Raw genomic sequence first — 109,367 nt, 5'->3', positions numbered from 1 at the left:
GTTGTGGCGTTAGCAGACCCACGTTGAGCATCGGCGTGAGAACGCTGTGCCACATCACGCGATGCTGGGTGCTGATCGCATCCTCATAAGCACCAAAATCACGGAAGCGATGGTCCAGAAACGTCTGCAACCATCGTTCCGCGTCCTCATGCCGAATGGGGTAACCAAAGGGCTCCCAGCTGCCAATGCCAGGACAATTCTCAGTCTCGAGTTCTCGACGCGCTTGTTCGACTTCGGCTCCACTGCCATGAAAGGGCTCGGCTGGAACGCTGATCCCTTTCGGGAGCTTCTTGCGATTGTCGGCATCGAAACTCCACTGGCCTCCAAGCGGTCCTCCGTCATCGTCCAGAAGCAACCCCATCCGCCGTCGCTGATGCTCATAAAACTTGGCCATGAAGGGTTTGCGGCCGCTGGCGAAGTGCTCCTCAACCATCGACGCCGGGGTGAGAAGCATCGGCGAGTCCAGGATTTGGAGCTCTCCCCCCGTGCGGTCCACGAACCGACGCAAGCGTTTCTCAAGCAAGTGATCGAGCGGATCAGCCAGGTGGTAGCTGACGAACCCTGCTGCCAAAAGAGCTTGAAGGTGATCCTCGGTGGTGCTCGCTTGGTGATGTCGGCGATGGAAAACTGTGTAACCCTCACCCCGCAACCTCTCGGCATAGACCGTCATTGAGGCCCTGTGCAGCAGAAGACGCTGCCGATGCACTCGGTTTGGCCATTGAGGATCAGTACCGAAGAGGAGCGGGTCCTCGATCAGGGCCACGGGACGACCGTTCTTGGTGGCCGGATGGTCCGCAAACAGCTGATGGGGGAATACCAGGGTGATCTCCACTGTCAGCGGCCCTCACCGGCCAACCGACAGGCCCTGCGGCCCAGGGCGGTGGCATAGGCCCGATCCACGGGGCCGGAGCTCGGGCTCAGCTGCCCTGCCAGGCAATTCATCACCACCTTTTCACGATGTCCCTGTTGGTCATTCAGTTTGAGCACCAGTTGCCAGTGGTTTTTGGCACTTCTGGTGATGTCATCGGCGCAAACCGGACCTGTACAGAGTCCTGGTGAGGCGTGCGCCGCGTTGGGACACCAGGTGGTTGAAATCATGCCGATCAGACAGAGGATCAACGGCAGAACGCGGATCATCGGCTGATCGGCTCCGAGACTTGAACCGCTCCATCCTGCTGTGTGTCCTCATCGGGATGGAAAAAACGGCGGATATCGCGCGCCAGAGCGATCCCCACACCGGGGGCTTTCGCGAGGGTCTCCACCGAAGCCAATTGAATGGCATCGATCGAATGGAAATGGGCGAGCAGGTCTTTTACTCGCTTCGGACCCACACCAGGAATATCTGAGAGGCGCGACCGCTTCATGCGTTCCCCACGCTGCTGACGGTGAAAGCTGACGGCAAAACGGTGGGCTTCATCGCGAAGTCGGCGCAGCAGGGCAACACCCAGCTGGTCTTGATCAGTGTCGAGCGGCTGGCTTTCCCCCGGAAGAAAAATCTCCTCCCGTTGTTTGGCCAGAGAGCAGATGGTGAGGTCCTCGTGCAAATCCAGCTCTCTCAACGCCTCCATCACTGCCGATAACTGACCTTTCCCTCCATCAATCATCACCACATCAGGCCAGTCGTTGAGTCCATCGGTCTGCAGCGCACTGCCACCCTTCTGACGCAGTGCTCCCACATCCACACCCTCTCTCTTGGCCCGAGCCCATCGCCGGAAACGCCTGCGCATAATCTCCGCCATGGCCATGAAGTCGTCGCTGTGACCAGCGCGGATGCTGCTGCTGCGGATCTTGTATTTGCGGTAATGCTGCTTGGCCGGAAGTCCATCAATGAACACCACCTGGGAAGCAACGGCATCACTCCCCTGAATGTGACTGATGTCGTAGCCCTCAATTCGTCGCGGTGGCACTGGTAGTTCAAGGAGCTGGGCTAGATCCTCCGTTGCCAGAGCCTGCTGTTCCTGACCTTGTTTGGCGCGCTGCAGCTCGTAGTCGGCATTGCGTTGAACGAGCTCGATCAGATCCGCTTTCTGACGCTGCTTGGGGCAGTGAAGTTGAACCTTGCGTTCCCGTTGTTCTGAGAGCCATTCTTCAATCAGTGTCTGCTGAGGGAGGGAATGCTGCACCAGGAGTTCGGGAGGGATTTCAACGGAATCCACCTGGCTGTAGTGCTCTTCGATCACCTTTTGCAGGGTGAGTCCCGGCGGTTGGTTGGATGCGTCCGCCAGATAGCCCAGGCGACCCACGAGCTTTCCAGCCCGCATCTGAAACAGTTGCACCGCTGCCAATCGTTCATCCCCGGCCATGGCGATCACATCACGACTCACCGAGGAGTCCGGCAGGCTCATCTTCTGGTCAGCAGTCAGTTGATCCAGCCCCTGCAGTTGATCTCTGATCTTTGCGGCAGCCTCAAAATCCAGCCGTTCTGCGTAACGATCCATCTGCTGGTGCAGCAACGTCTGCAGCTCATCACTGCGCCCCTGAAACACCATGGCCACCTTGCGCAGCGTTCGGTGGTAAGCCTCTGAGCTGATCTTTTCCTGACAGACACCTGGACAACGGCCGATGCTGTAGTTGAGGCAGGTTCGATCGGGATGCAAAGGGCGGGGTCGTTGCCGCAACGGGAAAACCCTCTTCACCAGAAAGAGCGTTCTCCTGAGCAGACCGACATCCACGTAGGGGCCATAGAAGCGATCAAGTGGGCTACGGAAACGTCGACGACGGGTGATGAAGATGCGCGGATAAGGCTCGCTCCAGGTGATGCAGAGATAGGGATATTTCTTGTCGTCTTTGAGCAACACATTGAAGTGAGGCTGCTGGTTCTTGATCAGATTCGACTCGAGAGCGAGAGCCTCGGCCTCACTGTCAGTCACGATGAATTCGATGTCGCAGATCTGACGCACCATCAGGCGGATGCGCGGGCTCAGGTCGTGTCTGCTGCGGAAATAGCTGCGCACGCGACTGCGCAGGCTCTTTGATTTACCGACGTAGAGAAGGCGGTCCTCCCCGTCCCGCATCAGATAACAGCCGGGTTCGGTGGGAATCTCCTTGAGGCGCTGTTCGAGCCGTTCCGGTTGCTCAATCAGGGTGGGCATGGCGCCAATCTAAGGAGACCGATGTGCATAGGATCCGCCCGGACCGCGACATCAATCGGATGAAAGCGCTGTATCCAGGCAGCTTCGACCCTCTCACCCTTGGGCATCTCGACCTCATTGAGAGAGGGGCATCCCTTGTCGATGAACTGGTGGTTGCCGTTCTGCAGAACCCAGGGAAGTCGCCAGCGTTTCCCCTTGAACAGCGTCTGCGGCAGATCACCGCTTCCACAGAACACCTCGGCAATGTGTCCGTGATTAGTTTCGATGGACTGACGGTGGCCTGTGCCAAAGAACAAGGCACACGCCTCATCTTGCGTGGACTCCGGGCCATGAGCGATTTCGAATACGAACTTCAGATTGCTCACACCAATCGCTCGCTCGATCCGGATTTCGAAACCATCTTTCTCACCACGTCAGCCCACTACAGCTTTCTCAGCAGCTCGGTCGTGAAGGAAGTGGCCCGATTCGGTGGTGCAGTCGACCACATGGTGCCCCGGGTGGTGGCGGAAGACCTTGCAAGGTTCTTTAATTCGGCTTTCGCCCCCCCGTCGCGATGAGCGAGATCCGGTTCTCCGTACTCGAACAGCTCGATCAGCTCGAGGAGATCATGCTCGAGGGAACCCGTATTCCCTTCAGCGGTGGGAGGCTCGTGAACGAGCAGGATGCCGTCGAACTGCTGGACGCAGTTCGCGAAGCAATGCCCTCCCAAGTCGCTCAGGCCGATCAGCTTCTGGAGAAGCGCGATGATTTCATCGCCACGGCTCGCTCCCAAGCTGACGAGATCGTCGCAAACGCCCAACAGCAACGCGAACAACTCGTGTCTCAGGCCTCCATCCGTCAGGAAGCTGAGCGACAGGTGAATGAGATGCGTGAACAGGTTCGCCAGCAATGCGAGCAGCTTCTGCAGACCGCACGTCATCAATCCGCCCAGATGGAACAGGAGATGCAAACCAAGCAGGCCCAACTGGAGCAGCAGTACGCCACTCGCAGACAGCAGCTCGAACAAGAGGCCCTGCAGCGCCGTCAGCAGCTCGATCAGGAAGCCATTGAACTGAAACGCCAGCTCAGCGAGCAACATGAACGAAACCGTCTTCAGTCCCTGCAAGAGCTCGATCAAATCCGCCAAGAAGGGTTGAGGCTTCAGAAAGAAGCGCAGAGCGAAGCCGAACGCTTGCATCAGGATGCGTTGCAATTCCGTCAGCAGACCCAACAGCAGTGCGAGTCACTGATTCAGCGGAGTCGCCAGGAAGCTTCGTCGGTTCAGGACGGTGCCAACCGTTATGCAGAACAAACCCTCGGTGAGCTCGAACAGCGCCTGAAAGAGATGGCTCAGGTGGTGATGGCTGGCCGTCAGGAATTGGTGAAGATTCAGACAGGACGCACTGAAGCTCCGATCAACGAAACAAGCGACTCGAAAGCTGTTCCGATCAGCCGCGCCCGCCGTGCAGCATCGCGGGTGCGGCAGATGAAGGGCACGGGCTGAATTTCAAAACGGATCGAAGAATCTGGCCGATCACTGTGTTCGGCCGGCTCGAGCCGTTGGAGATCATGCTCACATAACGGGGGCCATCTGCGGTTTGCAGGATGCCAGAGATGCTCCTCACTCCGCTGATGGTTCCAGTCTTCCCTCGGAAACGTCCATCAATAGGAGTCCCTCTGTAGAGATTTCTGAGTGTGCCCCGTTGTCCGGCAATGGCCATGGAGGCCTGGTAATAGGGAGCGTAAGGATGTTGATCCATACGCATCAACAAAGCGGCAATCGTTTGGCTCGTGACCCTGTTGTTCCTGGACAGACCACTTCCGTCCGCAACCCGCAGCCCTTGAACGGGAAGACCCTGTTCCCACATCCAGCGTTCCGTCGCTCTTGATGCAGCCTTCACGTCCCAGAGATCGGCCGCCTGACGCATCAACACCTCAGCTGTGAAGTTGTGGCTCTCCGTGTTGGCGAGGCTGAGCAAGGCATGCATGGGCGCTGAAGTTTCTTCATGCAGAACCACCATCTCCTCGCGATCTCCTCGATCAGAGATCTCAGCCATGCTCAAAGGCTGGGCCTGCTGAATGCGAACGGCACCACCCCTCCGTTGCACCTCTTTCTGAAACAACCGTTGCAGTCGGGTGTAGGGATCGCTGACGGCACCACCGACGGCATTGCTGGTCAGAGCCAACCGTGTGATGGGAGCCCCGTAGGCATAACCACGGTCAGCAGGATGCCAGTCGCTCGGCCACCAATTACGCCTTGGCTCTTCACGCACCATCAAGTTGACCGGCCCCGAGGTCACCCCTCGCGACCCGCCCTGACGAAGAGCTGCGAGCGCGAAGCGCTGGAGACCGGCAATACCCAGGTCGGGATCACCCTCGCCATTCAGTTCCATGGAACCGTCCGGTCGCTGGATCAGGCGAGTTTTCAGCCGGAAATCGGGTCCGAGACGGTCCAGGGCGTAAGCCGTACTGATCAGTTTCTGATTGGAGGCGGGGATACGAGCGATGGAGCCATTGATATCCCCAAGGACATCGCCATCACTGTTCAGCACCGTGACAGACCACACCCTCGGCTCAGAACCAAGATTGGCCTGGATCGCCGTTTGTAGCGACTGACAGGAACGCGCTTTTTGCAGCTCAGGGAGCGGTTGCTGGGTCTCAGGAGGGGGAGGGGAGATCAAGGGAATGACCTCCTCGGCTTGGACGCCAGCTGGCAGCGTTGCTGCCAGAAGCACAAAAAGGCAGATGCGTGTGTTCATTGCACGTCGATCCCGCTGACGATTCCATTCAGCCGATAAAGGCGACCGTCGAGTTCGACGGGCGTTCCCACTTTGAGCTTTGTGCCTGCAACCACCACACCTGAGGGGGTGACAGTGGCATTGCTGCGAAGAACAAATCGAGCATCGAGGATTCCTTGGTCCTGCCGATTCGGATCAACAGCAGAGACAACCCGTCCATCAGGTTGCACAGCGACGAGCTTCCTGCTGATGTCATCCACACGGATGAGTTCCGCACTGCCAGCAGGCTGATTGCGAATCACGAGGTTGGTTCGACCGCGATCGAGAGCCTGCTTGATCAGACCATCAGGGTCTGCAGAACTTGAATTGCGGACATCCACACTCACAACAACAGGTTTCACGGAGCCTGTGGCTCTGGCAATCGTGTTGCTGAGTTTCGGGCTCCAGAGCACACCAGCAACGGCTGCCACTGCCACAAGAGCGGCAGCTGCATCAATCACCGACAGGGAGCGAAAACGATCCTTGATGCCCATGAAGTTCCGAGGGAGCTTGCACCCTAAAAGTGTTACGGCCTGTGATCAACCTCTGAGATCGTCAATCAGTCGATCCACAGCACCCAATGTTTGGCGCAATCCATCCGCTGATGGACTAACGGCTGCATCGATCTGCTCCGGGTCAGGGCGTTGTTCGAACCGCTGAATCCAACGGTATCCATCGGGATCACAGCGGAACAGCTCCCATTCCTTCTGACGTTCCAACAGCAAAGCCCCTTGCGCGAGAGGCTCCAGATGGAAGGCGCTGGACCAAGTGGCCAAAAATCCTCGGCGTCTGGAACGGGCCACACTGCCGATGCCGACCCCGGCATCCTCAAGTCGTCCGTTGACAAGCACCACTGGCTCTTTCCAGAGGTTGCAGATCGCTTCAACAGTTTCGTAGTCGCTTGGCTGGGCACCAATGAGCAGGAGCAGTTCACCTCGGTTAGCCCAGGCCGGATCCCTCTGCAGCTGCATGAAATCAACGCAACAGTTGGCGAGATCAGGCGCATCGCGTTTAGCGAGAGCCGCCGCGCCAGCATCGGGAAAAGCCACGAGCAAAGGCCAGCTGCGTTCCTTAAGCGTTCTTGCCATGCGCAGTGCTGGTCCCATGACCCGCAGGCCTTCAAAACGCCAGGTCACCATCCAGCGCCCTCTCCGAATCCCACCCAGCACAGACTCCAACGCTGAGATCGTGCGCTGTTCAGCCTCGAGAAGATCAGCAGGAAGAACAGCGCTCACGGGCCATCAATGCATCTTTGGCGGAGCGTACTGCGATCGATCAATCAGCTTTCAGCACAGGCCAGTAACGCACGATCAAAACGCTCAACGATGCTCTCGATCTGGTTGGACGTGTTCCAGAAGCCGAGGCTAAGCCTCAGGCCCGAGCGTCTCATCTCCCGGGGAATGGTCATCGCTGCAAGCACACTGCTGTCCGTGTCACGCCCTGATGAGCAGGCGCTCCCACTGCTCACGGCCAGTCCCTCTTGATCGAGAACGCGCACCATTCGCCGACCAGACAACGGCTGCCCTGAACGGTCGCGAAGCACCAGAGCCAAATGATGCGGGAGGCGTTGATGAGGCTGTCCGATCGTTGCGACACCAGCTGTTCGACAGAGCTGAAGCTCCAATTCATCTCTGATTCGCCGGATGCCATCGCCGCTGTCAGGAAGCCCATCCACGTCACAACGTTGAATCTGCGACAGCGCCTCAGCCATGCCAGCCACCAACACGGCGGATTCAGTGCCACTGCGCAAGTTGTTCTCTTGCCCGCCCCCCGTCAACAACGCGTTGAGTTGCTGTTTCCAGGCTCGGCGAATCAGAAGCAGGCCCACACCTCTTGGCCCCCCACATTTGTGGGCTGACGCGGTCAGTAAATCCACAGGCAGGGTGTTCCAGTTGGGCAGGGCCTGGCTGATCACCTGCGTGGCATCCGTATGGAAGGGAACTGCGTACTGATGGCAAAGAGCGCCGATGGTCTGAAGCGGTTGAAGCGTGCCCACCTCACTCTGTCCCCAGATCACGGACACCAGACGCGTGGGTGGGCGCAGAAGCTCTTCGAAACGATCCAGTTGGATGAGTCCCTGCGAATCAACAGGGGCCATCGACACCTGCCATCCCAAGGGGATCAGTGCCTGCGCTGCCGCCGTGACAGCAGGATGCTCCACAGCGGAGATCACGATCCGTCCTGGCGGGAAGGATGACGCCAATCCGCGGATCCCGAGATGAATGGATTCAGTGGCTCCTGAGGTAATCAGAACTTCATCGGCGTCGGCACCGAGCAGTGCACCGATTTCAACCCTTGTGCGTTCCAGGGCTTCCGCTGCTGCAATCCCAAAGGAATGAAGGCTGGAAGGATTGCCCCAGGCCTGAGTTTGAGCATCCAACATCCTTTGCTGCACACCCGGTCGAAGCGGTGTCGTGGCACAGGCATCGAGGTAAATGGGCGTCGCGTCAGCTCTGACCATCACGCTGAATGCGAGACAGGGTGCGCTGCTCGAGAGAATCTCCAGCGAGATTGATCATCGAATCCAGCGAAGTGGATGCCAGGAACGCCTGAACCTTTGCCTGTGCCTCTTCACGCAGACAGCGATCGGGTTGCCTGCAGCCCTCCTTGCAGTCATTGGCACAGTCGAGGCCTGGATCATTTGAAGAAACCGTGGGCTTGGGTTCGACTGTCCTTTCTTGGGGCTGTCCCTCAGGCATCAGATCTGGATTCATCACGCCGTCGAAGACAGCCACAGCGGGTCCTGTCATGAAGACCGACCCCTGCTGATCGGCCCAGCTGATGCTGAGGGGACCGCCTGGAAGAACCACGGTTGCCTCGCTGTCGCTGAATCCCATCAGGACGGCTGCAACCAATGTGGCGCAGGCCCCGGTCCCGCAGGCCAGGGTTGGACCAGCACCCCGTTCCCAGACGCGAATCTCGAGATGCTGTCGGCTGTGCACTTTGAGAAAGTGAACGTTGGTCTTCGCGGGGAAGAGCGGGTCGCACTCCAACTGAGCGCCAAGGGCTTCAAACGGAATCGCCTCCAGATCGTTCACGGGAACCACCACATGGGGGTTACCCATGCCCACAGCTGCCAAAGAGAGTGTGAGACCTTCGCGGGTGACTTCACCGCGCGGCAGGCCGTTTTCGTCTGAGCTCAGGAGCGTCGGAACCGTCTCGGGCTTCAAGAAGGGGGCACCCATATCGACGCGGATCTGGCCATCTTGTTGAAGCTCGGGAATGATCAAACCGGCTGGGGTTTCGATCCTCCAGCTCCGTCCAGGCAAATCACCATCGCTATCGGCAAGGAAACGAGCGAGACAGCGGATTCCATTGCCGCACATTTCAGCCTCCGAACCATCGGCGTTGAAGATGCGCATGCGCAGTTCGCCCTGGCCCTGCGGAGGAAGCGCAAGGATCAAGCCATCGCCTCCGAGCCCGAAGCGGCGGTCGCAAACACTCTGGACCCAGTCAGAATTGGGATTGGTGATGCCCTCAGGAAGCCGGCCATCGCGACCCTCCACCAGGATGAAGTCGTTGCCTAGACCTTGGTATTTACTGAACTGCAGCATGGCGCTTCGTTACCCCTGAGTGATCCTATGGAGCCGACAAGCTTTGATCCAAGTCTTCCCGGAATCCGTCTTCTTCAATCCTGGATCCGCGACCAGCGCACGCTCAGCGTTGAACTGAGCGACGGAAAACGCGTCGACGGCCGTCTCTCATGGCAGGACCCGCTTTACCTGGCCGTACAACGCGATGACGCATCCGATCCGATCCTGATCAATCGTCAGTTGGTGCTCACCATCCGCACCTTGATCTGACCCGCTAAATCCGATCCCTGGCTATGTCACGATCGCCCCAGGTGTTTTCGTGCCGTGACGGCCTCCAAGTCCTCCTCCGCCACCGCATCGGCCTCTGACCGCCCGGATCGGTACGACCCCATCGCGCTCGAACAGCGCTGGCAGAGCCAGTGGCAACACAACGACCTCTATGCAACGCGTTCACCGGAGCCGGGCCAGAACGCGTTCTATGCCCTCTCGATGTTTCCCTATCCATCGGGAAGTCTGCACATGGGCCATGTGCGCAATTACGTGATCACTGACGTGATTGCCCGGGCTCAGCGCATGCGTGGTGATGCCGTGCTTCATCCCATGGGGTGGGATGCGTTCGGACTCCCCGCTGAGAATGCAGCGATTGAACGTCAGATTGATCCAGGGATCTGGACCGATCGCAACATCGAGCAGATGAAAGCCCAGCTTGCCCGTCTGGGACTGTCGATCGATTGGTCCCGGGAGCAAGCCACCTGTCATACCGATTACTACCGATGGACTCAGTGGCTGTTTCTGGAGCTCCTGGACCAGGGACTGGCCTACCAGAAAGACGCCACGGTGAATTGGGATCCGGTCGACCAAACCGTTCTCGCTAACGAGCAGGTTGACAGTGAGGGACGCTCCTGGCGTTCTGGCGCTCTTGTCGAGCAGAAAAATCTCAGGCAATGGTTCCTGCGGATCACCCACTACGCCGACGCACTGCTTGACGATCTTGATCTGCTGGACGGATGGCCCGAAAGGGTGCGCACGATGCAGGCGAACTGGATCGGTCGTTCGATCGGAGCGGAGATTGATTTCCGCGTCAGTGGTCACGACGATGCAGTGATCACAGTCTTCACCACAAGGGCCGACACGCTGCATGGAGTCAGCTACGTGGTGCTGGCTCCTGAGCATCCCTTGGTCGAAGCTCTCACCTCGGAAGCACAACGAGAGTCCGTCACCGCTTTTAGAGATCTGGTGGGTGAGCTGAGTGCTGATGAACGCACTGCGGATGACCGTCCCAAGAGGGGAGTTCCCATCGGGGCCACAGCAGTGAACCCGGCCAACGGCGAAACAATTCCGATTTGGATCGCCGACTACGTCCTTGCTGGTTATGGAACCGGAGCCGTGATGGGTGTCCCAGCGCACGACGAACGCGATTTCCTGTTTGCACGCACCTATGAACTACCGCTGAAACGGGTGATCCAGGCTGCTGGTGCCAACGAACATCTCAGCGATGGCGAGGCATGGACAGGCCCGGGAATTCTGTTGAACAGCGGCCGCTTCGATGGCCAATCCAGCGACGATGGCAGAGAGGCGATCACGGCTTACGGCCAGGAGCTGGGCTGGGCTCGACCCAAACGCCAGTACAGGCTGAGGGACTGGCTGATTTCGCGCCAGCGCTATTGGGGCTGTCCGATTCCAGTCGTTCACTGTGATCACTGCGGCGCTGTTCCCGTGCCGGCGGATCAGCTTCCGGTGACCTTGCCCAAGGATGTGGATCTTCAGGGCAGAGGAGGATCTCCCCTGGCCTCCCTGGAGTCCTGGGTGAATGTGGATTGCCCAAGCTGCGGACGACCCGCCCGACGGGAATCAGACACCATGGACACCTTCATGTGCTCATCGTGGTATTTCCTTCGTTTTGCGGATCCTCACAACTCCGAGCGTCCGTTTGATGCGGATGCTGTGGAGCGCTGGCTCCCCGTGCAGCAATACGTCGGCGGTATTGAACACGCCATCCTCCATCTGCTGTATTCCCGTTTCTTCACCAAAGCACTGCGTGATCGTGGATTACTGAACATCCGAGAACCGTTCGAGCGTCTACTCACACAGGGAATGGTTCAGGGTGTGACTTACCGCAATCCCCGCACGGGTCGGTATGTGGCGCCCTCGGAAGTCAGTGACGAGAGCGCACCGAAAGACCCAGTGGATGGCGGCGATCTTGAGGTGCTGTTCGAAAAGATGTCGAAGTCGAAATACAACGGTGTGGATCCCGCTGCCGTGATCGACCGCTATGGCGCTGACACGGCTCGGATGTTCATCCTGTTCAAGGCACCTCCTGAAAAAGATCTGGAATGGGACGATGCAGACGTTGAAGGTCAGTTCCGATTTCTGCAACGGCTTTTGCGCCTGATCGAGAGCGTGCGATCAGATCACCAGGATCAGCTTCTTGGAGCCCCTGAAAGTGTTTCTGACGCTTCAAGCCTGTCTCAAAAAGAGTCTGAGATTCGTCGCGCAGTGCACACCGCCATCGAGGCCGTCAGTGAGGACCTAACGGGTGAGTACCAATTCAATACGGCGATTTCGGAGTTAATGAAACTCTCCAACGCCCTCACAGGGTCGCTCGCTGAAGCATCAAGGGGTGTTCAGGCTGAAGCGATCTCAGCGCTGATCCGCCTTCTTGCTCCATTTGCCCCCCATCTGGCAGAAGAATTCTGGTTCAGCCTTGGCGGACAAGACAGCGTTCACAGCCAGCCGTGGCCGGTCCATGACCCCTCTGCGTTAGTGCGAGACACCGTGGACCTTGTGATCCAGGTGAAAGGGAAGGTGCGTGGGTCGATCAGCGTTCCCGCCGACTGCAGTAAAGAGAAATTGGAGGAATTGGCTTTGGCCAGTGACGTCGCGGAGCGATGGCTAGAGGGCAAGCCTCCCCGGCGCGTGATCGTGGTTCCGGGGAAGCTTGTCAATCTGGTGCCGTCCTAACCCTGCTTACCCCTTGACGAAACGCAAGGATGCGGGGCTATCCCAAGTTCCCTGAGCCTGGTATCCACGGTTGTTTCCAGTGAGATGGCGCAAGATCCAGAAGATGGCCTCGTCGGATCCCTCGCCGATCGCCTGCTGAATCTCCACAACGGAACGGGACGTCCCATCACTGAGGACCTCTTCCACCTGTTTCTGGAGTTTCAGGATCGCAGCGGCTGCCTTCTTGCCCGCCTCGACCCCTGGTTGGTGGTAGGCGTTGATGTTGACAAGCTCGCCGTAGAAACCAACAGCGCGTTCAAACAGCGCGATGAGTGCACCAAGCCTGCGAGAGTCGAATGTGCGCATGCTGATGCTCAAACTTTGACGCCCGCCTTCGGTGAGCGCAGATCGGGTTCCCTGCACGAAACCGTCAAGGAAGTCACCAGGACGCTCACCATTGATTTCAGGGATATCTTCAACATCACGCAGAACTTCGATGAAGGTGACGAAGAAGTTATCGACGCCATCACGGAGCTGCTGCACATAGGCATGCTGGTCGGTTGAACCCTTGTTGCCATAAACAGCGATGCCCTGATGGGCAACGGCACCACTGCGATCAAGGCGCTTGCCGAGCGACTCCATCACCAGCTGTTGCAAGTAACGGCTGAAGACTTCCAGCCGGTCGCGGTAAGGCAGCACCACCATGTCGCGCTTGCCCTTCCCTTCTCCGGCGGTGTACCAAGCAGCAGCCATCAGAGCGGCAGGGTTGCGTCGCACATCAGCGACGCGGGTGGCCTCGTCCATCTGAGCGGCTCCGGCCAGGAAATCTTGGATATCACTGCCGATCAGGGCACCAGGCAACAGGCCAACAGCACTGGTAATGCTGGTACGCCCACCCACCCAATCGAACATGTCGAACCGTTTGAGCCACTGCTCTTCGGAGGCCTGCTGATCCAGGTGACTGCTGGCCATGGTGATGGCGACAGCCTGACCCGGCCAATTGCCTCCGAGTGACTCCACCCGGTGACGGGCTTGCTCCATGCCCAGGTGGGGTTCGGGCGTACCACCTGATTTGCTCACGGTGACCACAAGGGTCGTGCGCAGGGCATCACCAAGCTCACCGAGCACCCGGCTCATGCCATTGGGATCAACGTTGTCGAAGAAATGGAAGGGCAGCCCATTTCCGGTGTCTTGCAAGGCGCGGACCATCAGCAGAGGACCAAGACCGCTTCCGCCAATGCCAATCCAGAGAACGTCAGTGAAGGGCTGGCCTGTGGGTGACTTGATCTCGCCACTGATCACAGCTTTTCCGAACTGCTCGATGTCCTTGATTTCTGCAGCGATGTGCTGGCCTACGGCTTGATCTGGTGCCAACTGGGGATCGCGAAGCCAGTAGTGACCCACTTGACGGTTCTCATCCGCATTGGCGATGGCACCGGCCTCAAGCTTTTTCATCGCTTCGAAGGCCTGCTCCAGTGGGGGAGTGAGCTCGTCCAACGCTGCTGAATTGAGATGCATGCGACTGACGTCCAGCCAGAATCCAAGATCGTCGTGGTACCAGAGGAGATCACAGAAGCGTTGCCATTGAATCTGGGTGTCAGTGGCGCTGAAATCCGGGAAGCTCATCACGAGGTGCATGCACGCCCTGAAGGTATCCACAATCCGCTTGCCTGCCCATCAACTGGAATACCGCCGCTAACCTCCACGCATGTCCACTGACAGGTCTCCAGCTCGAGCTCTCTCCATGCGTGGGTTGCTTGGCGTTGCCGCTGCACTGGCAGCCACTTCCCTGGCATTTCATTCGTCGTTACGTCCGATCTCCATTGCGGACATTGCATCGAGTTCCTCAAAGCAGGCACCGGCTGAGTCAACAGTCGGTGAGCCCAACCCAGACCCAACTGACTTCAGTGCGGAAGAACTGGAACTCCTGCAGCGCCGCTTCGGGGTCCATGGTCCCCAAACTCCTCTAGCTCAGCTCTTCACTAGAGGTATGGATCAGTTGCAGCCGCTTCGTGCCAACACACTTTCAAGGTTGCGGAGTCTGAAACCTGTGATTCAGCGCGAGGCCTACCGCCATCGCGTCAACCCGATGCTGATCACAGCCATTCTCTTTGATGAGATCCAGCATTCCAAGCCTGGAGAAGATCTTCCCTTTGTGGTGCATTCAGGGTTAGTTGATACCCATGGTCCGGCACAGCTCGGGATCAGTGAATTAATTCATCAAGGCCGGCTTCCCGCTGAACCCACCTCTGAGCAGATCAGCGAAGCCCGTGATCTGCTGATGAACCCCGAGGCCAACATCGAGCTGCTGGCAGCAAAGTTGTCGAGAATCAAAAATGAGCTCGGCCTTGATCAAGGATCGATCTTGATTGCAAGCCGCTCCTATGTTGATGCGAAGGCCATTGCCACTCTGGCCTATCTGCACAACGGCAAACTGGATTATCCCGCCAGGATTTTGCGCTACATGCAAGATCCTGCCCTGCATGGCCTGATCTACAGCGCTCGCCAGACAGCGAAGCCTTATCTCATCTGATCAATCGTCGACCGAAGGATTCGTCAGAGGCAAAGCTTCCCAAGAGCTGCTAATCGAATTTGAAGGTCAGCCCAAGAGAAACTGCGTGGGTCCGCTCGCTCCCCGCCAAGGTCCACATGCTGATGCGTTGTGATGGCTGCGGGCTGAAATCCAAAGCGCTCGATCCAGTCGTCAAGAACAAGAGCCATCGCGTCATATTGAGCTTGGGTATAACCACTGTGACGTTTGTCATTGTCGTGACCATCCTTGGGTGTCTCCAAACTCAAATGAAGCGCGAAGTTATTCACTGAACCTTTGAATTTGGCGTTAGTGACAGCCCATTCACCGAGGAATGCCGAGTAGCCAGCACCGAAGGCGCGCTCAAGAGGGTCAACAAGATCCACAATTGAGCCGTCTAAACCAATCAGGGTGTGATAACTCACTTGATCCTCATCGCGGGGATGGGGAGTGAGGAACGTGTTGATGGCGGACCCAAGTGAATAAACGGTTTCATGCAGCACCACCACCCTCGGATCGGGGTTGAGTGGTTGCCCCCATGGATTGCGTCGATAACGGCTTCCGAAGTTGCTCGGATCGGCGGGGATGTTCTTCCGCTCTTGAGCAAGAGAGCGCTTGCGTTGCAGCAAACGCTCTCTCACGCGCGGATCAATGCCCGAACACTGTCGTGCCAAAGGGGAGGACCAGGACAAAGCCTTGGGGGGAACGGGTGGCTCACCATCGATGTTTCGACTGGAATCCTTGTCCTTGCCGACATCATTGAGCAGGTCAAGAAGGGAAGGTCGCCTCGCCCCACTATCTTTTTCCGCTGTGACACCAACCAGTGACACGACCACGAGCAGTGCAGCCGTGCTGACCAGCACGATCCCCACACCGGGGCGATGCAACCGCTTCAACACGGCTGACAGGTTCTTTCTCAGAGAAAGGCGAACCATTGATCGCGTAGAGCACGTGCAGCCTGAGATGCACCAGGATCCCAGGCCAGTTCGTGTCGGTCCACCCCTGGATCATCGAGTGAGAGTTCCGTGGTTTTGAGCAGACCCCTGCGGCTGTAGGTCACTTTGAGGATCGAGTCGCCCTGCAAAAGCTCTGAGCAGCGCTGCACTGAGCTGCATCGCCAGTCACGCAGTGCGACCAATTCATCTCCCGCCACCAACCCTCCCCGTTGAGCAGGACCATGAAGTTCGGTGCGATCGATCCAGACACGCCCCTGACGCTCACGGATGAGCCAACCTGCAGAGGGCGTTTTGTCACGCACAGGATTGAGTGACAAGCCAATCATCTGGAGACTTGCCTCGATCGGCAGTGCAGACCGTCCATCCAACCAATCCGGCAACCGTGTTTCAAGATCCTTGGAGTACTCGGTGAAACAGTCGATCAAATCGGTTCGCCGGTAACCCCTTCCATGAACACCGAAGCGCTTCCAGAGACATCGCAAAACTTCCGCGAGTGAGTGTTGCGATTGACGCAGATGAACATCAAGGCAAAAGGCCAACGCTGTTCCCAGTCGGTAGTAACTGATCTGACTATGAGCATTCGCAGGCGTCTGCTTGTAGAGCCTCACCCACGCCTCCCTCGAACTGTCGGCAAGCGATTGAATCCCATAACCAGGATTCAGCAACACATGGGAGAGATCTGCTCCTAGGTCCTTGAGAAGATCAAGGCGAGAGGAAAGTCCAGCAAGCAGGGGAAGGGCAAGATCGAAGTAACTCGTGACTCCTTCTGCGAACCAGAGGCCATCGCTGATGACGGGCCTGTCGTAGCGATAAGGAACGAACTCGCTGGGACGGAGTCTGCGCACATTCCACTGGTGCAAATATTCATGGCCGACAAGTTGAAGAAGCTTGCGGTAACCGCCTGACTCCTGAAGGGACGGCCAGGGAAACTGCATCACAGAGGCGTTGTCATGTTCCAAGCCTCCATAACCCTGTTCCAACGACTGGATCACGAGCTGATAAACCTGTTCAGCTGGCGGATCTGAATCAAGGAGATCGCAGACTGCCGTGCAAACAGCCTCGAGATCATGCTTGAAACGAGCAGGCCAGCCAGACGGCGGGGATCCAATCAGGATCAGTTCATGGTCGTGCCCGCGAACGCTGAGGCGTTCGGGCTGAAAGCTGCCGGCATGAACCGGAGCATCCACAAGCTGATCGAAGTCCTTGGCCAGGAACAACGAGCCGATCGCATCGAGCGCAAGGGGAACCGCCACAGACCAGTGATCAGGCACTGAAACCTGAAGGCAATGCTCATGCCAACGTTCACCCTCAACCAACATCACCACTGCGGGGAGGCTGAGTGAAGCAAAATCTGGGTCGAGGTGATTGGTCCGTACCGTGAGCTGCCTGGCCTCAAGCCGGTAGCGAATGCACAACGGCTCACCCGAGACACAACTGAACTCCCAGCGTTCTGGGGAACGCCGTTCCACGTTCAGAACGCGATCACCCTGGACCACTGAGAGGCTGTGGAGGTGCTGGGAAGGATCGCGAACCGTGTACGAGCCAGGCGTCCAGACGGGAAGCGACAGAGTCTGCAAAGACTGCTTTGGTGTCCAACGCATCGCGACACCAATCGTCTGAGTCCCCGGATTTCTGAGATCCAAATGAACGTTGACGCCTGCCATCAGCTCCTGACGGATGCTGGCGTTAGCAACGCGACCTGATCATCAACAGTGGCCACAGCAAAGTTCTGATGGTCGGCATCACGCAAGGCCTGCTGTAAGGCATAGCGACGCAGAACCCGGCTCAGGATCCGCTCCACAGAGAAGGAGTGCGCAGGCCTTCCAAGATCCACCACAACATCGAGGGAGTCGTGATTGCGGTTCCAGGTCCAGCCCAGGGCAAAACCCATGGAATGCGTAGCGGCAAGAGCCACGTTGTGTTGCGTGCCAAAGGAACTGAGCTGCCCTTCGACCTCAACAACAAAACCCTCAGCACGCAATGCTGAAGCCAGCAGATCAAGATCCTTAACCAGTGTGGGCAGGATGGAGAGATGGGACATGAAATCCGAATGCCCGCGTCTTCAGACACTAGCCAGATCCTTGAAAAAGATCCCTCTGGATTCATTGCTCCGGCAATCGAAGCATGGCCGCGATTCACGCCGCCGCTACGAATTGGAGTCATGGCGTCCGGCTCTGGCAGCAATCTCGAAGCTCTTCACAAGGCGACGACGCAGGGATACCTCGATGCATCGTTGCGCTTGCTGGTTGTGAACAACCCGAACTGCAGAGCCAAAGAACGGGCTGCTCGTCTTGAAATCCCCTGGCAGCTCATCGATCACCGACTGCACAGCACCCGTGAATCCTTGGACCACGCCCTGGTGTCTGCGTTCCGGGCTGCCGACGTCGAAGCGGTGGTGATGGCTGGTTGGATGCGAATCGTCACGCCAGTTCTGATCGCTGCCTACCCCGGAAGGCTCATCAACCTTCACCCATCCCTTCTTCCAGCGTTCAAAGGTTTGGATGCTGTTGGTCAAGCCCTCAGCGCAGGCGTCCGGATCAGCGGATGCAGCGTCCATCACGTTCAGGCCGATGTGGACTCTGGAGCGGTCATTGCGCAGGCCGCAGTCCCTGTGCATGCAAGCGATGACGTGGAGACGCTCGCCAAACGCATTCAGGTGCAGGAGCATCGACTTCTTCCCTGGGCCACAGCGTTAGCGGGCTTGCAGTGGAGAGGAGAAGAGCATGCCGAGGTTCAGGGATAGAACGGTGTCAGTGGCAGCCCTTCGGTGGACTCGAGGCCAGCCATTAAATTGAGGCACTGAAGGCCCTGGCCAGCCTGACCTTTAAGGAGATTGTCGACAGCGCTCATCAGCACGAGGCGACCGGTTCTTGTATCAACCTGGACCGAAAGCATGGCGCGGTTCGTGTGCTTGGCCCATTTCGTCGCTGGGTAGGTTCCTACAGGGAGAACCTCAACGCAGGGATGCTGCTGGTAAACGGTCTGGAGCACCGTGTTGCAATCCTCTGCGGTCAGTCCTGGATCCCTCAGCCTGGCGTAAACAGTCGAGAGAAGTCCCCGCACCATGGGAACAAGATGGGGGGTGAACTGCAATTGGATGGGGCAGCCTGCGACGTTGCTAGCCAACTGTTCGATTTCGGAGGTGTGGCGGTGGCCGATCACGCCGTAGGGGGCAATTGATTCGGACGCCTCAGCCAGGAGAAGGTGTTCCTTCGCTGCACGCCCTCCACCTGACGTGCCCGTCTTGGCATCAATGATCAAGCCGTCACTCTCGATCAATCCCTGCTTGAGAAAGGGGAGCAGTGGCAACAGACTCGCTGTGGGGAAACAGCCCGGCGCTGCAACCAACCGAGCATTGGCGATGGCCTGGTGATGCCACTCGGGCAGGCCGTAGATGGCTTCCTCGCAGAGATCATGGTCTGTTCTCGCTGCGCTCCTGGCCTCTTGCACGTACACCGAGGACCATTGGTCAAGCGATTTGTAGCGATAGTCCGCCGAGAGGTCGACCACTCTCACCCCTCGCTCCAGCAATGGCGGCACCAACTTGCTGGCCAGTCCGTTGGGCAAGCTCAGCACTGCAAAATCCGACGTTGAAGCGATGCGATCCGGATCCGCAGCTTCAACGATCCGATCACCGTCCAGCGGAAGAAACGGGCAGATCTCCTTCCAGGGACGGCCGGCTGAGCGCTCGCCAGCCAGAAAGCTCACTTGAAATGAGGGGTGCTCTTTGAGAAGGCGCAAGGTCTGGAGCCCTCCATATCCCGAGGCACCCACCACGGCAACCCGTCGATTCAGCATCTCTGCGCCAACACATCAACCGATCGTACCGGCGTCGATAATGGTGTCTGAACTCAGGACAACGAGAGCTCTGCCCGAATCTGCCGATCAATCAACGCAAGCTCAAACCCTGTTTGACAGCATTCCTGATGCGCTCAAAGCCATTCGAAACGGTGAATGCGTTGTTGTGGTCGACGATGAGCGTCGGGAGAACGAAGGGGACCTGATCTGCGCAGCCCAGTTCGCCACACCCGAACAAATCAATTTCATGGCCACTGAAGCCAGGGGGTTGATCTGTTTGGCAATGCAAGGTGATCGCCTCGATGCTCTGGATCTTCCTTTGATGGTGGACCGCAACACCGATGCGAACCAGACGGCCTTCACGGTCAGCATCGATGCTGGACCGGAGCATGGAGTCTCCACTGGCATCTCGGCCGAAGACCGGTCTCGAACCATCCAAGTGGCCATTCAGGCTGAATCAAGACCGTCGGATCTAAGGCGTCCTGGCCACATCTTTCCACTCAGAGCCCGACCCGGTGGTGTGCTGAAACGGGCTGGACATACCGAAGCCGCAGTGGATCTCTCCCAATTGGCTGGACTGAATTCATCAGGCGTGATCTGTGAAATTCAGAATGCCGACGGCTCCATGGCTCGGCTGCCAGAGCTGCAGGCATACGCACGCCAGTGGGGACTGCGCCTGATCAGCATCGCCGATCTGATCCGCTACAGATTGGACAATGAACGGTTTGTCGTTCGTCAGGCCCAGGCATCCCTCCCCAGTCAGTTCGGCAGTTTTCAGGCCATCGGGTTTCGCAATGCGCTTGATGGCAGTGAACATGTGGCGCTGGTCAAAGGCTCCATCGGTTCGATGAAGGAACCTGTGCTGGTTCGGATGCATTCAGAGTGTCTGACGGGTGATGCCTTCGGTTCACTGCGCTGTGATTGCCGCGCCCAACTCGAAGCGGCCATGCACCAGATCGAGGTGGAGGGCGAGGGTGTTCTTGTGTATCTGCGCCAGGAGGGCCGGGGTATTGGCTTGATCAACAAACTCAAGGCCTACAGCCTTCAAGATGGAGGACTCGACACGGTCGAGGCCAATGAAAAACTTGGCTTTGCCCCAGATCTGCGCAATTACGGAGTAGGGGCCCAGATCCTCAGTGACCTGGGAATTCATCGTCTTCGCCTTCTCACCAACAACCCCCGCAAAATTGCTGGCCTGGGGGGCTACGGCCTGGAAGTGGTGGATCGGGTGCCTTTAGAAATTGATCCAGGGGATTACAACGCCCAGTATCTGGCGACGAAGCGCGAAAAATTGGGCCATTTGTTCGAGGAGCAACCCGAGCGTTCCCACTGGGTGATCGGCCTCGACGTCTTCACCAACGATGAAACCACTCTCTCCAAGCTGGTTCAACGAATGGAACAACTTGCTGAAGAACACAAGCTGCAGCTGCAAACCGAACACAATCCTCGTTTGCTCGCCCTCTGGGAGCGACCGAGATTCGTATGGTCCATTCAGAACTCTGATCCCACAGAGTCAGTGATGCAGAAACTGTTGGCCACGATGGCGTCCTGGCAGGAAATCTCGCGCATCGGATTACTGCATGCGGTGAAAACGATTCAGATCAGTCATCCACCACAGTGGCTCAACAGAGAAGAGCGTTCGCTGGAGTCGCTCCGATCAACGAAGGAGAAGGCCGACTGGTTCAAGAGGGCGGACCAGCCGGCATTGATTCACTGGTCCTGAACCGTCACCGTTTGGATCTTGGAGCCATTTTTGAGGGCCAGAACCACATCCATGTCACCGGTCTGACCGAAAACGGTGTGCACACCATCGAGATGGGGCTGGGCTTCATGCACGATGAAGAATTGGCTGCCACCGGTGTTCTTGCCGGCATGCGCCATCGATAACGCACCCGGAACGTGCTTTCTGCTGTTGATCTCGCAGTCGATCGTGTAGCCGGGGCCACCCGTTCCAGCCATGCCGCGGGATCCTTCACGGCTGTTGGGGCACCCGCCCTGGGCCATGAAACCGTCGATCACACGATGGAAAGCAAGGCCGTCATAAAAACCTTCCTTGGCCAGCTTGACGAAGTTGGCCACGGTGTTCGGGGCATCGTTGTCGAACATCTCCAGCTTGATCGGGCCGGCGTCCGTGGTCATGAGAACCGTGGTCAAGGCATCAACACCAAAACACCATGCTAGGCAAGGGCATAATTTCAGCGCCGCACCTCTGCTATGACCAACATTTCCACCCCGCCATCGCTCGACTCGGCCCGGGTGGGAGTGATCGGTGGAAGCGGTCTCTATGCCATCGATGGATTAGAGGACGTGCGTGAGGCTGAACTGGAGACCCCATTCGGCCCGCCATCCGATGCCTTCATGCTGGGGCGCCTCAACGGCGTAGACATCGTTTTTCTGGCGCGTCACGGACGTCATCACCATCTGCTTCCGAGTGAAGTGCCCTATCGAGCCAACGTTTGGGCCATGCGCTCGCTCGGTGTGCGCTGGCTGGTCTCGGTTTCAGCCGTTGGCTCTCTTCGCGAGCATCTTCGTCCCCGCGACATGGTGGTTCCCGATCAATTCATTGATCGCACAATGCAGCGCCCTCAGTCGTTTTTTGGCGACGGTTGCGTTGCTCACGTCAGCCTGGCTGAACCCTTCTGTTCCAAGCTCAGTGACCTTCTCGCCTCAGCCGCATCAATGGCAATGCCCGCCGGGCACCATTTGCACCGGGGCGGAACCTATCTCTGCATGGAAGGGCCTGCGTTTTCCACCCGAGCTGAAAGCGAGCTCTACCGCCGTTGGGGTTGCGACGTCATTGGCATGACGAATCACACAGAGGCCCGCCTGGCGAGGGAGGCAGAGATTGCCTATGCCTCGTTGAGCATGGTGACCGACTTTGATTGTTGGCACAACGATCACGACGCGGTCACTGTGGAGATGGTGGTGGGCAACCTGAAAGCCAATGCCTTGGCCACCGGACCCATTCTCAGCCGTTTAATGGAGAGCATCCGCCAGGAGCCACCGGCATCCAAAGCGCATCACGCCCTGGCCGATGCCTTGATGACGCCTCCGGAGGTTGTGCCTGAAGCCACCCGCCGCCGTCTCGATCTCTTCACTTCTCCTTACTGGGGAAGCGTGACAGCCTCCTGAGGGAGGGTGACCCCGCGGCTGAGCAATGCCTGCCGAAGGTCTGATCCGTGGTTCTTCAACAGTGCATCGGCTGCAACAGCATCCAGATGGCAGCTGCCCATCACAAGGGCACGTTTCACGGAACCGCCCGCCGCACTGAGCAGCACTTGAGAGGTGTCGCGATCCAGCCCCAGCAGATCACGAAGAATGCGCATGGAGCGGTCCACCAGCTTGCTGTTGCTCGCGGCAACGTCCACCATCCGATTGCCGTACACCTTTCCCAGCCTGACCATCACGCCAGTGGACAAGATGTTCAGTGCCATCTTTGTGGCAGTCCCCGCCTTGAGTCGGGTGGAGCCTGTCAGCAGCTCAGGGCCTGTTAAAAGCCGTATGTCGACATCACAGGGCAAAGGGGCCTGATCGGAAGGAACACAGGCCATGGCGATGGTGAGCGCGCCAAGCTCGCGGGCGTAATGCAAACCACCTTTCACATAGGGCGTTGTCCCGCCGGCGGCGATGCCAACCAGGCAGTCACTCCCAGTGAAGCCTCGATCTTTCAGATCAGAAACTCCTGCCGATGCAAGATCTTCAAGCCCCTCGGAGCTGCGCAGCAGTGCGGCAGGGCCCCCGGCGAGAACACCTTGCACCAGATCCGGCGGGCTGCAGAACGTCGGCGGACATTCGGCCGCATCCAACACACCGAGACGACCTGATGTGCCGGCACCTAGATAAAACAAGCGGCCGCCAACTTTCAGGCGTTCCGCGATGGCATCCACAGCTTCGGTCAGTGCGCTGATCGCCCCTTGCACGGCCATCTGGGGGCGTCGATCTTCCTCCACGAACAGACTGATGAGCGCATCGGTGGGAAGCAGATCCAGGCTTTCACTGGCCGGATTGGTCTGCTCGGTCAGCAGATGGCCTCGATCAGCAGACGGCTCAATCACAGCAATCCCTCAAGACGCCGACGCACAGCATCCAGATCAGCACTGTCGCGCTCAACTTGCTCCTGGCTCTCCAGATCGCCGTCCTGCCAGTTGCTGACATCCCGATTGGCGGACGGAGGAGCGAGCATCAAGCGGTCCTCCTCGGATTGGGGCACAAAACCCGCTGAGACCAGGCGAGCCTCATAACCAGCTTCCCGGCAGAACAACTCAACCTCCTCTCGATCAAGGGCTTCAACACTCGGTGTAGGGAAATCCTGCGCTTCGAGAAGTCCGGCGTAACGCTCAGCATCGTCGCTGTTTTCGAACATGAGCACCACGGTGTGACCTGAAAGCTCCAGAGAGTGAATGCCTTCGCTGTCCTGACCTGCGTCGAACAGGAGAACGTGAACCAACATGCAGATGAATCGCCCACGCGAGTCTCTCATCGTTTCCTGCTCAGGGCAGACCAGACCGTTCGAGACTGATCTCCTGCAGACGCTGGTAGAGAGCGCGCTCATCATCCTCAAGCGACGAAGGGATCACGATCACGATCTCAACGAGTTGATCACCCCTCTGGGTTCCGAGCTCAAGACCTCTCCCTCGCAGCCTCAGCAGCCGTCCACTGGACGAGGCAGGAGGAACTTGGAGCGTCACTGAACCCGTCAGGGTGGGCACGTTGACGGCACAACCCAAGGCAGCATCAGGAGGAAGAAGTTCCAATCTGTAGTGCACCTTGAGTCCATCGATTCGCAATCCCTCCTCGGTGATCACACGCAACTGGAGGAAGTGATCCTTTCCGCCCGGTGCCACCCCTTCCAGCCGCAGACGCCATCCATCACCGGCTTGGGGTGGCGTGCTCACTTCCACAAGTGTTCCGTCACCAAGTTCAAGCTCCACCAAGGTTCCATGAAGGGCTTGGTCAGGCGAGAGCTCAACAACCGTCTCGAGATCATCGTGGGATCGGATTGGTGGTGACGGTTGTGGGGATGGTTCCAGCCAATGGTGCTCGTCATCTTCAACTCGACTGTCCGGCTGCACGGGATCGTCCACGCCAGCGGCTGGACGACGTTGGCGCCCGGAACCAAACACCACGTCGAGATAGTCCTCGAAATCGGGGAATCCAGTGCTGAAAGGATCAGCCCCCTCACCCTGTCCCTGACGCAAGCGGATCCATTCCGTTTTGCGCTCGGGATTACTGAGTACTGCATAGGCCTCGTTGACGAGCTTGAAACGCTCCTCCGCCTGAAGGTCGTTGCCATTGAGGTCGGGATGCCAGCGGCGGGCTTCACGGCGAAAAGCCCGCTTCAGCGTCTCCTGATCCGCATCAGGGGTCAGACCAAGAAGAGACCAGTAATCGGTTTCAGCGGAAGTTGTCATCGTCCCAGGGATCGAGGCCTCTCCGTCCACTCCGCGGACGAGGGTCGTAGCCGTAGCGGTCCTGGGGCGTTGACCAGGGGTCATCATCCCAGTCATCGTCTGCGAACAGCTCGTCTTTCAGGGTTCCAAGCGTGCTTTTCAACCCCTGGAGTGGACCCGACTCCGTGCGGCGCTCCGCCGTGAGCCTTCGATTCAGACCGAAAAGAGCTTCCTGTAATCCGCTCACAGCCAGTTCCAGTTCCTGGAGATCCTCTTGCTCGAGTAAATCCTGCACGTCACGCATGGCCATTTCAACAGCGCGTTGCTGGCGTTCTGCTCCATAGGGGCCAAATTCCAGTGCCGCATCTCTCAGGCGCCGTTCGGCCTGAGCCACCAAGGTCAATGCCGAGTTACGGCGCTCGATGGTGGCGCGGCGGCGACGGTCCTCATCAGCCCGGGCCTCGGCTTCTGCAAGAAGGGCCTGAATTTCGTCCTCGTTGAGCGTTGATCCGCCTTGAATGGTCACCGACTGCTTGCGTCCAGTGGTTCGATCGGTGGCATTCACCTGAAGAATGCCGTTGGCATCGATGTCGAAAGCAACCTGGATCTGTGGAACACCCCTGGGCGCTGGAGGAATACCGGAGAGACGGAAACGGCCCAGGGATTTGTTGTCAGCCGCCATCTGGCGTTCCCCCTGCCACACATGAATCTCAACGGACGACTGATTGGGTTCTGAGGTACTGAACACATCGGATTGGCGTACAGGAATCGGCGTGTTCCTCGGAATCAAGACCTTCATCAGCCCGCCGATGGTCTCCAGACCGAGAGACAGGGGCGTCACGTCATTGAGCAGCAGATCCCGCAGATCACCCGTAATGATTCCCGCCTGAACCGCAGCACCGATGGCCACCACCTCATCCGGATTCACGGACTGACATGGATCATTCGGCACAAGCGTTCTCACCAGTTGCTGCACCATTGGCATCCGCGTGCTTCCTCCCACCAGAACCACATCGTCGATGTCTTCAGCACTCCAGCCGGAATCCCTGAGGGCCGCCTGCACGGGAAGCATCAGGCGATCGAGAAGATCGGGACACAACCCCTCGAACGTTTCTCGATCCAGTGTGGTTTCGATATGAAGAGGGCCGTCAGGGCCCGTGGCAATGAACGGGAGCGACACGGGCGTCGCGCTCACACCTGATAACTCTTGCTTGGCCTTCTCTGAGGCTTCCGTAAGTCGCTGCAGTGCTTGGCGGTCACGGCGTAGATCGATGTTGTGTTCTTTGAGAAACGACTGCGCCAGCCAATCGACGATGCGTTGATCAAAGTCGTTACCACCAAGCTGGGTATCGCCATTGGTGGCTTTCACATCAAAAACACCGTTGGCGATTCTCAGCAAGGACACGTCGAAGGTGCCTCCACCAAGATCGAACACCAGAGCACGGCGCACGGCACTGCGGTCGAATCCGTAGGCCAAAGCGGCTGCAGTCGGTTCGTTCAGGATCCGTTCAACCGTGAGCCCTGCCAGACGCCCCGCATCGCGTGTCGCCTGGCGTTGCGCATCATTGAAATAAGCAGGAACCGTGATCACGGCAGATTCCACCTCTTCTCCCAGGTAGGTGGAGGCATCGTCCACAAGCTTGCGCAAAATGCTGGCAACAAGCTCCTCAGCGGCATATTCCCGCTCGGTTTGCGGGCATGCCACACGCACATTGCCCTGACTGTTGGCCCTCACGGTGTAGGGAACCGTAAGGGAGCTGTCGTCGAGTTCGTCCCAGCTACGACCGACAAACCGTTTGAGGTTGGAAAACGTGTTGCGCGGATTCAGGACCAGCTGGCGACGGGCAGGCTGACCAACCAAGAGCTCACTGTCCTTGGTGTAACCAACAACGGAGGGAGTGGTTCTCGTCCCCTCGGCATTAGCAATCACAACAGGGCGACCTGCCTCGAGAACAGCCACAACGGAGTTGGTCGTACCCAGGTCGATTCCGACGATCCGTCCCATAGACGCCTGTGGGGACTCCCAAGTTAACGGCCCAAACCATTGTCTCCCAGCCCAAGACAGGGACTGATGCAGCTGGCGTTAAAGCGCCCTTAGTGAATTCCATACGGTTCGACCGTTACGTTTCAGTCGTCTTTGCCTGAGCGGGATGACCGAGACCAAGGAGCTGTATCTCCTGAGGCGCCGTCCACCATCGGAAAAGGTGGTGGACGTGAGTTTCAGATATCTCGCAGTGACCCTGGCGTCGATGGTGGCTGTGGTGTTGTTCGCCATCCTCGTCGTCGTCTTCTGGGGGTCCCTCGAGTCGATGGGACGTTATGGCTGGAAATTTTTGGTCACGTCCAACTGGAATCCGGTCGATGACGAGTACGGGGCTTTCACAGCCATTTATGGAACGATCGTCACTTCTGTGCTGTCGTTGTTGATTGCCGTGCCACTCGGCGTTGGCACTGCTGTTTTCATCACTGAGAACATCATTCCATTGCGGATTCGCAGCGTGATTGGCGTGATGGTGGAGCTCTTGGCTGCCATCCCTTCGGTTGTACTTGGGCTTTGGGCCATTTTTGTGATGGAGCCCTTCATCAGGCCCTTCCTCAACTTTCTCTACAGCACGTTGTCGTGGCTTCCATTCTTCTCATCGCCACCCATGGGTCCTGGTACGGCCCCTGCAGTGTTGATTCTCGTGGTGATGATTCTTCCAATCATTACGGCCATTTCTAGAGATTCACTGAATCAGGTTCCCGTCAAACTGCGCCAAGCTGCCTATGGCGTTGGAACCACACGCTGGGGAGCCATCTTGAACGTGATCCTTCCAGCAGCCATTTCTGGAATCGTCGGCGGTGTGATGCTTGCACTAGGTCGAGCAATGGGTGAGACCATGGCTGTCACCATGATCATTGGAAATTCAAATAATTTCAGCGCCTCACTGCTGGCACCTGGAAACACGATCGCTGCCATGTTGGCCAATCAGTTTGGTGAAGCGGATGGCAGCCAGGTTTCATCCCTGATGTACGCCGCGTTTGTGTTGATGGTCCTCACTCTTGCAGTGAATGTCCTCGCACAATGGCTGGTCAAGCGTCTGAGTCTTAAGTACTGATCATGACTTTTTCTTCTACAACTCGCTTAGCGAATGGCGTCCCAGATCTTGCTTACAAGCAGGGGCTGAGACGGAATCTAATCAGTCGCTTGCTCACCCTGATTGCTGGATTATTTTCTGCGATCGCCGTGCTTCCACTGATTGCGGTACTGATTTACGTGCTTCTGAAAGGCGGCGAAAAAATCAGCCTTACCCTATTCACTGAACTACCACCACCGCCGGGACTCGAGGGCGGTGGTATCGGCAATGCGATCATCGGCAGCATTGTTGTGACGGTCCTCGCCGGCCTGATCGCCATTCCAGTTGGGGTTGGAGGCGGAATTTTTCTGGCCGAATACTCCCGTGGCGGTGGATTTGCTCAATTCATCCGTTTCGGAACCAATGTTCTATCAGGTGTTCCTTCGATCATCGCTGGCGTCTTCGTCTACGGAATCATTGTTTCGACACGACTGTTTTTCGGAAATTCCTACAGCGCTCTTGCAGGTGGAATCGCCCTGTCGATTCTGATGCTGCCAACGGTGATTAAAACCACTGATGAAGGCCTGAAGCTTGTTTCAGACGATCTTCGTCGTGGTGCCCTCGGCGTCGGCGCCTCGAAGTTCGTGACAGTGGTGAGAATCACACTTCCCACTGCGTTTACGCCAATTGCCACTGGAGTGGTGCTTTCCATTGCCAGAGCTGCAGGCGAAACTGCTCCACTGATTTTCACAGCGCTGTTCTCTCCATTCTGGTCAGATGGGATTTTCAATCCCGTCGCGACTCTGTCCGTTCTGATCTACAACTTCGCGATCATGCCTTACGAGGCACAGAACGAGCTTGCATGGGCAGCATCTTTTGTGCTGGTTCTGTTCATTCTTGGCATGAACTTGTTCGCGCGCTGGCTGGGTCAGTTCGCGTCTAAGTAATTCATTCAAGTTCCTTTTACCTGTATCTCCTCTTTACCAATGACTGCTTCCACCTCCACTGCTCAGCCGATTTCAGAGAACACCTGCATTTCGATCCAAAACGCCACAATCAGTTACGGCAGCTATGAGGCTGTCAAAAATGTCTATTGCGATATCCCTCGGGGAAAAGTCACAGCCTTCATCGGTCCTTCAGGTTGTGGAAAATCCACCGTGCTGCGCGCGCTCAACCGAATGAACGACCTCATCGAAGGTTGCTCATTGCGTGGCCGAGTGCTGTTTGACGGTGCTGATCTCTACGACCCAATGGTTGACCCTGTTGAAGTCAGGCGCCGGATCGGCATGGTGTTCCAGCAACCGAATCCTTTCCCGAAGACGATTTATGAGAACATCGCCTTCGGCGCCCGCATCAATGGCTTCACAGGCGATATGGACGAGCTTGTTGAACGTTCCCTGCGCCAAGCTGCCGTCTGGGACGAATGCAAAGACAAGCTCAACGAAAGCGGGTATTCACTGTCTGGTGGTCAACAGCAGCGTCTCTGCATCGCCCGCACGATTGCCATCCAACCCGAAGTCATCCTGATGGATGAACCTTGCTCGGCCCTTGACCCGATCTCTACCTTGAAGATCGAAGAAACAATGCATGAGCTCAAAAAGAGTTTCACGATCGTGATTGTGACCCACAACATGCAACAGGCGGTACGGGTGAGTGACATGACCGCCTTCTACAACGCAGAAGCTGTTGAGGGGGGATCCGGGAAGGTCGGTTATCTCGTTGAATTCAATGAGACTGAAAAAATCTTCAACTCACCATCGCAACAAGCCACCCAGGATTACGTCTCTGGTCGGTTCGGTTGATCCACGCTGTCAAATGATCCGGTGGGGGCTCGATCAGAGTCCCCACAGTCGGCAAAAAAAAACCGGCCCTTGGGCCGGGATGGAAGCGGAGAGGGAGGGATTCGAACCCTCGATAGAGTTGCCCCTATACAGCATTTCCAGTGCTGCGCCTTCGACCACTCGGCCACCTCTCCAGCGGCTGATGGGGCAAGTGAGAATGTAGCAGGGCAGTCCCTGAGGAGTCGCATTGATGGCAAGCCACCGCATCACCATCCACTGGCGTCAGCGGGATCGTGTCATCAGCCATGACGTGCAGGAAGGCGAGTACATCCTGCAAAGCTTTGAACGCCAGGGAGATCCACTGCCGTTCTCCTGTCGGAACGGCTGTTGCACCTCATGTGCGGTGAGGGTGCTGAACGGTGAACTCGACCAGCGAGAAGCGATGGGGTTGTCTCAGGAGCTAAGAGGCAAAGGTTATGGACTCCTGTGTGTAGCGCGTGCCGTTGGTCCTTTAGAAGCTGAAACCCAAGATGAGGATGAGGTGTATGAGCTTCAGTTCGGACAACACTTCGGCAAGGGCGTCGTCACCCGTGGCCTTCCGTTGGATGAGGAGTAATGCCTGAACGTCTTGATTGCTCTGCTGTTGCTGCCGAAGCTGGCTTATCCGATGAACGGATGAAATCTCTTTCTGCTGTGGCGGTTCAGGCTGCCCGCCAAGGAGGCCTCAAGTTGATGGATCACTTCGGGAGGCTGACGTCGATACGCGAAAAAGGACGATCAGGCGACCTGGTGACAACGGCTGATCACGCAGCTGAGGCTGAAGTTCTGGGCGTCTTGTCGCGTCAAACACCTGAAATCGCCATTCTGGCTGAGGAGTCAGGCGCCAGTGACCACGTGGCCGATCTGTGCTGGTGCGTGGACCCACTTGATGGAACCACGAACTTTGCCCACAGCTACCCGTTGTTCGCAACATCAGTGGGCCTTGTCTGGCGTGACCAACCGGTTCTGGGTGCTATTTCCGTGCCGTTTCTTAAAGAGCTGTACTGGTGCTGCCCCGGTGAAGGCTCATTCCTTAATGATCAAAAAATACGCGTGTCGGACTGCACCTCTCTCGAGGAAAGTCTTCTCGTCACAGGATTTGCCTATGACCGGCGTGAAGTGCTTGACAATAACTATGCCGAGTTTGCGTGGATGACACACCGCACTCGGGGGGTGCGCAGAGGCGGAGCAGCAGCGGTGGACCTGGCCTTTGTGGCAGCCGGTCGGCTTGATGGATATTGGGAACGGGGTTTAGCGCCCTGGGACCTGGCCGCAGGTGCAGCACTCGTGCAACTCGCAGGAGGATTGGTTGACGATTACCGCGGAGAGGGCTTCGAACTTGGATCTGGAAGAATTCTCGCCTCTGGCGCTCAGCTGCATGAGCCCTTGAAACAGGAACTCAGAAGGGTCTCACCGATCCCTGCTCCGCACTATGGAGGGAACCTGGACGTGGGATCCTGATCAGGTAACGATCAAGCGTGATGGCCCTACAGCCTGCCTCTGGTGTCAGGGATCTGAACCCTCAGCAGGTTCGCCGCAATCATGAATTGCGAGAAACGCTCGCGGAGGTTTTCAGACTCTGGGGATACGAAGAAGTCTCTCCACCAAGGGTGGAGCGCATGGACACGCTCAAAGCGGGTGGAGCCATCGACAGTCGGGACATTGTCCGTCTGGTCGCAGATGAACCCTTGGGATTAAGGCCAGAACTGACGGCATCCATTGCCCGAGCCGCGTGTACACGATTCCAAGATCGGCAACGCCCCCTGCGACTGTGGAGTCACGGCACTGTTTTTGAGAGTCGGCAGGCCGACGAGGGCGGCCTCTGCATTGAAGAAAACTTGCATTGCGGCGTGGAGCTCTTCGGAGCCAATGGTGTGGAGGCAGAACTGGAGCTGCTGACACTGCTGATGGCATCGCTCAGAGCCCTGAGACTGCCACTGAGTGACCCTCCGCGACTTCTGATCGGCCACACGGGCTTAATGCAATTGCTGCTACAGAACATTGACCATCAGCAGCATCAAGCCTTCCGAAGCTGTTTAACGCGACTGGATCGGCTCGAACTGCAGGAACGAATCAGCAATCAACCCCAGCATGCTCATCTGCTGCAATGGCTTGATCGGCGAGGTTCACCTGAGGGAGTAATCACAAAACTCCAGGAAGCTTTTCCGAACGCTCACGTGCTGGATCAGCTATCAAGACTTATCAATCACCTCACTCCCCTTGCCAAAGAAACCGGAATCGGCCTGCAGCTGGATCCAACGTTTCAGCCGGTCTACGAGTTGTACGACGGCGTTGTTTTCCAATTGGTTTGTCGAGGCGTTTCATCCCCCGTGGTTGTCGCGCGTGGAGGTCGGTACGACGCTGTTGTTCAACGACTGGGAGCAAAAGGAAGGGATGCCACAGGACTTGGGTTTAGTTTTTGTGTGGATGATCTGAGGGATCTGCCTGGCGCCTTCGCCATGACATCAGCAAAACCCGAACGGATCCTGCTTTGCTATTCACAAAGAACATCCATGGAACAAGCTCTACAGGTGCAAGCCGAATGCCATCGCAAAGGCCTGAACTGCCAAATCGACCATCAACCCTGCCAGTCCAAAGCTGATGCAGACCAACGCGTGGAGCCGTCAGGATGCAGCTCACTGCTATGGGTAGACGACTAGGATCACCTCTGCCTAAACAAATCCATGGCTCACACCATCGTCACTAACATCTGCGAGGGAGTAGCAGATTGCGTTGACGCGTGTCCAGTCGCGTGTATCCAACCGGGCAAGGGAAAAAACAAGAAAGGAACCGACTTCTACTGGATCGATTTTGATACCTGTATCGATTGCGGAATCTGCCTCCAGGTGTGCCCTGTTGATGGAGCCATTTTGGCTGAGGAGAGAGCCGACCTCCAAAATACAAAATAGTTCACTTGTACGCGATCATCACCCATTAAGCACGCCTAGGTACGGAAAACCCTCCTAGGAAGCCATTGGGCTTAAGTTCACGACTCGATAAAATATAGTTTTTAAAGTTCGAAATGGCAGTATTAGAAGAAAACGGACAGATTCAGATCCACACCGAAAATATATTTCCAATTATTAAAAAGGCAGTTTATTCGGGCCATGAAGTCTTCCTAAGAGAATTGGTCAGCAATGGTGTTGATGCAATTAGCAAAAGACGCATGGCAGCCATGGCTGGAGACTGCCAGGAAGGAGACGAAGGAACCATTCAAATCAGGGTAGATCGAACAGACAAGACGCTCACAATCAGCGACAACGGAATCGGCATGACAGCCGACGAAGTAAAGCGATACATCAATCAAGTTGCATTTTCAAGCGCAGAGGACTTTTTAGAAAAATACAAACAAGACAGCGATGCAATCATCGGTCACTTTGGCCTGGGCTTTTATTCAAGCTTTATGGTTGCCGAACGTGTTGAGATAAAAACGCTCTCGGCTCGCCCTGACAGCGCTCCAGTCTGCTGGAGCTGTGATGGTTCACCGAATTATTCACTAACAGAAGGAGAGCGCAATCATCCAGGAACAGACATCGTCCTGCATCTTATGGAGGACGAGCTCGAATACCTAGAGCCATCAAGGATCAAAACCCTCATCAACACCTACTGCGACTTCATGGCAGTACCGGTTCAATTAGAGGGTGAAACGATCAATAAAATGAATGCGCCTTGGCGACGCAGCGCCAGAGAGTTGGAAGACCAGGATTACATCGATCTCTATCGTTATCTCTATCCATTTCAAGGGGATCCATTGCTGTGGGTTCATCTAAACACCGATTATCCTTACAGCCTTCAAGGAATTCTCTTTTTCCCGAAGCAAACAGGCCGGGCAGACTGGGAAAAAGGAGAAATCAAACTGTACTGCAATCAAGTTTTTGTCAGTGACTCAATTAAAGAAGTCGTTCCACGCTACCTCCTACCCCTTCGTGGAGTCCTCGACTCGCCTGATATCCCTCTAAACGTCAGCCGCAGCGCCCTGCAAACAGATCGACGTGTGCGATCCATTGGCCAGTTCGTCTCCAAAAAAGTAGCCGATAAACTCCGAGACCTCAAGAAAGACAATCCCGATTACTACGCAGAGGTATGGGATTCGGTTGCACCTTTTGTCAAAATCGGTGCGATGGAAGACGAGAAATTTGCTGAGCAGGTATCCGAATTGATTCTTTTCCAGACAACAGCAGACAAAGATACAGCTGCCAACCTGATGACTGGCAGCGAGCGAACATACACAACGATTTCAGCCTACAGAGAGCGACAAACAGGAGACGACCAAAAACGTGTTCTCTACTGCACAGATGAGATTGCACAAGCTGGTGCACTTTCACTGTGGAAAGGACAAGGTGCAGAAGTCATCTTCGCTGAAACGGTATTAGACAGTCAATTCATACCCTGGCTCGAATCGAAAGAAACCGAACTTACATTTCAACGTGTTGACTCAGAACTGGATTCCAGTCTTCAGGATGATCAACCAGAATTAAGCGATCAAGAAGGAGAAACCAAAAGTGAGACCCTTAGAACATTGATCAAAAAAGCACTGAATAACGACAAAGTGACTGTTCAGGTTCAGTCTTTGAAAGGCGGATCTGAAGCACCTGCTGCCTTAATTCTACTACCAGAGCAAATGCGCCGAATGAACGACATCGGGGCACTAATGGAACAAAGGCTCCCTGGCCTGCCCGACTACCACATCCTGCTGGTCAACCGACAACATCCCTTGGTCGAGTCTCTGCTGAGTCTGGAATCGGGGTCGGTCGTCATCGCTGACGGAGCCTCATCTCCCAGCCACAAGCTGGCGGTGGACCTGGCTCAACACCTGTACGATCTGGCGCGCCTCGCAGTTGGTGGATTAGAGCCAACAGAGCTTGGCGGCTTTCAAGCCAGAGCCACCATGCTGATGTCCAACCTCCTGGAGCAGAGAACATGATGCCCTTTTGCTAGGATGGTCGCTTGGCAGGTGCCATTTCTCTCAAGGATCCGGATCATGTCCAGGGTGTGTCAGCTCACAGGTACGAAAGCAAATAACGGAATGGCTGTCAGCCATTCCCATATTCGTACTAAAAAGCTGCAACAAGCGAATCTTCAGCAGCGTCGCCTTTGGTGGGCAGAAGGCAAGCGCTGGGTCAATCTACGGATCACAACCCGTGCTCTCAAAACGATTCAGAAGAAAGGATTGGGTGCTTATGCAAAATCCCTTGGCATCAACCTGGCTCGTCTTTGAGACTGGGAGTCAAGGTGAAACGGCGGCAACTGCTTCAAAATGGATTCGTGGCTGCCGTTGCACTCAGCTTGTTTCCCAAGAAAGGTCAGGCTCTGGGAGGTCCTTCGCCTGAAATTGGTACACCAGCACCAAACTTTGAACTGTCTGGCACAAACCTACAGAGTCCAGACAAATCGCGTTGGTCTTTAATTGACTGGAAAGGTCGATGGCTGGTTCTATATTTTTATCCCAGAGACTTCACATCAGGTTGCACGATTGAAGCACACGGATTTCAAGATTCCCTGGAGCAATTTAAGCTTAACAACTGCGATGTAGCTGCTATCAGCGCCGACTCAGTTGAAGATCATGAATCATTCTGTAGTAGTGAAGAGTTAGATTTCACGTTACTTTCTGATCATGATGGCATTGTGAGCCGAAGCTACGGGTCTTGGATGGCACCTTACTCACTGCGGCACACATTTTTGATTGATCCTACGGGTGTCGTACAAGCGCGCTGGACAGGAGTCAGGCCTGTAGGACACGCCCAGGAAGTTTTGGATACACTGAGAGGGTTGCAATCCACACAAAGTACATAACGATTTGACAATTCAGAGATTTTGTTCAATGGTAGAAAGGGATAACTCGAATAGGTGCAGGGCATGACGATAAGCGGAGGTAACAGTAACTTCATTATCTTGTATCATCGCACTCCGTTTGATGAATCTGTCGATGAACAGGGCAATCGAACCTGGAGGGATCAAAAAAGCCCAAACGGGATAATCCCCACGTTAAGAAACTTATTTCGCAGCCAAGAAAATGGTACGTGGATAGCATGGCGTCAAGTAGATGATGCAAGCGGCGAGGAAGACGAAAGGATTGCAATGAGCAATCCTTCAACTTTTATTCTCAGACGCATTCCCCTCGAACAAAGTCAAGTATCTAGCTTTTACCACGTAACATCAAAAGAATCGGTTTGGCCAATACTTCATACGTTTCCTACTTATTTTGATGTTAACAATGCTAATTGGGCAATTTTTGAAGAAGTCAACCGAAGGTTTGCTGATGCAGCCTGCTCTGAAGCAGCCAAAGGGGCCACAGTGTGGATACACGATTACAATTTATGGCTTGTATCAGGTTTTATTCGAGAGAAACGTCCTGACTTAAAGATTGCATTCTTCCATCACACACCATTCCCAGGAAATGATGTCTTTGCAATTCTGCCTTGGAGAAAACAAATTATTGAAAGCCTACTTGCGTGTGATGTCGTAGGATTTCACATACCCAGGTACACAGAGAATTTCGCACGAGCTGCGAGTTGTCTACTCGGAGTCAAAAAAGGTCCAAAAACAGATGTCGCACCAAAGTTTCTCAAATTTGGCTCAGCATTAACTGAACCGTCAGAGACACCATGGCTTGAATACAAGAGTCGAAAAGTAAAACTAGTTTCTTCACCTGTAGGGACATCACCGGATGTTATTCATTCCTTGTCAACAAGGGACGATGTTTCTGAATTAAAAAGACAGATCGATGCAGACACGAAAAAGGGGCGAAAACTGATTTTGTCTGCAAGTCGTGTGGACTATACAAAAGGAAACGAAGAGCTTCTCTTAGCATTCGAACGCTTGCTAGAGAAGCGTCTAGATCTGCACGGGAAAGTTGTTTTGATGTTGGCTTGTGTAGCCGCAGCATCGGGAATGAAAATCTATGAGGAGACACAGCGACTCATTGAGGAAACGGCTGGACGAATCAACGGACGATTCAGTTCCATCGATTGGGTTCCGATTCGCTTTTCAACCAACCGAATCCCCTACGAGGAAATGGTTGCATGGTTCTCAATGTCAGATATTTGCTGGATTACACCCTTAAGAGATGGGCTGAATCTAGTCGCTAAAGAATATGTAGCGGCACGAAAAGGAAGAGATGGAGTACTTGTGTTGTCCGAATTCACCGGTGCATCCGTCGTGCTTGATGGCGCTATCCTTACGAACCCTTACTCGCACAAACAGATGGATCAAGCCATCGAATCAGCATTAGCATTACCTCAAGATGAGCAAATAGAAAGAATCAGCAAAATGGCCTCAGCTGTGGAAGAATTTACAGTTGAAGATTGGGCCAATGAACAATTGCAATCCCTAGAAACCATGATTTAAACATGCTAATAAGTTGGCGCAAAAAGTTATCATTGTGCATATCAGTCGCTCTCGCAATATGCACACTCTTAATCTTTATACCCAGCATCATTGCACGTGACATTGAGTCCATATCAATATTAATGCCTGCACCATTCGCGGACTCAACGGTCAAGCTGGTGGAGGAGTTCAATGCAAAATATGCAAACTCAATCCATCTCGATGTTATACGTGGTCCGCTCGAAACTGAGGCAATATCCGACTTAGCAATTAGCAGTTTGTTATTGGGGGATACACCTTTTGACGCCATTCTAATGGATATTACATGGTTACCAAAATATGCTCGAGCTGGGTGGCTTGAAGCATTGGATAAAGGCTTTGATCAATCTGAAATTCAAGATTTAACAAATGGTGCTCAATTAGGAAATATCTATGATGGAAGCCTGTACCGATGGCCATTGGTGGCAGACATGGGACTGCTATTTTGGCGAACTGATTTAATGGACAAACCACCATCAACACCTTCAGAATTGGTTGCCATTAGTCAAGAACTTCAGCGCAAAAACAAAGCTACATGGGGATATGTATGGCAGGGTCGACAATACGAAGGCTTAAGTTGCGTCTATTTGGAAATGATCGATGGATTTGGAGGGCAGTGGTTTAATCCCAATGGAGAAGAATTTGGCCTGGATCAACAACCCGGTATCAATGCAGCTCAATGGCTTACAAATTTAATCAACAACGGAATTAGCCCTAGAGCTGTCACTAATTATGCAGAGTCCGAAGCACTACAAAGTTTCAAATCAGGTGACAGTGCATTGATGCGCAATTGGCCCTATGCATGGGCAGAATTGCAAAAAGAGGACAGTCAAGTGCGTGGACATGTGGGAATTTCCACGATGGTGTCGATACCAGGTGTTTCACCTGCTTCGACAATGGGCAGTTGGGGATTGAGCCTTCTCAAGGGATCAAAACATAAAGAGGCAGCAATTAAAGCATTTAAGTATCTAACATCGAATGAAGCGCAGACAAAGCTTTTTACTGAGTACGGTTACACACCCACCCGAAAATCCGTTTATCAAAACGAAGAACTCTTGAAAGAATACCCATACATAGCCAAGCTCTATGAAGCATTAACGGTTGCAAAAATGCGCCCTGAAACTCCGATTTATGCGCAGTTGAGTGACGTACTACAACGTAGTTTGAGTGCATCATTGACAGACGAGATTAATGCGGAGACAAGCATGATCAATGCCCAGATTGCTTCTGAACAAATCATGAGTGCAGCAGGTGGAGGTAGTCAATGATTGTCTTCTATTTGTTGATCCCTTCGATGCTGATGCTCATCAGTGTGTTTGGTTTGCCATTGATGCGCTATGCATGGTTGAGTTTTCATGCTGATTCCGTTCTAACAGGCTTACAACCGATAGCCAACGGCGGGGCAAATTGGATTCGTTTAATGAACGATCAACGATATTGGCAGGATTTGATTCAAACCATGCGGTTTGCGATTGCATCAGTCGGAATAGAGCTTGTACTAGGAGTCGTCGTAGCTTTGCTACTCAACCAACCAATGAGGAAGAGAGGTGTGATTCGCTCTATATCATTAATTCCTTGGGCCTTACCCACAACTGTGATGGCCCTCGGCTGGCGTTGGATCTTCAATACGCCCTATGGACCATTTGATCAAATCACATCCACGTTGACAGGCGTGTCTCTAAACATTCTTGGTAATCCATCCATCGCTTGGATTGGATTAGTTTATGCGGACGTCTGGAAGACAACGCCATTTGTAGCCCTGATTGTGCTCGCTGGGTTACAAAGTATTCCTGGTGATCTTTATGAAGCCTGTACTCTTGAAGGCGGATCGTCTTGGACTTGTTTCCGCAGAATCACATTGCCACTTTTGAAACCCTACTTAGGGTTAGCGGCGATGTTTAGGCTTGCTCAGGCATTTGGAGTTTTTGACCTCGTTCAAGTGATGACTGGCGGAGGTCCTGCAAGTAGCACTGAGAGTATTGCTTTGTATGCCTACTGGAATGCTCTTCGATTTCTAGATTTTGGCTATAGCGCAACAATCATGATCGCTAGCTTTATCCTATTAAGTACAATCGTTGGATTCAGTTGGTGGTTAATCCTTTTATTGAACCAACAACGCGCAATGACGGTGACAGAATGAAATCAAGGACATTACCGATTCTCATTCTTGTTTTATGGTCATCGGCACCACTGCTTTGGCAGCTATACACTTCGTTTTCAACTGATCAAGCTTTGGTCACACCATTGGCTCAACTAGCAGATCGATGGACGCTGGAGCACTACCGAAGTGTCATCTCATCAAATCCCCCCTTTTTTCTATACTTATTGAATAGTTTTTTTGTTGGAGCACTCTCAACACTTTTCACGTTATTGATAGCCCTTCCTGCGGCATATTCGTTAAGTAAATTATCGACTGCAAAGTCAAATATAATTCGAATTATCCTTGTTGGTTGTGCATTATTTCCATATGTTCTATTATTCTTAGCCTTGCTCGAAATTGCCAGGTCTCTATCACTCGGAAACAATCTATTTGCATTGGCTCTGCCTTATACAGCCTTGTCTCAACCACTTGCTATTTTATTGTTAGGAAGTGCGTTTTCATCAATCCCATCTGAATTGGATGACGCAGCTCGGGTTGAGGGACTATCGTTATGGAATCGATTTCGCTGGATCTACATACCGTTATTGGCCCCAGCAATAGCCAGCACTGCAATCTTAATATTCCTGTTCTCATGGAATGAATACCCAATTGCTTTAACATGGATCAGTGATCAATCGAAACTAACGTTGCCTGTAGCAATGGCACGTATTGCCGGTTCATCCGTTCATTCAGTACCGTATGGTGCATATGCTGCTGCTACTGTTTTGGGTGCTATTCCACTCATAGTCCTAGTGATAGTTTTTCAAAAGCCAATTGTTTCTGGTCTCACCAGTGGAGCCGTTAAAGGATGACACTCGAACTTAATTCCGTAGGACGACAAATCAATACGAACTGGATTGTTCGTGATTTAACCTTCTCAGTAGAACAGGACGAATGCCTTGTTCTTGTGGGGCCAAGTGGTTGTGGAAAGAGCTCGACTCTTCGATTAATAGCAGGTTTAGATGAGTGTCAACATGGCAGAATTAAGATTGAAAATCGTGATGTCACTTTATCCAAGCCATCTGAACGAGCAGTGGGTATGGTGTTTCAGAGTTATGCCCTTCTTCCGCATTTAACAATCTACGAAAACCTTGAACTAGGTCTGCGTATTCGCGGTGTGCGCTTGGAACAAAGAAGTAGAAGGATACAGCATATTCTTGATGTTGTGCAGTTAGCCGATCGTGCCAACCATCAACCTGCAGCCTTATCTGGTGGCCAAAGGCAAAGGGTGGCTTTAGCTCGTGCATTACTTAGAGACGCAAAGGTCTATTTACTTGATGAGCCAATGAGTAATTTAGATGCTCAATTAAGAGAGCAGATCAGACCTGAGCTGCGGAGGCTCATTTTAAATCAGGAAAAACCAACCGTCTATGTCACGCACGATCAAAGTGAGGCGCTGGCTATGGCGAATAAGATTGCGATCCTCAATCAAGGGCTCATTCAACAGCTGGATACGCCGATTAATTTATACCAAAATCCGTGTTCACTTTTTGTCGCTCAGTTTTTGGGTCGTCCTCAGATCAATTGTTTAAAGCCACGCAAGAATCAGATTCTGGCCATTCGTCCAGAGCATCTCAAAATTAGCGATTCAGGCCTACCTTGTCGTCTGATTGCGCGCGAATGGCTCGGTAACACTCAGCTTCTCTATCTTGAATCAGCAGAAGGAGAGTTAAGAATGGTCGTAGATCCATCATTCATTTGTCCTGAACGTGTCTTCGTGCAATGGGATCAATCGAAAGTTTTTTATTTTGATGTCGCCACAGGCTTACGCACAAGCTAAGTTAGTAAAGAGTCTTTTGGCCCAATGAACAACTCGCTGGTGCTGATCTGTGGCATTGGCACACTGGCTCAGACCTGTATTGAGCGCTTATTAGAGACGGAAGCCAAGATTAAATGTATCAATGAGAATGAGCCAAAATGGCTATCACAATCGCTGAAAGATATATTCGGCTCTTCCTTGGTGCTCGGCGACATGAGAGAACCATCGATACTTGTTCAGGCAGAAATCGCTAACGCTAGAAGCATTTTATTTTTGAGTTCTAATCCTACAAATAATCTTGAAGCAGCACTACAAGCGCGGGTTCTAAATCCTGAGGCAGCGATTGTTGTTCGCTCGACAAAGCAACAAGGTGATATCAACCATTTAATTGAAAGCAAAATTCCTAATTTAGTCATCATCGATCCTCATTTGCTGACAGCAGGAGCAACAGCACAATCTCTTGCGAGCGGAGAGAATGATCTTTATTTCCAAATGGAAGGGCAAAGTTATCGATTCATATCAACAAATTCAGACCTATTCGACTACTCTTCACGTCATCAACGCGAATTGTGCCTGCAACCAAATCTCTACTCTAATCAAAAGCGCATCATCCTTTCTGAATCATCATTAACATCTTATCGATTTAAGCGCTCACGCAAGAAGAAGGAGTTCAAAGCAATTATCAGTCGAATACGCAAGAAATTGAACGAGTTCAAGGATAGTCTCTTCAATCGACTCAAGAACCTGCAACTCTATGACTATCTTGTAATAATATTGCTCTCCTTGCTTTTAATTGGCACGCTTACTTTTAGCTTTGATAAGGTAAACTTACAAACCGGGGTTTTTGTAACTGTTGCGCTTTTAAAAGGTGAGTTTGTCGATCCCGTCAATGTACTCATCGAAGAAAGCGATCAGTCCGTAATGCAATTTCCATTATTTGTTTTACTTATTACACTTATTTATGCCATTATTGGCACTATATTAACGTCGCTTTTTGTGGCACTAATACTCGATCAAATATTGAGTCGTCGCTTGGGATTACGTCGACGTGATCGTCCCAGACGCGGTGTTGACTCTGTCCTCCTTGTTGATGGGATGGAGCTCAATCAGCTTGTTGCTAGGTTGTTGCAATCACAGGGCATCGGTGTTCTTCATGTTGATACACAGGCAGAAACTGGTTTGACAATGGCGAGAGCCATCAAGCTTGTCAGAAAAGGCAAACTCATTGGAGCTGCACTGCTCTGTAAAGATCTAATCAGCAATCTACGCATAGCATTAGAACTGCAAACAATTAATCCCCAGCTAAATTTATCCATTGTTACCAAGCATTTGTCTTCATCTCAATCGATGAGTAGTCTACTAGGTGGTATCTCATTGATATCAACAACAGATATTGCAGCTGATGCAATTATTGCTACAGCATTTGGCGAGACCGTCGAACAGGTGATTCGATTTCAGGGCCGCAACTTACTAGTTGTTAAATACTCTATTGAACAATCTGATACTCTTCATGGATTGTCGGTATCCCGACTTGAGGAGGGTTACGGAATCACCGTGATTGGACGTCGCACCTCAAGTCAATCGGGCTTGAAAATTTTCCCTGCACGCTTCACGATCATTGAACCTGGAGATGAGTTGTTCATTGTTGCTGATCTTGCTGGAGTTCAAAGAATTGATAGCAAAACGATTGTGTCTCCACGCTGGTCCATTACCTTTTCGATCCACAATCAGCTTTTTCATGCCTATGAAATACAACAATGTTTTGCACGTTTACTCAATAAAGCACCAGGTGAGTTCCTCTCTTTGCTAGATGGTCAATCACACACCATTGATAGCATTGATTATGCAATCGCCATGCAATTAAAGGAATCCCTCAGAAAATATGCCATTCGAGCGGAAGTGACGCCTATGGAACACGCTCAACATCCTTAAAGCAATCCGTGAAATCAATCAAGTGCAATCGATTACATCATAATGATATTGATCGAACGTAGACATGACTGATTCAAGATCAGATCAATCCCTGTTTAAACCTGGTGATCGATTAGCCCCTGATAGCATTCCCGAACCTTTACCTTTACTAGAACGCCCAGGAGATCTGCCCGCTCATTTATTTTTGCATGGAGGTAAGGCACCCTTTTCTTGCAAAGTTCTACAGTTTAATGATGAGGTAGTGTCTACTTTTCAGGTTCATAACTATGAAGAGTTTGAGTCACTGATACCCTCTCAAGCACTGATGTGGCTTCAATTTCGTGGTCTTGCCAATATTGACTTGCTGCGTCAGTACTTATCGTTACTGTCTCTAGAGCCCAGTGTAATTGATATCATTCTTACCTTTCCACAAAAATCAAGAATCACCTCAACAAATAATTCAGTCTTAGCGGTGCTTCATGAATTCTCTCTAGCTACTGATCCAACACATCTAATCAGTACTCAATACAATTTAGTTCTAACCAATCGCATGCTGATCACAATTCAAGAGAACCCACAGCGCACCTTTAATGACCTCGAAGCGTGGCTCAATAATAAGACGAATAACGTAAAGGCAATCGATTTAGATAATCTCTTTCATTTTGTTGTTGACGATATTCTTGATAGTCATTTGCCTATGCTTGAATCAATGAGCGTATTTCTAGACGATTTGGAGGAACGAGCCTTATTGAAACCAAAACCTTCAATTCTTAATCGAGCATATCAAGTCAGGTTTAATCATCGTGTTGCTCGTCGACAGCTGTGGCCATTACGCAATGAGTTGATTATTCTTCTCAGGCAAAGTCAACGTTTGCTTGGGCCGGTAGCCAGAGAAGGTCTTCATGATATGGCCGACCACGTCAATACTTTGCTGGAAATAGGAGATAGTATTCGTCTTCAGCTTAATAGCATTAACGATGCTTACATGGCGAGTACTGGCAATGTCATGAATCAGATTATCAAAACACTTACTATTGTGAGTACTATTTTTGCGCCATTGACCTTCATTGCGGGCATTTATGGCATGAACTTTGAGAACATGCCCGAATTGAAATGGAAATACGGATACTTGTATTCATTAATATTAATGACCTTAATCGCGCTCTTTCAAGCTTATTTTTTATGGAAGCGAGGATGGTTTCAAGATCTTTCGGGTCGCAGTCGAAAATTCGGTCCCTAATAATTTGTTAACCCAACATAGGCTTTCTGTGTCCACAATGATGGTGTTGATCCTTACACAATGGAATTAAGACGTTCTTTTTTCCTCGCTTCTTTTGCACTTGCTTCAACCTTTATTCCATCAGCTTCAGCGGCAGGACTCTCAATCGCCGGTTCTAGTACTGTTTATCCGATTACATCCCTAGCAATTAAAAAATTTAACGAAACAGGTCAAGGCAAAAACGTTTCAATCTCCCTGCGATCAACTGGTTCGTCTGCAGGTTTTAGGGATTTTTGTAACAATAAAATTCCTCTTACGAATGCATCAAGACCCATTAGTTCAAAAGAAATCATCGCCTGCCAGCAGAAGGGCGTCAACTTTATTGAACTACCCATAGCTTTTGATGCCATCACTGTTGTCGCTAACCAATCGAATCGCTGGCTTAATTCTTTAACGCCATCCGAGCTTTCACGCTTATGGTCCAAAGCTTCACAGGGCAAGGTCAAAAACTGGAATCAAGTCAATCTTGATTTTCCCGATAAGCAAATTAAGCTCTGTGGGCCAGGTAAGGACTCAGGCACATTTGATATCTTTAACAAAGCTATCAATAAGTCCAAGACTAATTCTAGAAGCGATTACAAGTCTAGTGAAGATGACAATGTGATTGTCAGTTGTGTTGCAAATAATTCTAATGCCCTTGGCTATTTTGGTTTCTCCTACTTCCTCAACAATCGATCAAAACTCAAAGCTATTCGGATTGTCAATAGTAAGGGAAATGCCATTCTTCCCTCAGTAGCGGCCGTGCAAAAAGAGATCTACCAACCTCTTTCGCGTCCACTTTTTCTTTATGTCAATGATCGTTCTTTACGCAATAACACATCGCTTCGTAATTTCATCACTTATTATCTGCGTAACGTCGAGCAGCTTGTCACTCAAGCGAATTATATTCCTTTGCAAAATGCGACCTACCGACTTGTCGATTCAAAGCTTTACCGTCATATTCTCGGCACATCGTTTGGTGGCAAAATACCTGTCGGTTTGACGATTGGCCAAATTCTACAAACAAGTTTCGATGTTCACAAAAAACCACAGTTTCGTTAGCTCGACCTCTAATTACTTCACCTAAAACTATCTTCTAATCAGTTGTCGCAGGTTTTTATTCAGTACATCACTGTGAATTTTTGCGTCACGAGCTAATGCACAAATTTCATCCTCCGCAAGTGGTTTTTTCATTGCCTCATTCCATTGTGCAATTAAATGTTGCTCTGACAATTGATTGTTGAGTTCAGAATAGGGAATTCCAGCAAGTTCGGCTGCTGCTGCAACTTTTGGGTCATAACTCAGTGCACTCGCAGGAACACCACCGACTGCTGCCAAAATTAGAGCATGAAGCCTCATTGCGATGATCATACTCGATTCGCTAAACAGTTTTTGGACTTGAGAAATCGACTCTGCAACAAGAGTAGTCGACCTTTGTTCCAGTGACTGAGGGACGATTTGCTCGTTAACCAGAGATTGAAATAAACTGGCATCTTGATGTTCATGAAACGCTAGCCAAATAACATTTAAATCATGAATCTCACTGAATCGCGACAAAGAGCTCACAAGCTGATTCCAGCCGCTTCTGCCTAAAAGTGGAGTCGGCCTCCAACACAAGATCAACGACTGTCCGGATGTCCAGGGCGGTGCTGAATGACCCCAAACGGGGTCTGGCCCAATGTTCATGGGTACGTCCAGCATCCATTCCTTTGCCTGATTCATTGAAGATGGGTCTCTCCATGTAACAGAGCTAATCGTTTTTAATGACGTTCGAACCAGCAATCTGTTGATGCTTCGTTTCAACGGCCCTAAACCTTGCCCCCACAGCAAGACTGGCTTCTGGAGACTCTTTGCACACCAGATGAGCAGGATGTAATAGATCAAACTGCGTGTACTCGTTGAATCTTGAAGCAGGCTTCCTCCACCCAAAATCAGCGCATCAACGTGCCTCACTGCCTTCAGCACCGATGCCAAAGATCGCCTGTTAACAGTCTCAAGTCCTGGAGCTATTGACTCCACTGCTTGTCGGTCTCTTGCTGTGATCACTGGACTCCATCCATCGTCCAGCTGATTCAGGAGAACTGAAAGCAGCGCATCGTCTCCCAGGTTGTGCTCTCCGTAGTACCCGCAAATCAGGATCCTGGGACGGCCGTCGTTGCTTGAGTACGCCATGTCATCCCTTCGCTTCTATCCATTATCGAATGGGAGTGCCATTACGGTAGAGGGATCGATCAGTTGTCATGCACGAACTGTCACTCGGAACCTGGTGGATTCACTGGGCATCTGTTGTTGAGTGGCTAGCCGCCATTGTTCTGATCCAACGCCGCTCTCCTGGTCTGCAGTTCGCAGGCATGAGCGTCTTCAGCCTTGCCATGGTTCCGGCATTGATCAGTGCGATGGCAGCATGCACCTGGCACCTCTACGACAACAGCGAATCATTGCGGTGGTTGGTCACGCTTCAGGCATTCACAACCCTGATCGGCAACTGTTGTCTTGCCTTGGCAGCTGCATATGGTCATGCCGCATCGGTTCCTGCAACACCAACTCAGGATGAGCAGTGATGGGCGACTTTGATCCGGCACCCGTCTTTGCGCTTTCGCTTTTCCCGTATCTCTTCTTCCTGTACAAACTCGGAAGCAACGGCTGGTTCAACCGGCTCGCGCGCGTTGGCTTTCAACTCACTCTGCTGTTTGTTGGCGTCACCATCGTTGCCGCGGTTGTGGCTCTGGTTCGCTTCGATTCCGAACTCGTTGCCATCGATCCTCTTCATGGGGGTGCTGAAGCCTTTCTCACTTTCAGCAACGCTCTGATCGTTGCTGGTCTTCTGCGAGTTGACATGCCAAAGCGATGAATATCTCTTACGAGAGCTGGGCTAGGGCTGTGTAAACGCTGAAGATAAGGCGTCGCCTGTTTACCGCATGTTCCTGTCCCTTCTGGCCATCACCCCTGCATCCGTGACCTGGACACCCAAAGTTGCTCTGGTGATGATCATCTGCAATGTGATTGCGATCGCGATCGGCAAGGCCACGATCAAGTACCCCAACGAAGGCGCAAAAATGCCGAGCGGAGCCTTCTTTGGTGGCATGAGTCATGGCGCCATGCTCGGTTGCACCAGTTTCGGCCACTTGCTTGGAATGGGGGCGATCCTCGGTCTGTCAACCCGCGGCGTTTTCTGATCCATGGGTGAGCTCAGGAGGGGGGGTCCCTCCTGAGTCCTCAGCTCTCAACGGCGGTCACACTCGGCTGCTGGATGAACGGACTGAGAGGTGTCCCATTCGGACGCTGCACAAACGTCTTGATCTTCTCTGCCATCTGCACGGGCGTTAGACCCAGCTGTTCGAAACTCTGCTGGGGTGTTGCATGATCAACAAGAACGTCTGGGATGCCCAACCGCAGGATTGATGGCTTGATGTCTGCATCACTGAGCGACTCGGTGACAGCAGAACCGAATCCACCTGACAAGGTGCCCTCCTCAATCGTGACAACCTTGCCGATCCGACGTGCCAGGGGATGGAACAGCTCATCGTCCAGAGGTCTAAGGAATCTTGCATTCACCACCGTGCTCTCCACTCCTTGTGCAGCGAGCAGTTCAGCGGTCGCCATCGCTTTTGAGTTCATGGCTCCGTACGCCACAATCAGAAGATCGTCACCTTCACGCAGAAGTTCACCACGACCGATGGGTAGGGGCTCCCAGCCCTCCTCCATCAGCGGAACTCCTTCACCAGGTCCGCGCGGGATTCTGATGGCACAAGGACCTGAATGCTGGAGGCTGCTGACCAGCATCCTCTGCAATTCGGCTTCATCTTTCGGGGCCATCACTGTGAAGTTCGGAATCGCCCGCAGATAGCTGATGTCGTACTGACCCTGATGCGTCGGGCCGTCGGCACCGACAATTCCCGCCCGATCGAGCACGAATGTGACCGGCAGATTCTGAATACCCACATCGTGGATCATCTGATCGAACGCTCTCTGTAGAAACGTGCTGTAAATAGCGACGACCGGGCGTAGTCCATCGCAGGCCATGCCTGCAGCAAGCGTGACAGCATGCTGTTCTGCGATTCCAACATCGACGTACTGATCCGGAACTGCTTTTTGAAGCAGATCTAACCCTGTTCCAGTTGCCATCGCTGCAGTGATGCCAACCACCTTTGAATTCTGTTCGCAGATTTTCACGAGTGTTTGCCCAAACACCTTGCTGTAACTAGGGGGTTTGGGGGTTTTGCTTGGACGAGCCTTCCCAGTTCCAAGATCGAAGGCCGACTGCGCGTGATAGCCAACTTGGTCAGCTTCCGCGTAGGGATAGCCCTTTCCTTTCGTTGTGATGACGTGAACGAGAACGGGGCCACCGATGCGATGGGCGGCCTGGAAGGTGCGGATCATTTCGGCCATGTCATGGCCATCAATCGGCCCCATGTAGGTGAAACCCAGTTCCTCGAACACGGCGCCGACCTTGGGCACCGCCAATCGGCGCATGCTTTCCTTCAACCGATTCAGTTCTGGAGGCAAATCGCCGCCCATGAATGGAAGATGGCGCATGCTTTCCTCAACACTTCCAGATAGGAACTGCATCGGAGGACTCAGTCGCATCCGGTTGAGGTGGCTTGACAACGCCCCGACAGGGGGAGAGATCGACATGTCGTTGTCGTTCAGCACCACCAGGAAGGGTGTGTGAGGCATGTGGCCGGCATGGTTGATGGCTTCGAGGGCCATACCGCCTGTCAAAGCACCATCACCGATCACAGCAACGCACTTATGGTCCAGACCTTGCCGGTCGCGGGCCATTGCCATTCCGAGAGCAGCAGAAATGGATGTGCTGGCGTGCCCGGCACCGAAATGATCGAACTCGCTTTCACATCGCTTGAGGTATCCAGCCACACCCCCTTGCTGACGGAGGGAATCAAACGCCGCATAGCGACCTGTAATCAACTTATGCGGGTATGCCTGATGGCCCACATCCCACACCACCCGGTCCTTATCCAGGTCAAGGGTTTGATAAAGAGCAAGAGTCAGCTCAACAACACCCAGTCCGGGCCCAAGATGCCCGCCACTGTTGGAAACAACCTCGAGATGGCGTTGCCTGATTTGTTTAGCAACGTCCTGGAGCTCTGCCACGGAGAGGCCATGCAGCTCATTGGGATGGGCTAAGTCGCTCAGGTGCATGGGCCCGCTTCTGATTCAGGCAATCTACGGGCCCTCCTTACCAGCCGCGACAGCCGCTGAGTTGTCACACTGGGAAGATGGACGACTATCTCCAAAGGATTCTTCGTGCACGGGTCTATGACGTCGCCCGTGAAACCCCCCTCGATGTAGCCAGCAATCTCAGTCGCCGTCTCTCCAACACCATCCGACTCAAGCGGGAGGATCTTCAACCGGTCTTTTCGTTCAAACTTCGGGGGGCTTACAACCGCATGGCCCAGCTCACTCAAGAGGAGCTGAGTCGTGGGGTGATCGCCTCCAGTGCTGGAAACCACGCTCAGGGCGTCGCTCTGAGTGCCTCCCATCTCCACTGCCGGGCAGTGATTGTGATGCCGGTCACCACGCCAAGCGTGAAAGTCGAAGCCGTGAAGCAACTAGGAGGCGAAGTTGTTCTCCACGGTGAAACTTATGACGAGGCCTATGCCGAGGCACGCCGCCGCAGCGAAAACGAGCACCTCTGCTTCATCCACCCTTTCGATGACCCCGATGTCATTGCCGGACAAGGAACCGTGGGCATGGAAATCCTGCGTCAGAGTCCATGTCCTCCTGATGCCATCTACATCGCCATTGGTGGCGGCGGCTTGATCGGAGGCATTGCGGCCTATGTGAAAACCCTATGGCCCGATGTGCAGATCATTGGTGTTGAGCCGCATGACGCTGCCGCCATGACCCTTTCGCTGGAGGCCGGTGAACGCATTCGACTCCCTCAAGTCGGATTGTTCGCTGATGGTGTGGCCGTGCGAGAAGTCGGTGAACACACCTTCCGTCTGGTTCAACGTTATGTCGACGCCATCGTCACGGTCAGCACCGATGAGATCTGTGCGGCGATCAAGGATGTCTTTGAAGACACACGATCCATTCTCGAACCGGCGGGGGCCTTAGCGGTTGCCGGCTTAAAAGCGGATGTCGCACGCCGAGGACTGAAAAATCAAGAGTTGGTGGCCGTCGCCTGCGGCGCCAACATGAATTTTGATCGGCTGCGCTTTGTGGCTGAGCGGGCCGAATTGGGGGAAGAACGGGAAGCCATGTTGGCTGTGGAGATTCCCGAAGAACCGGGCAGCCTGAGACAACTCTGTGAGCTTCTCCACAAACGCAGCCTGACGGAATTCAGCTACCGCATGGGTGCTGGCGAAAGCGCCCATATCTTTATGGGCATCCAGGTGGCTGATCTGCAAGATCGCGCGGATCTTCTCGCTTACTTGCGCAGTCATGGATACGACTGCCTCGATCTCAGTGACGATGAATTGGCAAAAGTTCACCTCCGTCACATGGTGGGTGGCCGACTGCCCATTCGCGCTGATTCCGGATCCCAGCAACCCCAGGAATTGCTTTACCGCTTCGAGTTCCCAGAACGGCCCGGGGCGCTGATGCGCTTCGTGAGTGCTCTGCATGCTGACTGGTCCATCAGCATTTTTCACTACCGAAACCATGGTGCAGATGTGGGGCGCATCGTGGTTGGGGTGCTGGTGAAACCCGATGAACTTCAAGACTGGCAAGGTGTGCTCAGAGAACTTGGATATGCCAGCTGGGAGGAAACGTCCAATCCTGCCTATCGAATCTTTTTGGGAGCCTGATGGCCCTTCTGTGTGCGGACGTTACCTTGAACTATCGCGTTGAGAGGTGGGGATTTGAGTGACGACACGCTGCCTCTGGATCGAGATCATGAGCATCCGATGGAACAGGCTCTGTCTTTACCGGCCCGCCTCGAGGCGATTCTCTACCTAAAGGGGCGTCCCCTCACGCTCCAAGAACTGGCAGCACTCTCTGGAGTCACAGCGTCCGAAGCGGAGCAGGGGCTACTGGTTTTGATTGCCGGTTATGCCCAAAGGGATACAGCCCTTGAGATCAATCATTCCAATGGCCGTTACGGTCTTCAGCTCAGACCCGGATTAGGCGATCTGGTGAGGGATCTTCTCCCTGTCGACCTGTCAACCGCTGCCTTGCGAACACTGGCAACAATTGCTTTGAAAAAGCGCATCCTCCAGTCGGACCTCGTGGATCTGCGTGGCTCTGGGGCCTACGACCACATCAAGGAACTGATCAGCCAGAATTTCATTGAACGCAAGCGCCAGAGTGATGGTCGCTCGTACTGGATCACGCTGACAGAGAAATTTCATCGAACCTTTTCAGTGCTCCCTGAAATCGGCGGCACCGAACCCCCCCAGGCTGCATAGAGTTCCTTTAGTCATCCCGCTCCCATGGCTTTCGAGTTGGTGTCCACCACGCTTCAAGTGCTGGCGCAGACCTTGCAGATCTATTCGCTCGTGCTGATCGTGCGCGTGCTGTTGAGCTGGTTCCCCAACATCGACTGGAGCAATCCGGTGCTGAGCACCGTGAGCTCCATCACCGACCCTTACCTCAACGCCTTTCGCGGCTTAATTCCTCCTTTGGGAGGTCTCGACCTTTCGGCGATTATCGCCTTTTTTGCCCTCAGCCTGATGCAGCAGCTTCTTGTTTCAGCCAGTTATTCATTTGCAAGTGGTTTCAACAGCTTCGGCTGAGCCTCTCAGCGGTGGTCGCCCTCGCCATGGAGGGTCCCCCGTTTTGAGCGGCTGTTCAGTTTTTCGAGGTTCATCTGCCCCACGTCCTCGAGGGTCAGTCCCAGTTCTGTGGAAAGTTGAGCGATGTACCAAAGCACATCGCCCAGTTCCAGGGCGATGTCTTGCTTGAAGCTGTCATCCACCAGGCTGTTCCGATCCCGGATCAGTTTCTTGACTTTGTCAGCCACCTCTCCCGCCTCTCCTGCAAGTCCCAGGGTTGGATAAATCAGATTGCTTCCAAGATCGGGGTAACGGGCTGTCGTTCTGGATTCCCGCTGGTAATCGTTGAGATGCACAGTGATGAGGCGCCAATGGGCTTGACGGTAGATTCCGCTGGTTTATGGCGCCAAGAATGGCCGTGCTCGATCTGAACCGTAGAACCAAGATCGTTGCCACGATCGGCCCAGCTACAGAAAGTGCTGAACGGATCCGTGAGCTGATTCAGGCCGGTGCCACCACATTCCGTTTGAATTTTTCCCACGGAGATCACAGCGAGCATGCGGCTCGGATGGCCACAATCCGTCAGGTGGCCCATGAGCTGGGCGTTCATATCGGCATCCTCCAAGACCTTCAGGGTCCGAAGATCAGGCTGGGCCGTTTCGAGGAAGGGCCAATCACCGTTGACAAAGGTGATCATTTCTCCCTCACTTCAAAACAGGTGCGCTGCAACCAGACGGTTGCCACCGTGACTTACGACAAGCTTGCTGATGAGGTCACAGCAGGCAGCCGCATCCTTCTCGACGATGGCCGCGTCGAGATGCGCGTGGACAGGGTCGATAGTGCTGATCAGACCCTTCATTGCGTCGTCACCGTGGGTGGCGTGCTCTCCAACAACAAAGGGGTGAATTTCCCAGACGTGCAGCTCTCTGTGCGTGCTCTGACCCAAAAAGACCGCCAAGATCTGGCATTCGGACTTCAGCAGGGTGTCGACTGGGTCGCCCTCAGTTTCGTGCGCAACCCATCGGATATGCAGGAGATCCGAGAACTGATTCGCAAGCATGGCTTCACCACGCCCGTGGTGGCAAAGATCGAGAAATTCGAAGCGATCGACCAGATCGACGCGATCTTGCCGCTGTGCGACGGAGTCATGGTGGCCCGCGGGGATCTCGGAGTCGAGATGCCTGCTGAAGAGGTTCCTCTGCTGCAGAAGGATCTGATTCACAAGGCCAACAGCCTGGGAATCCCGATCATCACGGCAACCCAGATGCTCGACTCGATGGCATCAAGCCCCAGACCCACCCGAGCGGAGGTGAGTGATGTGGCCAACGCGATTCTGGATGGAACTGACGCGGTGATGCTCTCGAATGAAACCGCGGTTGGGGACTTTCCCGTTGAAGCGGTCGAAACGATGGCCACGATTGCGCGGCGGATCGAACGGGACTACCCCCAGCGTCCGATTGATACCCATCTGCCCAGCACCATTCCCAACGCGATCAGCGGAGCCGTGAGCAGCATTGCCCGACAACTCAATGCGGCAGCCATTCTCCCGCTCACCAAAAGTGGAGCCACAGCTCACAACGTGAGCAAATTCAGGCCCTCCACGCCGATTCTCGCGATCACGTCCGAAGTCTCGGTGGCACGCAAACTCCAGCTGGTTTGGGGTGTCACACCCTTGTTGATCGAAACACAGAAAAGCACCACAGCAACGTTCACCTTGGCGATGGGTGTCGCTCAGGAAATGGGAGTTCTCAAAGACGGTGATCTCTGCGTCCAAACGGCCGGAACCCTTGCAGGCGTCAGCGGTTCCACGGATCTGATCAAGGTGGGGATTGTGAGTGCCGTGCTGGGACGTGGAACCGGAATCGGGAGCGGATCGATCAGCGGCAAGGTCCGCATCGCCCTCACTGCCAGCGACTGCGCGCGTCTGGAACCCGGAGATATCCTCGTCGCCAGCGACACCAACGCTGACTATCTCGACGCATTCCGTGAAGCCGCTGCGATCATCACCGAATGTGGGGGTGATGATTCACATGCTGCAGTGATTGCCCGTCGGCTCGGTCTCTCAGTGATCACCGGCGTCGCCAATGCAACCAGGGATCTGCGTGAAGGTGAGGTGGTGACCCTCCACATCAAAGAAGGTGCAGTGCATCGCGGCACCGGCAGCAACACGCTGATGAAACTCGACACGATGCTCTAAACACCACCAGAAGAATGGCGAGCAACCTGCCCATCGCCGAAACCGTCGGGATGGCTCTCACCACACTGAGAGCCAATCGCCTGCGAAGCCTGCTCACCATGCTTGGGATCGTGATCGGCAATGCGTCCGTGATCACCCTCGTCGGAGTGGGTCGTGGCGCTCAGAATCTTGCGGAGAGCCAGCTCAGCACCCTTGGCGCCAATGTGCTCTTCGTTGTGCCTGGCAGCAACGACACCCGCAGGCAAGGTGTGGCATTTCCGAAGACGCTCGTCCTTGAAGATGCTGAAGCGATTGCAGAGCAAGTCCCGAGTGTGAAGCGGGTGGCACCACAGATCAATGCCAATGAAGTCGTTCAGGCTGGAGCGAGAAGCAGCACCGCGGCGATCTTCGGGATCACACCGGAATTTCTTCCCGTAAGAAGTTTCGAGATCTCCAGAGGGCGTTTCATCACAGAACAGGACGTCAAAGCCGCACGCACTGTTGTTGTGATTGGCCCTGATCTGCGTGACAAGCTCTTTCCCAGCGGCAGTTCCATCGGACAAAGCCTGCGGATCCGTGACCAGAGTTTCACGGTGATTGGGGTGATGGCACCGAAGGGAGCAGTCTTCGGCTCCAATCAAGATGAAAACGCCTACATCCCTCTCTCCACCATGGTGAGCCGGCTGACCGGCCGCGATCCCACCTATGGCATCAGTTTGAGTTTCATCAGTGCTGAAGCCCTCTCTGAACAGAGCACCGGGGCTGCAAAATTCCAAATCTCCAACCTTCTTCGCCAACGGCACAAGATCCTTCGCAACGATGATTTCGCGGTGCGTTCCCAGCAGGATGCCCTCACGATCGTTGGCACCATCACTGGTGGCCTCACACTGATGTTGGGTGCGATCGGTGGCGTTTCGCTCTTGGTCGGCGGAATCGGAATTATGAACATCATGTTGGTGTCAGTCAGCGAGCGCACCGAGGAGATCGGTCTGAGAAAGGCACTCGGAGCCAGGAGTTCCGATGTTCTTCGTCAGTTTCTTGTCGAGTCTCTTGTTCTTGCCAGCCTCGGCGGCGTGATCGGAACAGCCACTGGATACGGAGCCATCGCCTTGGTTGCTGCGTTCACTCCCCTACCGGCCGCGATCGGGGCCTCCACAGTCCTGGTCACTGTGGGGTTGTCAGGCTCCATCGGCCTGTTTTTCGGTGTGGTTCCAGCCAGGCGAGCAGCACGACTTGATCCGATCACGGCATTGCGCAGTCTTTAGTGAGATCTGCGTCTGCAGTTCAACACCGGCAGCTCTTACGATCACGCAATCGGTACGAGATCCATGAACCAACGCTGGCGCCAGATCCTTCTTTGGGGTCTACCCATCACCATTGCTCTGGTGCTGGCCTGGCAAGTGCTCGGCAGCGGTGGATTGAACGGCCTCAAGCCCGGTGGTCCCACCGTGGCGCCGCGGAACACCGCGGTCGCTCGCATGAGCTACGGACGCTTCCTTGACTACGTTGCAGCCGGACGTGTCACATCTGTCGACATCTACGACGGTGGTCGGGATGCCGTGGTGGAAGCGGTCGATCCCGACCTTGATAATCGGGTTCAGCGTCTGAGAGTCGATCTTCCTGGGCTTGCACCTGAACTGATCAACACACTCAAGGAGGAAGGAATCAGTTTTGACATTCATCCTCCAAAAACAGCTCCGCCGGCCCTTGGCCTACTCGGAAATCTTCTGTTTCCCTTGCTGTTGATTGGATCGCTGATTTTCCTGGCACGACGCTCCAACAACATGCCCGGTGGGCCAGGGCAAGCCATGCAATTCGGAAAGACAAAAGCCCGTTTTGCGATGGAAGCTGAAACCGGCGTGATGTTTGACGATGTCGCTGGCGTCAATGAAGCCAAGCAAGACCTCGAGGAGGTTGTCACCTTCTTGAAGCAGCCTGAAAAGTTCACGTCTGTGGGTGCGCAAATTCCCAAGGGGCTGCTTTTGGTTGGCCCTCCTGGCACAGGCAAGACTCTGCTCGCCAAAGCGATCGCAGGTGAAGCGGGCGTTCCGTTTTTCTCTCTCTCCGGATCGGAGTTCGTCGAGATGTTTGTGGGTGTTGGCGCCAGCCGCGTTCGCGATCTCTTCAAGCGAGCCAAAGAAAACAGCCCTTGCCTGATTTTCATTGATGAAATCGATGCCGTTGGCCGCCAGAGAGGCGCGGGTATTGGTGGCGGTAATGACGAACGTGAGCAGACCCTCAATCAGCTGCTTACAGAAATGGATGGATTCGAGGGCAACAGCGGAATCATCATCATTGCCGCAACCAACCGACCTGACGTTCTTGACTCAGCGTTGATGCGCCCCGGCCGGTTCGATCGCCAGGTCACCGTTGATGCTCCTGACATCAAAGGGCGACTCTCCATTCTTGAAGTTCATTCCAGAAACAAGAAACTCGATCCTGAGCTTTCACTCGACAGCATTGCCAGACGCACTCCTGGTTTCACAGGCGCAGACCTGGCCAATCTTCTCAATGAAGCAGCGATCCTCACCGCTCGCCGCCGCAAGGAATCGATCAGTCTGTCTGAGATCGACGATGCGGTCGACAGAATCATTGCCGGCATGGAGGGACAACCTCTCACTGATGGTCGGAGCAAGCGATTGATCGCTTATCACGAAGTCGGCCATGCTCTTGTTGGCACGTTGGTGAAGGATCATGACCCAGTGCAAAAAGTCACCCTGATCCCAAGGGGACAGGCGCAAGGCCTGACCTGGTTCTCACCGGATGAGGAGCAGATGCTTGTGTCTCGCGCTCAACTCAAGGCGCGGATCATGGGAGCTCTTGGTGGGCGCGCCGCTGAAGATGTGGTGTTCGGACGCTCCGAAGTCACAACCGGGGCTGGTGGAGACATCCAACAGGTTGCATCGATGGCACGTCAGATGGTGACACGATTTGGCATGAGCAACCTTGGCCCTATGTCCCTTGAAGGGGGAAGCCAAGAGGTATTCCTTGGTCGCGATCTGATGACCCGGAGTGATGTTTCGGAAGCCATTTCAAAACAAGTCGATGACCAAGTTCGCAACATTGTGATGCAGTGCTATCAAGAAACGCTAGAGCTGGTAGGTGCTCAGAGAGAAGTTATGGATGATCTCGTTGAGTTATTAATTGAGAAAGAAACCCTGGATGGAGACGAATTCAGAGAAATGGTCGCCAAAGTAACCGATATCCCCGAAAAAGATCGCTTCTCCCCAGTTCTTAGCTGATTCTTAATCTCTGGGTTTCATAATTTGTTTTTAAGGAACGTCTATGGAACCCGGAGATGGAACTCATTCTCCACTTGAGAGTTTCAGCAGTTATCGAGGAGATGACTGGTCTCCAGAACGCTTGGCATTTCATCAAAATCTCGAACAATTTGCCGAACGTGTTGGTTTAATTGTTGGACTTCAAGCCAACGGCAAAGTGGAACAAAGCGAAGCTTATGCCGAGATCAAAGCATTATGGAATGACTTACGTTCGAGCAAAAAAGATTTGTCGATATAATATTCGTTTTTAACAAATTCCCGCTCAGGCCGAACAGTGGCCTCAAGCGGGAATTTTATTCAGACAGAATGAACAGGGCGTTTGTCAATCACACTGTCAATCAAGCCGTATTCCACAGCTTCTTGCGGTGACATGAAAAAATCGCGATCTGTATCTTCCTGAATCTTGGTCAAAGGCTGGGACGTACGTTCAGCGAGTTCTTGGTTGAGACGACTTTTCAGGAACAAGATTTCGTCGGCTTGAATCCTGATATCGCTGGCTTGCCCGCGGGCACCTCCCAATGGCTGGTGAATCATGATTCGTGAGTGACGGAGGCTGCTCCTTTTCCCTTTGGCTCCCGCACAAAGTAGAAAAGCCCCCATACTTGCGGCAAGGCCTACACAGACAGTCTGCACATCAGGCTTGATGTGCTGCATCGTGTCGAAAATACCCAACCCGTCATAAACAGATCCACCAGGTGAGTTGATATACAAGAAAATATCTTTTTCCGGATCCTCAGCTTCCAGAAACAGCAGCTGAGCAACAATGCGGTTGGCGGACTCACTCGTGACAGCTTCACCGAGGAAAATGATGCGCTCCCGTAACAAACGGGAATAGATGTCAAACGCTCTTTCCCCGCGCCCGGATTCCTCGATCACGATGGGGATCATGCTGAACTTGCACACTGACTCAATCCTAACGGCGGCATCGTCAGCGCTATGGTCGTGCCTTGAATCAGCTGCAGAAAACCTTGACAGGGCTTCGGACGATCGCAGACAGCAAGAGAGCGTTTCACGCAGCCTTTCCCTACGTGATTCCATCTCTCTATCGACGCACTGCCGATGAGTTGCTTGTGGAACTGCATCTGCTCAGCCACCAGACGCAATTCAAGTCGAATGCCCTTTTTGCCGTCGGACTCCGGCAGGTCTTCACTGCGTTCACCAAGGGTTATCGACCTGCCGATCACCTCCCCGAGCTGTTTGATGCCCTTTGCAGCTGCAACGGTTTCAACGCCCAACAGCTGAATTCCGTTGCGGAGGGATCAGAAAAAGCTGTGGCCGGCCACAGCATGGAGGAGGTTCAAACCTGGTTGCAGGCAAAAGGAGATGGAGCTCCTGAACCCCTCGCCTCCGGTCTCGCCGATCTTGCTGGCGAACAGTTCCACTACTCAAGACTGATGGCCGTTGGCCTGTTCTCCCTTCTCTCCTCAGCGCAAGGCGTTGAATCACAGGATCCTGAAGAGCTCTGCAAAACAACCCACAGCATTGGTGAGCAGATTGGCCTCTCCAGGCCACGCCTGGAGAAGGATCTCAATTTGTACAGAAGCAATCTTGAGAAGATGGCCCAGGCGGTCGAACTGATGGAGGAGACGCTTGCCTCAGAACGTCGCAAGCGCGAGCGACAGGCCTCGGAAAGCAAACAGACTCAAGATTGAGGCAGCGTCAGCTCCCCCCGCAGCCTCCATAGCCCCCTGGATGTGGACGGACCACTGGCATCCAACGGCTTGACTTGAAAGGTCATGGTTGAAGCCTTAGTCATCGGCTTCGGCCAACGTCCATTGAGAAGATCCATGGAAGCCAGTGTGGATGGATTGGCCTGAACAATCAGTGACGCAGCTTTGGACGCACCCAGATTTCGCAAGAACGGTTTCACGTCTGGTTTGATACCAAATCCGATACTCAGAAGCGGTTGGTCCTTGCCTCCGAGCCAACGCCAGCCACCGACGATCGTTTTCTTGGGATCATCCGCTTTGAACCAGAGCTGTTGCTCCTGGACCGTGGGATCAGCGGATGGTTGAAGCGAAGCGAATCCACGACTCTTCAGCCGGTCACTCACGGCGCTAAGCACCTTCATCCACGAGGCCTGATCGTTGGGAACAGGTATCTGCAGTTGAAGCCCTGCGCGATACAACCCTGTTGGCCTGGCCACAAGTCGCAGAGAAAAGGGTGATGCGCTGATCCGTGATCGCAACACTTCGCTGATGCCGTAGTTCTGCTCCAGAGGAACCTGGATGATTTGTCGGCTCAAAAGGGTTCCTAAAATCAACTGCAGCGCAGAGCCATCCACGCGCAGCAAGCTGGATTGATTGGCTGGAGCCGCTTCAACGGTGGACCAGTTCCACCTCACGAGTTCCGCATTCACAGGGTTGGTCCGCAGTGGACGTTGTCCAATCACGCCGTTCCACTGCAGAGTCCTCCCCTGAAGGCGCAGTTGCATGCATCCCTCACGTCCCTGCTGCAATAGGGGCGCGAGAGTCCCGCTCACGGAGGCCAACGCATCGGCACTCCAGTACACGCTTGGTTGCTGCGAAAGAGAGTCGAGGCATGACTGAAACAACCCACGCCCATCGAACGCGTCCGATTGAGGCTTGACCGCCTCAATGCGTTGCATCAACTGCTCGCGGTGCAGCTGATCGGTGCCAATCACCACCAGATTGCCAAGCCGTTGACCGAAGGAACGCTGCGCTTGGGACTGAGCCAATGTCGCAGGAAGAATCAAATAAGCCTCGCCATCCAGTGACCAGGCCTGCCACCAAAGCATTCCCCCCTGCCGTTTCCAGAGATCACCAGCCGGTTTCACTCCAAGGCGTGCATTCCACAGTGATGGAACAGGCCGGCGGGGATCACCCTGGAAGCTCTGAATCAGGATGAACGCATCGGCCAACCGCGCCAGTGATCGCACGGTTGAATCGCGGTTGAGAAGTTTGCGACTTGTCGTCGTCCCGAGGCCGATGAACGACCCGAGGATGAGCAACAGAATTCCCAGTGCTGTGGCTGGAAAAGCCTTGAGTCCAGTGACGATGAACAGACGCTCGAATGGACGGGACTCAGCTGCGACCACGTGGTGAACGTCGGCGACGACGATCTCTCCACTCAATGGTAGACAGATAAATCACAGCGCCACTAACAAAGACGAGCAGAGCCGTAGCCGTGACCGCCAAACCTTGGTTCAGCAGCTGGGATTGAACTGTTGCGAGCACCTCAGAAGTTCAGCGTGCCGTCACCGTTACGCCCCCACACCACCATGGCGATCGAAAAGCTGAAAACAGCTGCAAGAGAAGCCCAGGCCAGGGTGAACAGCATGTCTTGAACGTGATTAGACAAATTTTACCTAAAGTATTGAGCGGTTCAGGCCAGTTGTTCACGAGCTCTCATGACTTCGTCATCACCGGGCGTTTCCACCGTTCTTGAAAGAGATCGGCAAGCGCTGCGCTACCCCCAGGCTCGCGTGATCGTCCTCAACGACGACGTGAACACCTTTGAGCATGTTGTGGAGAGTCTCTGCAGGATCATTCCCGGCATGAACAGCGATCAAGCCTGGAACCTGGCGCATCAAATCGACGGTGAAGGTGCCGCTGAGGTCTGGTGTGGCCCCCTTGAGCAAGCAGAGCTCTACCACCAGCAACTCGGCGCTGAGGGGCTCACGATGGCGCCAATCGAACGCTGTTAGCGAACGTAGGGTTGACGAGCTTGCAGTCGACGACGTGGGTTCGGCCCGGTTTTTTCTCCTCGCCATTCGCCTAGGGCTTTTTCAGGCCTGTCTCGGGGCACTATCAGTGCTCACCCTGGGCATCTTCAACAGGCTTCTGATTGAAGAATTTGCCGTTCCCGCGGCATTGACGGCCCTCGCTCTTGGCTGCCAGCAACTCGTCGCCTTCACACGGGTATGGTTCGGCCAGCGGTCGGATCGCTGTCGCTGGAGAGGACTGCGCCGAACGCCCTTCATCATCGGTGGAGCAGCAGCGTTCTGCGCGCTCACCTGGATCGCCGGGCGGCTGGTGCTTTGGATCGCTGCTGCATCCATGGTCGATGACGCCTCAGCTGTGATCGAACGAGGGCTGTTGCTGGCTGTCGTTTTCTTGCTGTATGGCTTGGCAATTTCAGCGAGTTCAACCCCATTTGCCGCTCTGTTGGTCGATGTCAGCACCGACAAACAACGACCTGTTCTGGTCTCGATTGTGTGGTCAATGCTGATGGTTGGGATTGTTGTCGGCGCCATTCTCCTGAGTTCCTTTCTCGGCTCCTCCTGTGCAAGCGCGGAGCTCACGGATGTCATTGATGGCGTCAGGCGCCTGATCGCGGTCGCCCCCGTGGTGATTTTCGGCCTCGTGCTGATCGCGATCGCTGGAGTTGAACCACGAATCATCAACAACAACCGAAAGGAGAAGGGCCATAGCAATGATCAAGAAATCTCCCTGGCAGCGTCCTGGACGATTCTCCGAGCTTCTCCGCAGGTGGGCTACTTCTTTGCCGTTCTATCGCTGTTCACGTTTTCGCTCTTCTTGCAGGAGGCCGTTCTCGAGCCCTATGGAGGCGCAATTTTCGCAATGGATGTCTGCGCCACCACAAGGCTGAATGCCATCTGGGGGATCGGAACATTGCTTGGAATTGCCACAACGGGGTTTCTCTTCGTGCCCCGGCTCGGCGCCCAACGCACTGCTCTGCTGGGAGGTCTTCTGTCAGCCGTTTTCGTGCTTCTGATCGTGGTTGCAGGCGGCATGAACTCTGAACCTCTCTTCAAGGGAGCTCTCTTTCTCTTTGGTGCTGCTGCCGGGATCAGCACCAATGCAAGCCTTACCCTCATGCTGGGCCTCACCTCTCCGCTGATGGCAGGAACCTTCATCGGTGTATGGGGGCTTGCGCAGGCTTATGCCAGGGGACTGGCCACCATCGGAGGTGGGGCTCTGCTCAGCCTCTTTGGTCAGTTCACTGGCTCTCAGAACAGTTTCAGTGCTTATGCGGGCGTCTTCATCGTGCAAGCCATGGGTCTTCTCATCGCTGGCATCATGCTGCTTCGCGTCGACACCAAGTTGTTTCAGCGCAAGGTTGAGCAGGCGCTGGCTTCCGTTCTCACCAGCGAACTCGACTGATCAAACGTCAGGCCGCAGGCTGCCGGCTGGCGCGGGTGAGCTTCAGCAGTTCAGTGGTTTTCAGTTTCTGATTCTGAGCGACCAGCACGTAGCGCATCACTTTCCCAGGACAAAAAGCCAGACCCCTGACTTCGTCGCCATGCAGCTCAGCTGTTAAGACGCGCGCTTGGGGACCGCAGCGATCCTTGAGAGGGGTAATCACTTGCAGGCACAGGCTGTCGACGGATCGGAGCATGACAGGACAGCATCGCTGTCTTCTCTGTAGCTAGATCCTTTAGCTTCGGCCAGCTTGTTTCATGTTGCTGGTCTGGTCGTGGGACGCCTAGTGATCACACACAGCACCTACGTCGAGGGACTGATTCCTTGGCTCAAGAAACTGGCCACGGACCCTGCCATTCAAACGATTACTCCAGGGGTGATCAGTCGAGTGAGGGGCCGCTGCGTTGGCCTTCAACTTCGAATTTCAACACCGGTATCCGGGGGATTCAAGGTGGTGGCCCGCAGAGGCACCAGCGTGCAGGAAGTGTTTGTCGTCACACCGCTGAGCAAAGCTGAATTAGGCCAGCGGATCAAAGCCTCAAGTCCCTGAAAAGGGGGTGAACCACCCAGCCGTGCAAGCCCCAGTGTTCGACCTGGAGTTACCAGAAGGGGCGACAAAGTGAGGCTTCGTTTCCGGCTACGAGGCCGGTCTACGGCACCATCACGACAGTTGCCCCAAGTCGAAAGAGAGTCAGATCAGAGCACTAGAAGAAGGCTGTCACCAACGGGGTAGTTCACGGATCAATTTAGGGGATTTGGCCACACGTCTCGGATTTGGCTCAGGACTGTCATCGCCGTCTGACGACGGGCCTCGGCTCTCTCCTCACGCAGTACAACAGTGACGTGGCCCACTTTGCGTCCGGGCAGTTCCTGCTTGCCATACCAGTGCACATGGGCGTTCGGAATCGATCGAAGCCTGGCCAAACGTTCATTGAGGTTTTGATCACTGCCAACTGCTGCGGCATCGTGCAAGCCGAGCAGATTGACCATCAAGGCGCCTTCCACCACAAGCTCTGTTGCAGGAACCGGTAACCCTGCCGTGATGCAGAGCTGCTGATCAAACTGACTGCTGGAGCAGGCTTCGATGGAAAAGTGACCCGAGTTATGGGTGCGCGGAGCGATTTCGTTCACGAACAGGCCTTCCGGCCCATAAAAGAACTCCAGAGCCATCACACCTACATATCCCAGGCGGGTGAGCAGAGACGCTGCAATGTTGTAGGCGGTTGCTTCGAGCAGGGGTTCCGCTTCCGCAGGAGCGAGAACCCAGTCGCAGATTTGATGGCTTTGGTGGGTCTCCACCATCGGCAGGTGGCGGATACGCCCCTGTCGATCGCGACTCACCACAAGGGCAAGCTCCCGCTCAAATTTCACCCAACTCTCGAGCAACCAGTCCTGAGCTCGCACATTGCGCATGAGATGGGCCAGATCATTGAGGTCTTCAAGGATTTGAGTGCCCTTGCCGTCGTACCCACCGGTCGCAGCCTTGGCCATCACCGGGAAGGTCCACCCAGGAGGCAGCGCTGGTGACCCTGGATTGATCTCAGCCAGACAGATCCAGCGAGGGCTGGGAATGGAGAGATCGTCGAGAAGCCGGCGCTGAGAGAGTTTGTTAACGAGAGGCACCAGGCTGGCCAGGGATGGCACAAACGTCACGCCCTGGCGTTCCAGAGGCATAAGAGCGTCCACCGTCACCCACTCGTTCTCAAATGTGATGCCACTGCAATCACGCGCCAGCTCGCGCGTCGCGTCCTGATCGGTCGGCAACGCCTGAACCAGTCGGCTGGATGCAGCAACAGCGCAATCTGCTTCGGATGTGGTTTGAACCAACACCTCAATGCCTCGGAGAGCAGCGGCCTCCGACAACATGCGAGCCAGCTGGCCGCCGCCGATCACTCCGATTGCGCCGTCAGCGCTCCCCATGTCAGCCCCTTTCTCAACCTGAAGCTTGCCATCCGAGCGGAGATCAGACAGCTGCTTCGATCAAACGCCTGACTTAAATAAGGGAACGATCATCGCTGAAGGCCAGTCGCACGGCGGTCAGCAACAGAACGATCAGAAACAGAGCCAGGCCCACCGTGCAGGCATAGCTGATTTCCAACTCTGCAAAGGCCTGGTCGTAGACGTAATAAACAAGCGTGCGTGTGGAGTCAGCAGGTCCGCCCTGAGTCATCAGAAACACCTCTTCAAACACCTTGGTGGCAGCGATCGCTGAGATCACGGCCACCAAGGTGAGATAAGGACGCAATAAAGGGAGCGTGATATCGAGATGCTTTCTCCAGCCTTCACTGCCATCGAGTTCGGCTGCTTCGTACAGCTCAATGGGAATCCCTTGAAGTCCACCCAGGAAAATCACCATGTAGTAGCCGAGTCCTTTCCAGAGCGTGACCAGCATCACCGAAGGAAGGGCCAGCAACGGGTTGGAGAGGAAGTCGATCGGGAGGAAACCGGAGCCGAAGAGAGCGCCGAGCCAGCCATTGATCAATCCGTTTTCCGCATAAAGCCATCGAAAGGCGATCGCAGCAACAACAATCGAAACAAGGACCGGGGTATAGAAAGCAGCTCTAAGAACGTGAATTCCAGGGAGAGCCCGGTTCACAAGCACAGCCAGAGCAAGGGCGCCAAGAACAATCGGCGGTACGACTCCGAAGAGATAGATCAGAGTCGTGCCCAGAACTTTGTAAAACATCGGATCACCTGCCAAGCGCCGCAGATTGGCGAATCCGATGAAACGCAGGGGTTCAGAAACATCAAGCCCTGTCTGCGTGAAGCTCATGACCAGCGCCATCGCGGCTGGAATCAGCACCGAAACACCAAGAAGGATGAGCGCAGGACTCAGAAAGCCCCAGGCCGTCAGGGTTCTGCTGCGATCAACCTCGGATTTCATCAAGCCCCAACCCGAAACCTTTCGTGCTGAGGATAGGGTCAGTGACCACGACCCCAGAGACAACGTCGGCAATGGAACCACAAGCCAGGATCCGTGTAGCCCTCGAACGCAACCCCTATGACGTCATCATCGGTTCGGGCCAGCTAACCCGTGTCGGTGATGCAATCTCTGCGCTGCAAGTGCGAGATGGAACCAGGATTCTTGTGGTGAGCAATCCGGCAGTGGCCGATCACTACGCAGCGCAATGCCTCACCAGTCTCGAAACAGCAGGTTTCAGACCAGTGCTCTTGCAGATCGATGCGGGCGAGGAGCAGAAAACGCTCGACACCATCAGGATCATTCTTGACGCCGCACAACGGAACGGGCTGGAACGCACCTCCTTGATGCTGGCCCTTGGTGGTGGAGTCGTTGGGGACATGACCGGATTCGCTGCAGCCTGCTGGCTTCGAGGCATCCCAGTGGTTCAGATTCCCACCACCCTCCTGGCGATGGTGGATGCCTCGATCGGAGGCAAAACCGGCGTTAACCATGCCTGTGGGAAAAACTTGATTGGGGCGTTTCACCAGCCATCGCTGGTGATGATTGATCCCCTCACATTGCAAACACTTCCACCAAGGGAGTTCCGCGCCGGAATGGCGGAAGTGATCAAATACGGGGTGATCGGCGATTCCGAACTGTTCGAACGTCTCGAGCAGGCAGAGGATCTCAGTGATCCAGCCAGAATGGGAACAGAACTGCTACAGACCATCCTCGAGCGATCTGCCCAGGCCAAAGCCGCCGTGGTTGCCGCCGATGAACGGGAAGGCGGGCGGCGAGCGATTCTCAATTACGGCCATACCTTCGGTCATGTTGTGGAAACACTCACCGGATATGGCACTTGGCTGCATGGTGAAGCCGTCGCCATCGGAATGGCAGCCGTTGGTCATCTGGCCGTCATCAAGGGACTGTGGACGGAGGCAGATCAGCAACGTCAGTTGACCTTGATTCGTAAGGCTGGGCTGCCCGCTGAATGGCCTTCCCTGGAGATCGACCGGGTCCTTGACACCCTTCGTTCCGACAAAAAAGTCCGCCACGGGCAGTTGCGGTTTGTCGTGCCGAACGCCATTGGATCGGTTCTGATCAGCGATCAGATCAACGATGACGACGTCAGGCAGTGTCTGGAGGGCCAGCACTGACCTGTGGAGGATCCCGCAGCAAACGGCTGCGTTGCATTGGGACATCATCCTGTCTTGCGGTCTGCCGGTGGAACACCATCCAGCGCAGATCACCGAGACAGGAAGGGTCAACCAAACGCAATAGGGTTTCTCGACGCCGCAATGCCTCTCCCAGTTGCGCAGCGGGAAGGGATTGAAGGGCACTGAATCGTTCGGCCAAGCCGAGGGCCAGAAGGGCCTCGCCTTGACGGCGTTGTCCTTCAAACAACCAGCCATTCATCTCAGCGGCTGCAACCACACCCTCCACACAAAGATGGGCCGTGATGTCCTGGGTACCAGCATTGCGAAGGACATCATTGGTCGCGACCTGATCCTGATAAGCAAGCAGCGTGCCATCGCTTCGATGGCACGCGTAATAGCGATCCGCTTCAAAGGCATAGTCCACGACCAGCAGCACGCCCTGTTGCACTGCCGCAGCCGCGTCATGCATCCAAGGGGAAACGGATGCATGCCATTCCGTGGTCCAGCCATCCTCTGCCCCAGCGGGTGGGATCACCATCCCTGAGCGGTCACACTCACGCTGGAACCGTGCCCTGAGCTCTCCATCAAAAGGTGCTTCCGCCAGATGAATCTGTGCCGAGGAACCCTCATCGCGAAGACGAACCATCTGTCGATGCAAGGTTCCTGCTCTGAGCACCAAACGTTCAACGCAGAGTGCATCGAGCAGCTCATGCGCCAGCACAACACCGATCACGGGAGTGTGACTGAGCTCATTGAGTGAACTCCAGCGGCAGGGAATGGCAGGGCAAGCTCCAAGGCGATCCCTTTGCCGCGTTTCCATCCCTGGGTTGCACTCCACAAGAACGCAGTCCAGACGATCGACTAATTCAGGTGCTTTGCGGCGAAGCAGTGGGATGAGCTGGGCGGTGAGCATGCCTTCACCCGGGCCGACATCCACCACTGAGAGGCGGTCAGAGGGATGGCACTTGGCGAGGGCTTGAAGCCACTCCACCAACTGATCCACAAGCAGTTCAGCGAAGTCCTCCCCCAGAGAGGGCGATGTTGCGAAGTCGCCTTCAGGCCCGACCGCAAGATGGCCTGATCCATACGCCCCATGGTCGGGGTCGTGAAGGGCCCAGTGCATGAACAGTGAGAAGGGAACCTCTCCTCCGGATTGCCGAAGTCGATCCAGCAACCAGGCTGGGCAGCACACATCCGAGACCATCAGTTGGTGAGAATGGCGGGCAGACGTTGACGATCATGGGCTTCCGCCGAACACTCTGTCGCTGGGCGGCACTTCTAATCCTTCCTCTGCTGCTTTTGCTTGCAGCACCCGTGCAGGCCATCGATAACCCTGAACTGCTTCCGGATCACCCGACCCCCGTGATTGATCTAGCCAGAATTTTCAGTGCAAAGGAACTGCAATCGCTTGAAGTGTCATTGGATGCCTTCGAGCAACGCAGTGGCTGGAAGATCAGGGTCCTGACCCAATACGAGCGCACCCCAGGATTGGCGGTGAAGGAATTCTGGGGGCTCGATGAACGCAGCCTGCTGATGGTGGGTGATCCCAGAGGTGGCAATCTGCTCAATTTCAACGTGGGCGATGCCTTCTTCGCCCTGATGCCCCGCACCTGGTGGGTCGAGTTGCAAACGCGCTATGGAAATCAGTACTACGTGCGTGACCATGGCGAGGACGGAGCGCTCATCGCGGCGATTGATGCTGTGGAGCTGTGCCTCGACCGCGGTGGTTGCCAGGTGGTTCCAGGTCTGCCCACCGAGCAATGGCTCTGGACGCTCAGCACTTCAGTGCTCGGTGGATTAATCGCCGGCTTTGCGGCCTACCCACGCAAGGAAGGGGAGCGCGTGGCCTGGGCCTGGTTGCTGCTCCTTTCTCCTCTTTGGATCATGCTGTTTGGTGTCTTCGGGATCGCTCCGGTGGTGACTCGCACCAGCGATCTCCTGCCTTTGATTCGCAACGGCATGGGATTCATCGGTGGAGCCGTTGGCGCCTACTTGATTGCTCAAGCAACTGTTGGACGACGTCTAAGCGAGTCGAACGAATAACGAAGAATTGGCCTGGACCCTGAGGATCGTCCTCAGGGCAATCCACAAAGAATGGTGGGGCCTGTGCAAACAGGAGCTTTGGGCATGCCGGACTCCTGTTCAGAAGAATTCGTTGACAAGGATTCTCTTTTGGCATCACGAATCTGCCGCAGTTGGGCCAGATTCAAGTTGTAAAATCCTTTGAGGTTGGTGAAGCGCTTCACGGGCTGACCGTAATAGCTGCGTCCGCGCAGTGTGGGAAAGGATGCCCATTCTGGAGCCAGTTTTGCAGCGAGAAGTGGAGACATCACACCTGTATCGGTGAGGCTCAAAGCCTTGCGGCGCTGGATCAGAAACAGAGCACCCTGGTCCTGGACTTCTGGGCCGAATCCACGAACGCCGAGGCTGCGCTTCACTAAATCCCAGGTGAAGGGCATGAACTGATAGGCACCTGCTGCTGCGCTGGCATAACGAGAGGAATAAATCACCCGGTTGGGGTGGCGATCCATCGATCGCATCAATCCACCACCGAACATCACCCTGTAACCCAAATCAAGGCCACCTTTCCAGGTTCCCTCAGCAAAACGGATGGTGTTGAGCATCGCTCGACGCTCAGGGGTGATGACGTAGGGGAGAGCCGACATCTGAGCTTCTTCAGGAAGCATCACCAGACGAGAGCGATCGTTGCCTACCGGAGGAAGCACGGCCTCGGCAGGAACAGAAAGAGACAAAAGGGGCAGGACGCTTGCTGACACCGCCGGGAGAACACGACAGATGGAACGAACAAGCGAAGTCATACAAATGAAGCCGTAGTACAAGAAGTTATGAACGCTTTAAAAGCGAGATTCAGAACTCCAATGTTGAGAACAACACGGCCTGACTGTGTCGAACAGCGGGCGGATCACCTAGACCGCCTGTGACACGCTGAAGACTGTCCAGACCCCTGGCTGCGGCTTCGATCGCGATCAGAGCCAGGCCAGCGCTGCATTCGCGAGAGCAATAAGCCAGGCCAATGGCGGCTATCAGTCCTGCTGAACAGTATCGGTTGCGACCCTCTGCACGGCCTTGGCCGCCTCGATCGCTCCAGTGGCAATGAGCTTGCCGTGGGCGGGCGGCTGCAGGGGCTGATCCAAGGCCCAGCGGCCTGCTTCAAGGTCCTCCCGCCGAAGTATGCGATGGGACGCGTGCAGCCTGAGCCCTTCCATCAAGGTGGTTGCCTCGGCGAATCCCTGACGCTCCACGACATGGAGTCCGAGATCTGCTGCCATCGCTTCGCAAAAACTACTGAAGCCCGGTTTTCCAAGATGCCGGCTGCAATAGGGCATGACATCCAGTGGTCGCACCCCGTTGGGTAGCAGGGTCACGTTGCTGATCAACGCGAGACGCTCCCTCAGATCTCGATTCCCAGGAAGATTGAGCAAAAAACGGTGATCGGGCCAACGCGCAAACAGCGATGGCTCCAGTCCCAGACCGAGACCTCCAAACCCCACCAGCACATTCGGAGATGGGGACTGCTGCAACTCGGCCTCCAGCGCTGAGGGAATGGACCTGGGTTCAGCGGCGACCAACGTCAAACTGGTCTCCGGTAGCTTCCAGTTCATCGCCAGGGAGAACGGACAACGCAGCAGCAGGGACCCGCGTTGATAGCAATCCCGCGCGCGACGAACCCATCCCTCGAAGGCGGATCCAAGGGGGGCGTAGATGTCATCCCAGCCGAAATTGCCCATCCAAACCAAAGGAGCTTGCAGCCGCTCAGCGAGTTCGGCGGCCACCGGTGGGATATCGCCGATGACGAGCACTGGCGACTCCTGCCTGGAGATCCAAGCCACTTCCTGATCCAGCCGCTGGGGAAGGGCGTGCTCCAGATCTTGCAATGCCTCCAGTGTGGCGATCGGGTCAGCACCAAGAGCATCGGCCTGGAGCATCCCCACATCCCACTGCACGGGGCGAAGCACCACGGGAATATCCCGAAAAGCGAGCTCAAGGAAGCGACGATCCACCATCGTGCTGATCACCAGCCTCCACTCGGGACAGAGCGAGTGCAACTGCTTCAACATGGCGGCCTGACGGGCTGCGTGGCCGAAACCATGACTACTGATGCAGACGTAGATCAACATCAATCGGGGACCTGCCTGCTCAGGCGATGGAGCGTTTGTTCATAAGCGAGCTCACCCTGTGGCCGATACCAGCGATGGCTCACCAGGGTGGGACAGGTGCCATTGAATTCAACCCATGTGAAGTGATGAAGTGGCTCCCCCGATGCATCAACGCCCGTGCGTGGAACACAGGCAGCATTCACATACAGGGTGCCCAGACGGTCGCGGTGAAAGGTGATGCGTTCGCCTTGCCCCCCGCGTAGATGGTGGTGCATGTGCCCAAACACCACGAGGTCGGCGGGCCGCTGCTTCTGCATGCGATCCAAGGCCAAAGCGAGATCACGATCACCCCAATCAACCGCTGGCTTTTTCCAGTCCCGGCCGCAGGGACTGGAGGCATCTGACCCCAAACCGGTGGGACCGCAATGGGCCAGCACCACCAGCGGCCAGTCGTCGGGTACACGCCGTGCGGCCTCAACAATCCGACGCGCTGATTCCTCTTCCGTCACTGGCCCGAACACGGCTTGAACCGCGTGAGAAAGATGAAACCCTCCTCCGGCGCTGCAGGGGCGGGCTCCGACAATGCCGACGGCAGGGGCTTGCCAGGAACGGAGTGCCCATGAGCAATCGCGATCGCCCAGCAGGGTCAACTGCTGCTGGAGAAGAGCACCACTGCGGTCTTTGCCCCGATCATGGTTGCCAAGAATGACGGCCACTGGACAGGCCAGTTGGGTGATCCGCTTAACAAGACGCAGATCGCCATCGCTGAGATCGCCGACGAACAACAGGGCATCAGCGCCAAGCTGCTGTGCCAACACGGCATCCCGGTCTCCCCAGTCACCGTGTAGATCTCCGGCAATGGCAAGACGGAGCGTCGTCAGAGCAACTGCCTAGGCTGAGTCCATCCTGCCCCAGAAGGCTCAGATGAGCGCTGACACCGCCCTCGTTGCGGCGATCAACCGGCTCCGCAAGGAACGCAATGCCGTGATCCTCGCGCACTACTACCAGGAGCCTGCCATTCAGGACATCGCCGATTTCATTGGCGATTCCCTCGAGCTCTCAAGAAAAGCGGCCAGCACCGATGCGGATGTGATCGTGTTCTGCGGTGTTCATTTCATGGCTGAGACAGCAAAAATCCTCAGTCCAGAGAAAACGGTCGTTCTGCCTGACCTGGACGCGGGATGTTCCCTGGCGGATGATTGCCCAGCCGATGAATTCGCCCGATTCCGCGCCGAGCATCCAGATCACCTCGTTGTGAGCTACATCAATTGCACCGCGGCGGTGAAAGCCCAGAGTGATTTGATCTGCACCAGCAGCAACGCTGTGGACCTGGTCAATCAGCTGCCGGCCAACCGACCAATCCTGTTTGCTCCAGATCAGAATCTTGGCCGTTGGGTGCAGCGCCAGAGCGGTCGTGAACTCACCCTCTGGCCAGGGCGTTGCATCGTTCATGAAACCTTTAGTGAAGAGGCGGTCTTACGCCTGAAGCTCGAGAATCCACAGGCAGAAGTGATCGCCCACCCTGAGTGCCAGGAGAATCTCCTGGATCTGGCCGATTTCATCGGCTCCACCAGCAAACTTCTCAACTACACCCAATCAAGCCAGTCCGACACGTTCATTGTGTTGACGGAGCCTGGAATTCTCCATCAGATGAAGCAGCGGGTGCCTGACAAAACCCTGATCGATGTGCCAGGGCTCGATGGTTGCAGCTGCAATGCCTGCCCTTACATGCGGCTGAACACGCTGGAGAAACTCCGCGATTGTCTTGAAAACCTGGCGCCGCAAATCGCCATGGAGGAATCCCTCCGTTCTGAAGCCGAGGCTCCGATCCGTCGCATGCTCGAAATGAGTCGCTGAACGGCATTGGTGGGGATGCCGCTTCTCGAACACACCGACAGCGGTCTCTACTGCCGAGCTGCGGATGCCTGGATTGATCCGTCCAGACCTGTGAGGCGTGCACTCATCACCCATGCCCACGCTGATCACGCCAGACCGGGCTGTGACGAATACTGGGCGGTTGAATCCTCCGAAGGCGTCCTCAGACAGCGCCTCGGACAAGACATCACATTCCATGCCATGCCTTACGGCCGCGAGTTCTGGCTCAACCAGGCCTGCGTGTCGTTTCACAGTGCTGGGCATGTGCTCGGGTCGGCCCAGATCCGCCTCTGCGTGAACGATGAAGTGTGGGTGGTGACCGGTGACTACAAGCGATGCAGCGATCCAAGCTGTGAACCGTTCGAGGTGGTGCCGTGCGATGTGCTGATCACCGAGGCCACCTTCGGACTGCCGATTTATGCCTGGGAACCGGGGCACCGCGTTGCTGAGCAGATCCGCGATTGGTGGCAAGGTGATCGAGAGCGACCGTCTCTGCTGTTTTGCTACGCCTTCGGCAAGGCTCAACGGTTGATGGCGGAACTGCACGCCATCGGCGTTCAAGAGGAAGTGCTCCTCCACGGCGCCGTGGAAACCGTGACCCGCAGCTACAGAGAGGCCGGAATCGCCATGACGCCAAGCCGACCCGTGAGCGTTCTCGCGCGCAAAGACTCCCTCGCCGGACGTTTGATCCTTGCTCCTCCTTCAGCCCATCGCTCCGTTTGGATGCGACGGTTTCGATCTCCGCAGACAGCCTTCGCCTCTGGATGGATGGCCGTTCGCGGTGCGCGCCGGCGTCGCGGATACGAACGGGGCTTCGTGCTCAGCGATCATGCGGACTGGCAGGGCTTGATCCGAACCGTGCTCGACTCCGGGGCCAAAACGATTTACGTCACCCATGGTCAGGACGATGTGCTCTCCCGTTTCCTCCGGGAGCGGCACGGACTCGATGCCCGCCCCCTCGATCAGCTCAGCTGAATTAAGGTCAGGCCCCGGTTCTTGACCCATGCTGAATCCCCGTTTCGCGCTGATGGGCTTGGGGCTCCTCATCGCTGTCGCGCCCACGCCTGCCGCCGCGCAGGACGTCACAGTCACGATTGAACAAATCAACACGGTGGTATTTCCCGCTGACGGCAGCGCCGCTGCGCGTGACATCTGCGCGGGCCTCAAGGCCGGCGTGCTCAGCAGGGATCAGATCGGCACGTCTCTGGCGCAGCTGCAGTCAGCGCTTGATCGCTACTCCGATTCCGGTTACGTAAAGGACTACGTGAGCGCTTTCAACCGTGCTGCTGCAGGCCTTCCAGGATGCAGTGTTCAGGTCACAGGGCCTGACAACAGCAATCTCAACCGCTGGAGCTACTGACGGGAACGCACCGTCTCTCCCCTGAAATGGATGACTTCGCAACGCTGATCGATGCCCTGGATCAATCCACGGGCACGGCGCGCAAGGTCGATCTGATCGCCGATCAACTCCGCAAAGGCGAGGCGCACGACAGCGCCTGGAGTGTGTTGCTGCTGATGGGGGAAAAGCGACGACGCCTGATCACCGGTCGGCGGCTTCGCGAGATTTTGCAGGCTTGTGATGCCATTCCCGACTGGCTCTTCGATGACTGTCAGAGCCATGTTGGTGATTCCGCCGAAACCCTCGCGCTGCTGTGGCCGCAGCTCAAAGGATCCGTTCCGGTTCAGTGGATTGATGCCGGGCTGAATGCCTGGATCGAAACCATCGCAACCAACCCGCCCCTGCACTGGTGGATGGAAGAGCTGCTACCGAAGCTGGCGGTGCTCGAGCCACAGCAACAGAGTGCAGCCCTGCTCACGATCTGGGGCACCCTGCCGGATGAACGGCATTTTCTATTCAACAAATTGCTCACTGGAGGGTTTCGGATCGGCGTTGCACGGGGGCTCGTGGTGAAGGCGATCGCCAAAGGGTTTTCCCTGGAAGAGGCCCTGGTGTTGGAGCGGCTGATGGCCCCCCTCGAGCCTTCACCGAGCTGGTTTGATGCGCTCACCGCAGCACCCACAACCGAACGAACCAATCGGGGACCGGTGCCCTATCCGTTTTTTCTGGCCAGCCCCCTGCAACTGGACTCCCTGCGGGAGACACCGGCACAGCAGTGGTGGGTGGAGCACAAATGGGACGGGATTCGAGGGCAACTGATCCAACGCAACAGCGGCACCTATCTCTGGAGTCGTGGTGAGGAATTGATCAATGCACAATTTCCTGAGCTGATTGAGATGGCCGCTTCCCTGGCCGATGAAACCGTTCTCGATGGTGAGGTGATCTGCTGGGCTGCCGAAGACGACCGACCGCGACCTTTTAGCGATCTGCAGCGCCGACTGGGTCGCAAGAGCGTGGGCCGGAAACTTCGTCAAGACTGCCCGGCCTGTTTCGTGGCCTACGACCTGCTCGAATCCAGTGGAGAGGATCGTCGCAACAGTCCCCTGGACGAGCGCCTCGCGGCAATGAACACTCTCCTAGCCTCCATGGACAAGGCCCAATGCTCGGGACAGCTGCGCATCAGCGCTGGGGCACAACTCAGTTCCTGGGATGACCTCGACACCCTGCGCCAGCGGGCCGTGCGTGAGGGAGCGGAAGGGCTGATGCTGAAACAGAGGCAATCCCCCTACCTGAGTGGACGCAAACGCGGCCATTGGTGGAAACACAAGCGCGATCCCATGACCCTGGACGCCGTGTTGATCTATGCCCAGGCAGGGCGTGGACGCCGAGCCAATCTGTTCACCGATTACACCTTTGCACTCTGGGATCGCCGCTCAGCCGATCCTGATCAGCATCAACTTGTGACCTTTGCCAAGGCCTATTCCGGCCTGAATGATCGTGAAATTCTCGACCTCGATCGTTGGATTCGAGCGAACACAATGGAACGTTTCGGACCAACGCGATCGGTGACTCCTGATCTGGTGTTTGAAATCGGGTTCGAGGGCATCCAGCCATCCAAACGCCACAAATGCGGAATGGCTGTTCGCTTCCCCAGAATTCTGCGCTGGCGCCATGACCGCACGGCGGACAGTGCCAATACGCTCATCGACGCTGCACAACTGTGCGATGAGCAACGTCTTACTCAGGCGTAAACGCTGCGACCATCTCCCGGTAGCAAGGTGAGGGATTCTGGAGTGATACGAACTCCAACACAAATTTCAATCTCACCACCATCAGCAGGAAGCTCAGATGCGGAGTAAATCTCGACGCTGAGAACTCGATCGAACTGAGCAACATAGTCGTGAAAACGACAGGGACCTCCCTGCTGACTGCCGCGGGATGTTTTGCGGTAATTGGCGATTCCCTTTTCCGCCAGTCGATAACGGATGCCTTGGAAAACAAGCTCATCACGAAGGGGGAATAGAACAGAGACCTCTTCTGGAGGCACCTGATGCATCCAAGACAGTTCAATCCGATCGTCGTCAACAACAACCAGCCAAACTCCCTCTGCGCCGTCCCTCAGGTAATACTCCTGCCACTGGAAACCTTCTTGATCAAAAACAAGGGTGTTTTCGACAATCCAATCGCGTGATTGATGCTGAACAACATCACCCACCTGAAGATTGAACAAAGTGCGCTGTTGGGGCATTGATCCGACTGGAGGACGATGCCACCGGCCCATGCTGTAGCGAGAAAAAAACCAAAGCAGAAGGGCAAAAATGACAAAAAGAAAGATCAAAGACGCCATTAGAAACCTGTAGTCGTAGAAATTGGCGGACGGGGTTGTTGCAGCCTGCGGCGGCGATCATTCCTCAGATAGTCGAGCAGAACCGGGCGCGTCATTCGATTGGGTTGAACTCTATCCAAAGCCTCAGGCCGCAAATCACGGGGGAAGGCAAACAGTCCAGAAAGCTGATCGGCATCCAGCCAGCGAGTGGCAAACGGTATCGGACGGAAACGATTGGACCTGTTGTTCTCATGGGCCATCACGAACCCCCAGGGTCCAAAACTTGGAATCGCCACTGAGTAAGGACGCGTCAGCAAGCCCACCTCCCGCAATGCAGCTTCAATCGAGGCCAGAACGCGGGGTGCGAGAAAGGGTGTACTGGCCTGCGTGACAACCACAGCGCCTGGATTGAGCCGTTGGCGCAAGGTGCCATAGAAACCCACGCTGTAGAGACGAGCGACGGGCAACGTATCCGGATCGGGAAAATCAGCAATCACCACGTCGTATTGGTTGGGCAGAGAACGCAGATGGGCATAGGCATCACCGAGATGAATCTGAACCCTTGGATCCCTGAGGCTGTCAGCATTGAGACGCCGGAGCATGGGATGACGGCGCGCCAGGTTGACGACCTCTGGGTCGAGTTCCACCACATCGACCTTCTCAACGTCAGGCCAACGAAGGATTTCCCTGAGGGCTAAGCCATCGCCTGCGCCCATCAAAAGAATGCGTCGCGGTGCTGGGTGCCAAGCCAACGCTGGATGCACCAACGCTTCGTGATAGCGGTACTCATCAAGGCTTGAAAACTGCAGATCTCCATCTAGGAAAAGCCTGAGGTCGGCACCCTGGCGGGTCAACACGATGCGCTGAAACCGCGATTGCTTCCTTTCAATCACCCGCGCCCCATAAAAGCGATCCTCGATGCGATCACCCAGCGGTGCGATCAGCACACCCGCGACCGATGCCAGGGGCAGCAGGGCTAGCAATGGGTAGCGCCAAGGCCGCAGGCTCGGAAAAACCGAGGCCAGGGCCAGGCTGCACCCCACTGGAACGAGCGACAACGCCGCGGCGGATGGAAGCAGACCGAGCCAGGGCAGCAGCACCAGGGGGAAAGCAAGGGCACCGACGAGAGACCCCAGATAATCCAGCGCAAGAACCCTTGCAAGGGCGCGGCGCAGTTGATCCTGGGTTTCGAGCATGCGCGTGATCAGCGGCAGCTCCATGCCGCCAAGCAACCCCACAAGCACAGTGAGCACGACGGTCGCCAACCAGAGCGGCGCATTGCGCGAGAACAACCAGAACAGGGCCAGAGGTCCCAGCAAACAGAGGGGAAACAGACAGAGTTCCACCAGCATCAATGCCCGAAGCAATCGCACCAGGGATTGCCTCTTCGTGCCAATGAATTCGGTCAACCAGGCACCCAGCCCCATGGCCGCGAGAAACGTGCCCACCACCACACCCGTGGCAAGGGTTGCATCACCCATTAGGTAACTCGCCTGGGCGACCAGCAGCAGCTCCAGCGTTAGGCCAGCTGCAGAGGACACCATGGCCGTCACCAACAGCACCCGAACCTGGACGGGACTGAGATCAGCGGCGGTTACTTGCCGCCCCATCCACCACCGCCATACCCTCCGCCGTAGGACGAACCTCCAGAGCCGCCACTGCCTCCGTAGTACAGCAGCCGATTCGTTTCCAAGCGGGAGCTGCGGCTGACCCAACGGCCACCCACATAGGAGCCGCGATACGCACCTTGGGTATCGGTGTCTGGCAAAAGGCTCGAACCCAATTGGTTCGCACTGTCGTTGGTCAACGCTGCACTCACTGCAAGAGCAGCGATGCCTCCGTTAAGAAACAGCAAAAGAAGCTTCGTCATGGGTTCAACCGAGCTCGAATTGCTTGAGTCCAGGGAAGGATGACCTGATCGCAGATCTGAATACCAATGCGCTCAGGGTCGAGATTTTGAAGAACGGTCGGAAGACTCACGTCAAAACGTAAGAAGCTATCCCGAGTGAGATGGAACAGCTGGGGCTCAGCACGCAACGTGTAGGTATCGGAGTCTTCACCATCGCGGGTGAACCGACAAGGAATCGTTCCCTGAAAAACCGAACGACCTAAACCATTGATAATCTCCAATCTTAGAGCCTGATACTCCGATGCATACAGACGCTTCGGGACCTCAAAGGTTCCACGCAAGCGCACTCTGAGCAATCCACTTTGATACTCACCACGGGTGGCGCGATTCAATTCAGACTCACTCTCACACCAGCCAGAACATTGCAGATGTCCACGAAAATACACCTGTGACAGATACAGAAGGCTGACAACGACGGTCGACCAAAATCCATAAACGAGTGCACCCGAATCGAAGGGATCCTTGGTGATAACACTGTTGACAACAACTGGCGCCGTAAGTTGAGTGGGCTGCGCTTGTTGATCTCTGGGCAAATACACCTCGAAACGCAAGCGAAAACGCCCGGGCTTCTTTGGTCTGAACTCGATAAATCCATCATTTTTTGAGCGACTTTTACCTTCCCTGTCGTATTGGAACTGAACAACACCCTTGTCGTCTAATAACTCTGTGGAAAGAAAAACGAATGTTTTTGCAGGAACGGAAAACCGGGACCTGACCGTGACACGATCATTGATGTTTGGCAGCTCAAAAGGTTCCGACACCACCGGCTGATCAGCGCGGGGGACCTGCACACTCAGGTTGGTGATCGTCGAGGGGCGATCAAAAAATGTTGCAACAAGCAGCCCGACGGGAATCAACAAGACCCAAAGAGGCCGTCGTGACACCGATGAAGCTGGCGCCTTGAGGCCCGAACCCGCCGCCGAAGCTGGAGCTGCAGTCTGCTGCATGAATTTCCTACAGACAGCCCAGCACTAAATTACTACTACAACTTCCACCTCACGACCGATGCCGGGACCGATTGCCCAGCTGCTGCTCAGTCTTCTCTGGACAGTCGCTGGGGTGCTGTTAATCGTTGGGGGGGTGTGGTTGTTTGATCGCCTGACCCCTCTCGATTACCGAGGCGAGATTCGCAAGGGCAACATCGCAGCGGGCATTGTTGTTGCAGCTGTTGTGCTCGCAGTCACAGCTGTTGTCGTCAGCGTGATTCTGGTCTGACCCGTCTTCTGATCCCCATCGAGCGCTGGTTTGCGCGTCAGGGCTGGACCCCCATGCCCTTCCAGCGGTCCACCTGGACGGCCCATCTGGAGGGGCGCAGCGGGGTGATTCAGGTGCCCACCGGTTCGGGGAAGACCTACGCCGCCGTGATGGGGCCCATCGCCCGCATGCTCGCGTCACCCTCCGAACAAAAGGGCGTTCGACTCCTCTACCTCACGCCCTTACGGGCCCTGAGCCGCGACCTCGCCCTGGCGATTCAGGATCCGATCGACGCCATGCAATGGCCCCTGAGGGTCGCCATCCGCAATGGAGACACGCCAACGGCCGAACGCTCGCGCCAGATCAAAACGCCCCCAGAGATTCTGATCACCACGCCCGAGTCGCTCTGCGTGCTTCTGGCTGGCCGCCACTGCGAGCGTCTGTTTCAGACCCTCGACACCGTGATCCTCGATGAGTGGCACGAACTAATCGGCAGCAAGCGGGGGATTCAGGCAGAACTGGCACTCAGTTGGTTGCGTCAACAACGACCCGCACTGCAAACCTGGGCCATCAGCGCCACCATCGGCAATCTGGAGGAATCGGCACGGCATGCCCTCGGAAACCGTTGCGATCCCTGTCTGATCACCGCAGCTCCCAAGCGGGGACTAAGCGTGCGCAGCATCCTTCCGGACAGCATCGATGGCTTTCCCTGGGGAGGACATCTCGGCCTGAGACGTTACGAGGACCTGGTTGGATCCCTGGTTCCCACCACCAGCACGCTGCTGTTCACCAACACCCGCAACCAGGCAGAACGCTGGTTTCAGTGCCTGCGCTATGCCTGCCCTGAGATGGAGGGCCTGCTGGCTCTCCATCACAGCGCCTTGGATCGCAGCGAACGCGAGGCGATTGAAGCCTCGGTGAAAGCAGGGTCCATGCTTTGGGTGGTCTGTACCAGCTCCCTGGATCTGGGGGTTGATTTTCAGCCTGTGGAGCAGGTGGTGCAGATCGGATCTCCCAAGAATCTGGCCCGTCTGCTGCAGAGAGCCGGGCGTTCGGCCCACCTACCAGGGGGCACCTCAAAGGTGTTATTCATGCCAACCAACGCCCTGGAACTGCTTGAGCTCAGTGCCGTGCGTCGCGGACTGGAGAACGGCTTGGTGGAGGAACGACGCCCTCCCCGCGCCCCCCTGGATGTGCTCTTGCAGCACCTCACCACACTCGCCTGTGGACCTGGTTTCTGCCCGACATCAACCCTGGAGGCCATTCGTGCCACCGCCAGCTACGGCCCACTCACGCAAACCGACTGGGACTGGTGCCTGCGCTTTCTCGAGCAGGGGGGCGATTGCCTCGGGGCCTACCCCCGCTACAGAAAGTTGGAAGCCACAGACGATGGCCGCTTCGTGATCCGCGAGACGGCCATTGCCAGGCTTCACCGCTTCAACATCGGCACGATCACCTCGGCTCCGTCCATTCGCGTGCGCTTCGTGCGCGGCTCAGTGCTCGGCCATGTGGAAGAAAATTTCATCAGCCAGCTCAAGCCCAAGGATGTGTTCTTCTTTGCCGGCCGTCAGCTGGAGTTCGTGCGTCTGCGCGAGATGACCGCTTATGTAAAAAGCACCACCAAGAAAAGCACTGCTGTACCAGCGTGGGCTGGCGGGCAAATGTCGCTGTCCGATCTGCTCACCCATCATCTGCGCGAAGAAGTGGCCCGGGCTGGGCGCGGCGAGCTCGACACACCGGAACTCAAGGCGCTTGAACCGTTGTTTGAGCGGCAGATGGATCTCTCCACGCTGCCTGCAAGCGATCAGCTTCTGATCGAAACCTGCCGAACTCGGGAGGGGGTTCACCTGTACGCCTACCCCTTTGAAGGCCGCTTTGTGCATGAGGGGCTCGGCTTTCTCTGGGCAACGCGCCTCACGCGCGTGCAGCGAGGAACGATCACTGTGTCGGTGAACGATTACGGATTTGAACTGCTGGCACCGAGGGGCTATCCCATCGATCAGCTGCTGGAGGACCATCTCGACGAGCTCCTCGATGACGCATCCCTGGAAGAGGATCTGGAGCAGGCCCTGAACCTTTCGGAACTGTGCCGACGCCGGTTTCGCAGCATTGCCCAGGTGGCGGGGCTGCTGGTGCAGGGATTCCCGGGCCAGAACAAATCCACCGGCCAACTCCAGATCAGCGGTTCCCTGCTCTGGGAAGTGTTCAGCAAACACGAACCCAACAACCTCCTGCTCCGCCAGGCCAGAGACGAGGTGCTGCAGGAGCAGCTTGAGTTACCTCGACTGCGCTCCGCTTTAAGGCGCATCCGCCAGGGAGACACCCTGCATTGCCCGACACCCAGACCGGGCCCACTCGCCTTCCCCCTACTGGTGGAACGCTTAAACAATCGGATGACCAACGAATCCGTGCAGGAGCGCGTGCAACGAATGATGCGGGAGGCATTGCGCGTGGAAGCTGACTAAGTTCCGCTCATCCAGTTGTTCCTGGCCATGGAGCGAGTGATCGAGGTGTTCCGCCAGTTCCTGCTGCTCGGATGCTCGTCCTTCGGCGGACCGGTAGCCCACCTCGGCTATTTCCGTGAGCGGTTCGTGCAACGGGAGCAGTGGCTCAGCGACGCGGCCTATGCCGACCTCGTGGCCCTTTGCCAGTTTCTGCCTGGCCCTGCCAGTTCCCAGGTTGGGATGGGCATTGGCTTGATGCGCGCGGGGTGGCCCGGCGCCTTGGCAGCATGGATCGGATTCACCTTCCCGTCGGCGATCCTGCTGGTGATTGCGTCGGCTGTGCTGTCAGCCAATCCGGACTGGCTCTTTGGAGGCTGGGTTCAGGGCTTGAAAGTGGCCGCCGTTGCCGTGGTGGCGCAGGCTGTGCTCGGCATGCAGCGCAAACTGGCGCCTGATCGGGGCCGCGCCAGCCTGATGGCGCTGGCAGCGGTGTTGGTGCTGTTGGTCCCCCTGGCCTGGGTGCAGCTTCTCGCCTTGCTGATCGGCGCGGTCACAGGGCTGACCCTGTTAACTCCACCCGACGATCGCGCCTTGGGCCATGAACTACTCAAGGTGCCCGTGCGCCGAAGCGTGTCCATTCTTCTGCTACTGGTGCTGGTTGGCCTGCTGATGGCCCTGCCCTGGCTCACAGCGGAAGCCCGACCGGTAGCGATCCAGCAAGTGGCTGGGTTTCTTCAAGCCGGATCTCTGGTGTTCGGTGGAGGGCATGTCGTGCTTCCTCTGCTCGAACAGTCTCTGGTTCCCCCTGGGTGGATCAGCCTTGATCAGTTTCTCGCCGGCTATGGAGCCGCTCAGGCTGTTCCTGGACCCATGTTCAGCTTTGCCGCCTTCCTCGGTTTTGATCTGCGCGGCGGGTTGCAGGGCCTCGGCGGCGCGCTCCTGGCGCTGATGGCCCTGTTTCTTCCAGCTTTTCTGCTGATCGGCGGCGTTCTGCCGTTCTGGAGCGACCTCGGCAAATTGCAAGCGATGCGACGCGCCTTGAAGGGCATCAATGCTGCAGTTGTGGGTGTGTTGCTGGCAGCTCTGTTTCAGCCGGTCTGGCTGGCCGGCATCAAGAGCAGTGCCGATTTCAGTTTGGCGTTGGTGGCCTTTCTGCTTCTGGTCGGTTGGAAGCAACCGGCCTGGCGGGTCGTTTTGGTCTGCGGCCTGGTTGGAGGCGTCGCCCTGTCGTCATGACCGATCCACCGACCCTCTTTCTTGTCGTCCTTGGAGGACGCACGGCGACGTGCCACGTGGAACTTCACGATGTGCGCTGGGTGGTGGGGTCCTGCATCGAAGACACGATTCCAGCGTTGAGGCGCGAATGGTTCGGTTTGCAAAAAGGACTGCATGTGGACAGCTACAAAGCCATCACCCAGGTGGATGGCTTCGCGATCCATCTGATGCCATCAGCCGTTGCCCTTGCAGAGCCCTCCGAGTGTGATGAGCCCGGTCCAGTGGATCGCTTGTGGTTCGTGAATCTCGGTGGCTACGTGCGGGAGTCGCTTCAGGAGCAGCATCAGTTCGGCCTTGTGGTTGCCAGCACTCAGCAGGCCGCGAAGGCCCGGGCCAAAGCCCGCTGGTTAAAGGGCTCACTGCAGCGTCACAAGGATGATCTGCATGGGATCGACTCAGTTGGCGACATCGATGACTGCTTGCCGATTGACGGCCTCGACGGTTGGCGCATCACATTGCGGAAACAGTCCTCTGCTCTGGAGATGGATCTGAGTCCCGATTGGTTCGGTTACTGGCGCATTGATGGCCGAACACTGAAACCAAGACCGGACGCATTGGCTTAAGTCAGCTTTGAACAAACTGCCACCAAGCGTGAACACGCTCAGGACTTCCATACCAATGCGAACCGAAGAGACCGCCATGGGCGGTGTCAGCGAGAACGTGATGACGGGCATCCTTCAAGAGAGCTGACGAAACGGGCACAAGACCATCCCCTGACACCGTCGCTTCGCCAGTGATGCTCCTGTAGCTGCCAGCAGCGCTGCGCCGACTGAACGCGGATGCCATGGCAGCACTGAGATCGAGCTCGCCGGCAACAGCCACATAATCCACGTTCGGATGATGGCAACCCGGATAGCGGCGATCCACCATGGCGCGCAGGGGGGTGGCTCGGATGGCCTGATGGGGACTGCCGAGTGTGACCAGACGGTCGCAGCGATCAGAACCGCTGTAACGACGACCCTGGAACTCCTCATCACTGAGATAAAGACGCAGCATCACCCCCCCGGAGCTGTGGCCGACCAAGGTGACCGTCCCGCTTGATGAGAGGGTCTGCTGCTGCTCCACCGCAGCTGCCACACGATCGAGCACGCGCCGCCAGCCGAATCCCCAGCTGGTGAGCAACCAGTCGAGGCGGCTGACTGGAACGACCACCACATCCGCCACACCGGATTGCCTGATGGCTTGGGCCATTGGCTGATACGCCTCCTCGGTAATCAGAAATCCACCAAGGATCACCACTGGCTGATGGGGGTCAACGGGTCGCATCACTCCAGAGCAGGGCAGACAGCGCCATCATCAGAGCAGATGATCAAGGCGCCATGGCACCGGAGAGGGTCGCCGATTACCCCAGGCCACCACGTCTGGAGCCCAGCGACGATCACGTTCTGGTCAAAGTCGGCGGTGAGCTGCTCTTCGATGGCAAGGGCTGCCAGCGCGTGCTCGAGACCTATCACCCTCCCACTTATTACCTGCCGCCGACGGGGATCGCTATGGCTTTGCTCAGCCCGGCAGCGGGACGAAGTTTTTGCGAATGGAAAGGGGTGGCGGAGTACTTCGATGTGGTGACATCACGGGGCAGGATTCATCGCGCTGTGTGGCGGTATCCATCACCCACCCCATCGTTTCAAGCCATCGCTGGGTGGTTTGCGCTGTATCCAGGGTTGATGCAGGGATGCTGGGTCAATGACGAACCTGTGATCCCCCAGCCAGGAGGTTTCTACGGTGGGTGGATTACATCAGCTGTTGAGGGGCCATTCAAAGGGGATCCGATGCATCCGGAGCTGATCTGAACCGATGGAGACACTGATCCGCTTACTCAAAGACCATCCCAAAGACCCGGCCATCGCAGGGTTAATCAAGGACGCCGAAGCCGGGTCTGATGTTGACCTCAATCAACAGAGCCAACAGCTCAGCGGGGTGTGGGACTTGCGCTGGAGCAGCGCCAGCCAACCCTGGCTGAAACAGGCGGCATGGTTGGACAATCTGCAGATCTTGGACCCAGAACGCAGCCGAGGCATGAATGTGCTGAGACTCAATGGCCCCCTCGGACGTTTGGCGGCGATCACAGTGGAGGCAGAGCTATCGATCGCTAGTGCCACCAGGGTTTCAGTCTGCTTTCGCAAAGGAGGCTGGGTCGGGCCTGGGTTGCCAGGAGGAGGCCGCTTGGCGTTGATGAAAACAGTGACTCAATCGTTTCCAGCCTGGCTTGAGATCACAGCGCTGGATGAAACGCTGCGAATTTGCAGAGGGAATGCAGGCACAATCTTTGCCCTGTTGCGACGGAATGACCTGAGCATTGAATCATTTTTTTTCAGTCGATTGAATCAACATCAACGACTGAGTAGACGCCATGAGGCCTTTTGATGCCAGTGACAAACAAAACAGTTTTCTGTTAACTTCACAGCCAATTTCAAAGTTATTCCCTTCATGAAGCGCCTGATCTGGCTCGCAGCATTGGCCCCCTTCATGCTCACCCCTTCTGCCTTGGCTCAGAAGGAAATCCCCAAGGCTCCAGGTCATGACCAATGTCCCCTGGGTTACGTGAACACTCTGGGCAGCACCTGCGTGTCACCGGTGTACTACGAAGTGGCTCCCACCAACGGCAAAGCTTGCCGGTCGGGCTGGATGAACATCGGTGCTGGCTACTGCAAGAAGAAGACCCTCGGAATCTTCTGAGCTGTCCATGCCTTTCGCTGTTGCCCTGGCCATGTTGCGCCAGCGTGATCGCTGGCTGCTGCAACTCCGCGATGACATCGATGGCATCGCTGCACCGGGTTGCTGGGGACTCTTCGGCGGCCATCTGGAACAAGGAGAATCCCCAGAGACGGCTCTGCGCCGGGAGCTGGAGGAGGAGATCGGCTGGTGCCCCGTCAACCTCCGGCTTTGGTTCAACCACTGCACCGCCATCCGCACAGCCCACGTGTTCGTTGGTGAGCTCCAGAAAGACCTGCACCAGCTTGAACTGAATGAAGGCCAAGACATGGTTCTGGCCACTGCGGCAGAACTAAGATCTGGCCGAATTCTCAGCCCGAAGCTGAAACAAACCCGTCCGCTGGCGCCAACGCTGACTCTCTTGACAGTCAAGCTCGACGCGATCGATCACAGCGACTGAATCACGATCACGAGCAGCAATGCGATCGCTGCGACGACCAACCAGAAAGCAAGCCCCTTCCTGCGAGAGGGAACCGCAGGTCTGCGCATCCCTCCCACGCGTTGATCTGCAGGCGTTCCGCAATGGGAACAAACAAGACGACCACCGAGAGAACGATCGGCGCGGAAACTGGTGGATCCGCATCGGCTGCAGCGGCTGGTCATCGAGATCCCATCGGCTCAGCCGCCACAATCACCCCATGGACCTTCCGCACGCAAGCCGGCAAGACCCACCTTGGCTGGAGCTCCAAGCCATCGAGGCTTGGGCTGGTGGTCAACGCATTGTCGAAGACTTGTCTCTGCGTCTCTGGATTGGCGAATCCACAGCGATTCTCGGACCGAACGGTGCCGGCAAAAGCACCCTCGTGAAGCTCATCAGCCGTTGCCTTCATCCCGTGGTTCAACCGCAGTCCCACCTGCGGCTCTTCGGAGAGGAACACATCAATCTCTGGTCCCTACGTGAGCGTCTGGGAGTGTTGGATACGGAACTGCAGCAGCGCATCCCCAACGCAATGCCCTGCCATGAGCTGATGCTCTCCGCCTTCTTTGGAGCCATCGGTCTCAGACGCGGACTTCATCCCACCGCTGAGCAAATTCAACAATCCGCTGACGTGTTGGAGCAATTCAACCTGTCAGATCTGGACAACTGCCGATTCGGGAGCCTGTCCGATGGCCAGAAACGCAGAGTGCTGATTGCCAGAGCCATGGTGCATCAACCGCAGGTGTTGGTCCTCGATGAACCAACCAATGCCCTCGACCTGCGGGCTCGGCACGGGTTGCTGGCTCAGCTCAGACAGCTCTGCCGCATGGGAACCACGGTGATCGTGATCACCCACCAGATCGATTCGATCATTCCCGAGATCACCCGAGTGGTGGGAATGCGCCAAGGAGGTGTCGTTGTGGATGGTGCACCCGTCGAGGTGCTCAACGACCGCGTGCTGTCAGATCTGTTCCAGACGCCCTTGAAGGTTTTGGAAGCCGGTGGTTACCGTCAGGTGCTGCCGGCATGACCCTTGCGACAGAGTGCGAAGAGGTGATGAAACGCCTAGTGCCCCTAGCGCTTTATGGCCTCCTGAGCGTGTTGAACACCAGCGCGGCTCACTCAGAGATGGCCGCAGGAACCCCTGCGTCTGCACCTGTGGCGCCCTACCTCGAGCAGCTGCTCCAGAGCGCGGGCTGCACAGCAGAGATCGCTCCAGAACGGGCACTGAATCGTCTTCAGGCGGCCGCAGAGCTTGAGGACTGTGTGCAGCGTCAGGGATCGGACCATGAAGCAATCCAGAGATTGATCAGCGAACTCAGCAATGAACTGCTTCAGCTGCGCAACCATCGGCTGAATCGCCTGGATGAAGCCGTCAACAGTCTCGAAGCCACAGCGTTCTCTCCGACAACGCGGTTGAAGGGAGTCACCACGTTCATCGTCGGAGGCAATGCCTTCGCAGGCACCTCCGACACGCTGCGCAACGACATTCGCAGCACCTTTGGAGCATCGGCCTTTGGCTACGACGAGAAGCTGATCCTGCGCACGAGCTTCACGGGCAAGGATCTGCTTAATCTCCGGCTGAGAGCTGGCGATCTCGATTCAGACCAAAACACCTTCGGAGGAGGTGGACCCAGCCAACTCTCGGAATTGGAAGTGGCTTTTCAGCAAGGGCCTTTCCCAGACCGCCTCGGAGTCAATCGCGCCTGGTATCAGTTCCCAGTGGGTGAGGACTGGACGTTCACCGTCGGTAGCCGTGTGAACCAGAGCGTGATGCTGGCGATGTGGCCCAGTGTCTACCCAGACGACACGGTGCTGGATCTGTTCACCCAGGCAGGAGCTTCAGGGGCTTACAGCAGCAATCTCGGCGCCGGTGGTGGTGTGATGTGGGAACGAGGACCGCTGAGCTTCAGCCTTAACTACATCGCCGGAAACGGCGAGAACGGTTTTTCCGGGTCGGGAATGATCGGGGTGGACGCAGGCAGCAGTGCCACCGCGCAGGTGGGCTGGGCCACGGACACCTGGGGAATCGCCGCAGCGCTGGCGACCATCCAGAACGGTTTCAACATCATTGATTACGCCAGTCCTTTCACCCTGCGCAGCTTCAACCAACCCGGCATCACCACAGGCACGGCCTTGAGCGGGTACTGGCAACCCCCCGATGATGGATGGGTCCCATCGGTCAGCGCCGGGTGGGGGTGGAACAGCACGCGCTATCGCAAAACGGTGAAGAGCGATGGGCTGGTGTCGATCTCCCAGTCATGGACGGTGGCTTTGCAGTGGAGCGATTGGCTGTTTGAAGACACATCCATGGGGCTGGCCGTCGGCCAACCGATCTTTGCGACGGCTCTGAAGGGAGGGGCGACTCCCGACGACGCCGGTTTCGCCATGGAGGGCTGGATGATGGTTCAGGTTTCAGACGCGATCAGCGTCACGCCCGCGCTCTTCTACCTCAGCCGCCCCCTGGGAGCAGATACGCCCCAAGGCACATCCCTGAGTCAGCTTGGCGCCTTGCTGAAAACAACCCTGAGATTCTGATCTGTGGCGCCCGGTGTCATAACCTCGCCTCGCGCGAGACGTGACGTTTTGAACAGCAACGCCAGAATCGATGCTCTCCAGCTGATGCTGACCGATCTGCGCACGCGCAATGAACCGATCCGGCATAAGGCAGCATTCCGCGGATGCCAGCCTGAGTTCCAAGCGCTGGTCACGCAACTGATTGAACAATTGGAAGGGGAATTACTGGAGGAGAAGCATCGCTTTCGAGCTTCTCAGCGCGACTGATTGCGATAGGCGGTGGGTGCAATCACGAGAAAGAGAAACCACCAGCACCCCACGACCAAGGCCACAGGGCCTGTGACCCAGAGCCGGTGAAGCACCAACCAACTGCCACCCACCACGAGCAGGCCGGTGAGAACGATCGTCCATGGCTGACACCACCATGGCTTGTGCGACCACAGATCGGTGTCAGTCGACTCAGTCATCGCAGAGACTCAATCTGGCCACTCTGATGCAGCTGATGGAGGGCGGTGTAGTCGCCGAAGTAGTCCCCATCAACAAAAATCTGGGGAAACACCTGCAGCCCACTGCGCCTCCAGCAGGCCTCAAATATGCTGTCGGACTCGACGGAGATGAGGCGATGGGGAACCGCATGCCGTTCGAGAAGCTGGCGTGCGCGATGGCACCAGGGACACCCTGGGAGAACGGCCAGCTCGACCCGTTCATTGCTGGTTGTTGGTGAGCTCTGACCTGGCAATTCACTCAGTCCGACCATCAACTGCACGCCCCTGTGCACGATGGTTCCTGGCTCGAGATGTCCACCCCAAACCTGGCATGCTCCGTCCGAGAGGCTGAGATGGAGGTGAACTCCCTGCGGAGACACCGTGCCGTTCAAAGTGATCACTTCCAGGATGCCTTGCATCCTGGTGGGATTGGGTTGCCCCGGGCACTGAAAACAAGCGGCTGAAAGATCGCCAACAACTCCCAGAACGAAACCGCTGAGCTGATGATCGGATGCAAGTTGATGAAGGGACTGGTGAAGATCCTGACCGGGTTCCAGCTTGAGGGTCAGAGTCTCCATGCAATCCCTGAGAGAGCCGCAACAGAATAAAGCAAGCCAACCGAAGCGTATTGCGGTACGATTACGTTACGCAAGTGAAACATCCACGTGTCATTCCTGCAGACCTTGCTCCATGAGCTGCAAGTACAGCTGCGTTCAGAGCATCAGGAGATCACCGCCGGGCAGGTCGCTGAAGCCGCTGAATCGGAACGGGTCAATGTCACCCTTCCCGCTGGTGTGATGAATCGACTCAAGCAGCAGGCACTGGCAGAAGGCAGAAGCTGCAGCAGCCTCGCCACTTTTCTGATTGAGGAGGGCCTACGCAGGCATGGCCCCTTGCAATAAAGGCGGCACTGGACCGGTCTCGGTTACTGCAAAAGAGAGTCTGTGATCTTTTTGACCTCTCCCTTGCGCTGCATATCGAGCAACACCACATCAATCGGAGTCCGCAACGGACTGTCCATCGGCAGAACAAAACCGTAGGTCTGATTGGCCAGGCTGAATGGCGCAATCTTGTAGGGCGCCTCGGGATTTTGCTGAAGGTAATAACGCAAAGGCGCACCATCGAAAAGAACCCCATCAACGGTTCCCTTGCCCAGCAGCGCAATGGCCTCGTTCAGAGTTGAGGCAGACTTCGCGCGAGCGCCATAGATCTTCGCCCAGGTTTGGCTGGTCGTGCCATTCACAACGGCAACAGTCTTGCCCCGTAGATCCGAGCTTTCGCGAATCGCTGTGGGGTCAAGCCGAGAGAGCGAAACGGTAAAGGCTGAGGCCAGGCCCGCCGTGATCGACGAGAGCGCCAGAAGCGACATCACCATCCAAACGCCCGCAATGGTTCGACCGGTTTTAGAAAGCGGAGCCCGATCGCCGTAGCCCACGGTGGTGAGCGTGACCAGGGCAAACCACATGCCATTGCCCACACCCTTGAGGTAATGACGCGGGAACTGAGCGGCATTCCGCCGGCGTTCCGCCAGCCAAATCAGATTTCCAACCAGAAACAACAGCAGCATCAATCCCCCGGCTGAGGACAAGGCCGCCCAACCAAAAAAGGGACGAAGCCGAGCCAGAAGACTCGGAGCTCGCAAGGGCAGCAGCAGATCTTCCGTTCCGTGGAAATAAGGCTGGGTGAAGTCGATCTTGGGGTTGGCCAAACGTCCGGGGGTGATGCTGATCGGCCCAATGGCCAGATCCACCTTTCCATTCACCACGGCATCGATATTGGCTTCCGTCGTTGGAAACTGGATCAGCTCGTAGGGGCGGTTCAAACGATCCGCCGTCTCATCCCAGATCTGAAGACTGATCCCCTCCAGGGCGATGCCATCCTTCATTACGAAGGGAGGAGAACCACTCACTCCCACGCGAAGCGTTTGGGCCAGAGCATCACCAGGCCAAACAAGCGCCGTCAGCCCTGCCAAAAGGAATGCAACCTTCACTTTCACCGCCTCAACCGTTGCGCTCAAGCCGTCTCACGATGAAGCCCATAGCAACCAGCGAACCGAGCAAAGCCAGAAGCAAGGCAAGTGTCATAGAGACTCTGGAAACCGTGGAACCCTGAGGTTGCCATCTTCAGCTCCGAGAATCCACTCAGCAACCTCCATCCGCAAGGCATACGCACATTCGAAACGTTCTTGCCGCTCGAGGGACATCAGCCGACGCTGGAGCCAGTACAGGGTTTCTCCTGCAGGAGCAAGGGGTTGGGAAGCACTCGCCATTCAACCGACCCACAATGCGTTGAGAATGGACGATCGGGAGGCTCATTGGCTGCCATCGACGCTACAGAAGCAGACTCAGCGATTCCTGCGGGCGGCTGCATCTGGCGTTGGCGGGATGAGCAACTGGTGCTTCTGCCAGATCGAGGGATCTGGAGAGAGGCGAGCCGAGACCTTCTGGTCGCTGATCTCCACCTTGGCAAGGCAGAGGTGTTTCAGGCCTTTGGGATACCCGTGCCGAGTGATGAAGATCGCGGAACACTGGGGCGTCTTGAGGAAATCTGCACCAGCTGCAGCCCCGAGAGGATCATCATCCTGGGCGATCTGATCCACGGTCGCCAGGGGCTCACCCCTCGATTGATGAGCGACCTGGCCACGTTGTCTGAACGGCTTGAAACTCAGATTCTCCTGGTTGGAGGCAATCACGACAGGGATCTTCGAATGACGATGCTTCCTCGACAATCGTCCTTCCGTCTGGGCAGTCTCTGGCTAAGCCACGAGCCGGAAAACGGCCCAGCCACGGCAGACCTGCTCAATATTTGCGGCCATATTCATCCAACGGCAACCCTGCGCCAAGGTGCTGATCGCCTGCGACTTCCTTGTTTCGCCTACGACGAACACGAGCAGCGAATGCTGATTCCTGCCTTCGGAGAGTTGACGGGAGGGCATGACTGCGGTCACCGTTACCGCAAATGGCTGGTGGCGGAGGGCGCCATCGTTCCTTGGCTTACTCCCGAACCCCAACCAAGAAAGCGACGGCAAGCCCGGTGAAACGGAACATTGCGCCCGCAACCGGCAAGGGACGTCGGAGACGTCAGCAACGACGGAAGAGGCTTAGCGGTCGCAAACGATGGCTGATTCTCGGATTCCCAGTCGCCGTCTTCGCAGGTTTGCTGGCGCTTGCACCAGGGACGCCCGATCCAGGCCTCTCACCACGCACCGACCAAGAGCTCGAAGGAGACGCACTTGGCCCCTTCAGGTATCAACCTGATGATGAGGTGTATGCCCTTGATTTCGACCCACGCAAAGTCAGGCTTGGTCTGCTCGAGGGCTGGGATCGCGAGCAGGATGCCTTTGAGGACTCAGCCGCGTTGGCTTACGTGTCCGGGCCGATGTATGAGCGACACATCGATAGCGGTGGGCAAGAGATCACCGTTCCTTTGGGGGATCTGAAATTCGGTCAACGCATCTGGCGGGGACGAAACCGCACAGCGTCTCGGCAGAGGGCCTTCGTTGGAATCCGTGACGACGGACGCGTGGACTTTGGCTACGGGGAACTCACCCCTGAACGTGAGCAGACCTACGACATGTTCATCGGTGGGCTGCACAGCGTTTACAACGATCTTGAACAGCCCCCTGACAGCTACAAAGGTGCTTACAGCATCAGCATGGGGCAAAGAATCCGTTACTACCTGCCTCGGATCAGGATGATCTTCGGCCTGCGCAGTGACGGACGGCTGGAAATGCTGATGAGCAAGGACGGCCTCACATTGGAACAAACCAGAGAACTCGCACGGCGCCGGGGCTTGGTTGCGGCCTACATGCCCGACCATGCCTCCAAGAGTCGTCTGATCATTCCTGGGGTGAAGGGATTCACGGAAGAAGATGCCAACTGGATTAGCGGCGGAGCAACCAGTTTTGTGCACGTCCCCTACCTGCTGCGGCTGAGTGAGCGACGCAATCAGCTGCAGGGAGGACTGGTCGCCAACCTCTCAGAGCGTCTGCAGTCACAGGCGTCCTGCAATGGCCCTGCCGATTGTGTTCAGATGGCTGGAACGCGCTTGGCTGATCGAGCGCTGGCTGGTCTCAACCGGGTGATGGAACAGGGGGTCGAACCCATCGCCCGGATGATCTGGGCGCCGAAACCGTCGTCCCGCGAGTCCGATACAGCACAACCGACGACGCCGGGGATCAGGAACCGTTCTCCACTTCCGGAGCCGCCGATTACCGCTGATCCCTTGGTGCTGCTCGAACAGCCCCTTGGGGACGATTTGGAAGCACCGCTGGAGCCGTCGCTTCCACCGATTGAGACCGATCTACCTCCAGACCTCCCCCCACCGGAAGTGATCGAGCCTCGCTTGAGGGAGGAGACTCAAGGGTCGCCTGCTGAAAACGACCTAACAGACGTTGTCACCGCCGATGCTGATGACAACGCCCAAAATCCTGCTGATGGGATGGTGGGAGCACCACCGCCTCCGCTTCTTCCCCCTCCTCTGCCCTGAAATCAGCGACGGAAAATGCCGTTGCAATCACCGCGTGGTGGCTTGGAGAAACACACATTGTCTGGCGACCAGTAGCCGACCGCAGGGAAACGCAGACCCTGGCGACGCGCTTCCGCATTCACAGCCTCCACGCCTCGGGCAGTGATCAGGACATGACCGGGGCCCTCGACCTGATCGAGGAACTTTTGTTCCGGCATCTCCTTCATCGCAGAGGCCACAGTCGCCGTTGCGGCCAAAGAGGCGAACCCAGTGATTAACAGGGAAGGAAACAAGCGCTTGAACATGGCTGAATGGCTGAAGTTCAGTTGGTGGTTACGACCACAGGAGTGCCGACATCCACCTGCTTGAAGAGGGTGACGACGTCCTTATTAAGCATGCGGATGCATCCCAGGCTGACGGCGGCACGAAGCTTGACCCAATTCGGCCAGGCTGTGCCATGGATCGCGTACTCGCCGGAACCGATCTGGAAGTAAGCCATGTAGCGAACGCCAACTGGATTCTTCGGACCGGGTGCGATGACCTTGCCGCCCTTGTGGTACACGGGAGCTTCCTCTTTGCGCGTGATCGCGTAACTGCCTGCGGGGGTCGGAGATTCCGGAGCACCGATGGCGACAGGGAAGCGTTCCACAACCTTGCCGTTGTCAAACAGCGTGAGGTATCGCTGCTTGAGGCTGATCTCGATGGTTTTTTCAGCCCGAGCCTGCATCGGAGCCAAGCCCACGCACAACAGGGCCAGCCCCGCCGGCAGGGCGATGCGCCAGGAAGGGAAGGGCATGGCTGAAATCGCGTTTGCGCGGCCATTGTGACCTAGATCGGGTCGGGCTAGCGTCTCTCCACTTACCAGACCTTCCCGTGTCCCCCACCTCTGCTCTCCGATCCCTGCTCCGCTGCGGACCCTTGCGGGGTGTAATCGGTGCAGGCCTTGGACTCACGGCACTGCTCACTCCCGGCGCCTACGCAGGGTTCTCGCCCGAAGAGCTGGCTGCATTTGAAGTCACCGAGATGCGGGCCACGGTGACCACCGCTCTGCCTGAAGAGAAAGTGATCGAGGTGATCGATCCCCACGGTCACAAAGAGATCCTGACGGTGGGCATCGACCTCACTTCCCTTGGCCTGAAAGCGGGGGACGAAGTGAGCCTCTCCATTCTCGACGGCCTGGTGGTGGAACTGGAACCAAGTTCCAGCAGTGATTTGAGCTTTAACCGCGAAGACATCATCCTCCCCATGGACATGGGCAGGCTCAAGAAGGGCATGCGCGTGGCTCTGGCCTCGGGGACCGGCCGTGTGATCCGCATCGATGCCAAGGACAACTCCATCGATCTACTGGGTCCTCTGGGCGGAATCAACAACCTCGATGTGGTCCCCACACCCGGGGTGAACCCTTTTGACCGCCTCAAGGTCGGAGACACCGTTGACTTCCGGCTGATCCAGCCCCTGGCCATCGATGTGCGCAAGCTCCCTGCATCAGAAGCGGCGATACAGGGCTACAAGGTCAACGGTCAGGCGCCGATGGTCAGCACCGTGATCGATGACGGCGCAGCCCTCAAGAGCGAACTGCTTGAAGCCTTCGAACTGGCTCAGCTGAAAGCCACGATTCAACGAATCATTCCCGGACAGAAAGTGCTCGAGGTGAAGGGCGCCCAAGGCCACACCAGCTTGCTGACCAGTGCCATCGATCCCACAGCAGCGGGCCTCAAACCTGGAGATCAGGTCTCCATCGAGCTTCTCCAAGGCCTGGTGGTGGATCTCAGGCCCTCAAGCCAGACCACGCTCAGCTTCCAGCGGGAAGATCGCCGACTCGGCAACGCCTTCGGTCCACTCCCCTCAGGCACTCGGATCGCCATGGCAACCGGAACCGCAGAAGTGGTTCGGCTGTCGCGCACCGATCACAACGTGACCCTGCGCGGTCCCCTCGGAAAGATTCACAAATTGGACATTCGTCCTGAACTCGAAGATGAAGTGTTCGCTGATCTCAAGGTGGGAGACATGGTGGACTTCCGGCTGATCAAGCCGATTGCCATCCGCATCCAGCCCCTCGCCCAGCGCTAGGGCTGGGCGGATGCCAGGGCTCTCACCACATCACCGCGGGTGAGCATGCCAACAGGCCGGCGCTCTTCATCCACCACGATCAATCGCTGCGTTCCTTTCTCGTGGAGCATGGAGGCAGCCTTCGGCAGGGGCAGAGACTGCACACACGAATGGCAATCGCGGCTCATGAGATCAGCCACGGTGTTGCCCAACACCTGGTGAACCTGCTTGTCCCAATTGAGGGGATTGCGTAGATAAATCACGCTGTCGAGAAGCATCACGTACGGCCCAACATCCACCCCGCTCTCGCGCACCATCAGGCTCTGTTCGGTGAGTTCACCCACAAGAGTGCCGTCATCACCCACCACAGGCACGCCACTGATGTGGTGGTCGCTCAACAGAGTCACGGCATCCTTCAAGGGAGTAGCAGGCGTGACTGTCAGCACCGGAGCGGACATCACCTCCCCGACCGTCTGCTGGAGCACCATGGGACCTGATCAACTGCACGCATTCTGAGCCTTGGTCTCTCCCTGGCGATCCTGGGCGGATCGACTCACCCTGTTCCGTGCTGTTCTTGGAGCCCCTTTACTGCTGGCTCTTGCCGCCGACCAGCTCTCCACCGCTTGGGTGCTGCTGCTCTTGGGTGCCTTCAGTGACTGGGCTGATGGCTGGATGGCCCGCAAAGCCGATGGCGGCAGCAGCTGGGGGGCCAGGCTCGATCCCCTGGCAGACAAGCTTCTGATCAGCGCACCATTGATCTGGTTGGCCAGCGAGCAGGTCCTCCCCCTCTGGTCGGTCTGGCTGCTGTTGGCCCGGGAACTGTTGATTTCGGGTTGGCGATCAGGAAGCCAGAGCGGAGCTCCGGCCTCCTGGCTCGGCAAAACAAAAACCACCCTGCAGTTCCTGAGCCTGTTTCTGCTGATTTGGCCTCCGAGCTGGGGGGCCGGTTCAGTCGTCCAGGGGCTTCGTCAGCTGGGCTGGTGCCTGTACTGGCCAGCCTTAGGGCTGGCTCTCTGGTCTGGGCTGGCCTACATCACGCCGCCGAAAGCAGGGCATCGTCGCCGCTGAAATCCGGATTGGGCGTGGGGTTCAGCTGGTAATCCCGTTGAAAACTGTCAGCCATTGAGGTAGCTGCATCAAACCGGGGCATCCATGCCAGTTCGCGCTCCACTCTTGAGACATCGGTCAGGAAGTGACTGAGCCGCAGGGGGAACGCTTTGCGGGCTTTCGGGTCCAGGCCACTGGGGTCGAATGAACGCAGATCAAGATCAGCGCACGCGCGGCCACAGGCCTCGGCGGCGGCAGCAATCAACCCACGGAAGGTGATTCCGCGATGGGATGAGCAGTTGTAGATGCGGTTGCAGGCAGCATCCACTTCAAGGCTGCGGGCCATGGCCTCAGCAAGATCCTCCACATGGCCAACCTGGGTGATCGTGGTTCCGTCCCCCGGAAGCGGGATCGGGCGCTCATGAACGATGCGGTCGAAGAACCAGCGCTCCACCGGGTTGTAGTTGCCGGGGCCGACGATATAGGTGGGCCGGAAACTCGTGAACGGAATCCCCTCACGCATCAGCCAAGCCTCGGTTTCAGCTTTACCGGCATGGCGACTCTTTGGATCCAGGGGACTCTGCTCATCAAGAGGCCAGCTCTCACTACCGGCGTAAACCCCAGCAGAGCTCACGTAAAGGAATCGGTGGGAGGGAGCTCCAGTCCTTTCAATCACCTTTTGGCTGTCAGCAAGAGTCCGTCCGGAGCTGTCGATCACCACCTCGAAGCGGCGGCCACGGAGCTGCTCCAGGGCGGTGTCGTCCTGGCGATCACCAACGCAAGACTCGACACCGGCGGGCAGGGGTTGCCGACCACGGGTGAACAGGGTGAGCTGATGACCCTGCTGCAGAAGGCGGCTCACGAGAGGCTTCCCAACAAAGCGGGTCCCACCCATCAACAGGATTTGCACAGTCAGTCCAGCGGATCGGCAGCCATTGAAGCGCGCTCAACCCAGCCATGCAGGATGGAGGTTGTTCCCTGAGCCGAGCATGCAGATCATTCCCGCCATCGATCTGCTGGGGGGCAGCTGCGTCCGTCTGCACCAAGGTGATTACGACAAGGTCACACGCTTCAATGACGACCCCGTGGCTCAGGCCATGCGCTGGCAGGACCAGGGCGCCGAACGACTGCACCTTGTGGATCTGGATGGAGCCCGCAGTGGGGAACCAGCCAATGACAGCGCCATTCGTGCGATCACTTCAGCACTCACGATCCCCGTGCAACTCGGTGGAGGGGTGCGCACCGCGGAGCGAGCGGAGACGCTGCTCACCTGTGGTCTCGACAGGGTGATCCTCGGCACCGTGGCGCTGGAGCAGCCCCAGCTGGTGATCGATCTGGCCGAGCGCCATCCCGAGCGGGTGGTGGTGGGCATCGACGCTCGCCACGGGAAGGTGGCCACCAAGGGATGGCTGGAGGACAGCAACACCGAAGCCACCACGCTGGCCGCCCGCTTCAGCGCCTCCGCCATCGCAGCGATCATCAGTACTGACATCAGCACCGATGGCACCTTGGAGGGACCGAACCTTCAGGCCCTTCGGGAGATGGCTGAAGCCAGTTCAGTTCCTGTGATCGCCTCTGGAGGCGTGGGATGCATGGCCGATCTTCTGGCCTTGCTGACGTTGGAACCGCTTGGAGTCGAAGCGGTCATCGTTGGTCGTGCGCTTTACGACGGACGGATTGACCTGGGCGAAGCGCTGAGAGCCCTTGCGAGTGACCGGCTTCAGGACCCTCCATCGGACCTGCTTCAGGATTTCGCCTAAGCCATGCGCCCTCCCGGGGAGGGTTTTAAAGTGAAGTCATTCCGACTACAGCTGTGGAGTCTCCGCTCGTGTCACCCCTCATTCAGGATGGAGGCAGACACAGGAGCCTTCAGCAAGCGTTCGAGCAGTGCCGAACACTCGGAATGCGCTTGAGCCGGCAACGCAGGATGGTGCTGGATCTGCTCTGGAGCGAAGGAACCCATCTCAGTGCGAGGGACATTTTCGAAAAACTGAATCAGAGAGGTCGGAGCATTGGCCACACCTCCGTTTATCAGAATCTCGAAGCCCTGCAGAGCGCAGGTGTCATCGAATGTCTCGATCGTGCCAGTGGTCGTCTCTACGGGTACCGCAACGACCCCCACAGCCACATCACCTGCATGGAAAGCGGCGCGATTGAAGATCTCGACGTTGAACTCCCCCCGGCCTTACTCCAGGACATTGAACAACGCACCGGTTATCAGGATCGAGTCCTACACCCTTCAGCTCAGTGGTCGTCGTGCAGAGACCACTGGAGGATCCTGAAGAGGACCGTTACCTTGACGCCTGTAGGTAGCAGAGCTGAGCACCGTGAACGTTCAGGCCAGGGAGATTCTCCTTTTCGCTCCCGACCTTCTCGGTGAAAGTCTCGCGGCTGAACTCTCCACCGCTGAGCGTCCTCTCAGCATTCGGCGCAGCAGTGAGGCGTTGGTGGGTCACCCCGACCTGGTGATCTGGGCACTCCCGGGACGCAGCCAGTCACTCCTTCTCGATCGGGAGATTCTCCAGCTCCAGCAACGCTGGACTCCCTCTCCGATCCTGCTCGTTCTCCCCTCGGATTTCAGCCGTGATCCCCGAGAGCTTTTGGCTTTGAACTGTGAGGGGGTTGTTCAGGATCCCAATCTTGAAGGATTGCGTTCCGCCATCCATCGCCTCTTGCAGGGGGGACGGGTGCTCGAGATCGAATCCTGCGCATCGGCGGCTGACCATCCAGTCCAGCCTGTCGGCGCTGCCAGTTGGCTTCTGCTGAGCGGTTTGCAGCAGATCAGTGCAGATCTGCAGGTCATTGAAGCGCTCTTGAATCCGCCACCCGAGCAATCGCTTCTGCGTTTGCTGCTGGAAGGACGCCGGCGGGAGCTGCTGAGTGCACGCAATCTTCTGCTGTGGCTCTGGGGGCCTCTGCAGGTGGGTCTTGATGATGCCGTTGCCCTCTCGCAGCCGAAGGAAAGCATCAGTCTCAGCATCAGGGATCGCAACACGGAGGCGGTGTGGGAGGCCATCCAAGAGCGTCTTCAAACTGCCGTAAGCGGAGGTCTGGGCAATGGCACCGGCCAGTTGCTCGCCATCGAGGGATTGCATCCGGAGCGTCGCCGCGATCTGCTTCTGGCCCTTCTCCAACAACTGCACACCGTGCTGCTGCGCCTCCGGCAAGAAGCCCCCGGAGCCCCCTTAAGCCAGCAAGACCTGAGGAAGCGATGGAACGCCCTGCAACCGGAGGTTCGCCAGCAAGCGCTACGCAGTGTGGCGGGCAGCTACGTGCGCTTGCCTCTCGGCGAAGCCATGCAGCCGGTTGCGGACGAGCTGCTGAAGCGGACCGATCTGTTGCGAGGCGATGAGGAACTTCCAGACCCCATGACCATGCTTGCGGCGTTGGTGCAGGACCAACCCGTTCTTGTGGACGGACAGCTGCTTCCCTCCGACGATCCCAGAGCCTTGCTCCAGCTCGAGACGCTCATCAGCAACTGGCTGGTGCGCACAGCGGAGCTGATCGGCGGCGAGTTACTGGGCGTCTGCGGCGAGTGGCCTGAACTGCGTCGTTATCTGCTGGATCACGCGTTGATTTCCACCCGTGAACTGGAGAGGCTGCGCAACCAGCTCAACAGTCAGTCCCGTTGGCAGGAGTGGATTGAACGTCCGATCCGCCTGTACGAGAGTCGCAGACTGCTGTACAGACTGCACTCGGGCCAGATCGAGCCTCTGCTGCTGACGGAACCGAGGGATGAAGAACTGAAACAGCTGCAGTGGTGGCAACAGCAGGTCGCCCTTCTGGTCGAAGCCCGCGATGCCATCGCCCCCCAGGTGCAGAGTCTGGTGAAACGGTTCGGTGATCTGATGGTGGTGGTTCTCACCCAGGTTGTCGGTCGCGCGATTGGCCTCATCGGCCGGGGCATTGCCCAGGGAATGGGGCGCAGTCTCGGGCGCAGCTGAGCGCCGAGCGAAGAGAGCGGCAAGAAGGGTTCAGAATGCGTTGTCTTTCCTGCTGAACCATGGCTGGGTTCCTGCTTCGCTCCCTTTCGATGGTTCTTGCTTTGGTTCTGATGGCACTCCCTGGACAAGCCGCCAGGGAGACCGACAGCTACGACGGGAACATCTTCGCTCTGTATGCAGGCAACGGATCTCTGGTTCCGCCCGCCACAACCCTGGCCGAGTCGCAAGCCGCAGGCCGCACCAGCGTTTTGGTTTATTACCTCGACGACAGCAGCACCAGCAAAGTGTTCTCCTCATCCGTGTCGGAACTCCAGCGCGTCTGGGGCAACAGCGTTGACCTACTTCCCCTCACCACCGATGCCCTGCAGAATCGCGGTGATCAGGGTCAGAACGACCCTGCCCACTACTGGAAAGGAGTTGTTCCTCAAGTGGTGGTGCTCGACGGCAGTGGTTCCGTGATTCTTGATTCAGAGGGACAGGTCCCTCTCGAAGAAATCAATGCGGCGATCAGTGCTGCGACCGGAATCCCCGCCCCCACAGGCGGAAGTACAAGTCTGAGTTTCAACGAGCTCAACACTGAGGTGATCTCCCGCTGAGCACCCGGCTCAGACGCCTTACGCTGCGCGCCATTACTACCGGTCCAGGACCGGCGATTCCATGGATTGTCTCCTGCTGATTCTCTTGCTGCTGGGGCTGGCAATCGCCTGGATCGAAGCGCGGCATCGACTCCGACCCGCTTCCCCTCTGGTGCTGTGTCAGAGCGACTGGTCCATCAACCAGACGGGAGCATCTCTGGTCATGGATGGCTGGGTGGAGATCAGCAACCCCCACACGCGCATGGAGGTGATGGTTCCAGAACTTGAGGTCAACCCCACCCTGATCGGCAGCGCCGATCTGCGCGACGTCGTGACCTCCACCCGGATCACACCGCAGCACCCCGATGAGGACACACGGGCTGATGGCTACTGGCCCGCGTACATCGTGAAGGGTCAGAAGAGCACCAGGGTCCACGTGGAGATCACGCTGACGGGTGACGCACCCACACCGGTTGGCGAGAGGGTGGACACGGTCTGGGTGGACGTGCAGTGGGTGAACTACGGACCCTTCGGACGCTTGAGCCGTCGCCAGGGAGTGGTCGTGCCCCTGCGCCGACCAGCGGTGATGGCAGCCAGTCAGGCTGATTTCCGATCGGGCGAAGGATGCTCGGTGCTGCCGTTGAAGACCCACCTGCTCGGACCTCTCGATGACTGCATCGAGGTGTTGCGTCACTACGCCGGCGACCTACTTCAGAAGGGCGACATCCTCACGATCGGTGAAACACCAGTGGCGGTGATCCAGGGGCGTTATGCCCATCCCTCCACGATCAGTCCGGGATGGCTGGCCCGGCTGCTCTGTCGTGTGTTTCACCCCACCAGCAGCCTGGCCACCGCCTGCGGTCTGCAGACCCTGATCGACCAGGTGGGACCCACCCGGGTGTTGCTGGCCTGGTTGGTCGGCTCCCTGCTCAAACCATTGGGACAGCGGGGCTGGTTCTATCGCCTGGCCGGAGAACAAGCCCGCCTGATTGACGACATCACCGGAACGACACCTCCCTATGACCAAACGATCGTTCTGGGGCCCCAGGACCCTGAACGCCTGTGTGATGAAGCAGCAGCAGCCCTTGGCGTTTCGGTGGCCATCGTGGATGTGAATGACCTCGGACGCGTCAAGGTGCTTGCCTCGAGCCGGGGATGTGATGAGGAACTGCTGCACCGCGCACTCAAACCGAATCCTGCTGGTAACGCCAACGAGCGCACACCTCTGGTGTTGGTGCGCCCTGCATGAGCACGAAGTGAGAACGGCGGCGATACATTTGGGAGAGGCAGGAGGCCTGCGGTGGGACAGTCAGCGGGATTCCGGCTTCGGATCGAACCACTGAAGGCGGGTCACATCGCCAGCAATCCCCACAACGGAGAGTGCAACGACGGCCTGCCGGACACCACGCTTCAAACCTTGCTGGTGCAGAACTGGGTCAGCGGTTTGGGTGGTCTGATCCGCTCACCGCTAACAACACGCACCAACCGGGTGCTCTCGCTGCTCGAAACAGCCTCCACCCATCAAGACCGGCTGTTGGCGCTGGCACTGCTTCGCCCCGGCAATCGCCGTTCAACCTGTTGGCATCTGGATCTTCTCCAGTTCCAGAGCCCTGAGCGTTTCAGCCACGCGCAGGCACTGCGACTCCTCATTCAGGAATCCATGAAGGATCCTGTGGCGCAGTCGCCCAGCTGGCTGGTGCGATGTGACCCATTGGATCGCGTGACGCTGGATGTGTTGCGCGAATCTGGTTTTCAGCCTCTGCTGCAACGCCGCATCTGGACGGCCCCGCAGAAACAACCATTGGCTCTCGAGGAACAAACACCGGGCTTACCCGACGAGGTTCGGTGGAGTGCGGTCTCGCGGAGCAATGTGAAGCCGTTGTTGTCGCTGGAGCAGAGCAGCATCAGTCCCCAGCACCGCCAGATCATTGACAGGCACTGGAGTGACCTGCTGGATCGCCGGCAAGGATCGCTGGTCCTGATGGCGGGAGTTGATCAGGAGCCGGTGGCCATCGCCGGGCTCCTCAACCGACCCTGGGGGCTGGATGCGTCCCGTTTCGAATTCGTGCGTGGGCCCGCCTGGGATGCACGGATCAGCTCGGCTTTCACTGACATCGTCCACCGGTGGGTGGTGCGAGGCCGAACCCCAGAGCTTCTCGTGAATGAAGACGATCACAGGATGCAGAACCAGCTGGAAAGCCTTGGCTGGACATCCGAGAAATCGGAGCTACTCCTGGGGCGGAGCCTCTGGAGACGGGTGAGTCAGAGAGAGCAGGGAGGCCTCCGCTCTTTGGAAACCATGCTCGGCCATCTGCAGCCGCAGCATCCGCCGCTGCCCACCCCAACCCTGGCACCGAGGCGTTGAATCCCAGGCCCGCTCCCCGCTCCATGCTCAGTCTCGACGTCGGCCGGCGCCGCATCGGACTCGCCGGTTGCGATGCTCTGGGCCTGACGGTGTCCCCCCTTCCGGCTTTGCACCGTGGCGCCCATGCGCAGAATCTCCATCACCTACGCACCCTTTGCCATCAGCGCAACGTGCAAGGACTGGTGGTGGGCGTCCCCCTGGATGATCAAGGACAGCTCACAGACCAGGCACACCACTGCCGTCGCTATGGACGACGGGTCGCCCGAGATCTTGACCTTCCTCTCGCCTTTGTGAATGAACACAGCAGCAGCTGGGCTGCGGCTGAACGGCACGGTCTGCAGGGAGATCGCAGCGGTCGCCTCGACAGTGCCGCCGCCGCACTGCTTCTGGAACAGTGGTTAGCCGAGGGCCCGGATGTGGAACCGGTCAACGCGGCGCCCGATGAACGTGGCGGGAATGAGGCTGATGAAGGATCCTGTTCACATCCATCCTCGACCCCATGAGTTCAAGCGGCCCGTCGTCCAGCGGTGAAGTCCCCACCGTCCTTGTCAAAGACAGCGAGGGACGCGACCTGCTCTGTTTCCTGGAGCAGCTCATCCCTCTGGATGGTCAGGACTTTGCCCTGCTCACACCAGTGGACACGCCCGTGTGCCTGTTCAAGCTCCGCGATGGCGAAGATCCCCAGCTGATCGACAGCATTGCGAGCAGCGAGCCGATCCTGTCGGTTGCTGATGTGGTGCTGCAGGAACATGACCTCACCCTGGTGCGTTCGGCCGTCACCCTCACCGTGAACGGTGAACTGGATGAACCCGAACCAGAAGATGCAGACGACGAGGAGGGTGACGACGAGTCCGAGACCTATGAACTCCTGGTGAGTTTTCTCGTTGAGGAGCAGGAATACGGGCTCTACATCCCCCTTGATCCTTTTTTCGTCGTGGCGCGCATGGACGATGGCTGTGCCGTTCTCGTTGAAGGAGAGGACTTCGACAGGATCCAGCCCAGAATCGAGGCTGAACTCGACGAGCGTGATCTACCGGAGTGATGCAGCGTCACTGGTTGCGGCCCGACTGGGACCCTGGTCTCACCCTGGCCCATCTGCCACTGGAACCCTTCCTGGGGCGAGGAATCAAAGTGCTGCTTCTGGATGTGGATCGCACGCTCCTTCCAGGCAAGGACGTGCTGCTGCCACCGGCGATGCGCCGGTGGCTGGATGAAGCCTCCCGACAACTGCATCTGCATCTGGTTAGCAACAACCCCTCCAGGCAACGGGTCAAGGCCGTTGCTGATCAAATCGGCGTTGACTTCACCTGCGCCGCATCCAAGCCCCGCAGGCGGGCCATCAGCCGAATCATCGACCAGTTGCCCACACCGCCCACGCAGATCGCCATGGTTGGCGATCGGGTCTTCACCGACGTCCTGGCAGGAAATCGCCTGGGACTGTTCACGGTTCTGGTCAGGCCCCCGAATGCGGAAGGATTCCCCTGTCAGAACGATCGCGTTCAGCGTCTGGAACGCCGCCTGGCACTCCTGCTTGGGAGCTCCTCCCGATGAAGCTCAGAGTTGTGAAGGTCGGAACCAGCCTGCTCAGGGAGCGTCCGGGTGCCACGACTGCAGATGCAATTGCGCGTCTGGCCAGCAGCTTGGCGGAGAGCATTCACAACGGAGACAGAGTCGTTCTTGTGACCTCTGGAGCCGTCGGACTGGGGTGTCAACGCCTGGGGATGCCCCACCGACCCACAAGCGTCGCCGGCTTGCAGGCCGCAGCAGCCATCGGCCAGGGCCATCTGATGAGCTTGTACGAGAAAGCCCTGTCGCATCGCTCGATTCCTGTGGCACAAGTGCTCCTCACGCGCTCGGATCTGGCTGACCGCCGGAGTTACCACAACGCCTCGGCAACCCTGCACCAATTGCTGCAGTGGGGTGTGCTTCCGGTGGTGAATGAAAACGACACGGTGTCTTCAGCGGAACTGCGCTTCGGCGATAACGACACCCTCTCGGCGCTCGTGGCAGCGGCCGTAGGCGCCGACGAACTGGTCCTACTCACCGACGTGGACCGCCTCTACACCGCTGACCCCCGCAGTGACAGCGCAGCCACACCGATCACCGATGTACTTCATCCCTCTGAAATCGCCGATCTGGAGGAAGGAGCCGGAGATGGCGGCCGCTGGGGGACCGGTGGGATGACCACCAAACTGGCCGCCGCTCGCATTGCCACCGCCAGCGGCATCACCGTGCATCTTGGCGACGGTCGCAACCCCGAAGGACTGCGTCAGATCCTTCAGGGAGGGCGGGGCGGCACAGTCTTCCATCCCCACCCTGAACCCCTGGGCAACCGCAAAAGCTGGCTGGTTCACGCGCTCCAACCCACCGGAAGTCTGTCCATCGACAGCGGTGCCTGCAGGGCCGTGAAGCAGCGTGGTGCATCCCTACTTCTGGTGGGAATCACCGCGGTGGAGGGTCAATTCAACGCGAATCAGGCCGTGCGCGTGCTCGACCCCGATGGCCTGGAGATCGCCCGTGGGCTGACTTCCATGGACAGTGAGCAGCTTGTGTTTCGTCTGAACCAAGCCTCCAGGCCCAGAACCATCGGAGGCTCCCCTGTTGTGATCCACCGTGACGCCATGGTGCTGATCACACCTACGATCCGCCAGCCAGCCTCCTGAACCCATGCGATTCAGCCAATTGATCGCCGTGCTCAAGAACGGCGATGCAGGCGTTCTCTCCCTCTCCGAAGGCCGGGACCCCGAACTGCGCGGTGCTGCCTCACTCGAGCGTGCAACGGCGGATCAACTCAGTTTTCTAGAGAAAGGAAACGCGCTCGTTGGCAGTCTCGAAAGCAGCGACGCTGGCGCAGTGTTGATTCCAGACCAACAGGACCTGCGCGACCTTGCCGAGCAGCATCAGCTGGCCTGGGCCATCTGTCGTGATCCCCGGCTGGCTTTTGCCGAAGCCCTCGAACAACTGCACCCCAACCCATCCCCCCTGGCAGGGATCCACCCCAGTGCGGTGATCGCTGATCGGGTGCAACTTGGAGCCGGTGTGAGCATCGGCCCCCAGGTATGCATCGGCGATGACACCCGAATCGGTCCAAGGACCGTGATTCATCCGGGTGTTGTGATCTACGGGGATGTGGACATCGGCGAGGGCTGCGAGCTGCATGCCAACGCTGTTGTCCATCCCGGCAGCCGGATTGGTGATCGCTGTGTGGTGCATTCCAATGCCGTGGTTGGATCCGAAGGTTTCGGCTTTGTGCCCACCGCCAAGGGTTGGCGCAAGATGCCGCAGACCGGCCTTGTCGTGCTCGAAGAGGGGGTTGAAGTGGGCTGCGGCAGCACCATCGACCGTCCATCCGTCGGCGAAACCCGGATCGGCAGCGGCACAAAAATCGACAATCTCGTCCAGATCGGTCACGGAGTGGTGACGGGCCGCGGCTGTGCCCTGGCCTCTCAGGTGGGAATCGCCGGTGGTGCCCAACTGGGCAACGGAGTCATCCTGGCGGGCCAGGTGGGCGTGGCCAACAGGGCTGTGATTGGCGATCGCGCCATTGCAAGCTCTAAAAGCGGGATCCACGGGGAAGTAGCTGCAGGCGAGGTCGTCAGTGGTTATCCAGCCATTCCCAATCGGCTCTGGCTGCGCTGCTCGGCGGCCTTTGCCAAATTGCCCGACATGGCGAAACAGCTGCGCGAACTGAAGAAGCAAGTCTCTTCAGAAGCCACCGGAGGATCGATCGAAGCCAATCAGTAATCTCAGCACCATTGTTGTCGGTCGACTCCATGACTCAGCATCGCGTCGTCCTGCTTCCAGGAGATGGCATCGGCCCAGAAATCACTGCCGTGACGCGCCAGTTGCTCGACGTGGTGGCCGATCGCCACGGCTTCCAGCTGGATTTTGATGAACAGTTGATCGGAGGGGCTGCGGTCGATGCCACCGGAGAGCCTCTCCCCGGCACAACTCTGGAGGCCTGCCGCTCAGCGGATGCGGTGCTGATGGCTGCGATCGGCAGTCCACGGTTTGACAGCCTTCCCCGGGAGAAACGACCGGAAAGCGGCCTACTGGCGTTGCGGTCTGGACTGAACCTGTTCGCCAATCTCCGTCCAGTGAAGATCGTGCCCGCACTGATCGAAGCCAGCAGCCTGAAGCCCGAAGTGATCGACGGTGTGGATCTGATGGTGGTGCGGGAGCTCACCGGAGGCATCTACTTCGGCCAACCCAAGGGAAGAGTCGAAGCCGACGGCGAAGAACGCGGCTTCAACACCATGACCTATTCGGCCTCAGAGGTGGATCGCATTGCCAGGGTGGCCTTTGAACTAGCCAGGGAGCGAGGGGGCCGGCTGTGCTCTGTGGACAAGGCCAATGTGTTGGATGTGAGCCAGTTGTGGCGCGATCGTGTTGACGCCATGGCCCCCTCCTACGGGGATGTGGAGGTCAGTCATCTCTATGTCGACAACGCAGCCATGCAACTGGTGCGAGCACCTCGGCAGTTTGATGTGTTGCTCACCGGCAACCTGTTTGGCGACATCCTCAGTGATGAGGCCGCCATGCTCACCGGCTCCATCGGCATGCTCCCTTCCGCATCCCTGGGTAGCGATGGCCCAGGACTCTTTGAGCCGGTCCATGGATCCGCTCCGGATATCGCCGGAGAAGACAAGGCCAATCCCATGGCCATGGTGCTGTCTGCAGCCATGATGCTCCGGATTGGCCTCAAGCAGAAAGCCGCCGCTGACGCCCTTGAACAAGCCGTCGACCGCGTCCTTGCCGCTGGTTTCCGCACCGGTGATCTGATGGCCGAAGGATGCACACCTCTGGGATGCAAGGCCATGGGTGAGGAGCTTCTCAAGGCTCTTTAGACAAGTCGCGCCAACGAAAATTCGGATTTGGCCCTTCGACCTGCCAAACTCGTCGGGCCAGATCTGCCTCCGTCGATGTCGAAGCGTCACCCCGTCGTGGCTGTCACGGGTTCCTCCGGTGCAGGAACCAGCACCGTGAAGCGTGCCTTCGAGCACATCTTCGCCCGTGAAAGCATCACTCCGGCTGTCGTTGAGGGTGACAGCTACCACCGCTTCGAGCGGATGGAGATGAAAAAGGCCATGGCAGAGGCCCTCGCCAAAGGGGAAAATTTCTCCCATTTCGGTCCTGAGGCCAACCTCTTCGACAAGCTCGAGGAACTCTTCCGCGTTTACGGCGAAACCGGCGGTGGACAGAAGCGTTACTACCTGCACAGCCCCGAAGAAGCAGCGGAACACAACGCTCGTCTCGGCGTTGAGCTCAATCCAGGCCAGTTCACCCCCTGGGAGGACATCCCCGGTGGCACCGACCTCCTCTTCTACGAAGGTCTCCACGGCGGAGTTCAGGGCGATGACTACGACGTGGCAGCCCTCGCCGACCTGCTGGTGGGTGTGGTGCCCATCACCAACCTGGAGTGGATTCAGAAAATCCACCGAGACAATGCCGAGCGGGGCTATTCCGCCGAAGCCATTGTGGACACCATCCTGCGCAGGATGCCGGATTACATCAATCACATCTGCCCGCAGTTCAGCCGCACGGATATCAACTTCCAGCGGGTGCCCACAGTGGACACCTCAAACCCTTTCATCTGCAGAAACATTCCCACCCCAGATGAGAGCTTCGTGATCATCCACTTCCGCAAAGGAGCTCGTGAAAAGTGGGGGATTGACTTCTCCTACCT

At 56.5% G+C, this 109,367-nt stretch carries 119 protein-coding genes, 1 tRNA gene, 1 other RNA gene and 1 pseudogene (2 of these 122 only partly in view); 75 read left to right on the top strand and 47 right to left on the bottom strand.

Going from position 1 to position 109,367, the window contains the following annotated elements; genetic code table 11:
- The 3 genes in view from SynPROS71_RS06980 to uvrC are tightly spaced (at most 2 nt apart) and all read right to left on the bottom strand, a layout consistent with a single transcriptional unit that may run on beyond the window.
- Window positions 1–832, bottom strand: partial view of a cryptochrome/photolyase family protein gene (locus SynPROS71_RS06980; protein ID WP_186597740.1) — the 5' portion only. 656 nt of this gene lie to the left of the window's left edge; only the first 832 of its 1,488 coding nucleotides appear in the window; it begins with the start codon at window positions 830–832; its stop codon lies beyond the left edge, outside the window.
- Between the two features lie 2 nt (window positions 833–834).
- On the bottom strand, window positions 835–1,137 hold the full coding sequence (locus SynPROS71_RS06975; RefSeq protein ID WP_370586864.1) for a hypothetical protein: 303 nt from the start codon (window positions 1,135–1,137) through the stop codon (window positions 835–837).
- On the bottom strand, window positions 1,134–3,092 hold the full coding sequence (gene uvrC / locus SynPROS71_RS06970; RefSeq protein ID WP_186597739.1) for an excinuclease ABC subunit UvrC: 1,959 nt from the start codon (window positions 3,090–3,092) through the stop codon (window positions 1,134–1,136). Before uvrC ends, SynPROS71_RS06975 begins: the two co-directional genes overlap by 4 nt.
- A gap of 59 nt (window positions 3,093–3,151) precedes the next feature.
- On the opposite strand from uvrC, the gene coaD reads away from it, so the two are divergent.
- Both coaD and SynPROS71_RS06960 read left to right on the top strand, forming a co-directional pair.
- Window positions 3,152–3,649 (top strand): pantetheine-phosphate adenylyltransferase, encoded by a 498-nt coding sequence (gene coaD / locus SynPROS71_RS06965; RefSeq protein WP_186597932.1) that lies wholly within the window; start codon window positions 3,152–3,154, stop codon window positions 3,647–3,649.
- Window positions 3,646–4,575: a hypothetical protein gene (locus tag SynPROS71_RS06960; protein ID WP_186597737.1), complete on the top strand. Its 930-nt coding sequence runs from the start codon at window positions 3,646–3,648 to the stop codon at window positions 4,573–4,575. The genes coaD and SynPROS71_RS06960 overlap by 4 nt, the downstream gene beginning before the upstream one ends.
- Here the strand turns inward: SynPROS71_RS06960 and dacB are convergent.
- Genes dacB through dapF form a run of 5 tightly spaced genes read right to left on the bottom strand, consistent with a single transcriptional unit; the run spans window position 4,520 to window position 9,402 of the window.
- Window positions 4,520–5,830, bottom strand: coding sequence for a D-alanyl-D-alanine carboxypeptidase/D-alanyl-D-alanine-endopeptidase (dacB, locus tag SynPROS71_RS06955; RefSeq protein WP_186597735.1), 1,311 nt, complete (start codon window positions 5,828–5,830; stop codon window positions 4,520–4,522). The genes SynPROS71_RS06960 and dacB overlap by 56 nt on opposite strands.
- Entirely contained in the window at window positions 5,827–6,342 is a 516-nt protein-coding gene (locus SynPROS71_RS06950; RefSeq protein ID WP_186597733.1) for a DUF4330 domain-containing protein, read from the bottom strand. The genes dacB and SynPROS71_RS06950 overlap by 4 nt, the downstream gene beginning before the upstream one ends.
- A 45-nt stretch (window positions 6,343–6,387) precedes the next feature.
- Entirely contained in the window at window positions 6,388–7,083 is a 696-nt protein-coding gene (locus SynPROS71_RS06945) for a DUF1995 family protein (protein ID WP_186597731.1), read from the bottom strand.
- A 44-nt stretch (window positions 7,084–7,127) separates the two neighbouring features.
- Complete coding sequence (locus SynPROS71_RS06940; protein WP_186597729.1) at window positions 7,128–8,309, bottom strand: cysteine desulfurase family protein; 1,182 nt, start codon at window positions 8,307–8,309, stop codon at window positions 7,128–7,130.
- The gene (gene dapF / locus SynPROS71_RS06935) at window positions 8,296–9,402 is read right to left on the bottom strand and encodes a diaminopimelate epimerase (protein WP_186597727.1); all 1,107 of its coding nucleotides are present in this window, start codon (window positions 9,400–9,402) and stop codon (window positions 8,296–8,298) included. The genes SynPROS71_RS06940 and dapF overlap by 14 nt, the downstream gene beginning before the upstream one ends.
- Window positions 9,403–9,429: 27 nt before the next feature.
- Here dapF and SynPROS71_RS06930 point away from each other — a divergent pair, with 27 nt between their 5' ends.
- Complete coding sequence (locus tag SynPROS71_RS06930) at window positions 9,430–9,651, top strand: hypothetical protein (RefSeq protein ID WP_186597725.1); 222 nt, start codon at window positions 9,430–9,432, stop codon at window positions 9,649–9,651.
- Between the two features lie 54 nt (window positions 9,652–9,705).
- Window positions 9,706–12,342 (top strand): leucine--tRNA ligase, encoded by a 2,637-nt coding sequence (gene leuS, locus SynPROS71_RS06925; protein ID WP_186597723.1) that lies wholly within the window; start codon window positions 9,706–9,708, stop codon window positions 12,340–12,342.
- Between the two features lie 6 nt (window positions 12,343–12,348).
- Here the strand turns inward: leuS and SynPROS71_RS06920 are convergent, their stop codons facing one another.
- The gene (locus SynPROS71_RS06920) at window positions 12,349–13,947 is read right to left on the bottom strand and encodes a glucose-6-phosphate isomerase (RefSeq protein WP_186597721.1); all 1,599 of its coding nucleotides are present in this window, start codon (window positions 13,945–13,947) and stop codon (window positions 12,349–12,351) included.
- Window positions 13,948–14,065: 118 nt separating this feature from the next.
- Between SynPROS71_RS06920 and SynPROS71_RS06915 the strand changes: the two genes are divergently transcribed.
- Window positions 14,066–14,854 (top strand): helicase DnaB, encoded by a 789-nt coding sequence (locus SynPROS71_RS06915; protein WP_255442463.1) that lies wholly within the window; start codon window positions 14,066–14,068, stop codon window positions 14,852–14,854.
- Window positions 14,855–14,877: 23 nt separating this feature from the next.
- Here SynPROS71_RS06915 and SynPROS71_RS06910 read toward each other — a convergent pair whose 3' ends face one another.
- From SynPROS71_RS06910 to SynPROS71_RS06900, 3 genes are read right to left on the bottom strand one after another with little or no spacing between them, the layout of a single operon-like run.
- Window positions 14,878–15,786, bottom strand: a complete 909-nt coding sequence (locus SynPROS71_RS06910; RefSeq protein WP_186597717.1) for an N-acetylmuramoyl-L-alanine amidase — start codon at window positions 15,784–15,786, stop codon at window positions 14,878–14,880.
- On the bottom strand, window positions 15,768–17,471 hold the full coding sequence (locus tag SynPROS71_RS06905; protein ID WP_186597715.1) for a M61 family metallopeptidase: 1,704 nt from the start codon (window positions 17,469–17,471) through the stop codon (window positions 15,768–15,770). The genes SynPROS71_RS06910 and SynPROS71_RS06905 overlap by 19 nt, the downstream gene beginning before the upstream one ends.
- Window positions 17,471–17,848 (bottom strand): DUF1257 domain-containing protein, encoded by a 378-nt coding sequence (locus tag SynPROS71_RS06900; RefSeq protein ID WP_186597713.1) that lies wholly within the window; start codon window positions 17,846–17,848, stop codon window positions 17,471–17,473. The genes SynPROS71_RS06905 and SynPROS71_RS06900 overlap by 1 nt, the downstream gene beginning before the upstream one ends.
- 9 nt (window positions 17,849–17,857) lie before the next feature.
- Here SynPROS71_RS06900 and purN point away from each other — a divergent pair, with 9 nt between their 5' ends.
- Window positions 17,858–18,550 (top strand): phosphoribosylglycinamide formyltransferase, encoded by a 693-nt coding sequence (purN, locus tag SynPROS71_RS06895; RefSeq protein WP_186597711.1) that lies wholly within the window; start codon window positions 17,858–17,860, stop codon window positions 18,548–18,550.
- Here purN and argC read toward each other — a convergent pair.
- On the bottom strand, window positions 18,541–19,605 hold the full coding sequence (gene argC, locus SynPROS71_RS06890; RefSeq protein ID WP_186597709.1) for an N-acetyl-gamma-glutamyl-phosphate reductase: 1,065 nt from the start codon (window positions 19,603–19,605) through the stop codon (window positions 18,541–18,543). The two genes, purN and argC, sit on opposite strands and share 10 nt — an antisense overlap.
- A 40-nt stretch (window positions 19,606–19,645) precedes the next feature.
- Here argC and ribBA point away from each other — a divergent pair, with 40 nt between their 5' ends.
- Window positions 19,646–21,328 carry a bifunctional 3,4-dihydroxy-2-butanone-4-phosphate synthase/GTP cyclohydrolase II gene (gene ribBA / locus SynPROS71_RS06885; protein ID WP_255442461.1) on the top strand — a complete coding sequence of 561 codons (1,683 nt, stop codon included), beginning with the start codon at window positions 19,646–19,648 and terminating at the stop codon, window positions 21,326–21,328.
- Here ribBA and SynPROS71_RS06880 read toward each other — a convergent pair.
- On the bottom strand, window positions 21,316–21,744 hold the full coding sequence (locus SynPROS71_RS06880; RefSeq protein WP_255442495.1) for a peptidylprolyl isomerase: 429 nt from the start codon (window positions 21,742–21,744) through the stop codon (window positions 21,316–21,318). The genes ribBA and SynPROS71_RS06880 overlap by 13 nt on opposite strands.
- A gap of 75 nt (window positions 21,745–21,819) precedes the next feature.
- On the opposite strand from SynPROS71_RS06880, the gene mtnP reads away from it, so the two are divergent.
- Entirely contained in the window at window positions 21,820–22,737 is a 918-nt protein-coding gene (gene mtnP, locus SynPROS71_RS06875; RefSeq protein ID WP_186597705.1) for an S-methyl-5'-thioadenosine phosphorylase, read from the top strand.
- On the opposite strand, the gene murQ is transcribed toward mtnP, so the two are convergent.
- Genes murQ through dnaK form a run of 4 tightly spaced genes read right to left on the bottom strand, consistent with a single transcriptional unit; the run spans window position 22,710 to window position 27,000 of the window.
- Window positions 22,710–23,660, bottom strand: a complete 951-nt coding sequence (gene murQ, locus SynPROS71_RS06870) for an N-acetylmuramic acid 6-phosphate etherase (protein WP_186597703.1) — start codon at window positions 23,658–23,660, stop codon at window positions 22,710–22,712. The two genes, mtnP and murQ, sit on opposite strands and share 28 nt — an antisense overlap.
- Complete coding sequence (locus SynPROS71_RS06865; RefSeq protein WP_186597701.1) at window positions 23,657–24,055, bottom strand: DUF3110 domain-containing protein; 399 nt, start codon at window positions 24,053–24,055, stop codon at window positions 23,657–23,659. The genes murQ and SynPROS71_RS06865 overlap by 4 nt, the downstream gene beginning before the upstream one ends.
- A 40-nt stretch (window positions 24,056–24,095) precedes the next feature.
- Window positions 24,096–25,016, bottom strand: a complete 921-nt coding sequence (locus SynPROS71_RS06860; protein WP_186597700.1) for a DnaJ C-terminal domain-containing protein — start codon at window positions 25,014–25,016, stop codon at window positions 24,096–24,098.
- Window positions 25,000–27,000 carry a molecular chaperone DnaK gene (gene dnaK, locus SynPROS71_RS06855; RefSeq protein ID WP_186597698.1) on the bottom strand — a complete coding sequence of 667 codons (2,001 nt, stop codon included), beginning with the start codon at window positions 26,998–27,000 and terminating at the stop codon, window positions 25,000–25,002. Before dnaK ends, SynPROS71_RS06860 begins: the two co-directional genes overlap by 17 nt.
- Before the next feature lie 145 nt (window positions 27,001–27,145).
- Between dnaK and pstC the strand changes: the two genes are divergently transcribed.
- The 3 genes from pstC to pstB are packed head-to-tail and all read left to right on the top strand — an operon-like array spanning window position 27,146 to window position 29,853.
- The gene (pstC, locus tag SynPROS71_RS06850) at window positions 27,146–28,093 is read left to right on the top strand and encodes a phosphate ABC transporter permease subunit PstC (RefSeq protein ID WP_186597696.1); all 948 of its coding nucleotides are present in this window, start codon (window positions 27,146–27,148) and stop codon (window positions 28,091–28,093) included.
- 2 nt (window positions 28,094–28,095) lie between these two features.
- A complete protein-coding gene (pstA, locus tag SynPROS71_RS06845) occupies window positions 28,096–28,998 on the top strand; it encodes a phosphate ABC transporter permease PstA (protein ID WP_186597695.1) in 903 nt (300 codons plus the stop codon).
- 39 nt (window positions 28,999–29,037) lie between these two features.
- Complete coding sequence (pstB, locus tag SynPROS71_RS06840) at window positions 29,038–29,853, top strand: phosphate ABC transporter ATP-binding protein PstB (protein ID WP_186597693.1); 816 nt, start codon at window positions 29,038–29,040, stop codon at window positions 29,851–29,853.
- Between the two features lie 86 nt (window positions 29,854–29,939).
- Here the strand turns inward: pstB and SynPROS71_RS06835 are convergent.
- Window positions 29,940–30,026, bottom strand: a tRNA-Ser gene (locus SynPROS71_RS06835).
- Window positions 30,027–30,082: 56 nt separating this feature from the next.
- Here SynPROS71_RS06835 and SynPROS71_RS06830 point away from each other — a divergent pair.
- The 15 genes from SynPROS71_RS06830 to SynPROS71_RS06760 all read left to right on the top strand — a co-directional run bounded on the left by SynPROS71_RS06830 (window position 30,083) and on the right by SynPROS71_RS06760 (window position 45,366).
- Window positions 30,083–30,448 carry a 2Fe-2S iron-sulfur cluster-binding protein gene (locus SynPROS71_RS06830; protein ID WP_370586863.1) on the top strand — a complete coding sequence of 122 codons (366 nt, stop codon included), beginning with the start codon at window positions 30,083–30,085 and terminating at the stop codon, window positions 30,446–30,448.
- Window positions 30,448–31,332 carry an inositol monophosphatase family protein gene (locus SynPROS71_RS06825; RefSeq protein WP_186597689.1) on the top strand — a complete coding sequence of 295 codons (885 nt, stop codon included), beginning with the start codon at window positions 30,448–30,450 and terminating at the stop codon, window positions 31,330–31,332. Before SynPROS71_RS06830 ends, SynPROS71_RS06825 begins: the two co-directional genes overlap by 1 nt.
- 20 nt (window positions 31,333–31,352) lie before the next feature.
- The gene (locus SynPROS71_RS06820) at window positions 31,353–32,531 is read left to right on the top strand and encodes an ATP phosphoribosyltransferase regulatory subunit (protein WP_186597687.1); all 1,179 of its coding nucleotides are present in this window, start codon (window positions 31,353–31,355) and stop codon (window positions 32,529–32,531) included.
- Between the two features lie 24 nt (window positions 32,532–32,555).
- The gene (locus SynPROS71_RS06815; protein ID WP_186597685.1) at window positions 32,556–32,780 is read left to right on the top strand and encodes a ferredoxin family protein; all 225 of its coding nucleotides are present in this window, start codon (window positions 32,556–32,558) and stop codon (window positions 32,778–32,780) included.
- Between the two features lie 113 nt (window positions 32,781–32,893).
- Complete coding sequence (htpG, locus tag SynPROS71_RS06810; RefSeq protein ID WP_186597683.1) at window positions 32,894–34,795, top strand: molecular chaperone HtpG; 1,902 nt, start codon at window positions 32,894–32,896, stop codon at window positions 34,793–34,795.
- A 57-nt stretch (window positions 34,796–34,852) separates the two neighbouring features.
- Window positions 34,853–35,089, top strand: coding sequence for a 50S ribosomal protein L28 (gene rpmB / locus SynPROS71_RS06805; protein ID WP_186597930.1), 237 nt, complete (start codon window positions 34,853–34,855; stop codon window positions 35,087–35,089).
- A 14-nt stretch (window positions 35,090–35,103) separates the two neighbouring features.
- A complete protein-coding gene (locus tag SynPROS71_RS06800; RefSeq protein WP_186597681.1) occupies window positions 35,104–35,664 on the top strand; it encodes a peroxiredoxin in 561 nt (186 codons plus the stop codon).
- A gap of 63 nt (window positions 35,665–35,727) precedes the next feature.
- Window positions 35,728–37,218 carry a glucosylglycerol-phosphate synthase gene (ggpS, locus tag SynPROS71_RS06795; protein ID WP_186597679.1) on the top strand — a complete coding sequence of 497 codons (1,491 nt, stop codon included), beginning with the start codon at window positions 35,728–35,730 and terminating at the stop codon, window positions 37,216–37,218.
- A 2-nt stretch (window positions 37,219–37,220) separates the two neighbouring features.
- Window positions 37,221–38,504 carry an ABC transporter substrate-binding protein gene (locus SynPROS71_RS06790; protein ID WP_186597678.1) on the top strand — a complete coding sequence of 428 codons (1,284 nt, stop codon included), beginning with the start codon at window positions 37,221–37,223 and terminating at the stop codon, window positions 38,502–38,504.
- A gap of 26 nt (window positions 38,505–38,530) precedes the next feature.
- On the top strand, window positions 38,531–39,376 hold the full coding sequence (locus SynPROS71_RS06785) for a carbohydrate ABC transporter permease (RefSeq protein ID WP_370586862.1): 846 nt from the start codon (window positions 38,531–38,533) through the stop codon (window positions 39,374–39,376).
- Window positions 39,373–40,188 (top strand): carbohydrate ABC transporter permease, encoded by an 816-nt coding sequence (locus tag SynPROS71_RS06780; RefSeq protein ID WP_186597929.1) that lies wholly within the window; start codon window positions 39,373–39,375, stop codon window positions 40,186–40,188. Before SynPROS71_RS06785 ends, SynPROS71_RS06780 begins: the two co-directional genes overlap by 4 nt.
- Window positions 40,185–41,156, top strand: coding sequence for an ABC transporter ATP-binding protein (locus tag SynPROS71_RS06775; RefSeq protein WP_186597674.1), 972 nt, complete (start codon window positions 40,185–40,187; stop codon window positions 41,154–41,156). Before SynPROS71_RS06780 ends, SynPROS71_RS06775 begins: the two co-directional genes overlap by 4 nt.
- 24 nt (window positions 41,157–41,180) lie before the next feature.
- The gene (locus SynPROS71_RS06770; protein ID WP_186597672.1) at window positions 41,181–43,067 is read left to right on the top strand and encodes an NAD-binding protein; all 1,887 of its coding nucleotides are present in this window, start codon (window positions 41,181–41,183) and stop codon (window positions 43,065–43,067) included.
- A 64-nt stretch (window positions 43,068–43,131) separates the two neighbouring features.
- On the top strand, window positions 43,132–44,286 hold the full coding sequence (gene corA, locus SynPROS71_RS06765) for a magnesium/cobalt transporter CorA (RefSeq protein ID WP_186597670.1): 1,155 nt from the start codon (window positions 43,132–43,134) through the stop codon (window positions 44,284–44,286).
- 60 nt (window positions 44,287–44,346) lie between these two features.
- Window positions 44,347–45,366, top strand: coding sequence for a PstS family phosphate ABC transporter substrate-binding protein (locus SynPROS71_RS06760; RefSeq protein WP_186597668.1), 1,020 nt, complete (start codon window positions 44,347–44,349; stop codon window positions 45,364–45,366).
- 27 nt (window positions 45,367–45,393) lie between these two features.
- Here the strand turns inward: SynPROS71_RS06760 and csaB are convergent, their stop codons facing one another.
- A complete protein-coding gene (csaB, locus tag SynPROS71_RS06755; RefSeq protein ID WP_186597667.1) occupies window positions 45,394–46,476 on the bottom strand; it encodes a polysaccharide pyruvyl transferase CsaB in 1,083 nt (360 codons plus the stop codon).
- A 68-nt stretch (window positions 46,477–46,544) separates the two neighbouring features.
- Here csaB and SynPROS71_RS06750 point away from each other — a divergent pair, with 68 nt between their 5' ends.
- From SynPROS71_RS06750 to psaK, 3 genes are all read left to right on the top strand, one after another.
- Window positions 46,545–46,865: a DUF2499 domain-containing protein gene (locus SynPROS71_RS06750; protein ID WP_186597665.1), complete on the top strand. Its 321-nt coding sequence runs from the start codon at window positions 46,545–46,547 to the stop codon at window positions 46,863–46,865.
- The gene (locus tag SynPROS71_RS06745) at window positions 46,865–47,155 is read left to right on the top strand and encodes a DUF3593 domain-containing protein (RefSeq protein ID WP_186597663.1); all 291 of its coding nucleotides are present in this window, start codon (window positions 46,865–46,867) and stop codon (window positions 47,153–47,155) included. Before SynPROS71_RS06750 ends, SynPROS71_RS06745 begins: the two co-directional genes overlap by 1 nt.
- A gap of 67 nt (window positions 47,156–47,222) precedes the next feature.
- Window positions 47,223–47,480 (top strand): photosystem I reaction center subunit PsaK, encoded by a 258-nt coding sequence (gene psaK, locus SynPROS71_RS06740; protein ID WP_186597661.1) that lies wholly within the window; start codon window positions 47,223–47,225, stop codon window positions 47,478–47,480.
- A 40-nt stretch (window positions 47,481–47,520) separates the two neighbouring features.
- Here psaK and dxs read toward each other — a convergent pair whose 3' ends face one another.
- A complete protein-coding gene (gene dxs, locus SynPROS71_RS06735; protein ID WP_186597659.1) occupies window positions 47,521–49,464 on the bottom strand; it encodes a 1-deoxy-D-xylulose-5-phosphate synthase in 1,944 nt (647 codons plus the stop codon).
- A 77-nt stretch (window positions 49,465–49,541) separates the two neighbouring features.
- On the opposite strand from dxs, the gene ilvA reads away from it, so the two are divergent.
- From ilvA to SynPROS71_RS06720, 3 genes are all read left to right on the top strand, one after another.
- Window positions 49,542–51,074: a threonine ammonia-lyase, biosynthetic gene (gene ilvA / locus SynPROS71_RS06730; protein WP_186597657.1), complete on the top strand. Its 1,533-nt coding sequence runs from the start codon at window positions 49,542–49,544 to the stop codon at window positions 51,072–51,074.
- A gap of 99 nt (window positions 51,075–51,173) precedes the next feature.
- Entirely contained in the window at window positions 51,174–51,674 is a 501-nt protein-coding gene (scpB, locus tag SynPROS71_RS06725) for an SMC-Scp complex subunit ScpB (RefSeq protein ID WP_186597655.1), read from the top strand.
- Window positions 51,675–51,698: 24 nt separating this feature from the next.
- Window positions 51,699–52,001 (top strand): YggT family protein, encoded by a 303-nt coding sequence (locus SynPROS71_RS06720; RefSeq protein WP_186597653.1) that lies wholly within the window; start codon window positions 51,699–51,701, stop codon window positions 51,999–52,001.
- 5 nt (window positions 52,002–52,006) lie between these two features.
- Here the strand turns inward: SynPROS71_RS06720 and SynPROS71_RS06715 are convergent, their stop codons facing one another.
- Entirely contained in the window at window positions 52,007–52,336 is a 330-nt protein-coding gene (locus tag SynPROS71_RS06715; RefSeq protein WP_186597651.1) for a nucleoside triphosphate pyrophosphohydrolase family protein, read from the bottom strand.
- 56 nt (window positions 52,337–52,392) lie between these two features.
- Between SynPROS71_RS06715 and pyk the strand changes: the two genes are divergently transcribed.
- From pyk to SynPROS71_RS06695, 4 genes are all read left to right on the top strand, one after another.
- Window positions 52,393–54,177 (top strand): pyruvate kinase, encoded by a 1,785-nt coding sequence (gene pyk / locus SynPROS71_RS06710; protein ID WP_186597649.1) that lies wholly within the window; start codon window positions 52,393–52,395, stop codon window positions 54,175–54,177.
- Window positions 54,178–54,191: 14 nt separating this feature from the next.
- Window positions 54,192–55,421 (top strand): ABC transporter permease, encoded by a 1,230-nt coding sequence (locus SynPROS71_RS06705; RefSeq protein WP_186597647.1) that lies wholly within the window; start codon window positions 54,192–54,194, stop codon window positions 55,419–55,421.
- Window positions 55,422–55,484: 63 nt separating this feature from the next.
- Window positions 55,485–57,398, top strand: coding sequence for an ATP-dependent zinc metalloprotease FtsH (gene ftsH, locus SynPROS71_RS06700; protein WP_186597645.1), 1,914 nt, complete (start codon window positions 55,485–55,487; stop codon window positions 57,396–57,398).
- Window positions 57,399–57,441: 43 nt separating this feature from the next.
- Window positions 57,442–57,675, top strand: a complete 234-nt coding sequence (locus tag SynPROS71_RS06695; RefSeq protein ID WP_186597644.1) for a hypothetical protein — start codon at window positions 57,442–57,444, stop codon at window positions 57,673–57,675.
- Between the two features lie 59 nt (window positions 57,676–57,734).
- Here SynPROS71_RS06695 and clpP read toward each other — a convergent pair whose 3' ends face one another.
- Complete coding sequence (gene clpP / locus SynPROS71_RS06690) at window positions 57,735–58,325, bottom strand: ATP-dependent Clp endopeptidase proteolytic subunit ClpP (RefSeq protein ID WP_186597642.1); 591 nt, start codon at window positions 58,323–58,325, stop codon at window positions 57,735–57,737.
- Window positions 58,326–58,405: 80 nt separating this feature from the next.
- Between clpP and psb29 the strand changes: the two genes are divergently transcribed.
- Entirely contained in the window at window positions 58,406–59,089 is a 684-nt protein-coding gene (psb29, locus tag SynPROS71_RS06685) for a photosystem II biogenesis protein Psp29 (RefSeq protein WP_186597640.1), read from the top strand.
- Here the strand turns inward: psb29 and SynPROS71_RS06680 are convergent.
- Window positions 59,080–60,531, bottom strand: a complete 1,452-nt coding sequence (locus tag SynPROS71_RS06680) for a hypothetical protein (RefSeq protein WP_255442451.1) — start codon at window positions 60,529–60,531, stop codon at window positions 59,080–59,082. The genes psb29 and SynPROS71_RS06680 overlap by 10 nt on opposite strands.
- Before the next feature lie 104 nt (window positions 60,532–60,635).
- A complete protein-coding gene (gene petN / locus SynPROS71_RS06675) occupies window positions 60,636–60,737 on the bottom strand; it encodes a cytochrome b6-f complex subunit PetN (protein ID WP_006041398.1) in 102 nt (33 codons plus the stop codon).
- Between the two features lie 70 nt (window positions 60,738–60,807).
- Here petN and clpS point away from each other — a divergent pair, with 70 nt between their 5' ends.
- Window positions 60,808–61,104, top strand: coding sequence for an ATP-dependent Clp protease adapter ClpS (gene clpS / locus SynPROS71_RS06670; protein WP_186597638.1), 297 nt, complete (start codon window positions 60,808–60,810; stop codon window positions 61,102–61,104).
- A 34-nt stretch (window positions 61,105–61,138) separates the two neighbouring features.
- A complete protein-coding gene (locus SynPROS71_RS06665; RefSeq protein WP_186597636.1) occupies window positions 61,139–62,524 on the top strand; it encodes a BCD family MFS transporter in 1,386 nt (461 codons plus the stop codon).
- 7 nt (window positions 62,525–62,531) lie between these two features.
- Here the strand turns inward: SynPROS71_RS06665 and SynPROS71_RS06660 are convergent, their stop codons facing one another.
- Window positions 62,532–62,759, bottom strand: coding sequence for a hypothetical protein (locus SynPROS71_RS06660; RefSeq protein ID WP_186597634.1), 228 nt, complete (start codon window positions 62,757–62,759; stop codon window positions 62,532–62,534).
- A 78-nt stretch (window positions 62,760–62,837) separates the two neighbouring features.
- Between SynPROS71_RS06660 and SynPROS71_RS06655 the strand changes: the two genes are divergently transcribed.
- Window positions 62,838–63,113: a DUF2103 domain-containing protein gene (locus tag SynPROS71_RS06655; protein WP_186597632.1), complete on the top strand. Its 276-nt coding sequence runs from the start codon at window positions 62,838–62,840 to the stop codon at window positions 63,111–63,113.
- A 5-nt stretch (window positions 63,114–63,118) separates the two neighbouring features.
- On the opposite strand, the gene ssrS is transcribed toward SynPROS71_RS06655, so the two are convergent.
- The 3 genes from ssrS to SynPROS71_RS06640 all read right to left on the bottom strand — a co-directional run bounded on the left by ssrS (window position 63,119) and on the right by SynPROS71_RS06640 (window position 65,447).
- Window positions 63,119–63,302: non-coding RNA, 6S RNA (gene ssrS, locus SynPROS71_RS06650), on the bottom strand.
- Window positions 63,303–63,304: 2 nt separating this feature from the next.
- Entirely contained in the window at window positions 63,305–64,483 is a 1,179-nt protein-coding gene (locus tag SynPROS71_RS06645) for a 5-(carboxyamino)imidazole ribonucleotide synthase (protein WP_186597631.1), read from the bottom strand.
- Window positions 64,484–64,556: 73 nt separating this feature from the next.
- Window positions 64,557–65,447 (bottom strand): carbohydrate ABC transporter permease, encoded by an 891-nt coding sequence (locus tag SynPROS71_RS06640; protein WP_186597629.1) that lies wholly within the window; start codon window positions 65,445–65,447, stop codon window positions 64,557–64,559.
- 71 nt (window positions 65,448–65,518) lie between these two features.
- Here SynPROS71_RS06640 and aroB point away from each other — a divergent pair, with 71 nt between their 5' ends.
- Window positions 65,519–66,622 carry a 3-dehydroquinate synthase gene (aroB, locus tag SynPROS71_RS06635; RefSeq protein WP_186597627.1) on the top strand — a complete coding sequence of 368 codons (1,104 nt, stop codon included), beginning with the start codon at window positions 65,519–65,521 and terminating at the stop codon, window positions 66,620–66,622.
- On the opposite strand, the gene SynPROS71_RS06630 is transcribed toward aroB, so the two are convergent.
- The gene (locus tag SynPROS71_RS06630; RefSeq protein ID WP_186597625.1) at window positions 66,594–67,826 is read right to left on the bottom strand and encodes a class I SAM-dependent methyltransferase; all 1,233 of its coding nucleotides are present in this window, start codon (window positions 67,824–67,826) and stop codon (window positions 66,594–66,596) included. The genes aroB and SynPROS71_RS06630 overlap by 29 nt on opposite strands.
- A gap of 35 nt (window positions 67,827–67,861) precedes the next feature.
- Here SynPROS71_RS06630 and SynPROS71_RS06625 point away from each other — a divergent pair, with 35 nt between their 5' ends.
- Window positions 67,862–68,665 (top strand): TPM domain-containing protein, encoded by an 804-nt coding sequence (locus SynPROS71_RS06625; RefSeq protein ID WP_186597623.1) that lies wholly within the window; start codon window positions 67,862–67,864, stop codon window positions 68,663–68,665.
- 32 nt (window positions 68,666–68,697) lie between these two features.
- Here SynPROS71_RS06625 and SynPROS71_RS06620 read toward each other — a convergent pair whose 3' ends face one another.
- From SynPROS71_RS06620 to SynPROS71_RS06610, 3 genes are all read right to left on the bottom strand, one after another.
- The gene (locus SynPROS71_RS06620) at window positions 68,698–69,441 is read right to left on the bottom strand and encodes a glycoside hydrolase family 104 protein (RefSeq protein WP_186597621.1); all 744 of its coding nucleotides are present in this window, start codon (window positions 69,439–69,441) and stop codon (window positions 68,698–68,700) included.
- 225 nt (window positions 69,442–69,666) lie between these two features.
- Window positions 69,667–70,761, bottom strand: coding sequence for a hypothetical protein (locus tag SynPROS71_RS06615; RefSeq protein ID WP_186597619.1), 1,095 nt, complete (start codon window positions 70,759–70,761; stop codon window positions 69,667–69,669).
- Complete coding sequence (locus SynPROS71_RS06610; protein WP_255442448.1) at window positions 70,761–71,555, bottom strand: TIGR04168 family protein; 795 nt, start codon at window positions 71,553–71,555, stop codon at window positions 70,761–70,763. The genes SynPROS71_RS06615 and SynPROS71_RS06610 overlap by 1 nt, the downstream gene beginning before the upstream one ends.
- A 109-nt stretch (window positions 71,556–71,664) precedes the next feature.
- Between SynPROS71_RS06610 and nadA the strand changes: the two genes are divergently transcribed.
- The 4 genes from nadA to SynPROS71_RS06590 are packed head-to-tail and all read left to right on the top strand — an operon-like array spanning window position 71,665 to window position 75,705.
- Window positions 71,665–72,597 (top strand): quinolinate synthase NadA, encoded by a 933-nt coding sequence (nadA, locus tag SynPROS71_RS06605; protein ID WP_186597618.1) that lies wholly within the window; start codon window positions 71,665–71,667, stop codon window positions 72,595–72,597.
- Window positions 72,598–72,612: 15 nt separating this feature from the next.
- Window positions 72,613–73,590, top strand: coding sequence for a ligase-associated DNA damage response exonuclease (locus tag SynPROS71_RS06600; protein ID WP_186597616.1), 978 nt, complete (start codon window positions 72,613–72,615; stop codon window positions 73,588–73,590).
- Between the two features lie 28 nt (window positions 73,591–73,618).
- On the top strand, window positions 73,619–73,975 hold the full coding sequence (locus SynPROS71_RS06595; RefSeq protein WP_186597614.1) for a DNA ligase: 357 nt from the start codon (window positions 73,619–73,621) through the stop codon (window positions 73,973–73,975).
- A gap of 26 nt (window positions 73,976–74,001) precedes the next feature.
- Window positions 74,002–75,705 carry an ATP-dependent DNA ligase gene (locus SynPROS71_RS06590; protein WP_186597612.1) on the top strand — a complete coding sequence of 568 codons (1,704 nt, stop codon included), beginning with the start codon at window positions 74,002–74,004 and terminating at the stop codon, window positions 75,703–75,705.
- On the opposite strand, the gene SynPROS71_RS06585 is transcribed toward SynPROS71_RS06590, so the two are convergent.
- The 4 genes from SynPROS71_RS06585 to SynPROS71_RS06570 form a co-directional block, all read right to left on the bottom strand.
- Window positions 75,696–76,202 carry a DUF4178 domain-containing protein gene (locus tag SynPROS71_RS06585; RefSeq protein WP_186597610.1) on the bottom strand — a complete coding sequence of 169 codons (507 nt, stop codon included), beginning with the start codon at window positions 76,200–76,202 and terminating at the stop codon, window positions 75,696–75,698. The two genes, SynPROS71_RS06590 and SynPROS71_RS06585, sit on opposite strands and share 10 nt — an antisense overlap.
- 98 nt (window positions 76,203–76,300) lie before the next feature.
- Window positions 76,301–77,890 carry a polyamine aminopropyltransferase gene (locus tag SynPROS71_RS06580; RefSeq protein WP_186597608.1) on the bottom strand — a complete coding sequence of 530 codons (1,590 nt, stop codon included), beginning with the start codon at window positions 77,888–77,890 and terminating at the stop codon, window positions 76,301–76,303.
- Window positions 77,875–78,150: a hypothetical protein gene (locus tag SynPROS71_RS06575; protein ID WP_186597606.1), complete on the bottom strand. Its 276-nt coding sequence runs from the start codon at window positions 78,148–78,150 to the stop codon at window positions 77,875–77,877. The genes SynPROS71_RS06580 and SynPROS71_RS06575 overlap by 16 nt, the downstream gene beginning before the upstream one ends.
- Window positions 78,147–79,136 (bottom strand): hypothetical protein, encoded by a 990-nt coding sequence (locus SynPROS71_RS06570; protein ID WP_186597604.1) that lies wholly within the window; start codon window positions 79,134–79,136, stop codon window positions 78,147–78,149. The genes SynPROS71_RS06575 and SynPROS71_RS06570 overlap by 4 nt, the downstream gene beginning before the upstream one ends.
- Before the next feature lie 58 nt (window positions 79,137–79,194).
- Between SynPROS71_RS06570 and SynPROS71_RS06565 the strand changes: the two genes are divergently transcribed.
- From SynPROS71_RS06565 to SynPROS71_RS06550, 4 genes are read left to right on the top strand one after another with little or no spacing between them, the layout of a single operon-like run.
- Entirely contained in the window at window positions 79,195–79,404 is a 210-nt protein-coding gene (locus SynPROS71_RS06565; protein WP_011933097.1) for a DUF350 domain-containing protein, read from the top strand.
- Complete coding sequence (locus SynPROS71_RS06560) at window positions 79,401–81,848, top strand: ligase-associated DNA damage response DEXH box helicase (protein ID WP_186597923.1); 2,448 nt, start codon at window positions 79,401–79,403, stop codon at window positions 81,846–81,848. The genes SynPROS71_RS06565 and SynPROS71_RS06560 overlap by 4 nt, the downstream gene beginning before the upstream one ends.
- 27 nt (window positions 81,849–81,875) lie before the next feature.
- On the top strand, window positions 81,876–83,063 hold the full coding sequence (gene chrA / locus SynPROS71_RS06555; RefSeq protein ID WP_186597602.1) for a chromate efflux transporter: 1,188 nt from the start codon (window positions 81,876–81,878) through the stop codon (window positions 83,061–83,063).
- A complete protein-coding gene (locus tag SynPROS71_RS06550; RefSeq protein WP_186597601.1) occupies window positions 83,060–83,665 on the top strand; it encodes a DUF1543 domain-containing protein in 606 nt (201 codons plus the stop codon). Before chrA ends, SynPROS71_RS06550 begins: the two co-directional genes overlap by 4 nt.
- 1 nt (window position 83,666) lies before the next feature.
- Here the strand turns inward: SynPROS71_RS06550 and SynPROS71_RS06545 are convergent, their stop codons facing one another.
- A complete protein-coding gene (locus SynPROS71_RS06545) occupies window positions 83,667–84,368 on the bottom strand; it encodes an esterase (RefSeq protein WP_186597599.1) in 702 nt (233 codons plus the stop codon).
- A 53-nt stretch (window positions 84,369–84,421) separates the two neighbouring features.
- Between SynPROS71_RS06545 and SynPROS71_RS06540 the strand changes: the two genes are divergently transcribed.
- The 4 genes from SynPROS71_RS06540 (at window position 84,422) to SynPROS71_RS06525 (ending at window position 86,214) form a co-directional block, all read left to right on the top strand.
- The gene (locus SynPROS71_RS06540; protein WP_186597597.1) at window positions 84,422–84,892 is read left to right on the top strand and encodes a DUF427 domain-containing protein; all 471 of its coding nucleotides are present in this window, start codon (window positions 84,422–84,424) and stop codon (window positions 84,890–84,892) included.
- Window positions 84,893–84,896: 4 nt separating this feature from the next.
- A complete protein-coding gene (locus SynPROS71_RS06535) occupies window positions 84,897–85,466 on the top strand; it encodes a PAP/fibrillin family protein (protein WP_186597595.1) in 570 nt (189 codons plus the stop codon).
- A gap of 63 nt (window positions 85,467–85,529) precedes the next feature.
- Window positions 85,530–85,778 (top strand): hypothetical protein, encoded by a 249-nt coding sequence (locus SynPROS71_RS06530; RefSeq protein ID WP_186585637.1) that lies wholly within the window; start codon window positions 85,530–85,532, stop codon window positions 85,776–85,778.
- Between the two features lie 7 nt (window positions 85,779–85,785).
- On the top strand, window positions 85,786–86,214 hold the full coding sequence (locus tag SynPROS71_RS06525; RefSeq protein WP_186597593.1) for an NUDIX hydrolase: 429 nt from the start codon (window positions 85,786–85,788) through the stop codon (window positions 86,212–86,214).
- Here SynPROS71_RS06525 and SynPROS71_RS06520 read toward each other — a convergent pair.
- Entirely contained in the window at window positions 86,202–86,417 is a 216-nt protein-coding gene (locus SynPROS71_RS06520) for a transcriptional regulator (RefSeq protein WP_186597591.1), read from the bottom strand. The genes SynPROS71_RS06525 and SynPROS71_RS06520 overlap by 13 nt on opposite strands.
- A 35-nt stretch (window positions 86,418–86,452) precedes the next feature.
- On the opposite strand from SynPROS71_RS06520, the gene SynPROS71_RS06515 reads away from it, so the two are divergent.
- From SynPROS71_RS06515 to SynPROS71_RS06505, 3 genes are read left to right on the top strand one after another with little or no spacing between them, the layout of a single operon-like run.
- Window positions 86,453–87,262: an ABC transporter ATP-binding protein gene (locus SynPROS71_RS06515; RefSeq protein WP_186597589.1), complete on the top strand. Its 810-nt coding sequence runs from the start codon at window positions 86,453–86,455 to the stop codon at window positions 87,260–87,262.
- On the top strand, window positions 87,259–88,770 hold the full coding sequence (locus tag SynPROS71_RS06510) for an iron uptake porin (protein ID WP_255442445.1): 1,512 nt from the start codon (window positions 87,259–87,261) through the stop codon (window positions 88,768–88,770). The genes SynPROS71_RS06515 and SynPROS71_RS06510 overlap by 4 nt, the downstream gene beginning before the upstream one ends.
- Window positions 88,771–88,818: 48 nt before the next feature.
- Window positions 88,819–89,016, top strand: a complete 198-nt coding sequence (locus SynPROS71_RS06505) for a hypothetical protein (protein WP_186585633.1) — start codon at window positions 88,819–88,821, stop codon at window positions 89,014–89,016.
- Here the strand turns inward: SynPROS71_RS06505 and SynPROS71_RS06500 are convergent.
- Together SynPROS71_RS06500 and SynPROS71_RS06495 are read right to left on the bottom strand one after the other, a co-directional pair.
- Window positions 89,004–89,216, bottom strand: coding sequence for a DUF6737 family protein (locus tag SynPROS71_RS06500; protein WP_186597587.1), 213 nt, complete (start codon window positions 89,214–89,216; stop codon window positions 89,004–89,006). The genes SynPROS71_RS06505 and SynPROS71_RS06500 overlap by 13 nt on opposite strands.
- Window positions 89,213–89,812, bottom strand: a complete 600-nt coding sequence (locus tag SynPROS71_RS06495; RefSeq protein ID WP_186597585.1) for a PCC domain-containing protein — start codon at window positions 89,810–89,812, stop codon at window positions 89,213–89,215. Before SynPROS71_RS06495 ends, SynPROS71_RS06500 begins: the two co-directional genes overlap by 4 nt.
- A gap of 87 nt (window positions 89,813–89,899) precedes the next feature.
- Between SynPROS71_RS06495 and SynPROS71_RS06490 the strand changes: the two genes are divergently transcribed.
- A complete protein-coding gene (locus SynPROS71_RS06490; RefSeq protein WP_186597583.1) occupies window positions 89,900–90,136 on the top strand; it encodes a CopG family transcriptional regulator in 237 nt (78 codons plus the stop codon).
- A gap of 23 nt (window positions 90,137–90,159) precedes the next feature.
- Here the strand turns inward: SynPROS71_RS06490 and SynPROS71_RS06485 are convergent, their stop codons facing one another.
- A complete protein-coding gene (locus tag SynPROS71_RS06485) occupies window positions 90,160–91,251 on the bottom strand; it encodes a transporter substrate-binding domain-containing protein (protein WP_255442444.1) in 1,092 nt (363 codons plus the stop codon).
- Window positions 91,252–91,314: 63 nt separating this feature from the next.
- Window positions 91,315–91,503 (bottom strand): hypothetical protein, encoded by a 189-nt coding sequence (locus SynPROS71_RS06480; protein ID WP_186597581.1) that lies wholly within the window; start codon window positions 91,501–91,503, stop codon window positions 91,315–91,317.
- A 45-nt stretch (window positions 91,504–91,548) separates the two neighbouring features.
- On the opposite strand from SynPROS71_RS06480, the gene pdeM reads away from it, so the two are divergent.
- Both pdeM and SynPROS71_RS06470 read left to right on the top strand, forming a co-directional pair.
- Window positions 91,549–92,271, top strand: coding sequence for a ligase-associated DNA damage response endonuclease PdeM (gene pdeM / locus SynPROS71_RS06475; RefSeq protein ID WP_186597579.1), 723 nt, complete (start codon window positions 91,549–91,551; stop codon window positions 92,269–92,271).
- Window positions 92,193–93,722: a hypothetical protein gene (locus SynPROS71_RS06470; protein ID WP_255442443.1), complete on the top strand. Its 1,530-nt coding sequence runs from the start codon at window positions 92,193–92,195 to the stop codon at window positions 93,720–93,722. The genes pdeM and SynPROS71_RS06470 overlap by 79 nt, the downstream gene beginning before the upstream one ends.
- Window positions 93,723–93,724: 2 nt before the next feature.
- On the opposite strand, the gene SynPROS71_RS06465 is transcribed toward SynPROS71_RS06470, so the two are convergent.
- Both SynPROS71_RS06465 and SynPROS71_RS06460 read right to left on the bottom strand, forming a co-directional pair.
- On the bottom strand, window positions 93,725–94,006 hold the full coding sequence (locus SynPROS71_RS06465; protein ID WP_186597577.1) for a hypothetical protein: 282 nt from the start codon (window positions 94,004–94,006) through the stop codon (window positions 93,725–93,727).
- A gap of 17 nt (window positions 94,007–94,023) precedes the next feature.
- Complete coding sequence (locus SynPROS71_RS06460; protein WP_186597576.1) at window positions 94,024–94,497, bottom strand: L,D-transpeptidase; 474 nt, start codon at window positions 94,495–94,497, stop codon at window positions 94,024–94,026.
- Window positions 94,498–94,574: 77 nt separating this feature from the next.
- Here SynPROS71_RS06460 and SynPROS71_RS06455 point away from each other — a divergent pair, with 77 nt between their 5' ends.
- Window positions 94,575–95,771 carry a hypothetical protein gene (locus tag SynPROS71_RS06455; protein WP_186597574.1) on the top strand — a complete coding sequence of 399 codons (1,197 nt, stop codon included), beginning with the start codon at window positions 94,575–94,577 and terminating at the stop codon, window positions 95,769–95,771.
- Here the strand turns inward: SynPROS71_RS06455 and SynPROS71_RS06450 are convergent.
- Window positions 95,768–96,238 carry a CBS domain-containing protein gene (locus SynPROS71_RS06450; protein WP_186597572.1) on the bottom strand — a complete coding sequence of 157 codons (471 nt, stop codon included), beginning with the start codon at window positions 96,236–96,238 and terminating at the stop codon, window positions 95,768–95,770. The two genes, SynPROS71_RS06455 and SynPROS71_RS06450, sit on opposite strands and share 4 nt — an antisense overlap.
- Window positions 96,239–96,269: 31 nt before the next feature.
- On the opposite strand from SynPROS71_RS06450, the gene pgsA reads away from it, so the two are divergent.
- On the top strand, window positions 96,270–96,818 hold the full coding sequence (pgsA, locus tag SynPROS71_RS06445; RefSeq protein ID WP_186597570.1) for a CDP-diacylglycerol--glycerol-3-phosphate 3-phosphatidyltransferase: 549 nt from the start codon (window positions 96,270–96,272) through the stop codon (window positions 96,816–96,818).
- Here pgsA and SynPROS71_RS06440 read toward each other — a convergent pair.
- Complete coding sequence (locus SynPROS71_RS06440) at window positions 96,784–97,707, bottom strand: NAD-dependent epimerase/dehydratase family protein (protein WP_186597568.1); 924 nt, start codon at window positions 97,705–97,707, stop codon at window positions 96,784–96,786. The genes pgsA and SynPROS71_RS06440 overlap by 35 nt on opposite strands.
- 79 nt (window positions 97,708–97,786) lie before the next feature.
- On the opposite strand from SynPROS71_RS06440, the gene hisA reads away from it, so the two are divergent.
- The 13 genes and pseudogenes from hisA to SynPROS71_RS06375 form a co-directional block, all read left to right on the top strand.
- Window positions 97,787–98,557 (top strand): 1-(5-phosphoribosyl)-5-[(5-phosphoribosylamino)methylideneamino]imidazole-4-carboxamide isomerase, encoded by a 771-nt coding sequence (gene hisA / locus SynPROS71_RS06435; RefSeq protein ID WP_186597566.1) that lies wholly within the window; start codon window positions 97,787–97,789, stop codon window positions 98,555–98,557.
- Between the two features lie 143 nt (window positions 98,558–98,700).
- Window positions 98,701–99,079: pseudogene (locus SynPROS71_RS06430) on the top strand (Fur family transcriptional regulator).
- A 45-nt stretch (window positions 99,080–99,124) separates the two neighbouring features.
- A complete protein-coding gene (locus SynPROS71_RS06425) occupies window positions 99,125–100,741 on the top strand; it encodes a DUF3685 domain-containing protein (protein WP_186597564.1) in 1,617 nt (538 codons plus the stop codon).
- Window positions 100,742–100,800: 59 nt separating this feature from the next.
- Window positions 100,801–101,337 carry a thylakoid membrane photosystem I accumulation factor gene (locus SynPROS71_RS06420; RefSeq protein WP_186597562.1) on the top strand — a complete coding sequence of 179 codons (537 nt, stop codon included), beginning with the start codon at window positions 100,801–100,803 and terminating at the stop codon, window positions 101,335–101,337.
- 61 nt (window positions 101,338–101,398) lie between these two features.
- Entirely contained in the window at window positions 101,399–102,565 is a 1,167-nt protein-coding gene (locus SynPROS71_RS06415) for a F420-0:Gamma-glutamyl ligase (protein ID WP_186597561.1), read from the top strand.
- Between the two features lie 51 nt (window positions 102,566–102,616).
- Window positions 102,617–103,681: a hypothetical protein gene (locus tag SynPROS71_RS06410; protein ID WP_186597559.1), complete on the top strand. Its 1,065-nt coding sequence runs from the start codon at window positions 102,617–102,619 to the stop codon at window positions 103,679–103,681.
- 23 nt (window positions 103,682–103,704) lie between these two features.
- A complete protein-coding gene (gene ruvX, locus SynPROS71_RS06405) occupies window positions 103,705–104,184 on the top strand; it encodes a Holliday junction resolvase RuvX (RefSeq protein ID WP_186597557.1) in 480 nt (159 codons plus the stop codon).
- A complete protein-coding gene (locus SynPROS71_RS06400) occupies window positions 104,181–104,723 on the top strand; it encodes a DUF3727 domain-containing protein (RefSeq protein WP_186597555.1) in 543 nt (180 codons plus the stop codon). The genes ruvX and SynPROS71_RS06400 overlap by 4 nt, the downstream gene beginning before the upstream one ends.
- Entirely contained in the window at window positions 104,723–105,232 is a 510-nt protein-coding gene (locus SynPROS71_RS06395; RefSeq protein WP_186597553.1) for a YqeG family HAD IIIA-type phosphatase, read from the top strand. The genes SynPROS71_RS06400 and SynPROS71_RS06395 overlap by 1 nt, the downstream gene beginning before the upstream one ends.
- Window positions 105,229–106,344, top strand: coding sequence for a glutamate 5-kinase (proB, locus tag SynPROS71_RS06390; RefSeq protein WP_186597551.1), 1,116 nt, complete (start codon window positions 105,229–105,231; stop codon window positions 106,342–106,344). The genes SynPROS71_RS06395 and proB overlap by 4 nt, the downstream gene beginning before the upstream one ends.
- Before the next feature lie 4 nt (window positions 106,345–106,348).
- Entirely contained in the window at window positions 106,349–107,425 is a 1,077-nt protein-coding gene (gene lpxD, locus SynPROS71_RS06385) for a UDP-3-O-(3-hydroxymyristoyl)glucosamine N-acyltransferase (protein ID WP_186597549.1), read from the top strand.
- Window positions 107,426–107,454: 29 nt separating this feature from the next.
- The gene (leuB, locus tag SynPROS71_RS06380) at window positions 107,455–108,528 is read left to right on the top strand and encodes a 3-isopropylmalate dehydrogenase (RefSeq protein ID WP_186597547.1); all 1,074 of its coding nucleotides are present in this window, start codon (window positions 107,455–107,457) and stop codon (window positions 108,526–108,528) included.
- A 75-nt stretch (window positions 108,529–108,603) separates the two neighbouring features.
- A protein-coding gene (locus SynPROS71_RS06375; protein WP_186597545.1) for a phosphoribulokinase crosses the window boundary here: on the top strand, window positions 108,604–109,367 show its 5' portion. The gene runs 139 nt beyond the window's last position; the window shows 764 of its 903 coding nt (coding positions 1–764); its start codon is at window positions 108,604–108,606; the stop codon falls past the right edge of the window.

Source organism: Synechococcus sp. PROS-7-1, assembly GCF_014279795.1.
Lineage (GTDB): Bacteria > Cyanobacteriota > Cyanobacteriia > PCC-6307 > Cyanobiaceae > Synechococcus_C.
The sequence above is the reverse complement of the archived record's forward strand: the minus strand, read 5'-3'. Positions and strand labels throughout refer to the sequence as shown.

What these genes read in the sequence shown, in the direction of transcription:
- SynPROS71_RS06500 (WP_186597587.1), bottom strand. Translation starts at nt 89,216, where the DNA reads ATGACTGAGTCGACTGACACCGATCTGTGGTCGCACAAGCCATGGTGG.
- pstA (WP_186597695.1), top strand. Translation starts at nt 28,096, where the DNA reads ATGACTTTTTCTTCTACAACTCGCTTAGCGAATGGCGTCCCAGATCTT.
- SynPROS71_RS06975 (WP_370586864.1), bottom strand. Translation starts at nt 1,137, where the DNA reads ATGATCCGCGTTCTGCCGTTGATCCTCTGTCTGATCGGCATGATTTCA.
- purN (WP_186597711.1), top strand. Translation starts at nt 17,858, where the DNA reads ATGCCCGCGTCTTCAGACACTAGCCAGATCCTTGAAAAAGATCCCTCT.
- SynPROS71_RS06495 (WP_186597585.1), bottom strand. Translation starts at nt 89,812, where the DNA reads ATGGAGACTCTGACCCTCAAGCTGGAACCCGGTCAGGATCTTCACCAG.
- SynPROS71_RS06640 (WP_186597629.1), bottom strand. Translation starts at nt 65,447, where the DNA reads ATGAAATCCGAGGTTGATCGCAGCAGAACCCTGACGGCCTGGGGCTTT.
- SynPROS71_RS06920 (WP_186597721.1), bottom strand. Translation starts at nt 13,947, where the DNA reads ATGAGCTTCCCGGATTTCAGCGCCACTGACACCCAGATTCAATGGCAA.
- hisA (WP_186597566.1), top strand. Translation starts at nt 97,787, where the DNA reads ATGCAGATCATTCCCGCCATCGATCTGCTGGGGGGCAGCTGCGTCCGT.
- SynPROS71_RS06720 (WP_186597653.1), top strand. Translation starts at nt 51,699, where the DNA reads ATGGCTTTCGAGTTGGTGTCCACCACGCTTCAAGTGCTGGCGCAGACC.
- SynPROS71_RS06660 (WP_186597634.1), bottom strand. Translation starts at nt 62,759, where the DNA reads ATGCTCCGATCCGTCGACAGCCTGTGCCTGCAAGTGATTACCCCTCTC.
- clpS (WP_186597638.1), top strand. Translation starts at nt 60,808, where the DNA reads ATGACTTCGTCATCACCGGGCGTTTCCACCGTTCTTGAAAGAGATCGG.
- proB (WP_186597551.1), top strand. Translation starts at nt 105,229, where the DNA reads ATGAAGCTCAGAGTTGTGAAGGTCGGAACCAGCCTGCTCAGGGAGCGT.
- SynPROS71_RS06790 (WP_186597678.1), top strand. Translation starts at nt 37,221, where the DNA reads ATGCTAATAAGTTGGCGCAAAAAGTTATCATTGTGCATATCAGTCGCT.
- SynPROS71_RS06400 (WP_186597555.1), top strand. Translation starts at nt 104,181, where the DNA reads ATGAGTTCAAGCGGCCCGTCGTCCAGCGGTGAAGTCCCCACCGTCCTT.
- pyk (WP_186597649.1), top strand. Translation starts at nt 52,393, where the DNA reads ATGGCCGTGCTCGATCTGAACCGTAGAACCAAGATCGTTGCCACGATC.
- SynPROS71_RS06950 (WP_186597733.1), bottom strand. Translation starts at nt 6,342, where the DNA reads ATGGGCATCAAGGATCGTTTTCGCTCCCTGTCGGTGATTGATGCAGCT.
- SynPROS71_RS06860 (WP_186597700.1), bottom strand. Translation starts at nt 25,016, where the DNA reads ATGACAACTTCCGCTGAAACCGATTACTGGTCTCTTCTTGGTCTGACC.
- SynPROS71_RS06395 (WP_186597553.1), top strand. Translation starts at nt 104,723, where the DNA reads ATGCAGCGTCACTGGTTGCGGCCCGACTGGGACCCTGGTCTCACCCTG.
- SynPROS71_RS06915 (WP_255442463.1), top strand. Translation starts at nt 14,066, where the DNA reads ATGCGTGGGTTGCTTGGCGTTGCCGCTGCACTGGCAGCCACTTCCCTG.
- clpP (WP_186597642.1), bottom strand. Translation starts at nt 58,325, where the DNA reads ATGATCCCCATCGTGATCGAGGAATCCGGGCGCGGGGAAAGAGCGTTT.
- SynPROS71_RS06770 (WP_186597672.1), top strand. Translation starts at nt 41,181, where the DNA reads ATGAACAACTCGCTGGTGCTGATCTGTGGCATTGGCACACTGGCTCAG.
- SynPROS71_RS06630 (WP_186597625.1), bottom strand. Translation starts at nt 67,826, where the DNA reads ATGGTCTCGGATGTGTGCTGCCCAGCCTGGTTGCTGGATCGACTTCGG.
- ribBA (WP_255442461.1), top strand. Translation starts at nt 19,646, where the DNA reads ATGGTGTCTGAACTCAGGACAACGAGAGCTCTGCCCGAATCTGCCGAT.
- SynPROS71_RS06620 (WP_186597621.1), bottom strand. Translation starts at nt 69,441, where the DNA reads ATGACTTCGCTTGTTCGTTCCATCTGTCGTGTTCTCCCGGCGGTGTCA.
- dacB (WP_186597735.1), bottom strand. Translation starts at nt 5,830, where the DNA reads ATGAACACACGCATCTGCCTTTTTGTGCTTCTGGCAGCAACGCTGCCA.
- SynPROS71_RS06615 (WP_186597619.1), bottom strand. Translation starts at nt 70,761, where the DNA reads ATGTTGATCTACGTCTGCATCAGTAGTCATGGTTTCGGCCACGCAGCC.
- SynPROS71_RS06695 (WP_186597644.1), top strand. Translation starts at nt 57,442, where the DNA reads ATGGAACCCGGAGATGGAACTCATTCTCCACTTGAGAGTTTCAGCAGT.
- pstB (WP_186597693.1), top strand. Translation starts at nt 29,038, where the DNA reads ATGACTGCTTCCACCTCCACTGCTCAGCCGATTTCAGAGAACACCTGC.
- pstC (WP_186597696.1), top strand. Translation starts at nt 27,146, where the DNA reads ATGACCGAGACCAAGGAGCTGTATCTCCTGAGGCGCCGTCCACCATCG.
- SynPROS71_RS06780 (WP_186597929.1), top strand. Translation starts at nt 39,373, where the DNA reads ATGAAATCAAGGACATTACCGATTCTCATTCTTGTTTTATGGTCATCG.
- SynPROS71_RS06420 (WP_186597562.1), top strand. Translation starts at nt 100,801, where the DNA reads ATGGCTGGGTTCCTGCTTCGCTCCCTTTCGATGGTTCTTGCTTTGGTT.
- petN (WP_006041398.1), bottom strand. Translation starts at nt 60,737, where the DNA reads ATGCTGTTCACCCTGGCCTGGGCTTCTCTTGCAGCTGTTTTCAGCTTT.
- coaD (WP_186597932.1), top strand. Translation starts at nt 3,152, where the DNA reads ATGAAAGCGCTGTATCCAGGCAGCTTCGACCCTCTCACCCTTGGGCAT.
- SynPROS71_RS06545 (WP_186597599.1), bottom strand. Translation starts at nt 84,368, where the DNA reads ATGCGACCCGTTGACCCCCATCAGCCAGTGGTGATCCTTGGTGGATTT.
- SynPROS71_RS06470 (WP_255442443.1), top strand. Translation starts at nt 92,193, where the DNA reads ATGGCTGGTGGCGGAGGGCGCCATCGTTCCTTGGCTTACTCCCGAACC.
- SynPROS71_RS06585 (WP_186597610.1), bottom strand. Translation starts at nt 76,202, where the DNA reads ATGCCCCAACAGCGCACTTTGTTCAATCTTCAGGTGGGTGATGTTGTT.
- SynPROS71_RS06960 (WP_186597737.1), top strand. Translation starts at nt 3,646, where the DNA reads ATGAGCGAGATCCGGTTCTCCGTACTCGAACAGCTCGATCAGCTCGAG.
- nadA (WP_186597618.1), top strand. Translation starts at nt 71,665, where the DNA reads ATGAGCGCTGACACCGCCCTCGTTGCGGCGATCAACCGGCTCCGCAAG.
- SynPROS71_RS06865 (WP_186597701.1), bottom strand. Translation starts at nt 24,055, where the DNA reads ATGTTGGTTCACGTTCTCCTGTTCGACGCAGGTCAGGACAGCGAAGGC.
- chrA (WP_186597602.1), top strand. Translation starts at nt 81,876, where the DNA reads ATGGAGCGAGTGATCGAGGTGTTCCGCCAGTTCCTGCTGCTCGGATGC.
- SynPROS71_RS06530 (WP_186585637.1), top strand. Translation starts at nt 85,530, where the DNA reads ATGAAGCGCCTGATCTGGCTCGCAGCATTGGCCCCCTTCATGCTCACC.
- SynPROS71_RS06460 (WP_186597576.1), bottom strand. Translation starts at nt 94,497, where the DNA reads ATGCCCTTCCCTTCCTGGCGCATCGCCCTGCCGGCGGGGCTGGCCCTG.
- argC (WP_186597709.1), bottom strand. Translation starts at nt 19,605, where the DNA reads ATGCTGAATCGACGGGTTGCCGTGGTGGGTGCCTCGGGATATGGAGGG.
- SynPROS71_RS06760 (WP_186597668.1), top strand. Translation starts at nt 44,347, where the DNA reads ATGGAATTAAGACGTTCTTTTTTCCTCGCTTCTTTTGCACTTGCTTCA.
- lpxD (WP_186597549.1), top strand. Translation starts at nt 106,349, where the DNA reads ATGCGATTCAGCCAATTGATCGCCGTGCTCAAGAACGGCGATGCAGGC.
- SynPROS71_RS06565 (WP_011933097.1), top strand. Translation starts at nt 79,195, where the DNA reads ATGCCGGGACCGATTGCCCAGCTGCTGCTCAGTCTTCTCTGGACAGTC.
- SynPROS71_RS06900 (WP_186597713.1), bottom strand. Translation starts at nt 17,848, where the DNA reads ATGTCCCATCTCTCCATCCTGCCCACACTGGTTAAGGATCTTGATCTG.
- corA (WP_186597670.1), top strand. Translation starts at nt 43,132, where the DNA reads ATGACTGATTCAAGATCAGATCAATCCCTGTTTAAACCTGGTGATCGA.
- SynPROS71_RS06820 (WP_186597687.1), top strand. Translation starts at nt 31,353, where the DNA reads ATGGCCCTACAGCCTGCCTCTGGTGTCAGGGATCTGAACCCTCAGCAG.
- dnaK (WP_186597698.1), bottom strand. Translation starts at nt 27,000, where the DNA reads ATGGGACGGATCGTCGGAATCGACCTGGGTACGACCAACTCCGTTGTG.
- SynPROS71_RS06480 (WP_186597581.1), bottom strand. Translation starts at nt 91,503, where the DNA reads ATGGCGAGTGCTTCCCAACCCCTTGCTCCTGCAGGAGAAACCCTGTAC.
- SynPROS71_RS06625 (WP_186597623.1), top strand. Translation starts at nt 67,862, where the DNA reads ATGGGCTTCCGCCGAACACTCTGTCGCTGGGCGGCACTTCTAATCCTT.
- SynPROS71_RS06550 (WP_186597601.1), top strand. Translation starts at nt 83,060, where the DNA reads ATGACCGATCCACCGACCCTCTTTCTTGTCGTCCTTGGAGGACGCACG.
- csaB (WP_186597667.1), bottom strand. Translation starts at nt 46,476, where the DNA reads ATGGCGTACTCAAGCAACGACGGCCGTCCCAGGATCCTGATTTGCGGG.
- ggpS (WP_186597679.1), top strand. Translation starts at nt 35,728, where the DNA reads ATGACGATAAGCGGAGGTAACAGTAACTTCATTATCTTGTATCATCGC.
- SynPROS71_RS06575 (WP_186597606.1), bottom strand. Translation starts at nt 78,150, where the DNA reads ATGACGAAGCTTCTTTTGCTGTTTCTTAACGGAGGCATCGCTGCTCTT.
- ftsH (WP_186597645.1), top strand. Translation starts at nt 55,485, where the DNA reads ATGAACCAACGCTGGCGCCAGATCCTTCTTTGGGGTCTACCCATCACC.
- SynPROS71_RS06520 (WP_186597591.1), bottom strand. Translation starts at nt 86,417, where the DNA reads ATGACCAGCCGCTGCAGCCGATGCGGATCCACCAGTTTCCGCGCCGAT.
- SynPROS71_RS06580 (WP_186597608.1), bottom strand. Translation starts at nt 77,890, where the DNA reads ATGGGGCGGCAAGTAACCGCCGCTGATCTCAGTCCCGTCCAGGTTCGG.
- rpmB (WP_186597930.1), top strand. Translation starts at nt 34,853, where the DNA reads ATGTCCAGGGTGTGTCAGCTCACAGGTACGAAAGCAAATAACGGAATG.
- SynPROS71_RS06645 (WP_186597631.1), bottom strand. Translation starts at nt 64,483, where the DNA reads ATGGGGAGCGCTGACGGCGCAATCGGAGTGATCGGCGGCGGCCAGCTG.
- htpG (WP_186597683.1), top strand. Translation starts at nt 32,894, where the DNA reads ATGGCAGTATTAGAAGAAAACGGACAGATTCAGATCCACACCGAAAAT.
- SynPROS71_RS06825 (WP_186597689.1), top strand. Translation starts at nt 30,448, where the DNA reads ATGCCTGAACGTCTTGATTGCTCTGCTGTTGCTGCCGAAGCTGGCTTA.
- SynPROS71_RS06775 (WP_186597674.1), top strand. Translation starts at nt 40,185, where the DNA reads ATGACACTCGAACTTAATTCCGTAGGACGACAAATCAATACGAACTGG.
- SynPROS71_RS06450 (WP_186597572.1), bottom strand. Translation starts at nt 96,238, where the DNA reads ATGGTGCTCCAGCAGACGGTCGGGGAGGTGATGTCCGCTCCGGTGCTG.
- SynPROS71_RS06570 (WP_186597604.1), bottom strand. Translation starts at nt 79,136, where the DNA reads ATGCAGCAGACTGCAGCTCCAGCTTCGGCGGCGGGTTCGGGCCTCAAG.
- SynPROS71_RS06535 (WP_186597595.1), top strand. Translation starts at nt 84,897, where the DNA reads ATGGAGACACTGATCCGCTTACTCAAAGACCATCCCAAAGACCCGGCC.
- SynPROS71_RS06910 (WP_186597717.1), bottom strand. Translation starts at nt 15,786, where the DNA reads ATGGTTCGCCTTTCTCTGAGAAAGAACCTGTCAGCCGTGTTGAAGCGG.
- SynPROS71_RS06540 (WP_186597597.1), top strand. Translation starts at nt 84,422, where the DNA reads ATGGCACCGGAGAGGGTCGCCGATTACCCCAGGCCACCACGTCTGGAG.
- SynPROS71_RS06785 (WP_370586862.1), top strand. Translation starts at nt 38,531, where the DNA reads ATGCTGATGCTCATCAGTGTGTTTGGTTTGCCATTGATGCGCTATGCA.
- SynPROS71_RS06415 (WP_186597561.1), top strand. Translation starts at nt 101,399, where the DNA reads ATGGATTGTCTCCTGCTGATTCTCTTGCTGCTGGGGCTGGCAATCGCC.
- SynPROS71_RS06525 (WP_186597593.1), top strand. Translation starts at nt 85,786, where the DNA reads ATGCCTTTCGCTGTTGCCCTGGCCATGTTGCGCCAGCGTGATCGCTGG.
- SynPROS71_RS06705 (WP_186597647.1), top strand. Translation starts at nt 54,192, where the DNA reads ATGGCGAGCAACCTGCCCATCGCCGAAACCGTCGGGATGGCTCTCACC.
- psaK (WP_186597661.1), top strand. Translation starts at nt 47,223, where the DNA reads ATGTTCCTGTCCCTTCTGGCCATCACCCCTGCATCCGTGACCTGGACA.
- SynPROS71_RS06815 (WP_186597685.1), top strand. Translation starts at nt 32,556, where the DNA reads ATGGCTCACACCATCGTCACTAACATCTGCGAGGGAGTAGCAGATTGC.
- SynPROS71_RS06930 (WP_186597725.1), top strand. Translation starts at nt 9,430, where the DNA reads ATGGAGCCGACAAGCTTTGATCCAAGTCTTCCCGGAATCCGTCTTCTT.
- mtnP (WP_186597705.1), top strand. Translation starts at nt 21,820, where the DNA reads ATGACCAACATTTCCACCCCGCCATCGCTCGACTCGGCCCGGGTGGGA.
- SynPROS71_RS06750 (WP_186597665.1), top strand. Translation starts at nt 46,545, where the DNA reads ATGCACGAACTGTCACTCGGAACCTGGTGGATTCACTGGGCATCTGTT.
- SynPROS71_RS06830 (WP_370586863.1), top strand. Translation starts at nt 30,083, where the DNA reads ATGGCAAGCCACCGCATCACCATCCACTGGCGTCAGCGGGATCGTGTC.
- SynPROS71_RS06590 (WP_186597612.1), top strand. Translation starts at nt 74,002, where the DNA reads ATGGATGACTTCGCAACGCTGATCGATGCCCTGGATCAATCCACGGGC.
- ilvA (WP_186597657.1), top strand. Translation starts at nt 49,542, where the DNA reads ATGGACGACTATCTCCAAAGGATTCTTCGTGCACGGGTCTATGACGTC.
- dxs (WP_186597659.1), bottom strand. Translation starts at nt 49,464, where the DNA reads ATGCACCTGAGCGACTTAGCCCATCCCAATGAGCTGCATGGCCTCTCC.
- uvrC (WP_186597739.1), bottom strand. Translation starts at nt 3,092, where the DNA reads ATGCCCACCCTGATTGAGCAACCGGAACGGCTCGAACAGCGCCTCAAG.
- SynPROS71_RS06905 (WP_186597715.1), bottom strand. Translation starts at nt 17,471, where the DNA reads ATGGCAGGCGTCAACGTTCATTTGGATCTCAGAAATCCGGGGACTCAG.
- SynPROS71_RS06940 (WP_186597729.1), bottom strand. Translation starts at nt 8,309, where the DNA reads ATGGTCAGAGCTGACGCGACGCCCATTTACCTCGATGCCTGTGCCACG.
- SynPROS71_RS06880 (WP_255442495.1), bottom strand. Translation starts at nt 21,744, where the DNA reads ATGACCACGGACGCCGGCCCGATCAAGCTGGAGATGTTCGACAACGAT.
- scpB (WP_186597655.1), top strand. Translation starts at nt 51,174, where the DNA reads ATGGAACAGGCTCTGTCTTTACCGGCCCGCCTCGAGGCGATTCTCTAC.
- SynPROS71_RS06745 (WP_186597663.1), top strand. Translation starts at nt 46,865, where the DNA reads ATGGGCGACTTTGATCCGGCACCCGTCTTTGCGCTTTCGCTTTTCCCG.
- SynPROS71_RS06600 (WP_186597616.1), top strand. Translation starts at nt 72,613, where the DNA reads ATGCCGCTTCTCGAACACACCGACAGCGGTCTCTACTGCCGAGCTGCG.
- SynPROS71_RS06465 (WP_186597577.1), bottom strand. Translation starts at nt 94,006, where the DNA reads ATGTTCAAGCGCTTGTTTCCTTCCCTGTTAATCACTGGGTTCGCCTCT.
- ruvX (WP_186597557.1), top strand. Translation starts at nt 103,705, where the DNA reads ATGCTCAGTCTCGACGTCGGCCGGCGCCGCATCGGACTCGCCGGTTGC.
- SynPROS71_RS06510 (WP_255442445.1), top strand. Translation starts at nt 87,259, where the DNA reads ATGACCCTTGCGACAGAGTGCGAAGAGGTGATGAAACGCCTAGTGCCC.
- dapF (WP_186597727.1), bottom strand. Translation starts at nt 9,402, where the DNA reads ATGCTGCAGTTCAGTAAATACCAAGGTCTAGGCAACGACTTCATCCTG.
- SynPROS71_RS06515 (WP_186597589.1), top strand. Translation starts at nt 86,453, where the DNA reads ATGGACCTTCCGCACGCAAGCCGGCAAGACCCACCTTGGCTGGAGCTC.
- leuB (WP_186597547.1), top strand. Translation starts at nt 107,455, where the DNA reads ATGACTCAGCATCGCGTCGTCCTGCTTCCAGGAGATGGCATCGGCCCA.
- aroB (WP_186597627.1), top strand. Translation starts at nt 65,519, where the DNA reads ATGGAACCACAAGCCAGGATCCGTGTAGCCCTCGAACGCAACCCCTAT.
- SynPROS71_RS06595 (WP_186597614.1), top strand. Translation starts at nt 73,619, where the DNA reads ATGCTGAATCCCCGTTTCGCGCTGATGGGCTTGGGGCTCCTCATCGCT.